Below are 97,017 nucleotides of genomic sequence, written 5' to 3' on the forward strand. Positions count from 1 at the left end.
GGAAAATCAACGATGCAAGAACTGCGATGGCCGCAAAAGCTGCCATGACGCCGAACGACCTGATGTGACCGACATTGCCGACCAGCGGAGGCGTCATCAAGCATCCAGCAACGTATCCCACAGCCCAACCGGTTCCAAGAAGACCTAAAGAAGCAGCACTGAATCCCTCAGCTGTACCCCGTATGGGAAGAATCAAACCGTTCATGCCGCCGGCGAACAACAGCAATGCCGAACCCAGCAGCAATGCACTTACCGGAAACAGTTGCTTGATCATTAGTGAGCCTTTTCAATGCCAAAGCGGGGCAGCAATGCCACCCCGCTTATCATAGCCTTTCTGTCCAATACCAGCCATGGCGTACGACTTGGCGTTACTCCGCCGCCTTGGCCATCGGGTTATTCGGATGCGTGGTCCAGTTGGCGTATTCTGCCTCGACCACCTTGCCAGTGCGTGGATCGGTTTCACCCGCAGCCATCGGCACCATCGAAATGCACCCTTCGACCGGGCATACATCAACGCAGAGGTTGCAAGCCACACATTCTTCGTCCTTCACCTCGAACACCCGGTCTGACGACATCGAAATAGCTTGGTGGCTGGTATCCTCGCAAGCCGCATAGCAACGACCGCATTTGATGCACTGATTCTGATTGATGCTGGCCTTTGCTACGTAATTCAGGTTCAGAAATTGCCAATCGGTGACGTTGGGGACCGCACGTCCAACGATTTCGGAAACGTTGACATATCCCTTTTCATCCATCCACCGCGACAGGCCAGCCGTCAACTCGTCGATGATTTTGAACCCATAGGTCATAGCAGCGGTGCAAACTTGCACCGTGCCGCAGCCGAGGCTCATGAATTCTGCCGCGTCACGCCACGTTGTCACGCCACCAATGCCCGAAATCGGCAACCCGCGCGTGTCGGAATTTCTCGCGATTTCTGACACCATTGACAATGCAATCGGCTTGACCGCTGGCCCACAATAGCCGCCGTGGCTACCCTTGCCGTCAATCGTCGGTTCCGGGCTGAAAGTGTCCAGATTAACACTGGTGATCGAGTTGATCGTATTGATCAGAGACACCGCGTCTGCACCACCGTTTTTCGCCGCAGTGGCTGGCTTTCGGATATCAGTGATGTTCGGCGTCAGCTTAACGATCACCGGCTTATCATAGTATTGCTTGCACCAGCGAGTGACCATTTCGATATATTCGGGCACCTGTCCAACCGCCGAACCCATGCCGCGTTCGCTCATCCCATGGGGACAGCCGAAATTGAGCTCGATCCCGTCAGCCCCGGTTTCGGTCACCTGCGGGAGGATCGCCTTCCATGCCGCTTCTTCACATGGCACCATGATCGAAGCGATCAACGCCCGATCTGGATAGTCCGCCTTGACTCGCGCCATTTCCTCGAGGTTCACCTCAAGCGGGCGGTCGGTGATCAGTTCGATGTTGTTGAGACCCAGCAAACGCCGGTCAGCCCCATAGATGGCGCCATAGCGAGGACCGTTTACATTGACCACCGGCGGGCCTTCGGCCCCCAGGGTCTTCCAGACGACACCACCCCAACCGGCTTCAAAGGCGCGGCGCACATTGTATTCCTTGTCCGTCGGCGGCGCAGAGGCCAGCCAGTACGGATTTGGGCTGGAAATGCCCAGAAAGTTTGTTGTCAGATCGGCCATGGCTTCTCCCTTCCCGGCTCAGCCGGATTTTTTGAATATCATTTCGGTCGGACGTATGCGCCCGGCCTTGAGGTTTTTGACGTAGTTCTGGAACTTTTCGGGTGCCGTCTCGCCCATCATCAGATGAATGCCCAGCGGTGCCGGGCCGGATTCGGCAATCTTTGCAAAGACGTCCTCGAAGAACTGTATCGCGAATTCGGTGCGATCCGTTTCTGTCACCAGTTCAAGACCCGCGGCGCTTGCCGCAGACTTATAAACACCCGGCGCATCCACGAACGAGGTTTCGGCAACAGTGGACCACGGCAGAGGGAAAGCCAGCGGCTCGTCCACGTCTCCGGCCATCACATCGAACAGGGCAAAAGTACCGCCCTTGGCCAGCGCCCGCGACACTTCAGCGAACAGCCCGGCCTTGTCCTTTATGTTCATGCCCACATGCATCATGACAGCCAGATCGAACCCAGCATCCGGCACCGGCATCTCCAAAGCACTGCCCACATGAAAGCTGGTTTTCGAGGAATGCCCGACCATATCGCTGAGCACCTTGGCGGTTTCAACGAATTCCGGTGTCAGATCGACGCCTGTTACTGTCGAGCCATAGCGATCCACGACATAGCGAGAGGTTCCGCCGATACCGCATCCGACATCCAGAACACGGGTCGCATGGGTCGGCGACAACTGCGCAAACAGGTTGTTGGTCGCCAGAACGCCGCCCGTATGGAACTCGTCCCCTGCTTTCAGGTCTGCGACCGTGGCCGCATCCGGATCGATACCGCTGGCCTCAAGCGCCGCGCGAACGCGGTCGGTCAGTGCTCCGGTGGTGTAGTGTTGCGCTACGGCTTGTTCGATCTGGGACATGGGAATACCTCAGCAGCGAAAGGAATGGGGCGAATACCCCATCCTATCACGAAACCAGCGTCTCGTGGATGTCCATCGCAGCATCCCGGCCTTCAGCAACAGCCGTAACGGTGAGGTCTTCACCGCCCGCCGCGCAATCTCCACCCGCCCAGACACCTGCCACGGAAGTGCGGCCCGCACCGTTGACAGCGATCTTGTTGCCGTCCAGCTTCAGCCCTTCCGGCGCACCTTCCAGCGTTTGACCAATGGCCTTGAACACCTGATCGACAGGCAGGCGCACGGTTTCGCCCGTACCAATCAGTTTGCCACCATCATTGACAGTATACTCCAGTTCTATTTCGGTCGCGATATCACTTCCGTGAACTGACAACGGTTGTACGTTGAACATCAGCTTGACGCCTTTTGAAGCCGCCAGGTCCTGTTCGAACCGGCTGGCTCCCATTGCTGAGCGATCCCGACGATAGGCGATGGTGACATTCTCCGCCCCCAGCAGTTTGGACTGCACTGCGGCGTCCACCGCGGTCATCCCGCCACCTATGACGACCACATTGCGACCAACAGGCAAAGTAGCCAAGTCGCTGATCTGCCGGAGATCCGCTATGAAATCCACCGCATCAAGTACGCCATCCTTATCCGCGCCTTCGACACGCAATGCGTTAACCCCGGCCAAACCGATAGAGAGAAAAACGGCGTCATAGTTTTCGCGCAAGCCATCTATTGTTATGTCCTTACCCAACACGGACCCTGTTTCGATGGTGATGCCACCGATCTTTAGAAGCCAATCCACCTCGGCTTTGGCAAAGTTGTTTGTGGCTTTATACGCGGCAATGCCGAACTCGTTCAGCCCCCCCGATTTTGCACGTGCCTCGTGGATCACCACATCATGGCCCATCATTGCCAGTCGGTGAGCACAGGCCAACCCTGCCGGACCTGCCCCGACAACAACTACGGTTTTGCCTGTCGGTGCGGCACGGCTGAACGGGTGCGTGCCAGAAGCCATCATGCTGTCTGTGGCATACCGCTGCAAACGTCCAATCTCGACCGGTTTGCCTTCGGCAGCCTCCCGAACGCAAACCTCTTCACACAGCGTTTCAGTAGGACAGACGCGGGCACACATCCCGCCAAGAATATTTTGTTCTAAGATAGTCTTGGCTGCCGCCTCGGGTTGTCCCGCCTGAATCTGTCGAATGAACAGCGGGATATCGATATCGGTGGGACAGGCCTTGGTGCACGGCGCATCATAACAGAAATAGCAGCGATCTGCCGCCACCGCGGCCTCGTGAGGCGCATAAGGCGGATGCAGATCCGCGAAATTCGAAATCAGCTCTTCGCTGGAAAGCCGTCCGGCTACAATGCCGGGAGCCATCTGGCCCTTTGCCATCGCTCTACTCCCTGTAGATGTGTTTTCTTGACTACAGCTTGCCACATTTGAAATTTTTATCAATTGGTAAAATTTAGAAATCAATCAAAAAAAGCGAAATCCGGACCATTCGGCCCGGATCTCATGAAACCTGGAACTGTTCGCGCGGTTTGCCAGTTCACACCATATTCGTCAGATGCCCGGACTTGATCCAGACGCGGGCACCCTCTGGCCCGACAATCGCCCGAAACTCGGCACCCGGCGGCAACCGCAGCCAATCCCACTTGCCGAATTTCTCTTCTGATTCTGTGAACATCCCACGGATCACAAACACTTCCAAACCTCCGGCTACGTCAATGCTGACATCTGCTCCCGGCAACCATGTTTCGACGCGGACGTCTTCGTGGATATCTTTGTAGAGAGCGATGTCACTCTCACCGTTGAGCGAACGATGCACTTCCGTGCGGTCTGCTGGATCAAACTGATGAAGCTTGACCAGAATGGTCGCCCCTTCTTGCGCCGAAGGTGTGTGAGAAGTGGTTGGCGGATTACGAACATAGCTGCCAACTGGGAAATCGCCGCTTTCATCCTGAAATAAGCCTTCGAGTACGAGAAACTCTTCCCCACCATCGTGGGTATGCGCAGCAAAAGAGCTCCCAGGCGCGAAACGGACAATCGTTGTGGCCCGCGCAACCTCTTCTCCAATACGGTCCAGCATCTTCCGCTCGACCCCAACCGCCGGAGATTTCACCCATTCGGTTTCCTCAAAATGCACGGCTGCGCGTTTCGTGAAATCGGCATTGATCCTCATGGGCTTTCTCCTGACCTTTTTTCCATCTTTAGATGGTATCTCAAGCGTAAAGTTCCAACATATTTGAAGAGAGAGCGTAGCAAGGCACCTGTTCCTCCAAAATGGTTTTCACCCAACAAGGCACACTCTATAAGCGCTTGGCAGCCGAAGCCAAAACAGGCAGAGACCTTCAATGACACAGAATACGGGCGCAAGCTTCAATATTGTCATCATCGGGCAAAATAACCGCTTGCAATACGAAGCCGTTCTGTTTGCCGCATCGCTGCGTTTGAGTTCCCCCAATTTCAATGGCCGCCTAATCGTCGCCGCACCGCAAATGGGGTCAGAATGGAACAACGACCCCGGCATACGAAATGAGGACATTCTGAATGCACTGGACTACTTGGAGGTCGAATTCTTACCCTTTGAAAGCCGAGTTTTCGGCGAAAGTTACCCCTATGGCAACAAGATCGAAGCCCTTTTGTCATTACCTGAGGGAGAACCGTTTGTATTCTTTGATACCGATACCCTGATCACCGGCGATCTAACCACGGTCCCGTTCGAGTTTGAACGCCCTTCGGCCTCGTTACGGGTCGAAGGAACCTGGCCCAAACCTACACTTTATGGCCCAGGCTTCGACGACATCTGGCGCGCCTTATATCAACGTTTTGGACTGGATTTTGAAAGCTCTCTCGATCACAGTCAGCCGGTCGATCATTGGCGGCGTTACTTGTACTTCAACGCAGGCTTTTTTTACTATTCCTGCCCAAGAAAGTTCGGACAGCGGTTTCTCGACTATGCCCGCTCCATTCGAGATGGCGATATTCCCGAACTTGTAGGGCAAAGCCTTGATCCATGGCTGGATCAGGTTGCGCTGCCCCTGGTGATCCACTCATTCGGCGGTGGGCGTGACGCGTTGCCGCTGGGACTTCTGGATGGGACCGTCAGTTGCCACTATCGCCTGTTTCCCTTGTTGTATGCCCGTGAGAGTGACCATGCCATCGAAGTCGCCGAAGCGGCCACATCTCATAACAAAATCAAAAAAGCACTAAAACCGTATGAACCAATAAAGAAAATGGTGCTTCAAGGCAAAGGCGCCAAAGTACGAGCGATGTTCGACCAACGCAACCTGCCTGTAAGAGAACAGGTCATTCGCAAACGGATCAAGGACAGTGGCCTATGGCTCCGTTGAGCGCTCCTGATTATCCAGCCTATGACACACCACCGTTCTTTACATAGGGTTCGTTGTGAAACTGCAAGCTATAGCTTACTGATTCCGCCAAGCATGTTCCAAAGGGAGACCAGATGATGTCCAACGGCCCGACTTATGGCTTTGATACGCTGCAAATTCATGCCGGAGCGCGCCCCGATCCGGCAACCGGCGCAAGGCAGACGCCGATTTATCAGACCACGGCCTACGTGTTCCGCGATGCCGATCACGCTGCAGCGCTTTTTAACCTGCAAGAGGTCGGCTTTATCTATTCGCGCCTGACCAATCCGACCGTCGCGGTTCTGCAAGAACGCATCGCAACACTCGAAGGCGGTGTTGGCGCGGTTTGCTGCTCGTCGGGCCATGCGGCACAGATCATGGCCCTGTTTCCGTTGATGGGACCAGGTTGCAACGTTGTCGCATCGACGCGCCTATATGGCGGAACGGTCACTCAATTCAGCCAGACGATAAAACGGTTCGGATGGTCGGCCAAATTCGTCGATACCGACGACCTTGACGCGGTGAAAAAGGCAATCGACGAAAACACTCGGGCCGTGTTTTGTGAATCCGTTGCCAATCCCGGAGGCTATGTGACTGACATTCGGTCGCTTGCAGATGTCGCTGATGCAGCCGGCGTTCCGCTAATCGTGGACAATACTTCGGCCACCCCGTACCTCTGCCGCCCGATCGAACAAGGTGCAACGCTTGTTGTGCATTCGACCACGAAATACCTTACCGGCAATGGTACGGTAACTGGTGGCTGTATCGTGGATTCCGGGCAGTTTGATTGGTCCGCCAGTGACAAATTTCCCTCGCTCAACGCGCCCGAACCAGCCTATCATGGGCTGAAATTTCACGAAACATTCGGTCCCCTCGCTTTCACTTTCCACAGCATCGCTATCGGCCTGCGTGATCTGGGCATGACAATGAACCCACAAGCGGCACACTATACATTGATGGGCATCGAAACACTCTCTCTAAGGATGCAGCGCCACGTGGAAAACGCGATGAAGGTGGCGGCATGGCTCGAAACGGATGAGCGTGTGGACTATGTGACCTATGCTGGCCTGCCCTCTTCCCCTTATCATGATCGGGTCAAAAAATATTACCCCAAGGGCGCGGGTGCTTTGTTCACATTTGCAGTCAAGGGCGGATATGAGGCTTGCGTCAAGCTCGTCAACGCGCTCGAGATTTTCAGTCATGTGGCCAACCTCGGAGATGCACGTTCGCTGATCATTCACTCAGCCTCTACAACACACCGCCAGTTGACAGTAGAGCAACAGGAAGCCGCAGGTGCGGGACCAAACGTTGTACGCCTTTCCATCGGCATCGAAGATGCGGACGACCTGATTGCCGATTTGGATCAGGCGCTGGCAAAGGCGTGTGACTGAACGCTACTGGCGATTGTACCATGACGGAGCAGCGCACTAACAAATTTGGACAACCCATCGGAGAGCCGGTCACGACCGGTTTTCCGCGCCCTCTCCCACCTCATAGTGCAATGCATGGGCAGTTCTGTTCAGTTTTGCCTTTGGACGTAAACGCGCACGGTCCGGAATTATTCCGGGCCTATGCGCAAGACGCGAACGGGCGGAACTGGACCTATCTGCCCTATGGCCCTTTTGACACCCAGGCGAGTTTTCTGGATTGGATGATCAACTCCTGCTCGGGAGCCGATCCTCTTTTTCATACCGTAACCAATGTCGAGGGAATGCCAGTCGGAATAGCCAGTTATCTACGCATCGAACCCAACCACGGAGCAATTGAAGTCGGGCACATCCATTTCTCGCCCCTGCTTCAGCGCCGTCCCGAGTCGACAGAGGCGATGTATCTGATGATGCGCCGGGTTTTCGATGAACTAGGTTACCGCAGATATGAGTGGAAATGTGATGCTTTGAACGGCCCGTCCTGTCGAGCAGCTGAACGTCTTGGGTTCCGGTATGAGGGTACGTTCCGTCAGGCGACGCATTACAAGGGTCGGAACCGGGATACCGCCTGGTTTGCCATTATCGATAAGGACTGGCCGCGCATCCGGCGCACCTTTCAAACTTGGCTTGACCCCGGAAATTTTGATGCCGCGGGCCAACAGAAATCAGCGCTATTGGCCCGCGAGAGTTGAAAGCGGACTATTCCGCTATCTCAAATACCATCGACACGGAGGTTTCCACCGTTATCTCACCGGCGGCGATTGGAAGTCCGCCCGAATCGGCCATCGACATCTCAGCCATACGCATCATTGGTCGACCGCCTCCACCGTGATCGTTGATGGCAACGACTTTGCCGAGCGTTATACCCGCCGCATCAGCCAACTGTTTCGCCTTGTTCATTGCATCAGCAACCGCTTTGACGCGCGCATCAGCCTCCAACGGCTTTGGATCCTGCATTCCAAAGTTCAACCCGTCAAAATCATTTGCACCGTCGCGAATGACCGAATCCAGTATGCCCCCCAAACGATCAAGATCGCGAATCCGAACGACAACCCGATTCGACGCGACAAAGCCAGTTATTCTGGGCTCCTGATCATTCTGGCCATGACGCCCAGCCCAAACCGGGGACAGAGATAGATCACGTGTTTGGATGTCACGCTCCTCGATCTCTAGTTCCAAGAGCCTGTTCAGAATCGCGGTCACGGCATCTGATGTCGCACGCATTGCCGCGGCAGCTTCGGTGTTCTGGTTGGTAACGCCTAACGTGATGGTCGCCATATCTGGCGCTGCCTCAGCTGTTCCGGTTCCGTTGACCGTGATACGGCCTTCATCTGCGCGCGCCAATCCTGCAGCTGTTGCCAACAAAACTGCAATAAGAAAAACCAATATCCTCAAAACACTTTCTCCTGTTGTTTCAGTCATAAAGATGGGTGCGCGGGGCTTTGCCGGACAAGGGGAGATTTGGTGTTTTTCTTTCCCTCGGCGACATCCTGCTCTAATCTCGGCACGTGGACACGATACCGTCTGCACATGATCTGAGGTTTACGGTATTTCCAGAGCATGAAACCCGCATTTGCTTTGCTGTTGTCGGTCGACAAGATCACGTTGCTGCACCGAGCCGATCAGGGCTGGTTGCGGGTCGGGGATGTATTCGCCAGCGATCCCGACCTCACCGCTGTTCTGGCAACTCTATTGGAGAAGGCCACGTTGCTCGAACTGGACACACGCTGCAAGGTGGTGCTTCCCGACGATCAGATCAGATATCTGACGATTGATACCGGTTCGGCCTCCGTTGACGAAAGACAGGTCCTGATTGAATCGGAACTTGAATCCGCGACTCCGTATCGGCTGAACGATCTGGTCTTTGACGCTGCAGAAGAGGGAACGGTTACGCATGTCGCCGCAGTCGCCAAAGTCACACTGAGCGAGGCAGAGGCATTTGCCAGAAAGCACCAGTTTCAACCAGTCAGCTACGTTGCATTGCCCAAACCAGATATGTTCCCACATGAACCGTTCTTTGGAGCAGCTTTGGGATTTGACGAACCGATCGAGCCAGACGACGATCGAATCGAAATAGTCGGGGAAGCCTCTATTCCGCAATTTGAAATTTCTTCGGATGCACTTTCCCAGAACCGAGAAATCTCTGTTCCTTTAGTCCAAGGCCCCGTCGGACCGGCAACAGGGCGACAAGACACCGTAGGATTCACATCGTGCCGACGCCCAAATCTACCCGAAGTCGAACAGGAAAACACAGGAAACAGCGCCGAGCCAACTCCAACAAAACCCGTAGAAAAACCGCACACTACTAAACTGCAGCGACCGCACCAACCTACAATACATCCGATCGCCGACTCGGCACCAGCTGCGGTATTTCAGGCGCCAATCGTGCCGAAATCACCGCCGAATGAGGCGGAGAGATTGACAATCTTCGGCGCAAGAAACTCAGGGCGCAAAAATCGTCTTTTAACGATTACGGCCATTGCCGCATCAATGTTTGTCGTCACAGGTTTGGCGGGTTGGCTTGTAGTTGGGACGAGCACTGGTCCCGATGCCGTTCCTGACCTCCAGAACCCGCCATTAGAAGTATCCGAGCGGTTCAACCCTGCCGATCCCGATGAAGGGCCACATGTGGTTGTCGATCAGGGCATTCCCGAAACGGCGGGAACGCCGGTGTTATCCGTCACAGACAGCGCAGTTCTCGACGCTTTGCGGGTCGAACCCCAGTCAGTTGATGTGGTTGACGTCAATCCAGAAGTAGAAGACTCACTTTATGCAGAGAGTGGTGTCTGGAGTGACGATCCGTTACCGCCTTTGGATCCTGAGATCGACACGTCCCTTAATGATCTTTACGTGGCCTCAATCGATACCGCCGACCTGTCGCAAGATGCCATCGCTTTACCTGATGCAGATTCGTTTAATACCGACTATCCTCTTGGTCAGGTAAGCCTCCCAGGCACGGCTGGAGCGAAATTTGAACTAGACTCTCGAGGGCTGGTGACTGCAACGCCCGAAGGAACGCTCAATCCGGATGGGGTGATAATCTATTTGGGACGGCCCTCGACCGTACCGCCGCCGCCACCCGAACGGACTGAATCCAAACCGGAAATAGATGAAACCCTAGTTCGCCTTGGCGGGTTCAAGCCGAAGCTGCGCCCCGATACACTTGTAGAGAATAGTGAACGCCAGCAACTTGGTGGGCGCTCGGTCGAAGAATTGGCCGGGCTGCGCCCCAAATTACGCCCTGAATCCCTCCAGACCGATCCGAAGATTGACAACGCACCAACAGCTCTTGCTGTTGTTGTCGCTTTGAAACCAAAGGTCCGCCCGAAAGGTCTGGCACCTGTAACGGCCTCAGTGTCCGCGGCAACAAACAGCACACTTGGAGCGTCAGGCGGTCAGGACAGTTCTGCATCTTCCGAGGAAGCAGGCAGTTTTGCAGCAATATCCGTTACGCCGAAAATCCCTTCAACAGCATCAGTTGCCCGTCAGGCAACGCTAGACAATGCGCTCAACCTTAGGCGTCTCAACTTGATCGGCGTATATGGAACCCCGGCCAACCGTCGAGCTTTGATCCGACTGCCGAGCGGGCGGTACAAAAAGGTCAAAGTCGGCGACCGGATCGACGGCGGGAAGATCGTCGCCATTGGCGACAGCGAATTACACTATCAAAAAAACGGCCGAAAAGTAACGCTGGACATGCCTAAAGGCTGAGTTCCCGTCTTTCTCTTGTAGAATCCCCTTGATGCTGCCTATCGAAACCTTGTCTCGCAGAACTCGCACCGAGGTGCAGACAATGGGGAAGTGGCTGTCGTGTTCTGGAAGTTCTGCGCGACCATTCCGTTTGTTTGACTGATCACGTTGGTACTGCAGACGTCATAAAATAGCCCATGGCTCCGTCGCAAAAAAAACGCCACGCGAGGGAGCGCGACGCTTTTCTTTTTCGGGCCTGTTTTTCAAGCCCGCGTCCCATATCTGTCTATTCCGCAGCGTGAATCTCACCAGTTTCGATCTGCTCGCGCTCGATTGACTCGAAAAGCGCCTTGAAGTTGCCCTCACCAAATCCGTCATCGCCTTTTCGCTGGATGAACTCAAAGAAGATTGGGCCAATTACGGTTTTCGAGAAAATCTGAAGCAGAATTTTGGTCTCACCGCCGTCAATCACGCCTTCCCCATCGATCAGGATACCATGTTTCATCATTCGATCCTTGGGTTCGCCATGACCCGTGACACGTTCATAGGACATGTCATAATAGGCCTCGTTCGGGCCGGGCATGAATTTCAAACCCTTGGCCGCGATTGCGTCTGTCGAATCGTATATATCATCAGTACCCACCGCGATGTGCTGGATCCCTTCACCCTTGTACTTCTTCAGATAGGCCACGATCTGGCCCGTTTCGCCGCGGTCTTCATTGATCGGGATGCGGATGCGGCCACATGGCGATGTCAGTGCGCGACTGAACAACCCGGTAAACTTGCCTTGAATGTCAAAGAAACGGATTTCCTTGAAGTTGAACAGATCGCCATAGAACTTGAACCACTTGTCCATGTTGCCCTTGAAGACATTGTGAGTCAGGTGATCGAGGTAATAGAACCCGTCGCCACGCGGTTTGGATTGCTTGAGCCACTCGAACTCTGCGTTGTAGGGTGAAGTATCGTAGTATTGGTCGATGAAATATATCAGAGAGCCACCAATGCCCTTGATGGCGGGTACATTCATTGTTTTGTCGGCGGCATCATACGGCTCGGCACCTTTCGAGACTGCATGCTCATAGGCGTCCCGCGCATCCGCAACACGCCAAGCCATCGCCGGGGCGCATGGGCCGTGTTCCTCGACGAATTTTGCAGCAAAGCTGTTCACATCGGCATTCAGGATATACGTCACGTCGCCTTGCTGCCAGAGTTCGACCAAGGGCTTGTTCTTGTGGCGGGCTACCAGTTCAAACCCCATCTTGGAAAACAAATCACGCAGTTCCTGCGGTTCGGGATGAGCGAATTCGACAAACTCGAACCCATCCGTGCCAGCGGGGTTATCAGCGCTGATAACAGACTTGGGGGCATTGTGTGGAAAGGGGCCCATGCGGCTTCTCCATGTTAGGACGGGTTCAATTTAGCTGATTCGAGAATACGCCTTTCTAGATGCTAGTTTTGCGCAATTTTTAGCTTACCCAGATGTTTACACGCGCGTTTCGCGCACTATCATTGAGAAAAAAGAGAAAATGACGCACATGCTGGATTCTATAGACTCGAAACTTCTGGCAGCACTGCAAAAGAACGCCCACCTAACCTCACATCAGTTGGGAGAGATGTTGAATTTATCGCCTAGCCAGGCAGGTCGCCGCCGACAAAGGCTTGAAGCAGAAGGTTACATCACCAACTATGCGGCCAAACTGGATCCCTTGAAACTAGGCCTGCATGTTCAGGGCTTTATTCAGGTGCACCTTGGTACTCACGGTCCTGACCAGTCCGCCGGATTCGCCCGCATGGTCCATTCGCGACCAGAGATCACCAGTGCCTGGACGATGACCGGAGAAGCGGATTATCTCCTACACGTCTATTGCGACGATCTTCCTGCTCTCAATCGGTTGCTTCACGAGGTAATCCTGCCCCATCCTGCAGTTGCGCGGGTACAAAGCCAGATCGTTATGGACCAATTGAAACGGGACGCTCCCCTGCCTATTTGAACGCCGGAAAGGGCACCAATGGAAAATTTCCTCTACCAGGCTTCGATTTATCTGGCGGCGGCGGTAATAGCGGTACCGCTTTCGGCACGTCTGGGATTGGGATCGGTACTGGGCTATCTGGCCGCCGGCATTGTCATTGGACCGATTCTGGGGTTGGTCGGCGCAGAAACAGCCAGCCTCCAGCACGTTGCCGAGTTCGGTGTCGTCATGATGCTGTTCCTGATCGGCTTGGAGCTTGAACCCAAAGCACTTTGGGATATGCGCGACAAGCTTCTGGGGCTTGGCGGGCTCCAGGTCGGGGTATCTTCGCTTGCGATCATGGTGGTAGCTATGATTGCCGGACATTCGTGGTCGATCGCCTTGGCCGTCGGGCTGACGCTGTCCTTGTCGTCGACGGCCATCGTGCTGCAGACCCTTTCGGAAAAGGGACTGATGCAGACCAACGGCGGGCGAGCGACGTTTTCCGTGTTGCTCACGCAAGACATCGCGGTCATTCCCATCCTCGCCTTCCTTCCATTGCTCGCCATCAGCCCTGGTGCACGGATACAAAACGACGGTTCCATCAGCCGCGGAGGTAGTGATAGCGGCCATCATCAGGCTCTTTCACTGGTAGACGGCTTGCCGGGCTGGGCAGTGACCTTGGTAACGATTGGAGCGATTGTATTTGTTGTTCTCGCTGGCGTCTATTTAACCCGACCCTTGTTTCGCTTTATTCACTCCACGCGGCTGCGCGAAATGTACACGGCCCTGGCGTTAATGATCGTGGTAGGCATTTCTTTCCTGATGACGTTGGTTGGGCTGTCTCCTGCACTCGGTTCATTTCTTGCTGGCGTGGTTCTGGCCAGTTCTGAATTCCGCCATGAAATGGAAAGTGACCTTGAACCCTTCAAAGGCCTGCTGCTGGGGTTGTTCTTCATTACTGTCGGCGCAGGGATCGACATCGCCTATTTTTTCCGCGATCCGTTTGACCTGATCGGGCTGGCGTTACTGGTAATACTGGCCAAAGGTATCATTCTCTACGTCGTAGGTCGTGCATTCAAACTCAAAGGGCGGGATCGCTGGCTTTTCACTCTTGGATTGGCCCAAGCAGGTGAATTCGGTTTCGTTCTGCTGGCGTTTTCCACCAAACAAAACGTCATTCCGCCAGACTTGTCGCAAAAGCTTCTGATGGTCATTGCCCTGACCATGCTGATCACACCGCTTTTGTTTATTGCCTACGACATCCTGTCTCGAAACATGCGGGACAAAATCCCGACACCCGAACCAGACAAGATCGACGAAGCAGGCCCGGTAATTATAGCAGGCATTGGGCGGTTCGGGCAGATCGTTAATCGGTTGGTACAAGCCAGTGGTTTCAAGACCATCGTTTTGGATCACAATATTGAAACGATCCAGTTGATGCGTCGCTTCGGAGTCAAAGGCTTTCTAGGAGACCCGACCCGACCGGAACTGCTACGTGCAGCCGGGCTCGCAAAGGCACAGGTTCTGGTGGCAGCCATGGATGATCCGAAGATGGTGACGCGTCTTGTGACATACGCCCGCAGACAGCGACCTGACCTGCACATTATCGCCCGTGCCCGTGACCGCAATCACGTCTACGAACTCTATCAGGCCGGGGCTGACGACATCGTTCGCGAAATGTTCGACGGGGCATTGCGCGCAGGACGCTATGTTCTAGAGAATGTCGGCCTCAGTGAGTACGAGGCCGCGCAGGCTGAAAAGACATTCTATCGCCACGACCGCAACACGATCCGGGATTTGGCGGATCTGTGGGTACCCGGCATGCCGACCGCCGAGAACAAGAAATACATCGAACGGGCTCAGCTTCTAGAGAAAGACCTCGAAACCGCGCTTTTGGAACTAGCTGAGGAACATGCCAAGAAAACTGCTTGATCGTCACCCGACGGGTCAATGCTAATGCGGCCCGCCCTAGACAGACAGGCGGTTCAACCGTCCGATACACCTGCTTCGGCAAAAGTCGCCATACCTGAATGGCATGCGACAGCGCTTTTCAGAATGTGTATGGCCAGCGCCGCGCCCGACCCCTCGCCCAATCGAAGACCAAGGGACAACAGCGGCTCCTTGTTCAGTTGTGCCAAAACTGCGCCGTGTGCGCCCTCGGCGCTCTGGTGCCCGGCAACGGTATGATTCAGCGCACCAGGTACCGTGTATTCCAGGCACGCCGCGGCCGCCGAACAGATAAAACCGTCCAGGATGACGGGAATGCGCAACACCCGCGCGGCAGCGATTGCACCAGCCATCGCCGCGATTTCGCGTCCACCTAGCCTACGCAAGATTTCGATGCCATCCCCGCTGTCACCATGCAGGGCAACACCTTCGGCCACGACGCGTGTTTTATTAGCAAGTCCAGCATCATCGACACCGGTGCCGCGCCCGGTCCAGTCTACAGCTTCTCCACCAAACAAGGCACAAGCAATAGCAGCCGCTGGTGTCGTGTTTCCGATCCCCATTTCACCTACAACCAGAAGATCCGAATTCGGACTGACCGCATGCCAGCCGGTCCGCAGCGCCATCAAAAGGTCGTCTTCAGACATCGCGGACGCCTTGGTAAAATCTTCAGTCGGCCGATCCAGTTCAAGCGCACAGACATCCAACTTTGCGCCCGCTGCCTTTGCCAACTGATTGATCGCAGCGCCACCATGCTGGAAATTCAAAACCATTTGCTCGGTCACTTCCGGTGGAAATGCCGACACCCCTTGCACCGTAACACCGTGGTTTCCTGCAAATACGATGACCTGTGGCGCTTCGATTACTGGCCGTGCATTCCCTCGCCAACCAGCATACCAGATGGCCAGTTCTTCCAGCCGCCCAAGCGCCCCCGGCGGTTTCGTCAACTGCCCATTGCGTTCTTCCGCCCCTTTGACCGCTTCGATATCTGGACCAGGCGCATCGGAGAGAAATGCACGAAATGAATTCAAATCGGAGAGTTCGGGCAGCATGGAAAGCCTCGTTGCATCGGAGTGGTGCTGCGTGTTTAACCACTGCATCCGTTGCCGCAACACCCCGAAAGGCCTGGATGTGACAAAAAACGACACGAAAGCTTTTTTGCTGTGGGATGTTGTCCTTGCACTCGTCCTGCTGACACGCCTGCCGATTCCAATGCTCCCTGACTGGGTGCTTGCTCGTCAGAAGCGAGCCTCATGGGCATTTCCAGTTGTGGGCCTGGTTCTGGGGGCGCTGGCCTGCACTGTCGGCCAGATCGCAGTCGCCATCGGGCTTTCATCGTGGGTGAGCGGCGGTTTGGTTGTTGCGGTCCTGATCCTCTGCGCGGGCGCGATGCACGAGGACGGCTTGGCTGATACCGCAGACGGGTTATGGGGCGGTTTTTCCCCAGAAAGACGGTTGGAGATCATGAAGGACAGCCATATCGGCACCTATGGGGTCCTGGCGCTGATCCTGTCCCAGTTTCTCCGGATCTCGGCTGTTGCCGCACTCATAGCCGCAGGAGCCTTGTGGTCGCTTCTCGCGGCGGCAATCTGGTCGCGGGCCTTGATGCCAATCTCAATGGGAGTTTTGCCCAATGCTCGAATTTCTGGTCTCAGCCATCAGGTTGGACGACCCTCAAAAGCCACTTGGATAGCTGGTCTGGGAGTTGCGCTAGTTTTTTGCTTTGTCCTGGGTGGTACTGCATTCCTGCTCCCTGCACTCTGCGCAAGCGCCACGGCATTTGCACTCGCAGTGATCGCCAAATCAAAAATCGGCGGGCAGACGGGTGATATACTCGGGGCTACGCAGGCACTCAGCGAAATCGCTTTTCTTTTGGCACTGGCGGCGCAAACCTGACTAAAGACACATGATCAGGGCATTACCGCAACCACAAAAAAAGACCGCCCGAAACGGGGCGGCCTTTGTCTTATCATGGCTATGTTACGCAGCGCGCGAAGTCAGGACATCATCCACCTGCTTGGCAGCCGACATCTCATCCCCGCCGGATACAGCGGCGACCTCACGAGTTAACCGTTCCAGTGCAGCTTCATAAAGCTGACGCTCTGAATAGCTTTGCTCGCGCTGGTCATCAGTTCGGTGAAGGTCGCGAACCACTTCGGCGATCGAGATCAGATCTCCCGAGTTGATCTTTTGCTCGTACTCTTGCGCGCGACGAGACCACATGGCGCGTTTGACCTTGGCTTTACCCTTCAGTGTCTTCATTGCCTGACTAATCACATCGGGTGAACTGAGCGATCGCAGGCCGGACTCGGTTGCCTTGTTGGTCGGCACACGGAGGGTCATTTTGTCCTTTTCAAAGGAAATCACGAACAGCTCGAGTGTGAACCCGGCGACTTCCTGCTCTTCGATCGACATGATCTGTCCAACGCCATGCGCCGGATACACAACATACTCGTTCGGGCGGAATTCGAGCTTCTTCGACTTTGTCATTCACATTTTTCCTTGGTTGGAGACCGACATGCAGACAACGAAAACAGCCATTCGGGGCATTGGTTCAGCCCCGGCTGGCGGTGTCCATGTCACTAATTTACAACTCCAAAGCATACACACTTACGGAGCACATCCCGATCTCTGTCATCTTGTGACACCAACCATACCATAAAAATCCGACCACTGGAAGTTGACCCAGCGTAATACGCAGGGAAGCACTTTGTTTTCAAGGATCCGACAATGGTACTCTTGTATCACTTCATGACGATCAACGCCGAATCACTCAACCACCTTCGCCCGGCGTTTCGGAGAAATACTTCTCCATTTTGCCTTCTTCTCCGTCACGTTCCTCGGCATCTGGCAGCGGATCCTTCTTGGTCACAATTACCGGCCACTGCTCGGCATATTTGCGGTTGAACTCGACCCACTGCTCCATCCCCGGTTCGGTGTCAGGACGAATTGCGTCGGCAGGGCATTCCGGCTCACACACTCCACAGTCGATGCATTCATCGGGGTGAATGACCAGTGTGTTTTCACCTTCATAGAAACAATCCACAGGGCAGACTTCGACACAGTCGGTATATTTGCAGCCAATACAGTTTTCGGTGACAACATAGGTCATGGTCGGAATCCCGTTTACACTTTGGCGACTAGCTAAAACAGACTTGCCCGCTCTTCAAGGGAAGATCACCCCTCATCAGGTCGAGAAAGATCAAGCTTGCGTCGATCTTTCTTAGTTGGGTGACCTTTTCCCTCGAATTTCGGATTTGCCTGAGGTTCGTCCCGCTTTTCCGTCAAATCCTCGTACAACGTTTGCGCCTCAGGCGCCGGACCACGCCTTGCACCCAAGGCCGCAATACGAACGACGCGAATATCCCGGCCCTGGGCGAAGGTGAGAACGTCGCCAAGTCCAACGCCATAGGCAGGTTTTAGTACCCGGCTTCCATTTACGCGGACGTGACCGCAGCCAACCAACTTGGCAGCCAGGCTGCGCGTCTTGAAAAAACGCGCATGCCAAAGCCATTTGTCGATACGAAGCTTGGCCTGAGCCTCGCCCATATCTGGTCAGTTACCTTCCTTGAGCGCCATCAGCGCAGCAAAGGGGTTGTCCGGATCGATGGCTTTTTCTTTTTTCGGAGGACGGGAAGAGAAGGTCTTGGCACCCTGCAGAGGTTTGCCGCCTTTTTTTCCTTGCGGCTTCCCTCGTCCATCCTGAGGCTTTCCGCGTGGTTTGCCTTTGCCCTGACCCGTGCGCTGCTCCCGGCGTGGCCCGCGGTTGGTTTGACGCTGGCGACCCCACACAAACGTATAAAAAACCTCATTCTCGGGCTCACCCTCAGTCGGAAGGGCGGCTACTGTCTCAGTGACCTCTGCGACCTCTGTTATTTCCGAAGGTTCAGAGTTCTCTGCCTCTACGGCCGCGCTTTCTTGCTCTTCTGCAGCCTCCGCCTGATCTGGCGCTTCCGTCGTCGTAGCAGGCTCTGAAACGGTCTCCGTTGCAGCTGGCTTGATCTTGGGGCGCTCGCCGCGCTCGGCACTATAGCCCAGCCCCTTCATCAACTCGGCAAACTGATCCAATGTCATACCAGTGATCGAAAGCATATCGGCTTTGGCTTCGAACCCGCCCCGGCTGTCCTCGGAACGCAGCATATCCGCCAGGCGCTCCAGCATGTCGATGCGAATCGAACGTTCGCCTGCTGCGCGATAACCGCACATGGTGTCATAGCCATCTGGTGCATCAATTGCAGTTGGAACAGTCACCAAACCAGGCGGCGGCGCCTCGGGGAATTCTTGCAAACCTTCTGCTAGTGACCACAAAACCAGCCTCAACCGCGTCGGGGCGGGTTTCAGCAACAACGGCATAAAGATGGTGAATTGTCCGAATCGAATACCATGTTTGCGAAGTGCGCCGCGCGCGTCCTGGTCCAGATCCTTGACCTCTTGTGCGATCTGAGCACGCGGTAGGATCCCAAACGCTTCGACCATTCTGAACGCAAACCCGCGTGCTAGCCCGGTCAACTCCTCATCCCGCGACAAGGTCAAAAGCGGTTCAAAAAGCGCAGAAATTTTTCGGTCAATGAAATGCTGCAAACGGCGTTGTACCTTTTGCTGCACATCCGGGCCTGCAGCTTCATCCACAAACACTTCAACCTGCGGATTGAGCGGTCCGGCACCCGAGACAAGTTTGCCTACGGCGTACTCGCCCCACATAAGGCCACCCTGTTCGGTGAAATCAATCTCGGTATCGGGAGCATTGTAGAAGCGGTCGGCGCGTAGATGGAATTGCGGTGCCAGAGCCTGCAAAGACGCCGATTTCAGTGCCTTCGCTTCGGCCCCTTGTGCGCTTTTGTCCGGGCTGAACCGGAAGCCTTCCAAACGACCAACGAATTCTCCTTCGACGGTCACTTCACCCTTGTCATTAACCTCGGCCAAAAGGGCCTCCTTCTGCTTGAGCCGGCGCAACAACACGGAAGTGCGCCGATCCACAAATCTTTGTGTCAAACGTTCGTGAAGAGCGTCTGACACCCTGTCTTCTACAGCGCGCGTTTCGGCGCGCCAATGCGATTCGTCACGAACCCAGCCATTCCGCTGGGCGACGTATGTCCATGTGCGAATATATGCCAGTCGTCTGGAAAGTGCATCTATGTCGCCGTCAGTTCTGTCAATACGGCGGATTTGCCGCGCCATGAAGTCCTCATGAATGGCGCCGTGCTCGTGCAGATTGCCGTAGATAACCTCCAAAAGGGTGGCATGTTCAGCATGGCTGATGCCTCGAAAGTCCGGAATGCGGCATACATCCCACAACAACCGAACCGAAGAGCCATCGCTGGCGCGCGCAGCTACCTCAGTCACTTGGGAAAGAGATTTCAACACGTTAAGATCATCGGCAGGCCGTGCCTTGATCAGATGGTCGCTGTCCGGAGCAACCTCAAGAGAGGTGATTAAAGTGTCAATCGAGCCGAACCGCAGAGCCTCGTTTCGCCAGTTCAGCTTTTTGAGAGGCGCAAAGCGGCTTTCCATTATTGCCAGGGCCACACCTTCTTCCAACTGTGGCGCCTCGCCTGTAACGCCAAATGTACCGTCTGACATTCCGCGCCCTGCCCGGCCGGCAATCTGTGCCAACTCATTCGGTGCCAAGGGTCTCATTCGCCTTCCGTCAAACTTGCTTAGCGCCGAGAAAGCTACGTGATTCACATCCAGATTCAGCCCCATGCCAATGGCATCTGTCGCCACCAGATAGTCAACCTCGCCATTTTGGTAGAGCGCTACCTGTGCGTTGCGGGTGCGCGGGCTAAGGGCCCCCATCACCACGGCTGCGCCACCTTTCTGTCGGCGCAGCAATTCAGCAATGGCATAGACATTCTCAACCGAGAAACCGACAATCGCACTGCGCGGCGGCATCCGGCTGATCTTTTTGGAACCTGAATATATCAGTTGCGACATACGTTCGCGGCGCACGAACTGTGTTTGCGGGACAAGCGCGGTGATCGGGCCGCGCATGGTGTCGGACCCCAGAAACAGCGTCTCGTGTGTACCCCGTGCGCGCAGCAACCGATCTGTAAACACATGCCCTCGCTCTGGATCCACACAAAGTTGGATTTCATCCACCGCGACGAAGTCCGCTCCCATTCCTTCCGGCATCGCCTCTACTGTGCAGACCCAATACTGAGCACGCGGCGGCACGATCCTTTCTTCGCCCGTCACTAGCGCCACAACCGATGGCCCGCGAATCGCAACGATCTTGTCATAAACCTCACGCGCCAATAGACGCAGCGGCAGACCAATCACCCCGGTGCGATGCCCCAGCATCCGTTCAATGGCATAGTGTGTTTTGCCTGTGTTGGTCGGGCCCAGAACAGCCACGATTCGGGTTGACCCGTTCACCTATGCCCCCTGCCCCGCATCCAGGGCGATCTAGAGTGATTTGCCCGCCACCTGGGGCTTCAACCGATTCACGGCTTTGGTTACTTCCTCGTGGCTGGGATGTATAGCCAACGCACGCGAATAGATGTCGAAGGCTTTTTCTGGCTGGTTCAAGGCCTCAAAGATCAACCCCAAACCGAAAATCGCGTCATAGTGATTGGGATTAAGCGCCAGCGCCCGCTCGAGATCTGACAGCGCCAAACCGTATCGCTGCAACCCAAAAAACGCGGAAGCGCGAGCATGCCAACCTTCGGCAAAATCGGGCGCGTGATCTGTTAGGGCAGTCAAATGTTCAATAGCGGTCTCAATATCACCGATTTCCAACGCTTCGCGACCTCTTTCAAGCAGGAAATCGGCCGAAGCAGACCCTGACTTGGCCCAAAGCGCCTGCAACTGGCGATCGATATGAATCGATTGCACCGGATCGGCCAGCAACAACTCGCCCAGCAACTTGGCTTCATCGCTTGAATCCGAGTCCTGCGCCACGCTCATTCCGGAAAACGTGACTATGAACGCGATTGCCGCGACGATAGGTTTGAGATTGGGATATTCAAAGCTCATAACAAGAGTCACTGTAGCGTGGCGTCAGAGTAAGTCCAATCACTGCGCCGTATCAATATGAGGAAAAAATGAACGACGTATTAGAGAAGGCCGCGGCCGCACTGAACGACAAACTGGCGGGCGGCGCTTTCGGTGCTTCAGCAAAGTTTTCTATTGCAGAAATGGGTTCGATCGTTCTGGACACTGACGGAGCGCGCGTCAGCGACGAAGATGCCGACGTGACCCTAAGTGCCGATGCCGACACATTCGAACAGATTCTCAGCGGTGAACTGAACCCGACAGGCGCATTCATGTCAGGCAAGCTGACAATTGACGGCGATATGGGTGTCGCGATGCAACTGGCATCGGTTCTGGCCTGATGACCCTGTCGCCGGCCCCCTATTTTTCCGACGTGGCCGGCGAACCAGCTGGCGGGTACGCCCATTGGGTTCAGACGTCTGACGGCATCCGTATCCGCGTAGGCCTCTGGCGGCCTGACGAGGTTCCGCACGGAACTGTAATGATCTTACCGGGTCGCACCGAATACATAGAGAAATACGCAGACGCCGCGCGTGAATTCGTCAGACGCGGATTTGCCTGCCTTGCCGTGGACTGGCGTGGACAGGGGTTGGCGCAAAGACTGCTTAGCGACCCACGCATCGGGCATGTAGGTCATTTTTCGGACTACCAAAAAGACCTGTCGGCTGTCCTTGATCTGGCTTTAGAACTGGCATTGCCCAGACCCTGGTATCTGGTTGGCCACTCGATGGGCGGCGCCATCGGACTGCGCGCGGTCATGGAGAGCGACAGCTTTTCAGCCTGCGCCTTTACCGGGCCGATGTGGGGAATTTTCTTTACCCCGATTATGAAACCACTCAGTTGGGTGACGGCTTATTGGGGACCAAAATTCGGCTTGGGGCATAAAACGCCGCCTACGACGTCGCTGGAGAGTTATGTCGTGACACAGCCGTTTGAAGGTAATGTACTAACGCGCGATCCGGATATGTATCAGATGATGAAGGACCAGTTGGCAGCCCATCCGGAACTGGCGCTTGGGGCACCGTCTACGCTTTGGCTGCGCGAGGCTTTGACCGAGTGCGACTATCTGATGGCACAACCCGCGCCGGACCTTCCCTGCGTTACTTTTCTCGGCAGTCATGAACAAATCGTTGACCGGAAAGCCATCCGGGCGCGGATGGCGAATTGGCCTAAGGGTACTTTGGTTGAGATTCCAGGCGGTGAACACGAGGTACTTATGGAATCCCCCGAAGTCAGAGGTCCGGTGTTCGATAAGATCGCCTCAGTGTTCCAATACGAAAACTCAATTGAAGGGCTGACGCGCCCCAATATGCCTCGCTTGTGATCTTCTGTCGTCACGCTTAGATGTGTGCAACGCAGTTTCATGAGGTGTTCAATGCTCAACCTTCCCTTTCCTTTACAAGATGCCAATGCCAACGGAGGAACAAAGGATCTTGGCGACTTGCCGGAATGGGACCTGACGGACCTCTACACGTCGAAGGATGCCCCCGAACTGGCACGGGATCTGAACTGGCTGGAAAAAGAATGCCCATCCTTTGCTGCAGATTATGAAAACAAGTTAGCAGGTTTGGATGCCGATCAACTGCTACTCTGCGTCCAACGAAACGAAAAAATCAGTTCTATCGCCGGGCGGATCATGTCGTTTGCCGGCTTGCGGTACTATCAACTTACCACCGATGCTGAACGCGCGAAATTTTTGTCAGATTGCCAGGAACAGATCACCGTCTTCACAACGCCGCTGGTCTTTTTCACGCTGGAGCTGAATCGGATCGAAGAAAAGACGCTTAAGGAGCATTTCTCGGCCAATGCAGAGCTAGCGCGCTATGAACCCGTCTTTCGCCGTATTCGCGCGATGAAACCGTATCAGTTGTCGGATGAACTGGAAAAATTCCTGCATGATCTCGGCGCGGTCGGTGATGCGTGGGAGAAGCTGTTCGACGAAACCATTGCCGGGCTGACCTTTTCCGTCGATGGCGAGAGCCTGAACATTGAAGGCACTCTGAACCTGCTCACCGAGCAGGACCGCACCAAACGCGAGGTTGCGGCACGAGAACTGGCTAGTGTCTTCGCAGACAACATCAAGACCTTCGCCCGTGTTCACAACACCCAGGCAAAGGAAAAAGAGATCATAGATCGTTGGCGCAAGATGCCGACGGCGCAAACAGGCAGGCACCTGTCAAACGACGTGGAATCCGAGGTAGTCGAAGCCCTGCGCAAAGCGGTGGTTGCCGCCTATCCCAAGCTCAGCCACCGGTACTATGAGCTAAAACGTAAATGGCTGGGTCTGGACAAGATGCAGGTCTGGGACCGCAACGCTCCGCTTCCGATGGAGGACACGCGTATCGTCAACTGGGCCGAGGCTGAAAAAACTGTAATGGAGGCATATAACGCCTTCGACCCACGCATGGGCGAAATCGCATCCCCATTCTTTTCAAAAGGTTGGATCGACGCCGCCGTCAAACCCGGAAAGGCCCCCGGCGCGTTCGCCCATCCGACCGTGACCGAGGTGCATCCTTATGTGATGCTCAACTACTTGGGCAAGCCTCGCGATGTGATGACATTGGCCCACGAGTTGGGGCACGGCGTGCATCAGGTTCTGGCTGCCGGACAAGGCGAGATGTTGTCATCGACTCCGCTGACTCTGGCCGAAACCGCCAGCGTATTCGGAGAGATGTTGACCTTCCGCAAGATGCTCGAAAAGGCTGGAACCAACGAGCAACGCAAGGTTCTGTTGGCCGGCAAGGTTGAGGATATGATCAACACTGTCGTCCGACAGATCGCATTCTACGACTTCGAGTGCAAACTGCATGAGGCGCGCCGTGGAGGCGAGCTCACACCAGACGACATAAATGCACTATGGATGAGCGTGCAGGCAGAGAGCCTTGGCCCCGCCTTCGAGTTCATGGACGGGTATGAAACTTTCTGGGCCTATATCCCGCATTTTGTGCACTCGCCCTTCTACGTCTACGCTTATGCATTTGGCGATGGTCTGGTGAACGCGCTCTACACGGTTTACGCCGAGGGCAAATCCGGCTTTGAAGACCTCTATTTCGATATGCTGAAAGCGGGTGGATCGAAGCACCATAAGGAGTTGCTGGCTCCTTTCGGCCTTGATGCAAGCGATCCCAAATTCTGGGACAAGGGCCTGAACATGATATCGGGCTTCATTGACGAGTTGGAGGCGATGGAAGAGTGAACAAACAAGGGCGTTGGGCTGCGCTGAGGACGCGTCTGCGCCCTGCCCTGGTTCGTATCCGCCGCAATGTGCCGCGTGGCTTGAGGATTGTCGTGGGTTTTCTACTCATTCTTGGAGGAGTTTTGGGTTTCCTGCCTGTGCTCGGATTCTGGATGATCCCGCTGGGTATTATGGTCGCGGCGATGGATGTCGATCTCTTTCGCCGCTGGCGACGACGCAGAAACCACCGTTAACTCATTTCAGCTGGCTGTCTTTGGATCCTCGGCGGTTGATGCCACCGCGGGCCTTGAATGTGCTGTCCCTCTCTTGCTGACAATCTATACACAGCTTTACTCCAGGCTGGGCTGCTCGACGTTGTTCAGAAATTGGCTCTTCGCATTCAGCGCAATGTGTCAGGCTCTCGCCTACAGGACGTTTATGCGCTTGCATTCGCGCCAGTTCGTCGTTGATCGACGCCTCTATCTGTTCGCTCACCGCGCCGTCGCGCGCCCATCCACCTGCCATATCGCTCCTCCCTTGCGTCATTCATGCTTACAGGCTTTCAAGGCCGTTTCAAGCTGGTGACGAAACCGACGCCAAGTCAGGCTTTATTTGCGGTGACACCCAGTTACTGTGAAGTGTCAGTGACGGAGGGCAGTGATGCGCAGATTTCTGAAATTGCTTGGCGGTCTGTTCATCATAGTTGTTGTGTCCAGCTTCATTGTTTTTTTCGGGTTTCTTCCAAACTATGTTGAAGACACACGTAACAACGTGATCGACCACGCGCCTTATCCGGTTTCCGACGCGGGTGCTACGTTGCATGAGACGCTGATCGTTGGGGATCTGCATGCCGATCCCCTGCTCTGGAGCCGAGATCTAAACAAAGCCGGCACTCGCGGGCAAGTAGACGTTCCGCGACTAGCCGAAGGGAACGTTGCACTGCAAGTCTTTACCGCAGTTACCAAATCACCCGCCGGCCAGAACTATGACAGCAACTCATCAGATGCTTTCGACAACATCACCTTACTCGCTATCGCTCAAATGTGGCCGCTGCGGACCTGGGCCAGCTTGAAAGAGCGCGCAATCTATCAAGCCGAGAAATTACATAAGTTCGAAGCTGAATCTGATGGCCGCCTGAAGATCATCAAATCAACCGCAGATCTGGACGCGGTTTTGAACGCCCGCGCCAACGGGGAAATGGTTATCGGAGGCGTATTGGGGATAGAAGGCGCTCATCCCCTAGAGGGCGATCTCGCCAATCTTGATGCAATCTATGATGCCGGGCATCGGGTGTTTGGCCTTCAACACTTTTTCGACAATGACTTGGGCGGCTCTTTGCATGGGAAGTCGAATTCCGGATTGACCGACTTTGGCCGTGCGGTGGTTGCGGAGTTGGCGCGGAGGCCAGTGCTAGTCGATCTGGCCCACTCCAGCCCACAAGTCGCACGAGAGGTTTTGGCCATGACGGACATTCCCGTGATTGTCAGTCATGGCGGACTGCATGGGCACTGCGCGGTTAAACGTAACTTTCCCGACGAATTGATGCAGCAGATTGCAGCCACTGATGGCGTCATCGGAATGGGTTATTGGGCCGAAGTGACCTGTGGTGATAACTCTCCCGCCGGGATAGCAGAGATGATACGGGTCGCTGTGGCAACTGTGGGTGAAGACCACGTGTCGCTGGGATCGGATTTTGACGGATCGGTCGAAACGGCATTCGACACATCCGAACTCGCAGCGCTGACGTCTGCACTTTTGGACGAAGGGTTGACGGTACCTCAGATCCGCAAGGTTATGGGCGAAAACATGCTACGTGTTTTGCGCACAAGGTTGCGTTGAACATTGGAGTCGGCAGCACCTTCAAAATTCCCCCACCAAGTCTTAAACCTGTTGGGGGTACGGAGTCACCAGCGCCCAATCAGATACCGTTGAGCATGCCCTTTTCACGGGCAAGTTCGCGCATTTTCTTTTGCAGTTTTTCAAAAGCCCGCACTTCAATCTGGCGAATGCGCTCTCGGCTTACATTGTATTGCGTGCTCAGATCCTCCAGGGTCACCGGCTGATCCATCAGGCGGCGCTGGGTGAGGATGTCTTTTTCACGGTCGTTCAGAACATCAAGGGCCGCAGCCAGAAGTTCGCGCCGCGCCTCCAACTCGTCACGCGCCTCATAATCTCCGGCCTGATCCGCATCTTCATCTTCCAACCAGTCCTGCCACTGCATGGCGCTGTCGCCTTCGGTGCCGACAGTTGCGTTTAGTGATGCATCCCCGCCTGACATGCGGCGGTTCATGCTGATCACGTCTTCTTCAGACACTCCAAGATCGTTTGCAATCTGCGCAACATTTTCCGGGCGTAGGTCGCCCTCCTCCAACGCACCGATACGGGCCTTGGCCTTGCGAAGGTTGAAGAACAGCTTCTTCTGCGCTGAAGTCGTGCCAAGCTTGACCAGCGACCAGGAGCGCAGAATGTACTCCTGGATCGATGCGCGGATCCACCACATCGCATAGGTCGCCAGACGGAAACCCTTCTCAGGATCAAACCGCTTTACGGCTTGCATGAGACCGACGTTGGCCTCGGAAATCACCTCGGCCTGTGGTAAGCCATAACCACGGTATCCCATTGCGATCTTGGCCGCCAAGCGCAGGTGGGACGTCACCATCTTGTGAGCGGCCTCAGCATCCTGCTCTTCGACCCAACGCTTGGCCAGCATGTATTCTTCTTCCGGTTCAAGTAGAGGAAACTTGCGGATTTCCTGCATATAGCGGTTCAGGCCGCCTTCCGGCGTCGGGGCTGGCAGATTTGCATAATTCGCCATGTCCGTGTCCCTCCAGACTTCAATGTTTAGTCATTTAACATAGGATATGGGTCGTGAATACTTCCCTTTCAAGGGGCGGGTTAACAGTCTGTTCTTAAACTTTCATTAAGGAAAGATAAGTTTCCGAGGATCACAGTGATTTGCGCATTATGACAATGGTTCGCGCAACTCGGAAATTAATGTCTTCATGTCCTTAGGTACTGGCGATTCAAACCGCAGAGCTTTGCCTGTTACCGGATGTTCGAACCCCAGAACAGCCGCATGCAGTGCCTGACGCGGGAAATTCCGAACTGCTTCGACAGCTTCGCGGGCAAACGACTGTTCCGGCAACTTTCTCTTACCCCCATAAACGGGATCGCCAACCAGCCCATGCCCCGCATGGGCCATGTGCACGCGAATCTGGTGCGTCCGACCTGTCTCAAGCCAGCATTCGACCAGCGCCAAAACCGGGGGAGCACCGAATACCTCGACCACCCTAACCCGGGTCACCGCGTGACGACCGCCATGAAACAGAACCGCCTGTTTCTGCCTGTCAGTCTTGTGACGTGCCAATTGGGTGGTCAGACGCAAAATGTTGCCCGGCTCGAAGCTTGCTCCTTTGACGCCCCGCAAACGCGGATCACTTCTGTCAGGAACACCATAACAAACCGCCCGGTAATAACGTTCCACGCTGTGCGCCTCGAACTGGACCGCGAGACCGTGATGCGCAGCATCCGATTTTGCCACAACGAGTAACCCGCTTGTATCCTTGTCGATCCGGTGGACGATACCTGGGCGCTTGACACCGCCAACCCCAGACAACTTGTCGCCACAATGATGCAGCAGAGCATTTACCAGCGTCCCGCCAGGCGATCCTGGCGCCGGGTGAACAACCATTCCAGCGGGCTTGTTGATGACGACTAGATCTTTGTCTTCATAAACGACGTCCAACGGAATATTTTCCGGGCCTATGTGGCTGTCTTTGGCATCTTCGATCACTATAGAGATACGACTTCCTTCAGCGACACGTGCCTTGGCATCCAAAATAGCAGCACCATCGACCGAAACCGCCCCGCTTTCGATCAGACGGGCAAGACGGGTACGCGACAGGTTGGCCTGGTCTGGCACATCCCGCGAAAGCGCCTTATCAAGGCGGGGTGGCGGAGACGCCGCAATTTCGAACTCAATCAGGCGGGTACCCATGACTGTCCCTTCCGAACCGCAAGAACCGCTGGAAACGCCACAACTTAAACTCTTGAGGCGTATGGTCATGTTACTGACGGCGGTAATGATTGGCGGGGTTGTATTGACATTTGCGCTGATTGTCATCCGTTTGTCCGATCGCACCCCTAATTTGCCGGACGAGGTCGAATTACCCGGCGGCGCTCGCGCTCAGGCCGTGACCATCGGGAACAACTGGTATGCGGTGGTGACGGATGACAACCGGATCATGATCTTTGACAAAACGACAGGCAATCTGAGACAGCAAATCGAGGTCGAATGAAACCGCAATAGCTTGTGCGTCGATACTCTATAATCGAGAGATGGTACCGCCTCCCTGGCTTGAACAGGGGACCTCTGGATCCACAATCCAGCGCTCTAACCAACTGAGCTAAGGCGGCACTTGTGAGGGGCGATGTACCCAACGCGTCCCGGGATTGCAAGAGGGTTATAGCTGAATTCTCCAGCTTTGTTCGATCAAGTCGACCCCAAATGAACGCACAGATTTGCAGGCTTCTAGCTGCCAGCCAAAGGCCGCATAAAGCCCACAGGCCGCACGGTGGCTTTCATGCGTCCAAAGCACCATTTCGCTGTATCCGGCCTCGCGGGCGAACCCCATGCAGGTACCAAGTAGACGTTTGCCTAACCCTTTTCCGCGCGCTTCAGGAACCAAAAGGAAAAGGCGCAACTTTGCCACGGCATCACCGGCAGAGACACAAAAAACGCTTCCTAGTCGTTGCCCATCGACTTCAGCGATCCACCCCTTTTCACGATTGGGATCGTTGCAAGCGATGAACTCCTCAAGGATGCTTGCGACCAACGGCGCAAATGTATCGTCAAATCCTTCTTCACGAGCATAGAGCGTTCCGTGGCGTTCCACCAACCACGGGGCATCTTCGGGGCGAAATCTGCGAAGCGACACATCTGACATGCCTCATAAGACCGCAAAGGGCGCTTGATTCTCAACCCGCTGCGGGCTAGCACGAATACTCAATTCCGGAGGCCGTCATGGGCATCAATACCGAACGCGACATCGAAGCGAATTTGCAGATCGGGCCGACCGATCAAGGCATGGTGCGCCTGTTCATCGAGGCGGGCGACCTTGAGGTTCCGATGGACTTCGATCCGGAAGAAGCCGAAGAAATCGCAGAAGAAATCCGCGCGGCGGCGCAAGCGGCAAGAAGCGTTAAAAGCTGAACAGCTACAGCTTCGGATCTCGCAGAGCGCGCAACCGTCGAGCTGCGTCCATTGCAAACTTCTGGATCATTTTTTTGCGACGTGGGGGCGCAACCTTTTCTTCCGGAGCCATTCGGATGATTTCGGCATCATAGGCATCCGCGATGATCAGTCCCGTATCCCGGGGCAGCATTTCGGTTGGGAACTCGATATCGACGGCCCAAAAAAAACGATCGCACCATTCCAAATAACCGTGCCATTTCGAATCTGCCTGATAGTCGGCCCGACTGGACTTGCACTCGATCACCCAAAGCTCTCCCTTGGGACCTAACCCCATCACGTCAACACGGAGCCCACGTGCAGGAACAAATTCTTCAACAGAAACAAAACCATGAGTCGATAAGTGTCGCGCCACCCCGCGCGCAAGTCTCTGGCCTGGTTGTAAATCGAGAGTCATGCTGCAAGGGTGAACAATAAGTGAACAAAAAGCAAGTCCGAGTGAGCTTGGAAAATCTTAGCGCCTACCCTCTTGTGCAATCTCACTGCAAAGCCTACTTAGGCTGTCGGCGGGTTCTGCCCTTCTCGTGTCAGGCAGTATTCCGGTGGCCTTAACCATTTCCGAGGGGGCTGGCTCTGTTCAGGTCCTGGCCTGATTACCTGGCACCCACCTGTACATGCAGGTCCTCGGGAATCAACGCCCCACGGTTGTCTGGTGGTCCCGCCACTTTTCCATTTCCGTAAATAATTCAGCGCCTTTCGCTTGCCTTTTGCTTCACAAAGGCGGGTTTCAAACCTGGAGCAATCGGCGTACCGCCCCGAGGTTTGTCAGGTTTCTCGGCCATACTCATGATCTTCCAGGCAAACTGAACACCAGCAAAAACAACGCCATTCATGAACCAGATCATACCCAAGGCCATCGGTCCAACTTCTGATCCAAGGATCAGGCCGCGCAAGTTAGCCACATTCAGAGCCAGGAGCACGCCAACGAAGATCGCCGACAAGATGAAACCAATAAGAACCTGTGTGATATAGAGACGGACGAGTTTCGGCATGCTGTGTCTCCTTGCACCATGACATTCAATCTAGCGCATATGAAGCCAAGGTAAAGCGCGCACCTGCGTGTCAGAAAGACTCTGGCTTGGCTTCGCGTGCCATATGATCCAGCACAGCGTTCACGAATTTAGGTTCCTTGCCATCCGGGAAGAAGGCCCGAGCAATTTCCACGAACTCGTTGATAACGACCTTTGGTGGTGTATCGCTTTGTGTGAGTTCCGCTCCTGCAGCGCGGAAGGCAGCCCGCAGCGTCGGGTCGATCCGCGAAATCGGCCATTTGGCTACGAGCGCCCGGTCAGTCATCTGGTCGATTGCAGCCTGATAGTTCACTGCGTCATCCACCAGTCTGCTGAACAACGAGACATCACCCGCAATCATCTCGTCGCCCTCATAGATAGCTCCGAAACGGTGGTCCAGAAATTCACGCACCACTTGTTCGGTGGTTTGACCGGATTGCTCCATCTGGAATAACGCCTGCACGGCATAAAGTCGTGCCGCGGACTTCATCATGCGTTTCCTGCTGCCCGGTTTGGGTGCTTCTTTGGTATTCATGCCGTCGAGGGTCCGTTGCTGTCGCCCGCCACAAGGATGGACTCGGACGGCGGCTTGAACCCGACGCCCTTCTTCGAAGCGCCCCATTTACGGCTGAGCGCGATCAGATGCAAGGCCGCAGCCGCAGCCCCTCCCCCTTTGTTCATTTGTTTGGTGTCTGCGCGCACAATGGCCTGTTCGCGGTTCTCAACCGTCAGTATGCCATTACCAATACAAAGCCCCTGCAACCCCATCAGCTGAAGCGCACGGCTGCTGTCATTGCATACTGTGTCGTAATGCGTGGTTTCCCCCCGGATCACGCAACCCAGCGCGACATAGCCATCAAAGTTACGCTGGCGATCGGCCATGGCGATAGCCGTCGGCACTTCCAAAGCCCCTGGAACCTCCGCGACTTCCCAAGTCCCTTTCGCCGCTTCGATCTCTGCCCTTGCACCCGCAATAAGATCGTCAGCGATATCCTTGTAGTAGGGTGCCACAACGATGAGAAGTTTGACCGGATCGTCGAATTCCGCGCGCGGCAACGTATAGTGGGTTTCATGTCCGGCCATTTCAGTCATCCTTTAGGATGGGGCGGGTGCCGACAATGGAAAGACCAAAGGCATCCAGACCCAGATATTTTGTTTGTGGAGAGTCGGTTAGCAGGATTAGTTCGTGAACACCCATCTTCGACAGTATCTGTGCGCCCAGACCGGTTTGTTTAATCGTGCGCGGACCTTCGTCCTCGGTCGCATAGAGAGAATTTCGAGGTTGCCGAAACAAGCAAACGACTCCGCGTCCTTCCGCCGCGATCTTTTCCATGGCGCGGGGCAGTTCTTTGACTGATTTCACACCTATCCCAAGAACGTCAGACGCCTCATGCAACGCGTGGGTCCGGGTCAGTACAGGTCCCGGAGTCGAAATGTCTCCCTTGACCATTACCACGTGCTCAATACCATGAGTCTGGTCCGTGAATAACCGCAATTCCCACTCGCCACCATATTCCGATTGCACCACCTCGCGCGAGGTCTCGACCACCAGATTGTCATTGCGCGCGCGATAGGCAATCAGATCATTGATGGTGCCAATTTTCATTTCGTGCTGTTTCGCGAACTCAACCAAATCCGGCAAGCGTGCCATCGTGCCGTCTGGCTTCATTATTTCGCAAATGACGCCGGAAGGGTTCAGACCAGCAAGTCGGGATATGTCCACCGCTGCTTCGGTATGGCCCGCTCGCACCAACACGCCACCCCGCTTGGCGCGCAATGGAAAAATGTGGCCCGGCGTCGCCAGATGCGCCATCGTGTTCAGTTCGTTGATCGCTGTTGCTACAGTCAGTGCCCGGTCACTTGCTGAAATACCGGTGCTGACGCCTTCGCGGGCCTCAATCGAAACGGTGAAAGCGGTTTCGTGCCGGGATGAATTGTTGACCGCCATCATCGGCAACCCCAGCCGGTCAATCCGCTCGGCCGTCATCGGCAAACAAATCAACCCGCGCCCATGGGTCGCCATGAAATTAATTGCATCAGCATCCGCAAACTCCGCTGCGATCACCAGATCCCCTTCGTTCTCACGATCCTCGTGGTCAACCAGGATATACATACGACCCAACCTGGCCTCATCAATGATCTCCTCAATGGGGCTGATCGCATCACGCAACTGGGCCTCGACTGGACCGGGTGTTTCAAAGCTCATGTGGCAGCCTTTCGCAGCGCAAGTCTTGCCGGGCGGGAATAGACCACAACACCGGTAAAGACCAGACCGCAAAACAGCATAGGCAACTTTGAAATGACGTGGATTTACATCCCAGATCGTTTCGCCAGCAGACACAGCCACCGCAACATTCTTGGGAATACTATCACCTCTGCCACAATAACGCCCGATTGATGCCTATCCGCTGTCAGAATAAAATCTGACATATCGACAAGTGGTTTCCTCATCTTGAACAACTACGGCACGATCGGGCATGGCTATTACAACAGAATTTCCTAGCCAGCACTCAGCGCTGGGTGATATCGTTAGAAGGCGAAAGCTGCTCCTTTCGATTGTCTCGTGCTATTTGCTGGTCGGTGCTCTTATTGGCAGCATTATCGGCTTGGATTTCTGGCCGAAAGTTCAATCGCACGTTTCTGGCGGGTTGTACGTCTTGCGGTATTTCTTGTTTCTCTTTGGCGGCATCTATCTGGTTTGGCGCTTTGCCGTTGCCGCGTTCCGTGTAAAACCAAAGAAACCTATTCAATGGTTTGTTAACGACTTACGTTCGACATTCTTGGGGCCGTCCAATCTGCTTGAGGGTGCAATCTGTTTTCTGGCAATCACCATCTTTATTGCCGGCTTTGCGTTCTTCAAAAACTTGATTCCGATATTCAACCCCTTTGCTTGGGATCCGTACTTCTCCGCTCTGGACCGAAGCATTCACGGTGGGGCGGATCCGTGGACTTTGATATGGAACGTCTTTGGGTCACCGATTGCGACCTATCTTTTGAGTCTCGCATATCATATCTGGTTCGTCGTCGTGTATTTGGCCATATTCGTCGCTGCCTTCGACCGAAAAAACCCCGGAAGAGGAGCTGAATTCCTGATCGCATTCCTACTTACCTGCATCGTCGGCGGTACAATTATGGCGATGGTTTTTTCATCTGGTGGTCCTGTGTATTTTGAAGCATTCGGATATGGTGACACCTATGCCGAACAATTGCGAAAGCTGGAAACCGTCGGAAGAACTTACACACTTTGGGTGCTGGATGTTCAAGATTCTGTACTGCTAAAATTCCGTGAAGACGGTATCAGCCTGATTTCCGCGATGCCAAGCATGCACGTCGCCTCTAGCGTGGTTATTGCCTTATTCGGCTTCAGCTACTCGCGCCTGTGCGGCTGGTTGCTTAGTGCGTTCGCCCTTTGCGTAATGATTGGTTCAGTTCATCTCGCCTGGCACTACGCTGTGGACGGGTACATTGGGGCGGCAACGGCATTCGGTTGCTGGTTGAGTGCAAAGTCGCTGGTTCGAAAATTTGGAGAAGGTTAGAGTTGTCCAGCTTCCGTCAAACGGGCGACATACCGAGCCAAAGTATCAATTTCGAGGTTCACGCGATCTCCGACCTCTACCCTCCCCCACGTGGTCACCTCCTTGGTGTGCGGGATGAAATTGATTCCGAACTCGCATCCCTGGACATCATTGACCGTCAGGGAAGTACCGTTCAAGGCGACCGACCCCTTGGGAGCAATAAATTTGGCAAGCTCCTGAGGTGCCCGCAGCGTGACCCGCGTGCTGTCCCCCTGGTCATCTACCGACATGATTTCTGCTACCCCGTCCACGTGCCCTGAAACGATGTGTCCACCCAACTCGTCACCAACTTTCAGAGCTCGCTCAAGGTTGACGCGCTTCCCCACGTGCCATTCGTCGAAATTGGTCTTGGATACCGTCTCTGCGCTGATCTGAACATCATACCAAACATCGCCTAGAGCTATAACCGTCAAACAAACGCCGTCACTGGCAATCGATGCACCAATATCAATGGTGTCGGTATCATAAGCAGTTCGGATCCGCGCTCGCAAATCTCCCTGTTGATCCAGTTCCACCACGGTTCCGATATCGGTGACGATCCCTGTAAACATGCCGTTAACTCTCCGAGGGTAGCGTTCAGTCCCGAACTACCCCTCCCGAACGGCTGCGGCAAGTCCCGCCTTGCGCGAATTTCAGAGAGTCGCCATAGTTTGCAAAAACAACCGCCGCCGCGGCCGCGAGCAGTATCGATGACACAAGCGCCAACGAATTCCAACATTTCGGCTTCAGGGCGGGTGTTTTTGTTTCTGCAAGGTCCTCACGGACCGTTCTTTTCGATGCTTGGGGGCTTGTTGCGTCAAGCAGGCGCAACGGTTTGGCGCGTAGGATTCAATTCAGGCGACCAGGCGTTTTGGAATGATGCAGACAGCTTTATCCCTTTTCGCGACCAACCGGATGAGTGGCCCGCAGCTATTGACGCGTTATTGAAACACCACGGAGTCACCGATATCGTATTGTACGGCGACACTCGCCCTGTTCACGCCCTTGCCGTTGAAGCAGCGGGAAAAATGGGCATCGTCACACACGTTTTCGAGGAAGGTTATTTGCGCCCGTGGTGGGTAACTTATGAGCGAGGCGGCTCCAACGGGAACTCACGATTGATGCAGATGGAACTTGACCAGATGCGGCATGCGCTGGATCAGGCTGGTACCGACACCCCTCCACCACCCGCCCACTGGGGCGACATGCGCCAGCACATTTATTATGGCGCGCTATATCACTGGTTCGTAATGCTCCTGAACCAAAAATATAAAAACTTCCGCCCCCACCGCGCGCTACCCGTGTCCAAAGAGTTCCGCCTGTACTTCAAACGCTTGTTGTTTATGCCCCTGCGCCGGATCGAGCGATTTCTGGCTACGTCCCGAGTGCAACGCGGCGGGTTTCCATATCACTTGGTCCTTCTGCAATTGGAGCATGACAGTTCCTTCCAAAGCCATTCCGACTTTTCCTCCATGACCGAGTTTTTGGAACTAGTGATCGAAGGTTTCGCCAACGGCGCCCCGGCACATCACCACCTTGTCATCAAGGAACACCCACTGGAAAACCGTCAAGTACCACTACGCCGCGTAGTGGGCCACCTTGGGCGCAAGTTCGGCGTGTCGGGACGCATACATTATCTACCTGGTGGCAAACTCGCAAAACTGTTGGACGATGCCCATACCGCAGTCACGATCAACTCGACTGCCGGGCAACAAGTTTTGTGGCGAGGCAAACCTTTACGCGCATTCGGGCGCTCGGTTTACGGCAAGCCCGAATTCGTGTCTCTACAGCCTATCAGTGAATTCTTCGCGCACCCACGACAGCCCAACATCCATGCCTACCGTGACTACCGGCGCTTCCTCCTGGAAACGAGTCAGATTCCTGGCGGATTTTATTCACAGGGAGGACGCAGGCAATTGCTAAGACATGTCATCGACATGATGCTGAATTCCCAAGACCCTTATGAGGCGCTTGCAGCCAAGACAGAGTCCCGGCGGCAACAGTTGCGGGTTGTAAGGTAATATCTCAGTCTATCGCTGGAAAGTCGCACGGGAACCGTATAAGTTGCGCAAAACTCGGAAGACCGAGCGTAAATAATCGAGGAGTTCGGGCAGTGATGGGGATATCCCGCGTTTGGGCCAGATCTTGCGCCCTTTTCGTGTCAGTTGGCCTATTTTCGGCCTGCGCGCTTCCCAAATCTGGGCCAAATGAAAAGGAAATCCTTGCAGGCTCCATTCAGGAGAGCGGGAATGCGCATGTCGTTCTTGTTGACGACCGGGTAGCTAGGGCTTCCGCCTCGGTCCCGAATCTGGGTTTTTCATCGGCCTTTCGTAGCGCTTCGAACATTACCGCCGACACTATTCGCCCAGGCGATGTATTGGGTTTGACCGTGTGGGAGAACGTGGATGACGGTCTGCTAAGCGGCGACCTTGGAAACTCCACTATACTTGAAGAAGTTCAGGTCGACAGCGACGGCTACATTTTCATGCCCTATGCGGGACGCGTCCGCGCGTCCGGCAATACACCCGAGCAATTACGCGAATTAATCACCTCCAAACTGCAAGATCAGACGCCTGATCCGCAAATCCAAGTTCGCCGCCTTGCGGGCGACGGTGCAACGGTTGCTCTGACTGGGGCTGTCGGGGCACCCAGCGTCTATCCAATAGAACGCCCAACGCGTACTCTTGCCAACATGCTGGCAAAGGCCGGTGGCGTCACAGTTGAACCGGAAATTGCCCTTGTGACTGTAATCCGGGGGCCGCATAGAGGAACGATTTGGTACCAAGATCTCTTCAAGGATCCTAGCCTCGACATCGCTTTGCGTGGTGGCGACAGAATTCTGGTCGAAAAGGATACCAGATCGTACGTTGCTTTGGGATCCACCAACAGTCAGGCCCGCGTCGCGTTTGAGAGCCAAGACTTGTCCGCAATTGAAGCGTTGGCGCAGGTTGGGGGGTTACAATCCTTTTCTTCCGACCCAACGGGCATTTTCGTTTTGCGCAACGAAACGCAGGATATCGCGCGGAACGTTTTAGGGCAGCCGGGTCTGCAAGGTGCGCAGCGATTGATTTACGTCCTGAATCTGACCGCCCCCAACGGATTGTTCGTTGCCCGTGATTTTGTCATCCGGGACGACGACACGATTTATGTGACCGAAGCGCCCTATGCGCAATGGACCAAAACCGTATCGCTTATCGCAGGTGGTTTGACGCCGGTTGCCAATGTCGCGACGCTGACCGGCTCTTGATCGTGGGCAAGACCCACGAAGCGATAGACGGAAATGACCGAACCCGCTTGTTCGTATTCAACGGTGGGTTTCTGACCCAACGACGTTTGCGGCGGATTCTTACGCTTAAAGGCTTCGATATTCGGGTTGGCCTTCCAGTTGATGGCGACCTTGTCGGCGTTTGGGGGAATAGTCCCACCGCACATCGCGGCCGGAACATTGCTTCAAGGCGTAACCTGCCCGTTCTGCATATCGAAGATGCATTTCTCCGCTCGATGAAACCGGGACGCAGCGGCGAACCTCCTTTGGGACTTTTGCTGGATGGTTCCGGGGTTCACTTTGACCCAACCGTACCGTCGGACCTGGAACAACTGCTTGTTTCGCATCCACTTGATGATACAGCCCTATTGGATCGCGCACGCGGTGCCATAGAACGGATGAAGGAAGCACATCTAAGCAAATACTCTGCCCACGATATTGGCGAGAGTATTCCTGACCCCGGTTATGTTCTGGTCCTCGACCAAACACGCGGCGATGCCGCCGTGGCCGCAAACGGCGGCACAGACGCCATGTTTCGCGAAATGCTAATTTTCGCTCAAGAGGAACACCCCGGAGCACGCGTGATCATCAAAACGCATCCGGAAACATCAGCAGGATTTCGCCCCGGTCATTACTCGACGGCGGACATGACTGACCGCGTATCCCTATTGGATCGCTCTGTCAGCCCATGGGCTTTGCTAGATGGCGCGGTGGGTGTCTACACTTTGTCTTCGCAAATGGGGTTCGAAGCCATTTTGGCAGGGCACAAACCACGGGTCTTTGGACAGCCTTTTTACGCAGGTTGGGGCCTGACCCAGGACGAAAACCCACTCCCGCGCCGTACTCGCAAACTGACCCGAGCACAACTGTTTGCTGCAGCGATGATGCTTTATCCGACATGGTACGACCCCTATCGTGATAAACTATGCGACTTGGAAACCGTTCTGGACGCGCTCGAAGCGCAAGCACGCGCGTGGCGCGAAGACAACCATGGTTGGACTGCTTCAGGTATGCGGATATGGAAGCGGCGGTATCTGCAAGACATGTTCGGCCAACAGAAAAGAATCCAATTTGTCGACAAAGTCGAACCTTCTTCGCAAAGACGGCATATGGCGTGGGCCACACACGCGGGCGATGTGGAAGGTATCGTGCGGGTCGAGGATGGCTTTCTACGCTCCCGCGGGCTGGGCGCAAAGCTTGTTCCACCACTCTCTCTGGTGACGGATGACTTGGGTATCTACTATGATCCGACCCGCCCCAGTCGATTAGAAACTTTGATCACCGCTCGCGAGACCTTGCGTCCCGACCAACGTTTGCGAGCCGAGCGTCTGATAGAGCGCGTTATTCACGAAGGACTGAGTAAATACAATATCGAAGGCCCAATTCCGCAACTGCCTGACGGATATCGCATACTCGTTCCCGGTCAGGTCGAGGACGATATGTCGATCCGAAAAGGGGCAAGCAGTATCCGGACCAATCTCGAACTCCTGCAAGCCACACGCGAAGCCAATCCAGAAGCAGTTATTGTCTACAAGCCCCATCCCGACGTCGAAGCCGGCCTTCGAGAGGGGGCGATAGATACCTCAGCATTGGCCGATGTCGTCGCCACAGGCACAAGTCCTGCCGAATTGCTAATGCAAGTTCAGGAAGTATGGACAATTACATCCCTTATCGGCTTTGAGGCACTGATCAGAGGGATAAAAGTCACGACATTGGGCGCGCCTTTCTATGCCGGTTGGGGTTTGACGAAGGATCTTGGCGCGGTCCCCGCGCGCCGCGGAGCGCACCCAACTGTACAAGGACTCGCACATGCTGCACTTATCGACTACCCTCGCTATCGCGATCCTGTGACCGGGTTACCCTGTCAGGTCGAAGTCGTCATAGATCGCCTCGTGCATTCGGACATACCGAAAACCGGATTAGTCAACCGCCTTTTATCAAAGGCACAAGGGGCGTTTGCGTCATACACTCATTTGTGGCGATGAAGCAGTTTCACCGCGGTTTTAAGTTCAAATCTCTTGTCCAACGCATCAACACATCACCGCCGACATCACGTGTCTCAACGAGTTCAAAGCGCGGCGCTTCTTGAAGATGATTCAAACCAAGCGCGCTGATGGCAGGCAATCCTTCCGCTCCGATCGCAATACCTGCAGAAAAACCGATCAACTCGTCAACCAGATCCTCGGATAACAACGTTGCCGCCAGTGCCGCACCACCTTCACAAAAAACCCGGGTCAATCCTGCCTTGCCCAATTGTTGCAGCAAATCTGAAGCATCGATCTGGGTTCCATTCATCGCGCAGGGAATAAGTCGGGCCCCCATACCTTCCCACGCACGGATCCGTTCAATGTCAGCACCGGGTCCATGACACAGCCAAACCGGGATGTCCGACGCTGTACGCGCCAATTGCCCCATCAGCGGCAAGTCAAGATGCCGCGATACCACCACGCGAACAGGCTGAGTTTCGATACCAAGATCCCGCACAGTTAACGAAGGATCATCCGCCCTTGCTGTTCCCGCACCCACCATCACCGCGTCGTGATGCGCACGCATGGCGTGGACAGTGCGACGCGCTTCCGGGCCAGTGATCCATTTGCTTTGCCCCGTCGCCGTAGCGATACGACCATCAAAGCTGCTCGCAAGTTTGAGCGTCACAAACGGGCGCCCCTGCTCGGTCTTCAGAAAGAAACCGGCATGCTCGCGAGCCGCCTGTTCGCTCAGTACACCGGAAACGACTTTGATCCCCGCATTTTGCAGCATGGCAAAGCCTTGCCCAGAAACTCGAGGATCGCTGTCCTCAATAGCGCAAATCACACGCGCAACCCCTGCGGCGATTAGGGCATTTGAACAAGGCGGCGTCTGACCATGATGCGCACAAGGTTCTAAGGATACATAGACCGTTGCGCCCCGCGCAGCTTCGCCTGCCTGCGCCAATGCTTGCGTTTCGCCATGTGGCCGACCTCCGGGTTGGGTCCAGCCACGACCAACGATCCGTCCATCTTTTACGATGACACAGCCAACGGCCGGATTTGGCCAGCACAAACCTTGATTACGCCGGCCCAAGGACAGGGCCAACGCCATATATCGCTTCTCTGTATCGTTCATTCTTCAGTCGGTGGCTGCGGTGGGCGCAACTCGTGGACAAAATCTTCGAAATCGTCGGCTGCCTGGAAATTCTTGTAAACACTGGCAAAGCGCACATAGGCCACCGTGTCGATCCGCGCCAGCGCTTCCATCACGATCTCGCCAATCTTGTTGGAGGGAATGTCCGTTTCCCCCATGCTTTCCAGCCGTCGCACAATGCCTGAGATCATCTGGTCGATCCGCTCAGGTTCAATCGGGCGTTTCTGCATCGAAATGCGGATCGAACGCTCCAATTTGTCGCGATCAAAATCCTCTCGCTTCCCGTTTGTCTTGATCACAACCAGATCGCGCAACTGAACCCGCTCGTAAGTTGTGAACCTCCCGCCGCAAGCCGGACAAAACCGACGTCGCCTGATCGCCACATGGTCCTCTGCTGGACGTGAATCTTTGACCTGAGTATCGATATTTCCGCAAAACGGGCAGCGCATCCGCCGTCTCCTCGTCCCTTGTCCGCCTCTTTTGTGAGTACTTTGGCCCACTTATCCACAACTATAGGACAGCCGCTAGGATTTGGGTAGTCTGAATTTTGCACCGCTAGATAATGGGCGCTAGGCAAAATACCCAGCGACCTTGCGGGTATGGGGCGCATCGCGATGTTCAAACAGATAAATGCCTTGCCATGACCCCAACACGGGCAGGCCTCCGACCACCGGGATAGACAGAGAAACCGGCATCATCGAGGCCTTGATATGCGCGGGCATATCGTCTGGGCCTTCATAGGTATGACGGAGATAAGTCATGGCCGGATGGTTTGAATGAGGCACGAGGTGCTGAAAGAAGGCCTTGAGGTCTATTTGAACGTCTGGGTCCGCATTCTCCTGAATCAACAGGGAACAGGACGTGTGACGAACAAAAAGTGTCGCCAAACCATCAATTCCAACAGGTTGCAACCAGTCGCTAAACTGTGTCGTGAACTCGTAAAGCCCCTGCCCGTTAGTGATGATCTGGAACTCGCGGTGCACTGTTGTCTCTCGAATGGCAGAAAGCTCAGGATTCTAAAAGCCCGGAGGAGACGGAAAGCAATTTCCGTTGGCCTGCTGGACACTCATGCTGTCACCAACCTTGAAACCAAGACGAAGAAAGCTGTTTGACCCAGCTCCGTTATCGGCTGCTTGCGAGTTCAGAGTGAACTGCACGGCGGTCTTGCGCCCGGTTGTCACGCTTGGCCCATAGCCTCGCGCGATATAGATGCGCTGTCGCCAATCTGCTCCAAGTTCGCGCCGTGCATATTCCGAAGCTGCACACCAGTAGTCGACGGAACGTTGGGGGCCACCTGGAATCACTTCGAACACATTGCTGTCGACCTGATTTACCGAATATCCACCTCTGGCACGAAAGGCGTCCGCTTGCGTCGCTGCCACCAAAGCAAGGGCTGTGGCCAATCCAATCATTTTTTTCATTCGCGGAACTTCCTTCGACTGTCTTGTTACCTAAACTAATGCCGAATAACGGGAAATGACAGGCGGTTAAGACAACAAAGGTTCGAGCGTGCCGCAATACCGGATCAACAAGCCCAATACCGGCAATCGGGCGCTCACGTCGAAGGCAAATCTCGCCTGCTCATCCTCATGCTCGAACGTCTCTGATTGCGGCAGGAACCATCGAGGAACAGGTATGCGAAAAACATATACCCCCGCCACCTCAATTGCGATCCGTTTACCCCTGGCTTGTGGCCGCAACGTCAAGGTCACTGCCCCAAACTTTTCGTGCACCAGATTGCTTTTCGCGTCGTAAGAAAGGACCGAACGAGTAACGTGCCCGTCAAAATTCCTTTCCCACATCCATTTCAAACCACGCTTTTGGATACGTAACTGCACCGGAACATTCACTCCGGAAGGCGGAAAACCTCCAAGACGCAATGCCAGCGAAACCAAGCACCCTTTGCCTTTCTCGATTGTGCAATGACCAACATACTCCCCAGCGGTGCTATGCAATTGCCGTAACGATGTTGGCAACGCCACACAATCCGGCAATGCCTGCAGGAACGGGTCTCTCACGCCTCAGAATCCTCCCACGGCAAACCGCGCTTTGATTTCAGCATCTGGGAGAATGCATCGGTTGAACCGGCCAAAGATCGAATAGCGGTTTCTGGCAATAGATTGGTAAATACGGTCCTTCAGAAAGCCCGGCAGATAACAGCAGATCGAGAAGGCCGGCCAAATCCCAGAAAGCTCCCGCATGGCTGCCGCAAAGGCATCCAGTCGCTGATGTACTCTGCCTCTCACTATGACCAGATTGGTTTCAAAATCCTCCGTCGGCAGACCAAGCTGGCGATAAAGCTTCTGACCTAAAGCAGATTGCGCAGTGGCAAACGCGAACTTTTGCGCTTGGTCGTGCCGGAGTATAAACTGGAAAAAGCCAGAGCAGAGAACGCATTCACCATCGAAAACAATCAGATCGCGCCCGGCTGCCTCCGGTATTTCAACAAGGTCTTGCATTCCGACACGCTCAAATACTGCCGCCCTCACGATTGCATGGCGCACAAGTTCCAAGCAATGCGACAAACGCGTAACAAAAAAAGCGCCCCGCAGGGCGCTTTTTTACTGATCAAGAAATGAACGGAGTTTTCGACTCCGGCTAGGATGTTTCAGCTTTCGCAAAGCTTTGGCTTCGATCTGACGAATTCGTTCGCGGGTCACGCTGAACTGTTGACCAACTTCTTCCAACGTGTGGTCTGTATTCATGCCGATGCCAAAGCGCATTCGCAAAACACGTTCTTCACGTGGCGTGAGCGAGGCCAGAACCCGTGTGGTAGTTTCCTTCAGGTTCTCCTGAATGGCCGAGTCCAGCGGCAGAACCGCGTTCTTGTCCTCGATGAAATCGCCAAGCTGGCTGTCCTCTTCGTCGCCGATGGGCGTTTCCAGCGAAATCGGTTCCTTGGCGATCTTCATCACCTTGCGGACCTTTTCCAGCGGCATTTGCAGTTTTTCGGCCAGTTCCTCGGGGGTCGGCTCGCGTCCGATTTCGTGAAGCATCTGGCGACCGGTTCGGACCAGCTTGTTAATTGTTTCGATCATGTGAACCGGAATACGAATCGTGCGCGCCTGATCCGCGATCGAGCGCGTAATCGCCTGACGAATCCACCAAGTAGCATAGGTCGAGAATTTGTAGCCGCGACGGTACTCGAATTTGTCCACCGCTTTCATCAGGCCGATGTTGCCTTCCTGAATAAGATCAAGGAATTGCAGGCCACGGTTCGTGTACTTTTTGGCAATCGAAATAACCAATCGAAGGTTGGCTTCGACCATTTCCTTCTTGGCCTGCCGCGCCTCTTTCTCGCCCTTTTGGACCTGCTGCACGATCCGGCGAAATTCTGAGATATCCAAGCCGACATATTGGCCCACCTGCGCCATGTCGCTCCGCAATTCTTCCACCTTGTCCGACGAGCGTTCAATGAACATCTGCCAGCCACGACCGGGCTTTTCAGCCATCTCGGCCAACCAATTCGGATCTAATTCACGGCCGCGATAGGTATCAACAAATTCACGACGATTAATCCGGGCCTGATCGGCCAGTTTCACCATGGCACTGTCCAGCGACATCACCCGTTTATTGATGCCGTAAAGCTGGTCAATCAATGCGTCGATCCGGTTGTTGTGCAAGTGCAGGCCGTTGACCAACTCCACGATTTCAGAGCGCAAGGCCTGATAGGTCGCCTCATCCTGATCACTGAACGAACCATCTTCGTTCAGCGTTGCCGAAATACGGCTGTCCTGCATTTCGCTGAGTTGCGCAAAGTCAGTCGAAATTCGCTCCAAGGTATGCAGAACCTGCTCTTTGAGCGCGGCCTCCATTGCCGCGAGCGACATATTGGCCTGATCGTCCTCGTCTTCGTCTTCTTCCTTGGTAATCGGATTGCCATCGGCATCAAGCTCGGGGCCGTTGTCTTCGGACTTTTGTGTCGTGGGCGCGACAGAAGCGTCGACAACGGGCTCTTCAACCTCGCCATCTTCGTCCAGCTGATTGCCGAATGTGGTTTCCAGATCAATCACGTCGCGAAGCAGAATATCTTCGCTGAGCAACTCGTCATGCCAGATCGTAATCGCCTGGAAGGTCAGTGGGCTTTCGCACAGCCCCGCAATCATTGTGTTCCGCCCCGCCTCAATCCGCTTGGCGATGGCAATCTCGCCCTCTCGGCTCAGCAACTCGACGCTGCCCATCTCGCGTAGGTACATGCGAACCGGGTCATCGGTCCGGTCCAGTTTCTCCGCCTGGGCGCCTGCCAGCGCAACTTCGCGGGGGCCGTCAGTCGTGACCAGATCGGTCGAACCCTTCTGCTCTTCCTCCTCGGCTTCTTCGTCCTCAATGATGTTGATGCCCATTTCCGAAAGCATCGACATCACGTCTTCAATCTGTTCCGAACTGACCTGATCAGGTGGCAGAACCTGATTGAGCTGGTCGTAAGTAATATAGCCTTTCTCGCGGGCCTCGGCGATCATCTTCTTGATCTGGGCCTGGCTCATATCCAGCGAGACTTCCTGTTCCTGCTCGTCGGATTTGCGTTCCTCGGTCGTGTCCTTGGCGGCCATTCAGTAGCTCCTGCAGGGTGGGTGATTCGTTGGAACCGAATCATTAGCGCGTAGAAATGATTCGGCCACCCGTTTACCCGTTTTTCTTTTGCTGTTCTTCCGGAAAACACAAAGTCATCTACGTTTTCGTTCAAATTTGATGCCAGACATGATTGATTCGAAGGCTTCCCTTTCATCCCGGCTGAGGCGGGCACCATTGTCGGCAACATCGAATATGGCTTTATCCTCGTTCTGGCTGCGATTAGCGCGGTTTCTTTCTTCGGCAGCTTGAGCCAGTCGATATGTCAGCGCCTCGTCTGCCAGATCAGACAACTCCTCTTCGGCTTCGGCAATTTCGGCGTCAAGCCCCCGGAGTGCTTTGATTTTTGCGAGTTCCTCGGCCAGGGTCATCTCGGCCTTTTCAACGTCGCCCGGTTTGAACACACAGGGGATCACCGCGACATGGCGAAGGGCTAGTAGGTTTTCAAGGGGTTCGGGTCCTAAAGCTGCAACAATGTGGTCTTTGATGTTGTCCGGGTCGTCAATTGCGTGCCGCAGGATGGCCTGCCTGAGAGCCGCGTGATCCGGGTCGAGGCATTCCATGTCTTCCAATTGGTGTTCGAACTGGACAACGACTTTCGGGTTTAGAATTGCAATGGCCAGAATTGCCGCTTCTCGCAGGCGGATGTCAGCATTTTCTGAAGATGCCAGAAACGACGCGCGGGCTCCGGGCGATGCAGGCGCCTTCTCCGGCTGCCATTTCCCACGCGGCTGCCAATCTCTTTTTTGGGGCGATCGTTGTGCGCGAAACAACTCCCAGCGCAGGTCCTTGATCTCTTGCCCATAATGCGCCCGGATCGATGGGTCGCGGATCAGCTTGATTTTCTCGCGCAGGGACTTGTCCAAAGCCGCCTTGCGCTCGGGGCTGTCGAACACCTTGCCGTCGGTCTCGCGCTGCCACAGCAGCTTGACCATCGGATTGGCACCATCCAGCACGGCCTTCACAGCGCCTGCCCCTTCGGCGCGCAGCAGGTCGTCCGGGTCTTTGCCCTCGGGCATCAGGGCAAACCGCAGCGACTTTCCAGCTTCCAGCAGCGGCAAAGCCAGATCAACCACCCGCATCGCAGCGCGCAGACCTGCTGTGTCGCCGTCCAGCGCAATGATCGGCTCGTCCGATATCCGCCAGAGCAGTTGCAGCTGATGTTCGGTGATGGCGGTACCCAATGGCGAAACCGACGCGCCAAAGCCTGCTTCGGCCAGCGCGATCACATCCATATAACCTTCGGCCACGATCAGCGGCTGCCCCTTACCTGCCGCCTGTCGAGCCGGGCCTTGATTGTAAAGACTGCGCCCTTTGTCGAACAGCTCGGTCTCGGGCGAGTTCAGGTATTTCGCGTTGTCATTGGGGTCCATCGCCCGCCCGCCAAACGCGATACAACGTCCGCGCGGATCGCGGATCGGGTACATGATGCGGTTGCGGAAGGTGTCATAAGGCTTTTTGCCCTTGTTCGAGGGCTTGGCCAGCCCGGCCCCAAGGATCAGGTCCTCGGCCACGTTCTTGCCGCGCAGATGGTCCCACAGCGCCTGCCAATCGTCCGGGGCAAATCCAATCTCCCACCGGTCCAGCGCTTGCGCGTTCAACCCGCGGCGCGCGAGGTAATCTCGTGCGGCGGCTCCTGCCCCGGTCTTGAGTTGCAGACGGAAGAATTGCACCGCCTGTTCCATCACATCAGCCAGCTGTGTGCGGTGGTCCTGTTTTTCCTGCGCCTTCGGATCGCGCGCAGGCATCGGCATCCCGGCTTCGCGGGCCAGAATCTCGACAGCTTCGATGAACGAGACATTCTCGGTCTCTTTTACAAAGCTGATTGCATCACCTTTGGCGTGGCAGCCAAAACAGTAATAGAATCCCTTCGTGTCATCGACGTGGAACGAAGCCGTCTTCTCATGGTGAAACGGGCATGGCGCCCACATATCGCCCTTCCCCTGATTTGACTTTCGGGCATCCCACATGACCTTACGCCCGACAACCTGTGACAGGCTCAGGCGCGTACGCAATTCATCCAGAAATCCAGGGGGCAATGACATGAACTGAATGTGGCAGAAACGGAAACGCTCGCCAAGGCATAGGCGAGCGTTTGTCCACAGCGAAATGACCGATGTGTGGATTATTGCTGCAAGCAAAGCTCCAGCCAAGCGGCCGCCAAATCCTTGTTTCGCACGTCGCGCATCTTCTGCTCATAGACCCAGGGCGTGATCAGCGGAATTGCAGCATCGTAGTTATCGGGCCAGACTGGATTTGTTGCCGCAATCGCTTTTGGCACGTCGCGCTCTTTGACCCGATCCAATCGTGCTTTCTGTATCGCAGCGACTACATCCGACTGATATCGGCAACTTTCTTCCTTGGACTCGGCCGCAGAAAGCGGGGTTGCCAATAGCATGGCAATAACGGCAAGGCGGATCATCATGGTCCTCCGGGAATCAATTCATAACCTACGCATGTTAACCGCGTGCACCCGCTCCTTCCATCGCCGTTTTCAGATCATGGGCCAGCGTTTGGGCCATCGACCGAAATACCATGATCTGGAAGGTGTTGTCGCCAATACGAGTGATCGAAGCCGTCATGTGAAACATCAGACTGCGCACAGTATGTCCACGCTTGAAGTGTACCTCTCGCAAATCGACCGGCACCAAGCGGGCCAGCACGTCCTCGGCCCCCACCCCTTCTAACCGGACCACAGCCCAGGCATCGGACTGATCGACAAGGGCCGCATGCTCTGCCAATGCCACATCTGGAGCTGGCCCCATCAGCATTGCCGCCGAATGACCAAACCAGACCGCACGCGATCCGGCCTTGCCAGTCGCGCGATTTGCCGCAGGATAGGTCATTCCATGTGCTGACTTCAGAGCATCGGACAGGGCCTTGGTCTTACCTTTGTAAGGCGTGACAGACGTCATCACACCCGCGTCTTCCTCACTTAACGTGACGGTACCAACCGTCAGCGGCAACAGTCCTTCACAAGGGGTTTTGGCAATCAAGTTATCCACGTACGCGCCCTCCCTCCGGGTCAAGGAACACCGGGTTCACCACTTCGCAGAGCGTCGTCACCCCGCGCAGACCATCTACCATCTTGACGACTTCGCCGTATCGTTCAGGCCCATCAGCCAGAAAACCAAGCCCCAACATGCAGCCCAACATGGGAGAGAAACAGACTGACGTAATATAACCCTGATCGTTGACGCGTACTGGATCCGCCTCTTCGCGATATAGATGCGCTCCGGCCAGCAACTGTTTGCTTTCTCCGATGGGTTTCAGCCCGACTAACCTTTCCCGCCCAGCTTCTTCAAGACCGGGTCGTTCCGACATCGTCTTGCCGACGCAGTCCTTTTTCTGCGATACCATCCGGCCCATTCCAATGTCATACGCAGTGGTCCGACCATGGATTTCGGAATGGGTGATGAATCCCTTTTCTATCCTGAGAACGTTGAGCGCTTCCATCCCGTAGAGACCACCGCCCAGCGCCTCGGCGCGTTCGGTCAGAAAATCAAAAAGGCTAGCGCCATAACGTGAAGGAACCGCGATTTCATAGGCTAGCTCACCCGAGAATGATATTCTGAACAATCGCCCATCAACCCCCAGAACCTTGATCGGTCCACAAGCCATAAATGGCCAGTTGTCATCGCTCAGATCTTCTTCAACCAAGTCACTCAGCAACTCGCGTGATCTTGGTCCGGCGACGGCAAACTGCGCCCATTGCTCGGTTACCGATGTAAAGGTCACATCCAGATCCGGGCGCAGGCATTGCGCCACAAATTCCAGGTGCGTCATCACCTCGCCCGCACCAGCAGTCGTTGTGGTCATGACATAGTGATGTTCTCCCAATCGTGCGGTGGTGCCGTCATCCATGACAAACCCATCTTCGCGCAGCATCAAGCCATAGCGAGTGCGCCCGACCTTCAACGTCGAGAATATGCTAGTATAGACGAAATCCAGAAACTGTCCTGCATCCCGACCCTGAACGTCGATTTTTCCCAAAGTTGAAACGTCGGCTACGCCAACCGCCTCGCGTACGTATTTGACCTCGCGGTCACAACTCTCACGCCAAGTAGTTTCACCTGATTGCGGGAAGTAACTGGGCCTGTACCACAGGCCAGCCTCGACCATAGGTGCTTTGCGCGCGACGCTGGCCTTGTGCGAGGTTGTAAACCGTTGTGGTCTATAACCCATTCCTTCGGCACCAGCGCCCAGCGCGGCAATCGCTACCGGCGAATATGGCGGTCGGAAAGTGGTCGTCCCAGTCTCGGGTATCTCACGTCCGGTAGCGTCAGCCAGAATGGCCAGCGCCGCCACGTTCGAATTCTTGCCCTGATCAGTCGCCATCCCTTGGGTGGTATAGCGCTTCATGTGCTCAACTGAACGAAAGTTCTCGGTTGCTGCCTGTTTCACATCTTTTACGGTGACGTCATTCTGGAAATCCAGCCAGGCGCGCCCCTTGCCTGGAACGGACCAAAGCGGCGCGATTTCATAAGCCGCATCTTCGGCATGCGGCACCGCCACCTCTGGCACTTTACGCCCCAACTCGCTCAACACCTCCTCCGCTGCGGCAACGCCCTCGCGCAGGCAGTCCGCGGTCGAGAAAGCCCCTTTGCACGCACCTGCTGCCACCATTCCAGGAACTGCACCTGGAGCAGGAACAAAGGCAGCAATGTCGCGCCGCCAAACCGGACGCCCGCTCATGTGGCAGGTCAGATGGACTGACGGATTCCACCCACCTGTCATCGCAAGGCAGTCAGTCTGAATCTTCTCTTCTCCGCTGGGGCGGCGCACGGTTATGCTTTCCAACCCCTTTCGGCCGGAACTACCGCAAACCTGAGCCCCGCGCAGAACCTGATAGTCGTCGGACAGAGGTGCATCATGACGGCTGTCGATCACCGCCGCCACATGCACACCGGCCTCCAAAAGGTCGCGGGCCGTGCGATGAACGTCGTCAGTATTGCCGAACACCGTTACGTTCTTGCCCGCACTCACACCCCAGTGGTTGATGTACGCGCGCACTGCCCCTGCGGTCATGATTCCCGGGCGGTCGTTGTCGCGAAACGCAACCGGCCGCTCCAACGCGCCCGCGGCCAGTACCGATCGCTTGGCTACAATCCGCCAGAACGTCTCCATCGGTGCACCGTTGGGACGGTTGCCAGTGTGATTGTGCACCCGCTCCAGTGCCCCATATGTGCCGTGATCATAAGCGCCTACCACGGTCGTCCTCGTCATCAGGCGCACATTGTCCATCGCACTCAACTCGGCGATAACTTCGTCGGCCCAGACGTGGCCGGTTTTCCCGTCCACCTCATATGTTTCGGCCAACAAACGGCCACCCATTCGGCTGCCTTCATCCGCGAGGATCACATCCGCCCCGGCCCGACCTGCGGCCAACGCTGCCATCAGCCCGGCAGGCCCTGATCCGATAACCAGAAGATCACAGAATGCAAAAGCACGTTCATACTTGTCGACATTGTTCAGGCCCGAAAGCGCGCCAAGACCTGCTGCTCGGCGGATCGCTGGCTCATAGACTTTTTCCCAAAAACTCTTTGGCCACATGAAAGTCTTGTAGTAGAAGCCCGCCCCGAAAAACGGTGCCGCTAGATCGTTCATACCGAGCACATCAAAATTCAGAGACGGCCAGCGGTTCTGACTGCGTGCCTCCAACCCGGCATAGATCTCTTGCATGGTGGCACGCACATTGGGTTCCTGCCCAGACCCATGGCCTACGGTCATCAACGCATTAGGTTCTTCGCCTCCTGCAGTCAGCACCCCGCGCGGGCGGTGATACTTGAACGACCGTCCCATCAAACGGACATCATTCGCAAGCAAGGCCGAGGCTAGAGTATCTCCGGCAAATCCCGAATAACGCACACTGTCGAAATAGAAGGAAATTGGCTTGGTGCGATCCACAAGGCCCTTGCCCTTGATCCTCATGACTGCGTCTCCGATGCGAGTTCAGTGTTCAGAATGTCATGTGAGATCGTGTTACGGGTCACTACGATCCAGGCCCCGCAGCCACCTTCGTGATACCACAGGTCGCGTGTCTTTCCGGCTGGATTCTCGCGCAAGTAGACGAAGTTGTCCCATGCCTTCTCCCCGGCATCGGGTGCAGGCCGGTCCAAACCCACGGCAGCACCGCGATAGTAAAACTCCCGGCGATCGCGCTCGCCGCAATGCGGACAGGTGATCCTCATGCTCTCGCCCCCAGCTTTTCTTCGTCAAGAATACCGAATTCCAACATCTGCCATACGCCTCAGTGCAGGTTGTGTTGAGAGCCCTTGCCCTCTTCGTCCAGAATGCTTCGCCCGGTCCGGAACCGGTCCAGGCGGAACTTGGTGGCGTTCTCATGGTATTGGCCCGTGGCGATCAGGTGAGCAAAGACATTGCCGGACCCCGGAACTGCCTTGAAGCCACCATAGTTCCAACCGCAGTTCAGGTAGAGTCCGTCAATATGCGTCTTGTCGATGATGGGCGAGCCATCGGGAGACATGTCCATAATGCCCCCCCAACTGCGCAGCACTTTAGCTTTGCCGATCATCGGCATCAGCGCCATGCCGGCTTCCATCACGTTTTCAACAGTGGGCAGGTTTCCGCGGGCGGCGTAGGATGCGTAGAAATCCAGATCGCCGCCAAAAACCAGCCCGCCCTTGTCCGACTGGCTGATATAAAAGTGCCCCATACCGAATGTCACAACGTGATCGATACAAGGTTTCAACCCCTCGGTAACAAAAGCCTGCAGAACATGGCTTTCGATCGGAAGGCGCATCCCCGCCATCGCAGCCACCTGGCTGGATCTTCCGGCAACTACCATAGCAACTTTCTTGGCCCGGATAGCGCCGCGTGTTGTCCGCACGCCTCGAACAGCGCCGTTCTCGATATCGATGCCCGTGACTTCGCAGTTCTGAATCAAATCTACGCCCCGCTGGTCGGCACCACGGGCGTACCCCCATGCCACCGCGTCGTGGCGCGCGGTGCCTCCGCGCGCGTGATAGAGCCCGCCATAGATAGGAAAGCGCAAGTCTTCAAAATTCAAAAAAGGCACTTTGGCGCGGACGCCATCGCGGTCGAGCAACTCGGCGTCATCACCCTGACTGATCATCATGTTGCCACGACGCGCCGCTGCGTCCCGCTGACCATCGGAATGGAATAGATTGATGATGCCTCTCTGGGAATGCATCACATTGTAGTTCAGGTCTTCTTCCAAACCTTCCCAAAGTTTCAGCGAATGAGAGTAAAACTCGGAGTTGCCCGACAAAAAGTAGTTTGCCCGGACGATAGTGGTGTTCCGCCCCACATTACCGCCGCCGAGATATCCTTTCTCCAGTACCGCAACATTGGTGAGACCGTGCTCCTTTGCCAAGTAATAGGCCGTACTCAGCCCGTGACCGCCGCCCCCAATGATGACGACATCATATCCAGACTTAGGCTCTGGGTCCCGCCAATGAGGTTCCCATCCCTTATTGCCCGTCAACCCTTCCTTCAGCACTCGAAGGCCAGAAAAACGCATCGTTCACTCCCTTTCGGCCAACTCTTGACTGGCCCACCGGCGAACACCTATCAAGCAGATCGCCCCTGGGCCATATCGCTTTTCGACAAATACTATCCTACCCACGACTATTAACGCCGTATTCGTAACGCCTGTTCACCTGCCCCAAACCAAACACGGACCAAAAAGGGCGCGCCAAAAGGCACGCCCGAGAAGAAAACTTGCAATGCGTTACAAGCCTTTGGCGCGGTAGCTCTTGGCCACCCTGTCAATGGCTACAATATAGGCCGCTGTTCGCAAATCCTCGACGTCGGATCTGGCGTGCCATACTTCTCTCATCGATTGATAGGCAATCCGCATGGTGTCATCCAGGCCCGAGCGAACCAACTCCAATTCGTCCGCACCCCTGAGGTATTTGGCCTTGAAGTCTGGGGACATCGACCAGGCGTCGCCAAGATAACGATCGAGCCGCTCGAGTTCCTGCACAATCAGTTCGTGCCGCGCCTCTTCCTGGCGACGTTGCATGCGGCCAAAACGGATATGGCTGAGGTTCTTGACCCATTCGAAGTAGGAAACCGTCACACCACCTGCGTTCGCATACATATCCGGGATTATTACGGTTCCCTTCTTGCGCAGGATCTCGTCTGCGCCCGCAGTCACTGGTCCGTTCGCGGCCTCGATGATGAGAGGTGCCTTGATCCGCTCTGCGTTGGACAGGTTGATTACCCCTTCCAGCGCAGCCGGAATAAGAATGTCGCATTCTTCTTCCAAAACTGCTGAACCTTCGGCCGTATGGGTCGCGTCCGGATAACCCGCCACGCCGCCGTGCTTTGCTATCCATTGGTGCACCGCTTCGACGTCTATACCCTCAGGATCATACAGCGCACCGTCGCGCTCAATGATCCCGACGATTTTCGAGTTGTCTTCTTCGCTAAGAAATTTGGCGGCGTGATAGCCTACGTTACCCAAACCCTGAACAATGACGCGCTTGCCATCGAGCTTTCCGGACAATCCAGCTTTTGCGACGTCTTCAGGATGCCGGAAAAACTCGCGAAGCGCGTATTGAATGCCTCGCCCGGTAGCCTCGACCCTGCCAGCAATGCCGCCAGCATTCAGGGGCTTTCCGGTGACACACGCCCGCGCATTGATATCCGTCGTGTTCATTCGGGCATACTGATCCGCAATCCAGGCCATCTCTCGTTCCCCGGTACCCATATCCGGAGCGGGTACGTTTTGAGACGGATTGATCAGGTCGCGCTTTGCCAGCTCATATGCGAACCGGCGGGTGATCTGTTCCAACTCGTGCTCTTCGTACAAACGCGGATCAATGCACAAACCACCTTTGGATCCACCGAACGGCGTTTCGACCAACGCGCACTTGTAAGTCATCAGAGCCGCAAGGGCCTCGACCTCGTCCTGATTCACGGCAGTCGCATAACGAATTCCACCTTTGACAGGTTCCATATGTTCCGAGTGAACGGACCGGTATCCGACAAAGGTGTGAATCTTGCCCCGCAACCTTACGCCAAAGCGAACCGTGTAGGTCGCGTTGCAGACCCTAATCTTTTCTTCAAGCCCGGGGGGAAGATCCATCAGAGCGGCCGCTCTGTTGAACATCAGATCCACACTTTCACGGAAACTGGGTTCGGTTACGCGCGTCATAAATTCCTCCCTGACCTCAGACAATTGGAGACACTCTCCATGTCACTTTGTCGCAATCTGGTTAAACCTGATCAATCCAATTCTGCCAATATTTTGAGCATTTGCAAAAATTAACCGTCCGGCACCCGCGAGTCGTGCAAACTATCAAGAATGGCGACTATTGTTTTCAATTCAGCAACAGAACGGGCGATTGGCCAAGAGTGGGCGCAATTGTCGTTCAGTTACAGCAAGATAGTGGCAAAACCGCCCAATTCTCGCCACGTTCTGCATTTACCTTTAGTCAGTCCAATATTTCGAATGACCGTTCTGCCCGGTCCGGAAAGGGTATCGTTATGCGCAAGGTTCTCTGGAAGTCCAATGGCGACAATATAACGTCGGCTGACTGTACGCCAGCACAAACGAGAGGCTTCATTGACAGCGAAGATGGGTCGATGAGCATTCTCGCTCTATTTCTGTTCCTCATCATTGTCGCCGCAGCCGGGATCGGTGTGGACCTGATGAAGTATGAAAGAGAGCGCGCCGAATTGCAGTACACAATGGACCGCGCGGTATTGGCTGCGGCTGACCTTGATCAAAAGGTTGATGCCGAAACAGTCGTAAAGTCGTATCTCGACAAGGCGGATCTACTGGACAACCTCAAGGACGTCAAAGTGATTAACAGTACTGGTTACCGCCATGTTACTGCGTCGGCGGTTGCTGAGTTCCCGACTCATTTCATGCATTTGAGTGGCGTCGATAGCTTGAGCGCTCCAGCGCTCAGCTCCGCCGAGGAAAGTGTCGGTGCCGTCGAAGTGTCTCTGGTTCTGGATTTTTCCACATCCATGTATGGTCCGAAACTGGCAAACCTAAAGACTGCAGCCAAAAGCATTGTCACGCAGTTGGGCTTGAAGAATGGTCTTTGGAACAAAGAGGTGTCTTTCTCGATCATCCCTTACGCAAGCCAGGTGAACGTTGGCGCGGACATGATCAAGTACTATAATCTGGATCGTTTCCAGAACTATTCTCATTGCATCAACTTCGTCGATGACGAATTCAGCAAGCCGTATCTGTCGACAACCGAGTTGAGAGAGCAGACCGCGCACTTCGATCCCTACACGATGTCGAGGGAGCCAATTGAATACCCTGTCTGTCCAACTCGGGCTGGATCCGCAATCCTGCCATTCCAGAATGACGAAACCGTCATTCACAACTACATTGATGGTCTGACTGCCCTGAACCCGGCGGTGTGGGACGAGGACTCAAGTGAAGATACCGGTACCGACAATGGTGCCAACTGGGGTCTTGCCCTTCTCGACCCCGGCACGCGACCGGTGATCAACAGCTTGGCGCATGTTGACGGGATTGTGCCGACCATGTTTGACAACCGCCCAGTTGAGTATGGAACCAACGTCCTGAAGATCTTGATCATTATCTCAGACGGGGACAACACCGACCAGTTCATGCTGAATTCATCGCGCCGTACTACGACGTCGGACATCTGGTACAATCCGGACGCAACTGCTGACGAAGGCTATTTCTCGCTGTATCAATCAAGCGGTAGCAAAGAGTACTGGTGGCCACACGATCAAACCTGGCAGGATCATCCCTACGGCAACGGCGGCCAATACTGCACCGGAAAAGGCGGAAGCCGGACCTGCGTCGAACAACCTGCCGCCGACGAACCCGGTACTGCAGTACAGCTGACCTATGTGGAGCTTCTGAACCTCGTTTCGCTGGAGTATATCGAAAATGAGATCTTCGATACGCCAAACGCATACGGTGTGTGGGAAAGCGCGGCGTTCAGCAAGAAAGAATCCACAGCCAAGGACGCTCGCACCAAGCATGTCTGCAAGGCCGCCAAGGACGAAGGCGTGATCGTGTTCAGCGTCGGTGTCGACGTAGCCTCCAACGGTAAAAAGGTCTTAGAAGACTGTGCCAGCTCGGACAGCCACTATTACGACGCAACGGCTGTTGAACTTCCGGATGCTTTCACCTCGATCGGCTCGTCCGTCCGCATGCTGAGGCTCACCCAATGATCGGAAAACTGGTTTCTGCTCTGCGCAGCTTCCGAAACCGGGAAGACGGCACCGCAACGGTCGAGTTTGTGATCGTCTTCCCAGCTTTCATGGCCCTGATGCTGTCGGGGGTCGAGTTGGCCTTCGTCACACTCAACCACGCGACTTTGGAACGAGCGGTAGACCAAACGGTAAGGGACATCCGCTTGAACACCGGTGTCGTTTTGAACCACGATACGATCAAAAAGTCGATTTGCGAGCGTGCTATGTTCATTCGCAACTGTGAAAACAGCCTCAAACTGGAAATGATCAGCCAGGATCCGTTTGCCACGGTGACGATACCGCCCGAGCCGGACTGCACCGACTTGTCAGAAGAACCGAGACCCGTACGCAATTTTGAGAATGGACAGGAAAACCAGCTGATGGTTCTACGCGCATGCGCAAAGATCAACCCCGTGTTCCCGACTTCAACAATGGGAAAGGCCCTGGCCAATCTGGAGGGTCAGTACGCCCTGACAGCGACAACTGTATTTGTACAAGAGCCGATCTAAGCCATGTTTATATCCCGCATGCAAACCCGAATGAAACGTTTCCGCAATGACGAGCAAGGTTCCATTGCGGTGGAATCCTTGATTATCTTGCCGATCCTTTTTTGGGCGGTGATGGCCGGATATACATTCTTTGAAGGTTATCGACAGAGCGCGTCGAACATCAAGGCGGCCTATACAATCGGAGACCTTCTGTCTCGAGAGACCCGCACCATCGACAATATTTACGTCGACTCAATGGAGGACATGTTCAAATTGATGGTGCGCAACGAAGTTGACCTGAAGATGCGGATTTCAGTCGTGGTATACGACGAGGCCACAGACAGCCACTCCGTATCCTGGTCAGCAATTCGCGGCGGATATACTGAGAAACTCGACGATGCAAACATCGTTTTTTACAAGGATTCCTTGCCAGCGATGGCGGATCAAAACACTCTGATTCTGGTCGAGACATCGAACACCTTTGTGCCGCCGTTCAGAGTTGGCCTTGACAACATCGATCTGAAGAACTTCGTTTTTACCCGTCCGCGCTTTACGGAAAACCTCAAGGGAAATGTCTAAATCCGCTCGGCAATCATCGCTGAAAGCACTTCGGACATGAACTTTGTCTGAGCACCCGGTGTAACACCTCCTACCCCAACGCGTCGACCAACGCGCCACCACAACCCCGGATGCCATGCGCGAAATCCGGGGTTTTTCGTCCGGATCAGAAAACCACTGGATGGCTTGAAGGCGAAAACACCCCGGTCAATTCCCTCGATTTCCGAGACCAGCGCAATCACTTCGCCTGAACTGGCTCGCAACTCCGTTTCCGTCAACTCGATCCGGTGGGACGTCGCCTGATACAGTCGTTGCGCAAGCCACAACGACAACGCACCGATTAAAATCAGAAAGACTTGCCAACCCAAGGCCGGCGGCTGTGATATGGCCACAAAAAACACCAAGAATCCGACAACGCTTAGAATAAGGACTCCCATCCAGCGCCTGGGCGCCGAAGCCTCGACAACTGCTAAAATCTCGTCTTGCATTCGGCCACTCCGGGTTGATCAGGCTTTCCAATACCCCAAACGACAACCAAGCAACAGCCTGACATTGTTCACCTTCCGCACTTCGCAAAATCGCACACTTTCGGTGAGCATCGGCCGATTGAAACCACCAAGATCATGATTACACTTAATGTCGCAAGATCCCACAAAGATCAGGAGGCACCATGTCAATCCGACCAATGCTTGAATCTAGAAAAGCGGTTCCAACGATGGAAGGGGCCGGTGTCAAACTTCACCGGGCATTTGGCTTTCAGGACCCGACTGAACTTGATCCGTTCCTGCTTTTTGACGATTTCAGAAATGATTTCCCCGAGGACTACCTTAAAGGGTTCCCGTGGCATCCCCATCGCGGTATCGAAACCATAACTTATGTTCTGGCTGGAACGGTGGAACACAGCGATTCGCTTGGTAATACTGGGTCTTTGGGCGCGGGCGATGTGCAATGGATGACAGCAGGGTCTGGAATCCTGCATCAGGAAATGCCCAAAGGGAACGCGACCGGGCAGATGCACGGCTTCCAATTGTGGGGAAACTTGCCCGCAAGCCAAAAAATGACAGCGCCACGTTATCAGGATATTCGTGGCACCGACATTCCTGAAATAACCGATGACGACGGCACCACTGTTCGTGTGATCGTCGGCTCATTCTGGGGCAAGACCGGACCGGTCGAGGGAATTGCCGCAGATCCGCAATATCTGGACATTTCTGTTCCTGCAGGCGTCAGGAAAACGTTCAAAATCGACACCTACCGCAAAGCCTTTGCCTATGTTTTCCAAGGTCAGGCTGCCTTTGCTGATGCATCGACACCGGTAGGCGTGCTGCTTGAAAAGGAGGTTGGCGGGCAAGAGGTCAATATTCGCGACATGTCGGGTGACCGAACGCTGATCCGGTTCGGCACTGGTGACGAAATCACGCTGCAGGCGGGGCCGGAAGGTGTGCGGTTCCTGCTGATTTCTGGCGCGCCAATTGCAGAACCAGTGGCCTGGCACGGGCCGATCGTGATGAATACACGCGAGGAACTGCACCAGGCATTTCGTGACCTGCGAAACGGGACCTTTATTCATCCCACGCACTGAGGTGTGATATGATGGTTCTATATTCCCCTAAAACAGGGAGCCACCATGATCGTTCGTATCTTTCGCGCCGTTATCTTTGATGATCAGATCGAGAATTTCTGCCGGTTCATGCTCGAAACTGCAATGCCCTTGATGCACAAACAAAAGGGGCTCATTTCGATAACTCCATGCCTACCCCGACCGGAGTCTCCAAACGAGTTTTGCCTGGTGATGGTGTGGGAGTCGGTGGAGGCCCTGGCAGCTTTTGCCGGAGAGGAATGGCAGCATCCACATATCATGCCCGAAGAGGAAGGCATCGTGAAAGAGCGGTTTCTACACCACTACGACTTGGCAGTGGAAACACCCTGATCAGGACGTCATGGCCTTTCGCACCATATCCCAATAGATCTTTTCGACCTGATCAAGCGACAACCTTCCTCCGCTACGATACCAGGTGTTCACGCCGTTGAGCATGGCGATCACGGCCAGCGTTGCGATCTTGGTGTCCGGAACAATGAAACAGCCCTCCTGCACGCCTCTTTTCAGAATGCCTTCAAGATCGTCCTCGTACCGGCGACGCAGTGCTTCGATCATTGCGAAATTCTCGGCAGTGAGATTGCGCAATTCCATATAGGCTATGAAAACCTCATCGGGCCGCTCCAGATGGAATCTGATGTGGAACCCCACGAATTGCTCCAAGTCCCCCAAAGCGTTGCCGGTGGCTAACCTTGTTTCGCGGGCGCGCAACAACTCGTCCATGTGCCCGTGCATCAGGCGAAACAGCAGGCTCTGTTTGTCAGGGGTATAGTTGTACAGCGCACCGGCCTGAACTCCGACATCTTTTGCGATCTGCCGCATGGAAACCGCAGCATACCCGTGTTGTGCAAATAGACGTAGCGCCGCCTTTTGGATGCGCGGGCCAGTGATATCAGAATGGGAACCTTGAGTACGTGCCATTGGCGCAGGTTATATGAACATTCGTTCAAATAGAACCCCGCTTGAACCAGTCTGGAAAAGCGGGCATCAAGATATAACGCTCCTACGGAAGAGACTTCCATGATACGGCTTATCTTTGCCATTCCTCTTGCCATGCTCGCTGGCTGTACGACGATTCCCGAGCTCACCGAAAGAGTCCCTCCCCAAATTAAGAATGCAGCTTATCCCGAGTTGGTTCCGTTGGAGGATGTCTTGGGGGCACCCGTCAATCCGCAAGAAGAAGCTACGGAACTGCAGAAACACCTACAGGCGCGGAGCGAGAGGCTGGCGTCAAAGGCACGCGAATTGCAATCCCCAGTTCTTGACGAAGCGGATCGGGACCGACTAGGTCACGAAATTACCCAATAAAACAGGCCTCAGCCGCATTGCACCCGTTCACCGAACCGGGTAAGGCAGCCCGCAACGGGCTTACAGTCAATGGCTGAAAATTCGAGCGGAAAAGGACCCAAAAAATGACACAGGCGCTGCGGCTTGGGATTGCTGGCTTGGGAACTGTCGGTGTCGGAGTTGTCAAGATTATCAGACGTCAGGCTGAAATGCTCAAGGCCCGCACAGGTCGACCGATCGAGATCGTGGCCGTATCGGCCCGAGATTCCGGAAAGGACCGGGGCATCAACCTGTCTGGCTATGCGTGGGAATCCGATCCCGTGGCCTTGGCCAAACGGGATGACATCGATGTTTTCGTCGAACTTATGGGTGGCGAAAACGGCCCTGCCAAAACCTCGGTCGAGGCTGCGCTGGCAACTGGCAAGGACGTGGTGACTGCCAACAAGGCGCTGCTTGCCATTCACGGTCTGGCACTGGCAGAAACAGCCGAAGCGGCAGGCCGCGTAATTCGTTTCGAAGCGGCTGTCGCCGGTGGCATCCCGGTCATTAAGGCGCTGACCGAGGGGTTGGCCGGCAACGAAATCACCCGTGTCATGGGCGTCATGAATGGGACCTGCAACTATATCCTGACACGCATGGAATCACAGGGGCTCGGCTACAACTCCTTGTTCGAAGAATGCGCCAAGCTCGGCTATCTAGAAGCAGATCCGAATCTTGACGTGGGCGGTATCGACGCCGCGCACAAGTTGACCCTGTTGTCGTCAATCGCATTTGGCACCAAGCCCGATTTTGATGGAATCGAGATCGAGGGCATCCAGCATATCAGCCTCGATGACATTCGTCAGGCGGCTGACATGGGATATCGAATCAAATTGTTGGGTGTCGCTCAGCGCAGCCCTCGCGGACTAGTCCAGCGGATGCAGCCATGCCTGGTGCCCAGCGACTCGCCGCTTGGTCAACTGGAAGGTGGCACCAACATGGTGGTCATCGAGGGCGACGCGGTTGAGCAAATCGTTCTGCGCGGTCCGGGAGCAGGCGAAGGTCCAACCGCGAGCGCGGTACTTGGCGACATTTGCGATCTCGCACGAGGTCTGCATATCCCCACCTTCGGACAACCCGCGAACACTTTGAAAGAAATGCTTCCGGCAAAAACAGGTTTGCCGGCCCCCTACTATCTGCGCCTGGCACTGGAAGACAAACCCGGCGCGTTGGCCAAAGTTGCTGCGATTCTTGGCAATGCGGGTGTTTCGATAGACCGAATGCGCCAATATGGGCACACCGAAAGCACCGCACCAGTTTTGATAGTCACACACAAAACCACTCGGGCAGCTCTGGATGTGGCCCTCGAAGGTTTCCGGGCAACCGATGTCGTCGCTGGGGAAGCGGTTGCGTTGCGGATCGAACAGGTCTGAGTGACCTCTCCTCTTGCGAGACCCGCCATCGGCGGGCTATGCCGATAGAAACGTCTGAATGACCGAAGGAAATTAGGGACATGAACGCAGCCAAGATCGAATTCAACGACCGGATGCTGTCACTGGGCCTTGCGCGGGTGGCAGAACAGGCCGCCCTGGCCTCCGCCTCTCTGGTGGGACGAGGTGACGAAAAGGCGGCGGATCAGGCTGCAGTGAATGCGATGCGCGAGCAATTGAACCTGCTCGATATCGCGGGCGTGGTGGTGATCGGCGAGGGTGAACGCGACGAGGCACCGATGCTCTATATCGGAGAAGAAGTAGGGACGGGCAATGGCCCGGGCGTCGACATCGCCCTAGACCCTCTCGAAGGCACCACGCTGACTGCCAAGGACATGCCGAACGCGCTGACAGTGATCGCCATGGGTCCGCGTGGTTCGATGCTGCATGCACCCGACGTCTACATGGACAAATTGGCAGTGGGTCCAGGCCTGCCGCAAGGCGTCGTTTCTCTGGACATGACACCGCGCGAACGGGTCGAAGCGCTGGCAAATGCCAAGGGCTGCAAGCCGTCAGACATCACCGTGTGCATTCTGGAACGACCCCGCCACGAAGCGATGATCGCCGAAGTTCGCGATACCGGCGCGGCCATCCGTCTGATCACCGATGGCGATGTCGCCGGCGTGATGCACTGTGCCGAAAGCGAGACGACCGGTATCGACATGTACATGGGTCAGGGCGGCGCACCCGAGGGCGTCCTGGCTGCAGCGGCACTTAAATGCATGGGAGGCCAAATTTTCGGCCGCCTCCTGTTCCGCAACGACGATGAACGTGGTCGTGCCGCCAAGGCCGGGATCACCGATCTTGACCGTATCTATTCGCGTGACGAGATGGTGACTGCGGATGTTATCTTTGCCGCAACCGGCGTGACCGGCGGTTCGCTTCTCCCGCGCATCAAACGCGAACCCGGTTGGGTAGAAACCACTACGTTGCTCATGCGCTCCAAAACCGGTTCGGTGCGTCGCATGTCCTATCGCACCCCGATGTGGTCGCACGATCCGGCATAACACTTGCACTGCCGCTGTCAGCAGGCGTAAATGGCAAAACACGAGGGGCCGGGTCCGAAATGGGTCCGGCCTTGGTCTATGAGGTGCGGTTTGAGCTTTCTGGGTGTGGAACAGTCGTTGACCGGGCGGCGTTGGGTTGGTCCTTCGGTCGAGGTTGAACGCGCCTCTGAAATGATGGCGCAGCAAAGCGACTTGCCCAGGCCGGTTTGTCAGGTATTGGCGCGGCTCGGCGTGCCCCTGATCGAAGCCAAGAGTTTTCTCGAACCCAAACTCAAGGAATTGCTGCCCGACCCCCGTGCACTCAAAGACATGGAAAGGGCCGCCAAGAGGTTTCTGGATGCGGTTCGAAAACATCAAAAGATCGCCGTCTTTGCAGACTACGACGTGGACGGAGGCAGTTCGGCGGCACTGTTGCTCGTCTGGCTGCGGCACATGGGAATACATGCGACGCTTTACGTTCCCGACCGCATCGACGAGGGTTATGGACCCAATACCCCAGCAATGCAGGAGCTCGCCTCATCGCATGATCTGATCATCTGCGTCGATTGCGGCACCCTGAGCCATGAACCGATTGCTGCGGCACAGGGGGCCGATGTGATCGTCCTGGACCACCACTTGGGCGGCGAGGCTCTGCCCGACTGCGTTGCCGTGGTAAACCCGAACCGGCAGGACGAAAGTGGCGATCTGGGATATCTTTGCGCTGCTGGAGTAGTTTTCCTGATGCTTGTCGAGGCAGGCCGCCAGATGCGCGAAGCTGGCACCAATGGGCCGGATCTTTTGTCGCTGCTCGACCTGGTGGCCCTTGCCACAGTCGCGGATGTAGCACCGCTGATTGGGGCCAACCGGGCACTGGTTAGGCAGGGGTTGAAGGTGATGGCGCAGCGAAAGCGCCCTGGACTTGTGGCCCTGTCAGACATAGCTCGAATGGATGCGGCGCCCAATACATATCATCTTGGGTTTCTTTTAGGTCCTCGGGTAAATGCAGGCGGCCGGATCGGACAGGCCGACCTCGGCGCGCGCTTGCTTAGCACCGACTCGATGGTCGAAGCCGAAGCGCTGTCGCAACGACTGGACGAACTGAACACCGAGCGCCGCGATATTGAGAACATGGTGCGCGCTGCCGCTCTGACGCAGGCAGAGGACCGCGGGTTTGATGCCCCGTTGGTCTGGGCCGCTGGCGAAGGGTGGCATCCCGGTGTTGTCGGGATCGTCGCCTCTCGACTCAAAGAAGCTGCCAATCGCCCGGCCATCGTGATCGGGTTCGATGGCAGCGAAGGCAAGGGATCTGGGCGTTCGGTGTCGGGGATCGACCTAGGCGCATCAATCCAAAGACTTGCCGCCGAAGGACTGCTGGTCAAAGGTGGCGGTCACAAGATGGCTGCCGGACTGACCGTCCTGCGCGATCAACTTGAACCGGCAATGAAGCGATTGTCGGAATTGCTCTCGAAACAGGGAGCTGGTCAGGGTGGCCCTGCCGATCTGAAGCTCGACGGCACCTTGATGCCGGGAGCTGCAACAGTGGACCTGGTAGAACAGATCGAACAAGCAGGCCCGTACGGGGCCGGTGCCCCTGCCCCACGCTATGCCCTACCTGACTTGCAAATCCGCTTTGCCAAACGCGTCGGAGAGAGCCACCTGAAGCTGTCTCTATCCGATGGTATGAGCGGGGGATTGGACGCAATCGCCTTTGCCGCCTTTGACAGCTCGATGGGGGACAGGTTGACCAATCATGGTGGGGCGCGGTTCCATTTTGCAGGGCGGCTGGAGGTCAACTCCTGGGGTGGTCGGCAAACTGTGCAACTACGGATCGAAGACGCGGCTGAGGCAGCTTTGTCGTGATTTTCTTCCTGATTGCAGAGGCGTAAAAAAGTTTCTCCGCACCGCATTTTTCGGCTTGCGGGGGAACTGCGTAATACGTAAAAGGCCCTCCACAAGCCACCGTGGCCCGTTCGTCTATCGGTTAGGACGCCAGGTTTTCAACCTGGAAAGAGGGGTTCGATTCCCCTACGGGCTGCCACATGTGCTTGTCTTGGACCAAGAAATGGCCCGTTCGTCTATCGGTTAGGACGCCAGGTTTTCAACCTGGAAAGAGGGGTTCGATTCCCCTACGGGCTGCCATTGGCCGCAACCTTTCAAACAGACAGCTTTTTGGATCCCGATCTAGCAGCTGACCGGTTTTGCCTTTACGATAAAAAAACCCGGGCCAGCGCGGCCCGGGTTCGTTTTGGTCGCAAGGATTGTCCTACTCGTCGCTCTTCAGGCTGTTGGGATCGAACACATTTCCGAACCCACTGTTGTTCGACGGCTGTTCTTCGGTATTCGAAGAACTGTCATCCTCTTCACCAGTCAGCGATCCCGGCGCGAACACACCGCCAAAGCCAGAGTTGTTGGAACCAGATGGCGCCTGAGAGTCGTCCTCTTCCGTTCCCGGCGTCAGATCGTCCGGATCGAACACGCCTTCGAACCTGCGTTGACGACGCTCTTCGCGCTCCTGACGCAGTTTCTGAATACGCTCTTCAGCTTCAAGACGTTTCTGCTCTTTGACGTCCGCAATACATTGCGCAGGATTATAGACGGTTGCCGTGCCAACAACCGTGATCGTTGCGATGCAGAACATCACAAGGATAACAGCTGCCATATTGCCGGCAAAGAAGCTGGGCAGTTTGATCTTTCCCGCCAATTCCTCGACCGTTGCATTCTTGCGTGCAGCCGCCACCAATTCCTGACGCTTGATCTTGGTTTCGTTGAGAAGGGCAAAGAACACCGTCAGCACAACAATTATGAAGGCCAGCGCCGAAATCGCCGGAGTGATCCCGTAACGCACCTTTTGCGCCAGTTCGATCGTGAGCGTCGGATATTCGCCGAAGGTGAAGGTAGTGGTGTTGTAGTTCTCGAACGAGGCGAGAAACGCCAATACCGCTGCCGAGGCGATGGCCGGTCGCATGAACGGCAGAAGGATCTTGCGGAAGGCCTGAGCGTGACTTGCCCCCAGGTCAAGAGCCGCCTCTGTGAGCGCCACGTCATAACGCTGGAGCCGCGCCACGAGTACCAGCATGCAATAACTGGCGATGAACGTCGACTGACCCACCACTGTCAGGAAGATACCATTCGACAGAAAGCTGTCGGCCCCCAAGCCCAGAACCCGGTTAATCCGATCCCAGAACACCAGTGTCGAGATACCCAATACCACGCCAGGGATCAGGATCGGTGCAATGATGACCGTATAGTAGGTGGCCCGAAGCTTGGGCCAGATCTGGGTGAGCATCAGCGCTCCAGCCAGACCCATCGCCACCGACAGAATGACCGTTCCAAGGCCAATGATCACCGAGTTCTTGATGCCATTCAGGATGCGATCATCCTGGAACAACGCGCCGAACCACTCGAACGTCAGACACTCCCAAGGCGTCATACTCGGGAACTCGGACGAGTTGAAGGCGGTGATCGACATGATCACCAACGGGCCCAACAGATAGGCAAAGAATATCGCCAGATAGACCCAGATGCTTACACGAAGGATAGAGTTGTTCATTTCCCTATATCCCCCATGTTCACCTTGAACACTCGCATCATTGCCAGCACGAACAGGATACAGGTCACCAACAGCACGATCGCATAGGCTGCGCCTTGCGGCCAGTCGTTGTTGTCATTGAACTGCTGATAAATAAGTTGCGTGAACCACAGGGATGACGGACCGCCCAGAATTTGTGGCGCAGCCAGCGCACCGGCGCTGAGCATGAATACCATGGTGCAGCCCGAGCTGATACCGGGTTTGGCGTATGGAATAACCACCCGCCAATGGATGCGCCACCAAGGTGCACCAAGATCCCGTGCAGCTTCGATCTGATTGCCGTCGAGGCTTTCGATCACGTTGTACATCGGGAAAATCATCAGCAGGATATAGGCGTAACCCAGACCGGCATAGAGCGCGATGTCGTTGCGGATGAAGTCAAAGGGCGTATCAAAGATACCTGTCCCTATCAGCAAAGTATTCAGCACCCCGGTCTCACCAAAGATGATACGCAAGGCAAATGCGCGCAGGATCTCGTTGATCCAATAGGGAATGATCAACATGATCGCGAAGACGCGGATCTGATTGCCTTTGGTCTGTCCAAGATAATAGGCAATCGGATAGCACAGGATCAGGTTGAAGATCGTCACACAAACTGCGGCAACAAGCGTGCGGAAAAAGACCTTGAGGTCGACGACGTTATAGTCCTGCCCGCCCCCTTCTGGTCCAAAAACGAGGTATTTATAGTTCTCCAGTGTATAGACGTCCTTTGGACCACCGATTTCTGGCGGCGGCAGGTTCGGACGGAATGAAAAGTCAAGCATCGACAGCTGTGGCAGGATGATCAGGCCGATGGTCCAGAACAGGACCAGACCCAGGATCGCAAGCCCCATGCCGAAGCCGTTGCGGTTGAAGAATTCCTTGAGGAAGCCGGGCATGATCTGGCCTCCTTATTCCGCAGCCAGTTCGCCGGCGGGCACGATAACCGCATTGCGGGTCTCGTATTCCAGCGTGATCATCTGGCCGGTATGATCGTCGAAGGATTGGCCAAGGTTGGGAATGGACACCTTGATTTCTTTGCCTCCTTCACCTGCGGTGAAAATGTTGAACGCATTTCCTTCGAACTCTTCGTGATTGACCCGCGCGGTAACAAAGTGCGTTCCCTTGGCACCATCCGGAGCGATAGCGAACGCTTCGGGGCGGATAAACATCATGGCGGCATCGCCCTCATTCATCTTGCCCCGATTGGCAGTCGATATTCGCGCAACCAGATCGCCCGAGCGGTTCGTCGAAATCATCGCCTCATTACCCATGATTTTCTTGATCTTACCGCGGAACACGTTGTTTTCGCCAACGAACGACGCAGCGAATGCCGTCGACGGATCGTTGTAGATCGATTTGCCATCACCGATTTGGTCGATCACACCGGCACGCATCACGGCGATGCTGTCCGACATGGTCAGTGCCTCGCCCTGATCGTGAGTGATATAGATGAACGTGATGCCCACGCGCTGCTGGATTTCGCGCAATTCAGTACGCATGTGCTGACGCAATTTCAGGTCGAGTGCGGAAAGAGGCTCGTCCAGCAGCAGCACATGCGGCTCGGCACATAACGCACGAGCGATGGCGACACGCTGGCGCTGGCCGCCTGAAAGCTCACTGGGAAGCTTGTCACCTTGTCCCGGCAGCGCAATCATGTCCAGCAGTTCGTCCGCGCGCTTGCGACGTTCAGCGGCACTGGCGCCCTTGATTTCCATCGAAAAGGTAATGTTCTCCCAAACTTTCATCAGCGGGAACAGCGCAAGGTTCTGAAAGATCAGCGCCGTCGGCCGCTTGTTCGGGCCGATCCCCTTCATGTTGTTGCCGCCGATCAGAACATTGCCCTCGGACGGTTCCAGAAAGCCCGAAACTGCGCGCAAGATTGTGGTCTTGCCACAGCCCGAAGGGCCTAGGAACGAAAAGAAATCGCCCCCGTTGATATTCACATTGGCGTCGCGCACGGCGACAAAGTCCCCGAAACGGATCCAAAGGTTTTCCAGATCGACTCCGACCCCAGCACTCATTTTTGGTTTCTCCCTGTGATGTCAGTCCGTTCATGCGGCGACATCTTTTGTTGCAGTGTGCAAGACGCACACAAAGAGGGCCCCCTGAACACGCAGGGGACCCATATTTGAAGCGATCAGGCGCTTACGAACTTGTTGACGAACTCGGTCCGCACTTCGGCATACCAGGGGGCTTCGGCCGGCCACGGGTTCAGGTTGGCCAGCGAGTCGCCCGGATAGGCTTCGGCAAAGTTCTTCTTGTAGACGTCGCCAGCGAATTGGTCGGCGCCCAGTACCGGCGAGTTGTAGCCGTGACTGTCGATGGCCACGCCGGCCGGTTCCTTGCGATAGGCGAACTCGATGAAAGCATAGATCTGATCCATGTTTTCTGCACCGGTAGGCATCGACATGCCATCAACCCACGCCATCGCGCCTTCGACCGGGGCTTGATAGTGGACCGGTTCGCCTGCGGCCTTAAGCGCCAGCGGAGGACCATCCCAAGTCTGACCGACCACAACACCTTCGTTCAACAGCCCGTTCTTCTGGGTGTCGGCGTCATTCCAGATCAGCTTGATGCGCGATTTGCGCGCGATGACCCAATCGGTGATCTGACCCCATACCTTACGCATGGTGTCTTCGTCATTATATGCAGACCAAACCGATCCAGGCTCCATCTCGCCTGCGCGTTCCATGTACAGGCCAGCACCCAGCATCATCGAATGCGCGCGCCCCATGGTCTTGCCAGCATTCTCTTCCGACCAAACATCGCCGTAGGATGGTGCATCGCCATCGGGAAGCCATAGATCTGTACGATAAGCGATGCCCTCGGTACCCCAGATGTGCGGCAGCCAGTGCACGCCGCTGCCGCCAAAATTCCAGGCATCGGTGCCGATTTTGGCCATGGCCGGGTTCACCGCGTCGATACCAACCTTGCTCATGTCAAAGGGCTGCAGCAGTTCCAGCGGTTCCCACTGGAGCGAGCGATTGTTTGTAGGCGAAACAATATCGAAACCCTGCCCCTTGGTGGCCTTCATCTTGTTGATGATTTCCTCGTTCGAGCCGATACCGGTATAGTTCACCTTGATACCGGTCTCTTTTTCGAACGCTTCAAGGAACGACGGTGGCAGATAGTCAGACCACATCAGGATGTTGATTTCACCCGACGAGGCCAACGCGCTTTTCGAGTACAAAGGCGCTGCCAAAGCGGCTGCACCTGCACTCTTCAAGACACTGCGTCGAGTTACGTTAGATTTTGAAGCCATTTTTATTCTCCCATTTTGGACTGTTTTGGCTAGTTTGTTGTTGTTGTCAGATGATGACGTTTTCATGAAGTTTCCTAGTGTCTTTTCCCTTCCTGAAGTGACAGTTGGATATTTCCATAAGTCCAGTTTACGTAAGGACTCAATTCTTAGTGAAATATTGCATTGGTCATCTACCTTTGCAAACCCGCTGGCCACTTCCCCGCACATGCCCGCTTAACCTTTTTCAATTATTTGAAAAGTTTGCAGCAGATTATTGATGCGCAGCTCATGATCGGCTTGCATTCTTTTTGGGTTTCTTGGATCGGTGGTTCTCCATTGAGGTTTCCACTATCCATCTCACCTGTTCCGTCATGCACTCAGTTTCAAACAGATCAACTTGCAAGGTCAACACAATTGAGAGCAACCGTCAGTCGCTGCATTCGCCAGTTTTGGGACATCGGGCAAAGAATAAACACCGGCGGCGCGCGTTTCACCCAAAGTGATCTCCCATAGCGCAGTATTGGGGCATGCAACAAACTTCTTTCGCGTCGGGAAATTCAGGCCGGCGAGCCTACACGCCGGCCCGATTCACCCACGTGTTTCAATTCACAAGGCGGTTCTGAACAAGCCAATCAGGTTTTCTTCGGTCAACTTGATCGGGTTCCCGCCGCAGGACGGATCGGTGATGGCACCTTTAACCAACTCTGGAATGGACCTCTCTGTCACCCCCAGTTCAGACAGTCTGCGCGGGATGCCGAAGCTGTCGTTGAATTCCTGCACAAAGGCGCGAAAGCCGTCAAAGCCCCCGTTGATACCCAGATAGGCGGCGGCGTGCTGGAATCGGTCGGCGATGGCGGGGGCGTTAAAATCCAGCACAGCAGGCATACAGACCGCGTTGGTGGTGCCGTGATGGGTGTTGAACACCGCGCCGATGGGGTGGCTCATGGCGTGGATCGCGCCCAGCCCCTTCTGGAAGGCGGTTGCGCCCATGGCCGCTGCGCTCATCATCTGGGCGCGGGCCTCAATGTCGCTGCCATCTGCGTAAGCGCGCGGCAGATATTCTTTCACCAAGCGCATACCTTCCAGTGCGATGCCCTGGCTCATCGGGTGATAATGCGGGCTCGAATAGGCTTCGACGCAATGCGCGAAGGCGTCCAGACCGGTGCCTGCGGTGATGAATTTGGGCATCCCAACCGTCAGTTCAGGATCGCAGATCACCACCGTCGGCAGGACCTTGGGGTGGAAGATGATCTTCTTGGCGTGGGTCTCGGAATTTGTAATGACGCTGGCGCGGCCCACTTCGGACCCGGTTCCGGCAGTGGTGGGCACCGCTATAATCGGCGCGATGGCATCGGCATCCGCGCGGGTCCACCAGTCGCCGATATCCTCAAAGTCCCACACGGGCCGCGTCTGGCCGCACATGAAGGCGACCATCTTGCCCAGGTCCAGCCCCGAGCCGCCGCCAAAGGCAATCACACCATCGTGCCCACCGGCCTTGTATGCCGCAACGCCTGCGTCGAGGTTTTTCTCATTTGGGTTAGGGTCCACGTCACTGAATACACCGCGGCCCAGACCAGCCGCCGCCATGATATCCAGCGTCGCCGCAGTGATCGGCAGATCGGCCAACCCCTTGTCCGTGACCAGCAGGGGTTTCTTCATACCGGCTGCGGCACAGGCTGCGGGCAGTTCCTTGATGCGCCCGGCACCAAATTTGATTGCGGTCGGATAGGACCAGTTTCCAACGAGTGACATGTCAGGTTTCCTTTGTGATATGAGACCTGCTCGGGCGAGGGGGTCAGACCCGAGCAGGCCGTCGTCCTTAGCCCGTGACCTTCTTCAGGTGGTAGGATTTGGGACGGGTGAGATTGTGATAGCCGATGACCGAAAGACCACCGCCGCGCCCGGTATTCTTGCAACCGGTCCAGCACAGGCCAGGGTCCAGATAGTCGGCCCGGTTCATGAAGACGGTGCCGGTCTCGATCTGGTCGCCCACACGCGCCGCGCGATCCACATCGCGGGTCCATAGGCTGGCAGTCAGGCCAAATTCGCTGTCATTCATCAGCGCGATGGCCTCAGCATCCGAGGACACTTTCATGATGCCCACTACAGGCCCAAAGCTTTCATCCCGCATCACCCGCATGTCATGGGTCACATTGGTCAGGATCTGCGGCGTGAGGTATGCGCCGCCGTCATCCTCGGGGAAGGGGGCGATCTGCGCGACCGCACCGGCCTCAACCGCTTCGGCAATCTGGGCGCGCACCTCGTCAGCGAAACGCACATTGGCCATCGGACCAATGGTTGTTTCGGCGTCCAGCGGATTGCCCAGTTTGTAGCCTTTCACGATCTCAACAGCCTTGGCGACAAAGTCATCATAAAGGCTTTCGTGAACGTAAATCCGCTCGATCCCACAGCAACACTGGCCCGAATTGAACATCGCGCCATCGATCAATGTATCAACCGCTGCGTCCAGGTCGGCGTCGTCCATGACATAACCCGGATCCTTGCCCCCAAGTTCGGTGCCGACTCCGGTGAAGGTGCCCGCTGCCGCACGCTCCATGGCCTGACCGCCACTGACCGAACCGGTGAAGTTCACAAAGTCGAACGCGTTGCCCGCAATCAGATCATTGGTCACGTCGTGGCTGAGGAATACATTCTGGAACACGTCTTCAGGCACCCCCGCCGAATGGAACGCCTGCGCCATCCGCTCACCAACCAACAAAGTCTGGGTCGCGTGTTTCAGAACAACCGTGTTGCCCGCGATCAGCGCGGGCGCCACCGTGTTGATCGCCGTCATGTAAGGATAGTTCCAGGGTGCAACAACAAAGACCACCCCGTGAGGAATGCGCTTGATATAGCGTTTGAAAGTCTCGTCTTCGCCCACGGCAATATCGGCCAGTGACGCTTCGGCAATCTCCGCCATATGGCTGGCACGTTCGCTGAAGCCACCAAACTCGCCGCCATAGCGCACCGGGCGGCCCATCATATGCGCCAGTTCCGGAACGATCTCATCATTCATCGCGCCGACGGCCGCGACGCCCGCCAAAACGAGGTCAATACGGTCCTGCAAGGGCCGCGCCGCCCAATCCGCCTGTGCTTTGCGCGCGCGCGCTGCGGCTGCAAAGGCAGCCGCCCGCGGCAGTACTTCTCGTTCCGCAAATACCGATCCATCGATCGGCGAGACACATTGCAACATCTGCCCCATAGTCACTCCATCTCTAAAGAGAGCAGGATCCCTGCTTCATCTGGCCATAAATATCCCGGGGGTCGCCTTTGTTTGCGCCATTGGTCCGAGCAGACAATGGCGACGGGCAGGACCCCCGGCCGCGCCTGATCTCAGGCCCGCTCAAACCCGCGGGCAATTTCCCAATCGGTTACCACGCGTTCGAATTCCTCGATTTCGACCTCAGCCGCGCGGGTATAGTGATCGACAACGTCATCGCCCATCGCCGCGCGCAGCATCTGTGATCCGTGCAAAGCGTTGCGTGCATCCTTCAATGTACCCGGGATCTTTCCCGTCTCGCCCTGATAGACATCACCCTTTGTCGGCGGCTGCAACTCCAGCCCTTCTTCGATCCCCGCGATCCCGGCCGCCAGCATCCCTGCAATCGCCAGATAGGGGTTCATATCCGACCCCGGAATACGGCACTCGACCCGTATCGCCTTGGTGCCATCCCCGCACAGGCGGTACCCGGCCGTGCGGTTGTCTACCGACCAGATGATCCGCGTCGGTGCAAAAGTGCCCTTCATGAACCGCTTGTAGCTGTTGATGTACGGAGCCATGAAATACGTGTAATCGGCGGCATATTTCAGAAGACCGGCCATATAGCTTTTCATCAGCGCCGACATGCCCAGTTCATCCCCGGCATCATAGAAGGCAGGTTTGCCATCCGCCCATAGCGACTGATGCACATGAGACGAACTGCCCACCCTTTCATGATGCCATTTCGGCAGAAAGGTCGCCGCATGACCCTGCTGCCAGGCGATTTCTTTCACCGCGTTCTTGGCGATCGAGTGATACTCTGCCGTGTCCATCGCAGGCGCGTATTTGATGTTCAGCTCTTCCTGCCCGGCCTCGGCTTCACCTTTGGTGTTCTCGACCGGAATGCCCGCATCCCACAGGTGGTTCCGGATCGGGCGCATCACATGCTCTTCCTTGGTGGTCTGCAGAATGTGATAATCTTCGTTATAACCCGAGATCGGCTCCAGATCGCGGAACCCTTCCTTGCGGATCGCATCAAAGCTTTTCGCGAACAGGAAGAATTCCAGTTCGGTGGCACACATCGCCTCATACCCCATCGCCTTCAGGCGGTTCACCTGTTTCTTCAGGATCGAGCGCGGCGCATGGGGTACCTCTTCGTGGGTGTGGTGATCCAGAACGTCACACAAAACCATCACCGTGCCTTCGAGCCAGGGCACCGGGCGCAGCGTGTCCAGATCGGGCTTCATGACATAATCGCCATACCCCCGCTCCCAGCTTGTGGACGCGAACCCGCTGGGCGTGGCCATCTCAAGGTCGGTGGCCAGAAGGTAGTTGCAGCAATGGGTTTCTTCCCATGCGCCTGCCACAAAATGACCGGCATGGAACCTTTTGCCCATCAAACGGCCCTGCATGTCCACCATGCAAACCAGGACAGTATCCACTTCCCCGGTCGAAACCTGTGTCTTGAGATGTTCGAAGGTGAGTGTTGCGCTCACGATGCGTCCTCCCTGATCGCAATGTCCTTCAGCGCCGGCTCAAGCAGCGCCAATATTTCCCGTGCCATGTCGGCAACCTGCTCATCGGTGCGCAACAGATCGTTGCGTACTTCAATCATCACATTGGCCAAGCCCCGGCTCAGAGCGTGCAGGCGCAGCGAATGGGTCACGCCGTCGGACGGACCATAAGGTTCGTTCCTTTCGATCTGGCGGTGTGGAATGCGATCAGCGTGGCCCAGCATCGCATCCACCAACCGGCTGTCTTCATCATGAAGCAAACCCAGTTCCACCTTGCGCGCCTGCCCAAAGTAAACCCGCGTGAAGGAATGCACCGTCACCACCACCGTGTCCGGTCCGCGTGCCTCCAGCACCTGAGAGACTGCAATGCAAAACGGGCCGTAAACTGCCGCCGTGCGGGCGTCCCGGTCTGCTTGAGTGAGATTGCGGTTGCCCGGCACTTCGATCAACTCAGATTTCTCGGGTATGGCACTTGGCGCTTCGGGTGGGCGGTTACAGTCGTAGACCAGCCGCGACACCGTCGAAGCCACTCCGACCGCATCCAGCGCCTCGGATAAAAGCAGCGTCAAGGCACGCGCGCCCGGATCCCATGCAGCGTGGCTGAGGCGCTCAACGTCAGACAAACCCAAACCGTCATACTCGTCTGGAATCCTATTGCTGGCATGTTCGCACAGAAGCACAACCTGCCCTTTCCCCGTTGCATTCAGTATCTCGAACGGAGCCGTCATTCCTGATCCTCCGAATGCATCTGCCTGTCACTTCTCGGCATATCTTCGATCAAACGAGTTTCCAGCAATTGCCCATTGCGATACAGGATCGGATAGGCCACCGCCGCAATATGGCTGTTGAACTCACGAAGCGCGCGCAGGGTTTCCAGATGGATGTCGCTGGTCTCAAAACTCTCTGTTGTGCCGTGCTGCAGACGTTTGAGATGGCGCTTGCGGCTGTCACGCTCGGCACGTTTGATCTCGGTTTTTTCCAGGCTTAATAGACGGGCGCTTTCCAGATCGTCCGAGATCAACACGTTCGAAGCCAGCTTCAGGTTCGCAACGATGCCTTCATGCATGTGCACCAGTTCCATCCACCCTTCCTGCGAGAACGAAGCGCCTTTTTTTCGCATCTCTCCGGCCAGAACCGTCAGACGTTTGGCGACCACGTCGCCCGCAGTCTCAAGCCTGATGGCATATTCCATCAGATCACGGGCGATCTTGGCGTTTTCCTTTCCGAATCCCTCTGTCGGGATCGACGCAACATAAGACCGGATGCCCGACAGACAGTCATTCACATCGTCATCGATCACCTGCACCGCGCGGATCTGTTCCTTGTCGCCGCTGCGATACAGTTCCAAGGCAGGTTCGAACATGGACTGTACCAGATCGCTCATCCGCAGCAATTCTCGCTTGAGCCCGGCCAAAGCTTGAGAGGGATTGGTCAGGACACGCTTGTCCAGCGCGCTGTGCGGTCGTCCGGGTTGCAACTTGGCGCTGTCCCTGTTGGGTTCGGGAATAAGCCGCTCGAACGGGGCCTGCAAGCGACCGCAAAACGGGATTGCCAGAACAAGCAATGATGCGTTGAAGACAAGGTGTGCGTTCACCAGCATCTGCCCCCCTTGCAGATCACCCAGAAGACCGCTGCGCAGTGCGATATTGGCGGCGAACAAGGTAACTACCGCCCAGCTGCCGCGCAGAAACAGGTTGGCGAACGGGATGCGGCGTGCGGAAAGGCTCATCCCCCGGGTCAGCCAGACCGGAATGAAAGCCGAACCGAAATTCGCCCCCAGCATCAGTGACAATCCGGCGGCAAAGGGAATAGCGCCGATCTGCACCAGCGTCACGCACATCAAAATCGCCGCCACCGAGGAATGCATGACAAAGGCCAATGCGCCGCCGACCAGAAACGCAGTTATATAGTCACGCGCCAGATAATCCGCGATTGCGGGCAGAAAGGCGCTGTCGCGGATCGGGTCCATCGCTTCGCGCAGGAAGCGCAGCGAGATAAGAATGAACGCAACCCCCATCAGGATACGCCCAAGTTGCCGCGCCTTCTTGGCCTCTGTCTTGACAAACAGATAGCCACCAATGGCCAACAAAACCGGCACAAGCCAATCCAGCTCGAATGACAGGATCTGAATAATCAGCGCCGAACCCAGGTCTCCACCCAACACGATGGCAAGCCCGGCTGGAAATGTCAGCATACCGCTGGCGGCAAATCCCGAGGACAACAATGCCACCGCCGCCGAACTTTGCAGCACGATGGCCATGACAATCCCGACAAGCGACGCTTGGGCATAGCTGCGCTGACCGGTCATGACACGTTGAAACGACGCGCCATAGCTGCGCTCGATCCCCGTGCGCACCATCCGCACTGCATAGAGCAGCAGCATTGTCGCTCCGGCCAGGCTTATGATGAAACTGACAATCGCCATAGTTTATCCGCGCACAAGTTTGAGCATTTCAGCATGCAAATCCGGCGTTGCTGCCGAGATCACTTTCCCATCAGAATTCAACCCCAAAGGCTGCCCTTCCCAATCCGTCATAACGCCTCCCGCCGCTTCGATGACGACCGAAACCGGCAGATAATCGTAGGGCTGCAAATCATAGTCAATCACCGCATCCACATAGCCCGCCGCCAGCAGCGCATGTGGATAGCAATCATAAGCAAATCGGCGCGTCTGACCTGCATTCATCAACCTTTCAAAAACGTCGGGATGGTCGCGGTGGATCTTGTCGCCTTCATTCACAAATAGAATGGCCTGATCCACCCTCGTTTTGGCGGACGCTCGAATGGCCTCGCCATTTAGCGTCGCCCCCTGCCCCTTCACACCCAGAAATATCTCGCCAAGCGCAGGCATGGCGATGACACCAACCTGAGGAACACCGTCTTCCAGATGCCCCAGCAGGAACCCGAACAATGGATGACCGGACAGAAACGATCGGGTACCGTCAATCGGATCAACGATCCAGATATGGCGTCGGTCCTTACCTTCGAACCCGTGCTCTTCTCCAAAGATGCCATGATCCGGGAAGTGTTGCTCAATGTAATCGCGAACGCACGCCTCGACGCCTTTGTCGGCCTGGGTGACCGGGCTTTCATCCAATTTGAACTCGATCCCAAGATGGCCACGGAAATAACCACGCGCGGCCTTGGCCGCGATTCCTGCGATTTCGACCGCGTGACCCGCGTAGTCACTCTTCGCCAGCACCGGCCTCTCCTCCTGTCGCCACCCTTACTTTGATACCCCACTCCTTGAAGGCCGCCGCAAGTACGCCCTTGGGCCGTTTGTCCGTGAACAGATCGTCAACCCGTCGCGGGTCGGCACCGTGATAGGGCGCGGTTTCACCGAACTTGAAATGGTCGGCCGCAACCACAGACCAGTCGCTATTGTCGACGACGATAGACGCCAGATCCGCCTCGGCAGAACTCAGATACAAAAACCCTTTGCGTGCTGACACGGCATCCGCACTTAAAATGGACAGATCGAATGCGAATCTCTGCGCCTGACGGTGCGTGACATGACCAAAGGTTCCGCGTTCATCGCTTTGCATCTCACCGCCCAACAGGTGAACCCGCGATCCATTTACACCCACCAGGCTTTGCGCCACTCCTACCGAGTTGGTTACGACAGTAAGGTTGCTGCACTGGCGCAGCTCTTCGGCAACGAAGGCCGTTGTCGACCCCACATCCAGAAAGACCGTCATCCCATCGCGCACGACTTGCGCGACGCTCGATGCGATCAGGCGTTTTTCGTCAGGATGCTGCGCAATGCGACGAAAGAAACTCGGATCACCCTGAGTTCCTGCCAGATAGGCCCCGCCATGCACGCGTTCCACTGCCCCGGATTTGGACAATGCCTTGATCGCGCGCCGTACGGTTTCCTCGGACACATTGAGGGCTTTTGCCAGATCGGAGTTCCGCGCGGCCCCGCCGAGGCGACGTAACACATCCAGCAATTCGACTTCTCGATGCGTATGTACACCGCGATTCGACACAGCGCCCTCAGAATAACCCCACGAACATGTTCACCCAGCCACACAAGGCGGTCAAAAGCAAGCACTTCATTTGGAATTTGACGGATTGAATCCACTTGCTTGGGAAGAATCCCTCGTTTTCCCTCAAATTTACTCAAACATCGCAAATCCGAGCAGACAGCGCCGATTTCAAATCCACGATTTCAAAAGACCTTGAAGGAAAAAGATTCAACCCAAAGGGGAAAATCTGATCCTCTTGAACGACGCGGCGTCATATTCGGGTCCTCTAATGTGGGTGTCAGCAGCGTTTCCAGGGGGTGGATCGTCTGCGAACTCACCATCGCCCCCAACACCTGGGGCGACCCACATTTTTTGGAGCAAGATATGAAAAACTTTATCGCAAATACCTTCAAGCGTCTGCGTCGTGATGAGTCGGGTGCGACTCTGGTCGAATACGGCATCGCAATCGCACTGGCGGTCGTATTGGGCGCCGGCGCGCTTTCGACGCTGGCAGGCGACGTCGCAGGTTCGATGACTGCCGCTGGCAACTGTATGCCAAATGCAGACGGCTCGGTGCCGACCTGCGGAACCACGCCGTAACTTTAGAGAAGCACTTTCTCAAATGAAATTGTTGCCGCGGCCTTGGAGATTTCGCGGCAACACCTCCCGGAGCAAATCCGCAAGACGTCACCGTTATCCATAGTTTTTTTAAAGAGTGCGACTTCGAACGGATTTGAACAGGGCGTTTCACCGCAAATCAGTACATGGCTGCCAAGTCAGCGGTGAAACGCCCCCTCCGGGCCATTTGATCAACGGCATCAAGAGCGCCGACCAACAATATTGGAGACCACCATGCGTTTCTCTTCTTTCCTGACATTCGTCGCCGGACTGGGGGTTGCAGCGGGCTCGGTGTATCTGGCCCGTGACTACATCGAGAATGAATATGCCAAACGACAAGCCGTCGAAGAAGAAAAGGTCGTCAACGTCATCGTTGCCGCCCAGGACATCGACTTTGGCCAAGTCGTGGACGCCCAGAAACTGACCACTATCGCCTGGCCGAAAGAAGCGCTGCCAAGCGGCGTTTATACCGCCTACGACACATTGCTTCCAAGCCAAGGCAAGGAATTTCGCCGCGCCAAGCGCGCAATCTCTCAGGGTGAGCTGATCCTGACCAACAAGGTCTCGAACTTTGGCGAAAAAGTCACCATCGTTCAGACCATCAGCGCCAACAACCGCGCGATGGCAATCAACGTGAACGCCCAGTCCGGTGTTGGCGGTTTTGTCACGCCGGGCGATTTCGTCGACATCCTGTTGACGCACGGTGCCAATAAGGACCTGAAGACCGTCACGATCCTGCAGAACAAGCGCATCATCGGCGTTGATCAGGAAGCGGACGAGCAAAAAGACGCGCCCGGTGTCGCCCGTACCGTCACCGTCGAAGTCACGCCTGAAGAAGGCCAGCGCCTGGCGCTCGCCCAGCGCGCAGGAACGCTCAGCCTGACGCTGCGCACACTTGAGGCGGCCAATGACGAACCGCTGGAATCCATCGGACTGAGCGATGTTCTGCGCGAGTTGTCGCCGGTGCCGGAACAAGCACCGATCAAAACCGTCGTCGTTCGCCGCGGTACAGACGTGACCGTTACCGAACTGCGCTGAAACGATTTGCCGAGGAGATGACAGATGAAACTCGCCAACACCATGAAACGCCTCGCCTCTGACGAAAACGGCGCGATGCTGGTGATCTGGGGGGTATCGTTTGCCATCTTCTTCGGTATCGTCGCACTTTCTTTTGACGTCGGTCGCACCGCGATCACCCGGACCGAACTTCAGTCCTTTGCCGATCACGTCGCCCTGGCCGCCGCCGGAGAGCTGGACGGAGGTGCCGACGCCATCATCCGGGCAACCGCAGCCGCCGAGAACATGATCGTCGACAACAAGACTTTCGGCAGCGGCGGCAGCCAGCTGAGTGGCAATACCGACTTTACCCTGACATTTCTGTCTGACCTTCCCGCCGATGACACCGATGTCGTGACAGCGACCACCACGGATGCGACCGAAGCTGCATATGTTCTGGTTCAGACCACACCTTCGACAGTCGCCGCAACGTTCGGCGCTGTCTTCGCCGCCCTGACCGGAAATCCAATGCCAGACAGTTGGGCCAATGGATCGGCAATCGCCGGATTTACCCAATATGCCTGCGACGTGACCCCGATGATGTTCTGCCTGCCCGATTCAAATTATAAGGCGGACGAGAATATCGGTGATATGATCCTGTTGCGCTCTGGCGGTAATGGCGCGGGCTGGGGGCCCGGCGATTTCGGCTTCCTCGACCCGGCCAAGACTTTGGTCGACGACGAAGGCCCCTGCGCCGGTCTGAGCGGTGTGAACCTTGACGCCTGCCTGATCGGGGCCGAGGGCAGCATCACGCAATGCTTCAACATGCGCGGCGTCGATATCGAACCGGGCCAGAAAGTCGGCATCGAGAACGCCATCTATAACGTGCGCTTCGATATCTACCGCTCGATCATGAATGGCAAGAAGAACAATGCGAACTTCCCGCCTGCCCCAAATGTGATCAAGGGTATTGTTCCCGGCACCGGCAACACCTGCATCAGCGGAAATGAGGAGATCTCGCCTGATACAATGGGCATGCCGCGCGACGATTGCTTTGGAAGCGGTGGCTGCAGCCGATTTGGCGACGGCAGCTGGAACGCAGGCCGAACAGCCTATGTCAATATGAACTACGACGGCACTGATCCGCACCCTTCCGCCACAACTCGGTATGAATACTACCTTGCCGAGATCAACGCGGCCGCCAGTTCCTCCGCTCCGCTTCTGACCGGCAAGGCCGAAACCGGTCGCCCGATGTGCTCGAACAATCAAAGCAGTGATCCGGATCGCCGCGTGATCATCGCCGCCGGTATCGATTGCTCTGCCAACCCGATCAACGGAGCCGCCACCAACGTGCCAGTCCAGGAATTCTTCAAGATCTTCCTGACCGAGCCTGTCGGCGATGACGGTTCCTCTCCTCCCACCGTTGACATCTGGGGCGAGGTCGTCGGCAGCGCCAGCGAATACAGCCCCGGTGCCGGCTCTCTCTTCCACGACGTTGTCCAGCTTTACAGGTGATCCCATGTTGTCTCGTCTGTTCCATAGCAAGAAACTGTCGGATTTCCGCCGCGACGAATCCGGCGCCGCCTTGGTCGAATTCGCCATACTGATGCCGATGATGCTGGTTCTGTTCGCCGTAACCATCGAAGGCGGTCGTCTGTTCTGGGCCTATCAGAATGTCAACGCAGGCGTCCGTGACGCCACGCGCTATCTGGCCCGCGTCGCTCCCAAGGATATGTGCAGCGGCGGCACAGCGGTCAGCACCTATACGACCAAGGCCGAAGAGATCGTCAGAAACCGGATCGACGGCACCTCGCCGTTCCCGTCTGGGATCAGCGTCAACTCGGTCTCGCTCAGCCTGAACTGCGTCGCCGGAACCTACCGCGTTTCGCCCGCGCCGGTCATCCAGGTCACTGCGAACCTGTCGGTCACTTTCCCCTTTGCCGATGTCTTCTCACTGGTCGGGGGCAACCTGCAAAACGTCAACACCGTCATTTCGGATCAGTCACGGGTATTTGGAGCATGAGACATATTGCAAGAAAATACCGCCTCGCCCAGCAACTGGCACGCCTGCGTCGGGATGAAAGCGGCACGACACTGGTCGAATTCGCTGTTGTCCTGTCGATCTTCCTGCTTATGTTCTTTGGCCTGATCGATTTTGGCCGCATGAGCATGCACTACGCTGCCGCCGAACGAGCCATGCATGTGGCGGCCCGCATCGCCGCTGTTCGCCCACCGGCCTGCACCGGCGTACCGAACGTGCACCGCCGCGGACCGGTTCAAAACGGCTCCACCGCGCCCGACTTTGGCACAATGTGCAGCAGCGGCGCGAATGTCTGTGCCGACGTCGGAACGATCAGCTGCAGCGGAGACTCCACCAACGACACTGCCAGCGAGATCTGGGACATCGTTCAAGGATCAATGCCGATCAACAGCACGATTTCCAATCTGCGCTTTTCCTACACTTACGACAGTGACCTTGGCTTCTTGGGCGGTCCGTTCACGCCGATCGTTACAGTTGAGGTGCAAAACCAAACTTTTGAATTCATTTCGCCGCTAGGGGGGCTGGTGGCATTGGCCGGAGGTACGTCCTCCCCGGATCTCGGGGCCTCCGTAACCTTCCCCTCCATGAGTGCATCGATGCCTGGTGAAGACCTGGCAATGGGCACCAGCGGATAATTTCAGACAGGAGCATAGTAAAATGGAACAGAGACATAAGACAATTGCAGTCGTATCAGACGACCCGCTGGTTCACTCCAGCCTGCAAGCCGCTCTGGGCACCGACGCTTCGCTGAAAGTGACGGGTTTGAACGCAACCCTGCCCCAGATCAACGGCAAGGCCACCGGACTCGCCGCTTCGACCGATGTGATCGTGTTCCGGACCGGAGCTGCAGCTTCGGACGATGTCGAAGCGATCCGCGCCATTCGCAAGGGCGGAGGCACACATGCAGCGATCATCGCGCTCAGCGATGATGGCATCCTGTTCAGCGATGCCCGCAAACTGACCGATGCCGGCGCAACCGACGTGCTGCCTATCTCCATGAATGCCGATGATCTGCGCAACAGTATCTGCAAGGCAATGAATGTGGGCAATCAAATCGCATTCGGATCTGCCGATTCCGGTCGCGCTGGGAAAATCATCTCCGTCGCGCAAGCGCGTGGTGGGATCGGCTCGACCACCGTCGCCGTCAATGTGGCCGACCAGCTATTGGACCGGCGTGGCATGATGAAGAAGGTGCCGACCAACAGCGTTGCGCTGGTGGATCTTGATCTGCAATTCGGCGCGATCAGCAGCTTTCTGGACGTGCAGCCGAACGAAACTCTGTTCCAGATGGCGGTTGAGGGAACCATGCCCGACGCCACATTCTTGGAACAATCCATGGTAAAGGCCGAAAACGGGGTCGATGTCCTGTCAGCACCAACTGGATTTGCGCCCGTGGATTCCCTGCGCCCCGAGCAGGTGAAATCCCTGCTTAACGTTCTGCGCAGCAAATACGACTATGTTGTCGTGGATCTGCCTCGCGCCCTGGTGCCCTGGCTGTCGCCAGTGCTCGAAATGAGTGACCGGATGTGCCTTGTGACCGACAGCGCGGTTCCGTCCGTTCAGCAATGCCTGCGCCTGGCCAATTTCTTCACCGAGGATGTGCCAACGCTTCAGATTGATCTGGTGGTCAATCACGAGAAAAAGCCGCTGGTTCAATCCAGTCATCACAAGGAAGCTTCGGCGATCCTGGGCCGCCCGCTCCGCTATTGGCTGCCGCATGACGAAAACGCAGCTCGCGAAGCTGTCGATCGCGGTCAACCGCTATCGAAAGCAGCCGGGCGATCGGCGCTGACCGCAGCGCTTGCGAAGATGGGAAGACAGATCGCTGCAGATCTTAAGGAAAACACTGCAGTCGCGACTGCGAAAGCCTGATTAGGGGGTAAAAATGTTCAAGTATTTTTCAAATAGCAGCGAGCAAGCGACTGCAAAGGCCATTCATCTGCGTCCGGTCGAAGATGTAAAACCGGTGATAGTGGCCAAGCAATCGGAAGAAGAAAAGGAGCTGGTAAAGTTCCTGGAACTCAAAAGCCGCCTGCACGAAGCCCTGCTGGATCGCCTCAACCTTTCGGTTGTGGAAAAAGTTGCGCCCGAGGAACTGCGCCGCGAGGTCGCCGCGCTGACCAGCGAGGTTCTGGCTGCAGAAAACAACCCGCTTCGCTCGGATGATTTCCGCCGGATCGTGGATGAGCTGATGGACGAGGTTCTGGGCCTTGGGCCGCTTGAGCCACTGCTGGCCGATCCGACGATCAATGACATTCTGGTCAATGGCCACCGCGACGTGTTCGTGGAGCGCCGCGGCGTGCTGGAACGCACAAACACGCGCTTCCGGGACGAAAAGCACCTGTTGCGCATCATCGACAAAATCGTGTCACGCATCGGTCGCCGCGTCGATGAAAGCAACCCTTGGGTGGATGCCCGTCTCGAGGATGGAAGCCGTGTCAACGCCATCATCCGCCCCTGCGCCATCGACGGTCCCAGCATGTCGATCCGCAAGTTTTCCGAGACACCTCTGACGCTTGACCGCCTGATTGAATCGGGCTCGCTGGACCAGCGCGCCTCCAAGTTCCTGATGGCATTGGTCGAAGCGCGCAAAAACATTCTGATCTCGGGTGGCACCGGTTCGGGCAAGACCACCATGCTGAACGCAATTTCGGCCGGCATCGACCATCGTTCGCGCATCGTTACCGTCGAAGACGCCGCCGAACTGCGACTACAGCAAGAACATGTCGTGCGACTGGAAACCCGCCCGCCGAACCCCTCGGGCAATGGCGCGGTGCTGCAACGGGATCTGGTGCGCAATGCGTTGCGGATGCGCCCTGACCGCATCATCGTGGGCGAAGTTCGTGGCGCCGAAGCATTCGACATGCTTCAGGCAATGAACACCGGCCATGACGGATCGATGACCACAGTGCACGCCAACTCGGCTCGTGATGCCATAGGTCGGATCGAGCAGATGGTCACGATGATCGGCTTGGACATGCCGCTCAGCGCCATCCGCGCACAGATTTCGTCGGGCCTCAACTTTGTCGTTCAACTGACCCGTCTGGCCGATGGCAAACGCCGTGTCGTCAGCATTTCCGAGATCACCGGCCAGGAAGGCGACGTGGTGACCATGCAGGACATTTTTGTGTTCCGCAAACTGGGCAAATCGGAAACCGGAGAGATCATCGGCGAGTTCGTCGCGACCGGCATTCGTCCGCAGTGCATGGACGATCTGGTTGCCGCCGGTATCGACCTTGATCTTTCGACCTTCCTGGCCAAGGGAGCGTGATCATGGAAATCTTCGCTGGACAACAGGAATTCACGTATCTCGTTTATACCGGCATCGCAGTGGGAACGCTGCTTGCCTTCACCGGCATGGCACAACTGGCCAGTCGGAGGGAAAAAATCAACGAAGCGAAAACACGCCGTCTCAAGATGTTGGCCAAGGGCCACGACGCGGCAGACGTGTTGGCGCTGCTGAAACCAAAGCAAAGCAGCGGTTTCTGGCAAAAAGTACCGTTCGTGGGCGATTTGCCCCGGCAATTGCATCAGTCCGGTCTGACCATCGGAATCGACAAGTTCACGTTTCTTTGCCTGCTGCTCGGCTTTGGCGTGTTTGCATTCGCCTTGTACCCGCTCGGCCCCACCGCAGCTCTTGTGCTGGCCATTCTGGTAGGCTTTGTCGGCCCGGTCGGCTTTGTCAAAATCAAATACAAAAAGCGTACCGATGAGCTGACCAAGCAACTGCCTGATGCATTGGACATGCTTGCACGCGGCCTCAAGGTCGGCCATCCACTCAGCAACTCGATTGGCGCGATCGCGCGAGAAATGCCCGACCCGATCGGAACCGAATTTGGTATCGTATTTGACCAGATAAGCTATGGCGACGACTTGCCAGATGCGTTTCAGGAGTTCGCCCAGCGCGTGGATATCGAAGATGTCTACTATCTGGCAGCAAGCATCGGCATCCAGCACGGCACCGGCGGCGATCTTGTCAACGTCATCGAAATCCTATCCAGGGTGATCCGCGACCGGATTGCAATGCGGCGCAAGATCCGTGCGATTTCATCCGAAGGCCGGCTGACCGCCTGGTTTCTGTCAGCCTTGCCCGTGATCATCGGGATCTTCACCTCGATCACTGCGCCAAATTATTACCGGGGCGTCATGGAGGACCCGCTGTTCCTGCCGATGGCCATTTCAGTGGTGGTTCTGACCACCCTGAATCTGATTTTCCTGAAAAAACTCGTCAATTTCAGAATTTGAGAGGACGAAAGCCATGTTCAACAATATCCAAAGCCTAGCGGCATCAATGGAAATCTCGCCTGAGATCACGATCCTCTCGGGACTGGGGATCGGAATAGTACTCGTTTTCTGGAGCATCGCAGCGAATATGGGGCGCAAGAGCGTACCAGCGACGCGTATTGCGGCTTTAAAGGGCGCGCCCAACATGGCGCGTCTTGACAAGGCGATCCTTAAAACTCCTACCGCTGAATTCGACGGTTTCACCAAAGCTTTTGCTCCGGGAAACGAAAAGGAGCGCTCGGAGCTCAAGCAGCGTCTGCTGCGCGCGGGTTTCACGTCGCCCAACGCATTGCGGTACTTTGTTATCACCAGAGCCGTTCTGGGCCTGATCCTTCCTGGTCTCCTTCTGGCATTGGTCGTCATCACCAAGATGCCCGGCGCGTCGGTCCCAAGCGGCCTAGCGGCCCTTGTTTCCGGTTTGACCAACTTTCAAATCAAGCTGTTCCTGGCATTTCTCGTCGGCGCCGGCTATTTCGGCCCGAATTTCTGGCTTAACAACAAGGTCAAGCAGCGCACGCAAAAGATCGAGGAAGGCTTTCCGAACGCGCTGGATCTGATGCGCATCTCCGTCGAAGCAGGGCTTGGATTCGACGCCGCAATGGCCCGTGTAGGTAACGAGTTGACCGAAATCTCACCCGAGATCTCGCTGGAGTTCCTTTCGGCGCAGCGCCAAGTTCAGGCGGGCCGCCCACGGGATGCCGCACTGATGGACATGGCCGACCGTACCGGTGTCGATACCGTACGTTCATTTGCGAAAGTCACCCAGCAGTCGATGCAATTCGGCACCAGCATGTCTCAGGCGCTTTCGACCTATTCGGACGAGTTGCGTAATTACCGCGAAATGAAAGCACAGGAGATGGCAAACAAGCTGCCGGTCAAGATGTCTGCTGTCTTGGCGGCGCTGATGCTGCCAGCGCTCATCATGCTGACCATCGGCCCGAATGTCATTCGCTATATTCGATATTTCTCCGGCTAATCCTCACCTGACATTCGACGGACATACACCCTGCGTCACGTCGTTCCACAAAAGCGGTCGCCACACTTTGATAGTGTGGCGACTTTTGTGACGCGCTCAAACCCAATACCCAACGTTAACTACGTATCCAATTGGAGAGCGGCGTGAATCAGTTTTGACGGAGTTTTAGGGATCGGATTCCATCAATACGTGAATAATCCGCAACTACCGGCTCGACTGTTTTCGCCGCAGGCCTCAATAACAGCAGATTTAATCGAAAATCCTCCATTTTGTAGAAACCTTTCAAACTATTCGCCAATGTATAGTGACCAAGTTCGCCACAACTTGGTTGTTGTACCCTCGGCCCTGTTTGTTTTCGGGTGGAGGTCATTGTTCACGAGTAACCTGACCTGGGGGGTTAGGAATGTTTTCTTACGGCGACCGCACAGAAGGTCAGCATAACCACCTCGCTTCCGAAGCCCGCCTGATTGGGGCAGTCGCGAAATGGTGTGAATGCCTTCACTCCAAAGCTTTGTTGATGGATGCTCTTCATAGCATCGCCGAAAGCCTCGGCGCCGAAATCGTGGTGCTTGCGCGCGTGCCAAAAACGGCACGCGCGCTTCCCAAGACTATTTCCTACGATGCAAAACCGACCACCGGCCACGGACCGTGCAGATCGTATTCCCGTACCCTGCTCGGCCCATATCTGGATCAGGCCAAACCCGGGTCCACCTGGGCCAAGTCGACGCTTTACGACGAATTCGATCCATCGTTGATGGAGTTTCACCTGAACCGTCGGTTGAGAGAGTTGATCGTTATACCGCTCTCCCGCAACGACATGACATCGGATCTACTGGAACTTCATTTTCCGGAGGCCGTGCCGCCCCAAATTCTTGCCGTCTTGAACATCTTGGCAGAAACGCTGGCACAAACCTGGGGCAACCGCGCCAAGGGGCTGTTCATGGATGCTCTTTTGCGGTCGACACCCAATGACACGGCGCCGCTGGATGGGAAACCTATCCTGAGCGTCGAAAACCCCGCCCGCCTGAGTCGCGCCGAGTACCGAGTTTGCGTTCTTTTAAACCGTGGAAAGACAAACGAGGGTATTCTCAAGGCCCTGGCAATTTCCACTTCGACCTTGCGCACACATCTGAGGAATATCTACGCCAAGACCGGCGTGCAGAACCAGGCAGAGCTGATTTATCAACTGATGTCAGTTGAACCTTTCACCTCGGATGACGCCGTCGGCGCACAATTTGGCTGAGGCGATCGGCAATGGCACCGTTTTTCCAAGCAATGTTTTGCCTCCTGATGAGCCTCGTCGCGTATTGCGACGTGAAATATATGAAAATCCCAAATATTCTGCCGTTGGGCGGGTTGGTGCTGTTCGTGACGTTCAGCCTCACCCTTCCATTCGACATGGTTGTGTGGCGGTTGGCAGCGGCCTCTATCGCTTTCCTGGTGGTATTTGTACTGTTTTCTCTTCGACTGATCGGCGGTGGAGATACCAAAATGCTTCCGGTCCTGATCCTGTTCGTTCCGACCGGTGGGCTAATTACCTTTGCCTACATATTCTCGGCGGCGATGCTGATCGGCAGCCTGTTAACAGTCGTGATGCAAAGGCTTCCTGTATTTCAAGGCGCGGGTTTGACCAGTGTCTCGCAAAAAGGCCATTTCCCCATGGGGATTGCCATCGCAATGGCGGGCATCGGACAACTCATTCTGTTGGGGTGAGCATTCACCGACTTTTTGATCGTGAATTAGGTTCGAATATCTCTCACTTGTTTTGCCGCGCCCAAAATCCAAGCGTCTTCAATTGGTACAATGTAAAGGAAACCGTTCGTCAAACGGTGGATAATGGTGCGGGCGGGGAGACTCGAACTCCCACACCTTGCGGCGCCAGAACCTAAATCTGGTGCGTCTACCAATTCCGCCACGCCCGCACGAACAGGGACAGAACCCTGTAATGAGGCGCTCAATAACAAAGCTTTCAACCAAGTGCGAGGGGGAATTTTGCCCTCTCACAAGGAAAGCATTCGGAACACTTTCGGCAACTGTTCCGGCAGATCTTCGGCGATCAGACCAGGGCCAAACTCACGCGCGCATTCGACATGCAGCCAGGCCGCCGATTCCGCCGCCTGCATCGGGGCAAAGCCGCGGGCCAGAAGGCCGGTGATGAATCCCGCCAGCACGTCGCCAGTTCCGGCGGTGGCCAGCCACGGAGCGGCCCGGTCGTAATGCGCCGAATTGACCGAACAGCGCCCATCCGGTGCCGCAATCACCGTGTCCGCCCCCTTGAACAGAACAACACAACCCGCCCGCTTCGCCGCTTCTCGCGTCGCGTCCACCTTGGAATAGGCCGGCCCTTTCGTGGGCACCGCATCCAGCCTTGCCGCGATGTCCGGGAACAGGCGCGCAAACTCGCCACCATGCGGGGTCAGAACGCAGGTCTCATGCAACAGAGCGAACAGCTCTGCCGGTTCTTCGGCATAGGCGCTCAGCGCATCGGCATCCAGCACCGTGGCGCGTTTGGCGGTCAGCGCCACCGGCAACAGATCACGCGCCCGCTCGACGCCCATACCCGGCCCCAAGCAGAGCGCGTTGAGGCGGGTATCCCCCAGCACTGCCGCTAACCCATCGGCGCCCTCGACACGCGCCAGCATCAGCGCGGTGATCTGGCAAGCAACCTCCTGCTGCGCGCTGGGCGGCACCGCCAGCGTCACCATCCCTGCCCCAATCCGCAGTGCCCCTCGCGCCGCCAAACGCGCCGCACCGGTTCTTCCAGTACCGCCTGAAAGGATCAATGCGTGGCCGTGACTGTATTTGTGCTGACCAGCCCATTTTCCACGAAAACCACTGCTCTCAGGCAAATCAATCAACTGGACCTCCGTAGGTGCAGCGTTGGAATTTAGTCCAATATTAGCGACAACAATTTTATTCGACAGTCCGGGACCTCCGCCATAATGACCATCCCCCAACAGGTAGTGCCCAAGCTTGGGAGCGTGGAACGTAACTGTTAGATCAGTTGGAAAAGCTCCAAAATTTGCTCCGGAATCGCAGCAAAGACCGCTGGGACAATCGACGGCAACGTATTTTGGCCGTCGGTCACTTTGCGGTCTATGCGTAACGGTCGGTACAAAGCCGTGCCAAGCGCGATCAATGTCGTCCGGCATCGTCCGTGTTATTCCAGTACCGAACAGAGCATCGACAACCAAGTCATGTTCTTGATTGTCCAACGCCTCTTCGACAGCACCATCGTCCCATTTACAGGCAACATCCAGGGCGCACCACCGCTCATAATTCACCCTCGCATCCGTCGGCAGTTTCTCGGGATCGCCATACAGGAACACCTCCACCTCCCAGCCCCGCTCCTTCAACAACCGCGCCACGACAAACCCGTCGCCGCCGTTGTTGCCCGGCCCGCACAGCACAACGGCCCGCTGAGCGTTCTCTTCATCTTTGTCCAAATACTCCGGAGAGCGCGAGGGGCTGGCCCCTCGCCTGTCCAATTCCGGCCACTCCTCGAAAATCGCCTCGACAACACCTCGCCCGGCGCGTTCCATCAGCTCAAGCCCGGTCACCTCACCGGACTCGATCGCGGCCTTTTCAAGCGCCCGCATCTGCGCCGCCGTCAGCAATTCCGTCATCGCAATTCTCCCCGCGATTCACTTTCGCGCATTTTTTGTGCACTGCGATCAAAGTTTGATCGCAAGCCCGGTTTCAGGCTGCCAAACACCTCGCATTTCCGCAAACGCGTTGCCGCCCGATCTTAGACGTGATCTGAGCCAGCCTGACAAGATTGCGAGGGAACTCCGATGAAGAAGATCGAAGCGATCATCAAGCCGTTCAAGCTGGACGAAGTGAAAGAAGCGCTGCAGGACGTCGGTGTCCAGGGGCTGAGTGTCATTGAGGTCAAGGGCTTTGGCCGCCAGAAGGGACACACAGAACTATATCGCGGCGCCGAATATGTCGTCGATTTTCTGCCCAAGGTGAAAATCGAAGTCGTGCTGGACGACGATCAGGTCGATGCCGCAATCGAGGGGATCATCGGGGCCGCCAAGACCAACAAGATCGGCGACGGCAAGATCTTTGTCTCGCCCGTCGAACAAGCCATCCGCATCCGCACCGGCGAATCCGGCTCGGACGCGCTGTAAGAAACAAACGAGATCTCAAACAGAGGACTAAGAGAATGAGCAAGGACGCAGTTCTTCAGCTGATCAAGGAAGAGGGTGCCGAATATGTCGACATCCGCTTCACCGACCCGCGCGGCAAGCTGCAGCACGTGACCATCGTGTCAGACCTGGTGGACGAGGATTTTCTGGACGAAGGGTTCATGTTCGACGGCTCTTCCATCGCGGGCTGGAAGTCGATCGAGGCATCGGACATGAAACTGATGCCCGACACTGAAAGCGCCTATGTCGATCCGTTCTATGCGGAAAAGACCATCTGCATTCACTGCACCGTTGTCGAACCCGACACCGGAGAGCCTTATGATCGCGACCCGCGCGGTACCGCGCAGAAGGCCGAAGCCTATCTCAAGGCGTCGGGCATCGGTGACGTGGCCTACATGGGACCCGAGGCCGAGTTCTTCCTGTTCGACGACGTGCGGTTCTCGAACTCGATCAACAAGGTGTCCTACGAAGTGGACGCGACCGATGCGTCCTGGAACACCGACACTGAGTACGAGATGGGCAACATGGGTCACCGTCCCGGTCTGAAGGGCGGCTACTTCCCGGTCAACCCGACCGACGAAGCACAGGACCTGCGTTCCGAGATGTTGTCGACCATGAAGCGACTGGGCATGAAGGTCGACAAGCACCACCACGAGGTTGCGTCGTGCCAGCATGAGCTGGGGCTGATCTTTGGGACGTTGACCAAACAGGCAGATGAGCTGCAAAAGTACAAGTACGTGATCCACAACGTGGCGCATGCCTATGGCAAGTCCGCGACCTTCATGCCAAAACCGATCTATGGTGACAACGGTTCGGGAATGCATGTGAACATGTCGATCTGGAAAGACGGCAAGCCGTTGTTCGCAGGCGACAAATATGCCGATCTGTCGGACGAGGCGCTGTGGTTCATTGGGGGTATCCTCAAGCACGCCAAGACGCTGAATGCTTTCACCAACCCCGGAACCAACTCGTACAAGCGACTGATCCCCGGCTTTGAAGCCCCGGTTCTGCGCGCCTATTCGGCCCGTAACCGTTCGGGTTGCGTCCGTATTCCGTGGACCGAAAGCCCGAAAGCCAAGCGCGTCGAGGCCCGCTTCCCCGATCCGTCGGCAAACCCCTATCTGTGCTTTGCCGCACTGCTGATGGCCGGTCTGGACGGCATCAAGAACAAGATCGATCCGGGCGAAGCCATGGACAAGAACCTGTACGACCTGCCGGCGGAAGAGTTGGAAGGTATCCCGACCGTTTGCGGCAGCCTGCGCGAAGCGTTGGATTGCCTGGCGGCGGATCACGACTTCCTGCTGCAGGGCGACGTGTTCACCAAGAGCCAGATCGACGGCTATATTGCCCTGAAGATGGAAGAGGTTCACACATACGAACATACACCGCATCCGGTGGAATTCGGCATGTATTACAGCTGCTGATCGGCAGTCTGCTTATGACCGAAAGGGCGTCCGTAAGGGCGCCCTTTTTCGTTGACCTTTACGGCTCCGCCGATACGCTTGGTCACGGATTTCAGCTATGGAACAGTTTCATGACCTTTCTTCGCCCGCCTCAGCGCATTTTCGGAAATTTCTCCTGTGCAAAGTCGAATTGTACGAATTGTACCGGTTTTGAAGGCACGAATGAGCATTTTGTACCATTCGGAATGCGGCGCGTCGTTGTGGCCGCATTGCTGGGCTTGTTCCTGTTTCCCGCCACAGTGCCTGCGGCAACCTGCGGCAATACCAGCGCCGGGTTTGAAAACTGGAAGAAGGATTTTGCCGGAGAAGCGAAACGTGCGGGTGTGCGCAAGAAAGGGCTGAGCGCCCTGGCCCAGACCCGGTACGCCAACAGCACCATCGCAGCAGATCGGAACCAGAAGAGTTTCAAATATTCTCTCGACAAATTCATGCAGGTGCGCGGCGCGGATGTGATCGTGGCGCAAGGGCGCAAGAGAAAGGCGGCGAACCCGGAGTTCTATGCGGTGCTGGAACGGCAATACGGTGTGCCTGCGGGCATATTAATTGCCATTCACGGCATGGAAACCGGATTTGGCCGCTTCATGGGCGACAGTCCTGTTGTTTCCGCTATCACAACACTGGCCTATGATTGCCGACGCTCCGACTTTTTCGTTCCGCATGTCATCGGTGCGCTGAAACTGGTGGATCAGGGTTCGATTTCAGTGGCGACAAAAGGCGCAAAACATGGCGAGCTTGGACACACGCAATTCCTGCCCGGCAACGCGCTGGCCTATGGCGTCGACGCAACCGGGGACGGACAGGTCGATTTCTACAACATGACCGATGCGCTGGCCTCGACCGCGAATTTCCTGCGCCAGAAGGGATGGAAACCTGGTCGCGGATACCAGCCGGGAGAGCCGAATTTCACGGTGATCGAGCAATGGAACAGCGCCACCGTCTACCAGAAGGCGATTGCCATAATGGCCGCGCGAATCGATGGATGACAAAATCGCGAGCGTTGCCCACGCCATATATTCGCCACATTGAATCTATGATTGGGGCCCAAACCCCTAGGTCTTGTGGTTTCCAATCCGTGATCAATCCATAAATTCCGTTTCGAAAGTTCACTTTCGGTCTAACTTTCCCCCACATCGTGCAGTAGTCTTGATTCTGACAGTACACGTATAGGGGGATTCCACCTGTGACGCAGAACGGCAAATACCACGGCGGCCTGGTTTTCGAAGGCAGCGTCGAGGGCGCGCTGGATCAGTTCAGCCGCATCGTTACCTCCACGTTGGAAGACTATGGCCATCATGTCGAGCGCCGTTCGGTGATGGGGGTCTATGATGCGCGTATCGTTTCGGGTCAGTATCTGATCCGCTTGCATCTGGAAGCCGATATCCCGGTTCAGGAACCCCGGCACCGGCGTATTGACCGGATTGCGGGGTTGAAGACCGCTCTGGCACGTGTGGCCCCCGCGCCCCGAAACAGGTTGGTCATCTCGATGTCGCCGGTTTCTGACCTGTTGGACGACCGCGAAATTTCAGAGATGATGCTGGTTGTGATCCTGTACCGTCTGGTCGAGGTTCAGCAATCGACATTGATCGAGTGGCTGTCACCGAATGCAAGTCTGACGGTCGAACAGTTCATGACGGCATTCTCAAGCCTTGCACCGCAGCACAAGCGAAGCCGCAAGCAATTGTTCAGCGCGGTCTGTGGCCCGTTCCCGACTGGCCTGGCCGACAACGACAATGCCGAAATTGTCTCGATAAGGGGCGGCTGGACCGGCTCGCATCAAGAGACCGGTAACAAGCAAAAAGACAAATCCAAGCTATTCGACGACCAAGTACTGGCCCTGACCTTTCGAGCAGACCCGGATCACCTGGCAAAGGACGACAAATGCCCGCAAGAGGCCCTTTCCAACGATCTGCAAAGGTTGACCAGTTGGTGCATGACCGGAGTTGTTGCGTTTTTGGCAACTCCGGTCGCGGTTTCCCTGGCCGCGGTCAATCTGATCCGGGGCGAGGATTTTCGTCTGAACACGCAGGTTCTGTCCTATACCGCCGCGATCGTGTTGCTGGAAAGCAGTGGCGCATATATGGAGCTGGCCTCGGCTCTGGGACTGTAGTCGTCAGTCCCGGTGCGGCAGCGACCGCGCCGCCAGGACATATGTATGGATCGAAAACACCACGGCCCGGCTTTGTGGCAGTCGCAGCAGGCACTGCCTCTCGCTCCGCAGGTACGGGGCCTGTGAGCGGTTGCGCGCGGGCCGCGGAGCGTGGGCGCGGCGCGGCTGATAGAGTTCGGCATCGTCATACCAAAGGGCATTGAACCGCCAGAGCGGCCTGTCGGGCTGGATGCCGTCGAACAGGCGCTGCACCCGCTTGGCGATGCTGGCGTCATAAGATGCCACGGGATCGTGGATCGCGATCAGCGGGCGCATGAACTTTTCCGAAAGCGTCCAGCTGGCCGGAAAGCACAGGATTGCGCCGGTCAGGATATGCTCTCCCCCCTGCTTGTGCAGGATGCAGAAATCTTCCTGCACCAGCCTGCACAGGGTGCCCAGCGGGTCAGTGCGATCAATGGGAATGCGGGCGCCATCCGGGCGTTGGGCGGTATCGCCCGTGTCGGGATAGACCTGGGCCAGCACCAGATCGAGCAATTCCCGCGCGGCCGGAACGGCGCTGTCATCAAGCGCCAGAACCTCGTCCCGGCGGTTTGCCAACAGCGTCTCGCGCCGGGCCATCTGGGCGGCAAAGGCATCGTCCTGATGCAGCCAGTCCGCGATTTGCAGCGGCCGGATGCCCGGCAAGGGCGGCTGGGCCATCGGGTCGTAGGGAATCGTTTTCTGCAAGATATCTGCCATGTCCTGGGCCTAGCACCGCATTTGTCGCCTGTCGGTCGAAAAACGACGAAATATCCGTCGCAAACCTTGGCGACCCTGCGTCAGATGCTGGACAGGCTGGGTCAGAACCCAGGGAGGCAAGCCTTGAACACGCATTACCGAGACACCCGCAAGATCGATCCGTCACGGGGCACAACGCTGGCGGACGGCACGCCCAACGACAATGACCGGATCGAAATCGGGCCGACGCAACTGGCCTTTCGCGAGTGGGAAGCAGCGGGGCTGGTGCTGCCGAACCTGGAACGGATGCGGGAGTATCGCTGGAAACGGCTGACGAAAGCCATCGTTGATCGCGGGTATGGCGGCCTTTTGATGTTCGACCCTCTCAACATCCGGTACGCGACGGATTCGACCAACATGCAGTTGTGGAACACGCACAACCCGTTCCGGGCGGTGCTGCTGTGTGCTGACGGGTATATGGTGATCTGGGACTACAAGAACTCGCCTTTTCTGTCCAAGTTCAACCCGCTGGTGCGCGAGCAGCGCTCGGGCGCGGATCTGTTCTATTTCGACCGGGGCGACAAGGTGGATGTGGCGGCGGATGTGTTCTCGAACGAGGTGCGCGTGCTGATCGAGGAGCATTCCGGCGGCAACAAGCGGCTGGCGGTGGACAAGATCATGCTGCACGGGCTGCGCGCGCTGGAGGCGCAGGGGTTCGAGATCGTCGAGGGCGAGGAGGTCACCGAAAAGACCCGCGCCGT

Annotated in this window: 92 protein-coding genes, 4 tRNA genes and 2 pseudogenes; 44 read left to right on the forward strand and 54 right to left on the reverse strand. The window is 56.0% G+C overall.

The annotated features are described in order from the left end of the window. From AC2FNB_RS01060 to AC2FNB_RS01080, 5 genes and pseudogenes are all read right to left on the reverse strand, one after another. A pseudogene (locus tag AC2FNB_RS01060) lies at positions 1 to 274 on the reverse strand (MFS transporter); the annotation flags it as partial. Between the two features lie 94 nt (positions 275 to 368). After that, a complete protein-coding gene (preA, locus tag AC2FNB_RS01065; protein WP_480749890.1) occupies positions 369 to 1,673 on the reverse strand; it encodes an NAD-dependent dihydropyrimidine dehydrogenase subunit PreA in 1,305 nt (434 codons plus the stop codon). Between the two features lie 18 nt (positions 1,674 to 1,691). Then, complete coding sequence (locus tag AC2FNB_RS01070) at positions 1,692 to 2,528, reverse strand: class I SAM-dependent methyltransferase (protein ID WP_480749889.1); 837 nt, start codon at positions 2,526 to 2,528, stop codon at positions 1,692 to 1,694. A gap of 46 nt (positions 2,529 to 2,574) precedes the next feature. Beyond that, the gene (locus tag AC2FNB_RS01075; protein WP_496743926.1) at positions 2,575 to 3,909 is read right to left on the reverse strand and encodes an NAD(P)-dependent oxidoreductase; all 1,335 of its coding nucleotides are present in this window, start codon (positions 3,907 to 3,909) and stop codon (positions 2,575 to 2,577) included. 157 nt (positions 3,910 to 4,066) lie between these two features. After that, entirely contained in the window at positions 4,067 to 4,699 is a 633-nt protein-coding gene (locus AC2FNB_RS01080) for a cupin domain-containing protein (protein WP_496743928.1), read from the reverse strand. 172 nt (positions 4,700 to 4,871) lie between these two features. Here AC2FNB_RS01080 and AC2FNB_RS01085 point away from each other — a divergent pair, with 172 nt between their 5' ends. The 3 genes from AC2FNB_RS01085 to AC2FNB_RS01095 all read left to right on the forward strand — a co-directional run bounded on the left by AC2FNB_RS01085 (position 4,872) and on the right by AC2FNB_RS01095 (position 8,007). After that, entirely contained in the window at positions 4,872 to 5,870 is a 999-nt protein-coding gene (locus AC2FNB_RS01085; RefSeq protein WP_496743929.1) for a GT-B fold glycosyltransferase domain-containing protein, read from the forward strand. 116 nt (positions 5,871 to 5,986) lie between these two features. Next, on the forward strand, positions 5,987 to 7,279 hold the full coding sequence (locus AC2FNB_RS01090; RefSeq protein WP_496743931.1) for an O-acetylhomoserine aminocarboxypropyltransferase/cysteine synthase family protein: 1,293 nt from the start codon (positions 5,987 to 5,989) through the stop codon (positions 7,277 to 7,279). Positions 7,280 to 7,299: 20 nt separating this feature from the next. Continuing rightward, the gene (locus AC2FNB_RS01095) at positions 7,300 to 8,007 is read left to right on the forward strand and encodes a GNAT family N-acetyltransferase (RefSeq protein WP_480749884.1); all 708 of its coding nucleotides are present in this window, start codon (positions 7,300 to 7,302) and stop codon (positions 8,005 to 8,007) included. A gap of 7 nt (positions 8,008 to 8,014) precedes the next feature. On the opposite strand, the gene AC2FNB_RS01100 is transcribed toward AC2FNB_RS01095, so the two are convergent. Further along, positions 8,015 to 8,737 (reverse strand): SIMPL domain-containing protein, encoded by a 723-nt coding sequence (locus tag AC2FNB_RS01100; RefSeq protein WP_496743933.1) that lies wholly within the window; start codon positions 8,735 to 8,737, stop codon positions 8,015 to 8,017. Between the two features lie 138 nt (positions 8,738 to 8,875). Here AC2FNB_RS01100 and AC2FNB_RS01105 point away from each other — a divergent pair, with 138 nt between their 5' ends. Beyond that, positions 8,876 to 11,026 carry a hypothetical protein gene (locus tag AC2FNB_RS01105; protein ID WP_496743935.1) on the forward strand — a complete coding sequence of 717 codons (2,151 nt, stop codon included), beginning with the start codon at positions 8,876 to 8,878 and terminating at the stop codon, positions 11,024 to 11,026. Positions 11,027 to 11,291: 265 nt separating this feature from the next. Here AC2FNB_RS01105 and hppD read toward each other — a convergent pair whose 3' ends face one another. Then, on the reverse strand, positions 11,292 to 12,392 hold the full coding sequence (hppD, locus tag AC2FNB_RS01110) for a 4-hydroxyphenylpyruvate dioxygenase (protein ID WP_496743937.1): 1,101 nt from the start codon (positions 12,390 to 12,392) through the stop codon (positions 11,292 to 11,294). 148 nt (positions 12,393 to 12,540) lie between these two features. Between hppD and AC2FNB_RS01115 the strand changes: the two genes are divergently transcribed. Both AC2FNB_RS01115 and AC2FNB_RS01120 read left to right on the forward strand, forming a co-directional pair. After that, complete coding sequence (locus tag AC2FNB_RS01115; RefSeq protein ID WP_480750006.1) at positions 12,541 to 12,996, forward strand: Lrp/AsnC family transcriptional regulator; 456 nt, start codon at positions 12,541 to 12,543, stop codon at positions 12,994 to 12,996. A gap of 18 nt (positions 12,997 to 13,014) precedes the next feature. After that, positions 13,015 to 14,889, forward strand: coding sequence for a monovalent cation:proton antiporter-2 (CPA2) family protein (locus AC2FNB_RS01120; RefSeq protein ID WP_496743939.1), 1,875 nt, complete (start codon positions 13,015 to 13,017; stop codon positions 14,887 to 14,889). Between the two features lie 53 nt (positions 14,890 to 14,942). On the opposite strand, the gene cobT is transcribed toward AC2FNB_RS01120, so the two are convergent. Beyond that, the gene (cobT, locus tag AC2FNB_RS01125) at positions 14,943 to 15,956 is read right to left on the reverse strand and encodes a nicotinate-nucleotide--dimethylbenzimidazole phosphoribosyltransferase (protein ID WP_496743941.1); all 1,014 of its coding nucleotides are present in this window, start codon (positions 15,954 to 15,956) and stop codon (positions 14,943 to 14,945) included. On the opposite strand from cobT, the gene cobS reads away from it, so the two are divergent. Beyond that, a complete protein-coding gene (cobS, locus tag AC2FNB_RS01130) occupies positions 15,955 to 16,800 on the forward strand; it encodes an adenosylcobinamide-GDP ribazoletransferase (RefSeq protein WP_496743943.1) in 846 nt (281 codons plus the stop codon). The genes cobT and cobS overlap by 2 nt on opposite strands. Positions 16,801 to 16,884: 84 nt before the next feature. On the opposite strand, the gene AC2FNB_RS01135 is transcribed toward cobS, so the two are convergent. The 5 genes from AC2FNB_RS01135 to AC2FNB_RS01155 form a co-directional block, all read right to left on the reverse strand. Next, positions 16,885 to 17,394: a CarD family transcriptional regulator gene (locus tag AC2FNB_RS01135; protein ID WP_496743945.1), complete on the reverse strand. Its 510-nt coding sequence runs from the start codon at positions 17,392 to 17,394 to the stop codon at positions 16,885 to 16,887. A 283-nt stretch (positions 17,395 to 17,677) separates the two neighbouring features. Then, positions 17,678 to 18,016 carry a ferredoxin FdxA gene (gene fdxA / locus AC2FNB_RS01140; protein ID WP_480749877.1) on the reverse strand — a complete coding sequence of 113 codons (339 nt, stop codon included), beginning with the start codon at positions 18,014 to 18,016 and terminating at the stop codon, positions 17,678 to 17,680. Between the two features lie 65 nt (positions 18,017 to 18,081). Further along, positions 18,082 to 18,453 (reverse strand): RNA-binding S4 domain-containing protein, encoded by a 372-nt coding sequence (locus tag AC2FNB_RS01145; RefSeq protein ID WP_496743946.1) that lies wholly within the window; start codon positions 18,451 to 18,453, stop codon positions 18,082 to 18,084. Positions 18,454 to 18,459: 6 nt separating this feature from the next. After that, a complete protein-coding gene (locus AC2FNB_RS01150; protein WP_496743948.1) occupies positions 18,460 to 21,279 on the reverse strand; it encodes a helicase-related protein in 2,820 nt (939 codons plus the stop codon). 30 nt (positions 21,280 to 21,309) lie between these two features. Next, the gene (locus tag AC2FNB_RS01155; RefSeq protein ID WP_480749874.1) at positions 21,310 to 21,879 is read right to left on the reverse strand and encodes a tetratricopeptide repeat protein; all 570 of its coding nucleotides are present in this window, start codon (positions 21,877 to 21,879) and stop codon (positions 21,310 to 21,312) included. Between the two features lie 68 nt (positions 21,880 to 21,947). Here AC2FNB_RS01155 and AC2FNB_RS01160 point away from each other — a divergent pair, with 68 nt between their 5' ends. Genes AC2FNB_RS01160 through AC2FNB_RS01170 form a run of 3 tightly spaced genes read left to right on the forward strand, consistent with a single transcriptional unit; the run spans position 21,948 to position 25,093 of the window. Continuing rightward, the gene (locus AC2FNB_RS01160; protein ID WP_496743950.1) at positions 21,948 to 22,238 is read left to right on the forward strand and encodes an SCP2 sterol-binding domain-containing protein; all 291 of its coding nucleotides are present in this window, start codon (positions 21,948 to 21,950) and stop codon (positions 22,236 to 22,238) included. After that, positions 22,238 to 23,221, forward strand: a complete 984-nt coding sequence (locus AC2FNB_RS01165; protein ID WP_496743952.1) for an alpha/beta fold hydrolase — start codon at positions 22,238 to 22,240, stop codon at positions 23,219 to 23,221. The genes AC2FNB_RS01160 and AC2FNB_RS01165 overlap by 1 nt, the downstream gene beginning before the upstream one ends. 51 nt (positions 23,222 to 23,272) lie before the next feature. Then, the gene (locus tag AC2FNB_RS01170) at positions 23,273 to 25,093 is read left to right on the forward strand and encodes a M3 family oligoendopeptidase (protein WP_496743954.1); all 1,821 of its coding nucleotides are present in this window, start codon (positions 23,273 to 23,275) and stop codon (positions 25,091 to 25,093) included. Between the two features lie 234 nt (positions 25,094 to 25,327). On the opposite strand, the gene AC2FNB_RS01175 is transcribed toward AC2FNB_RS01170, so the two are convergent. Then, complete coding sequence (locus AC2FNB_RS01175; RefSeq protein WP_496743956.1) at positions 25,328 to 25,597, reverse strand: DksA/TraR family C4-type zinc finger protein; 270 nt, start codon at positions 25,595 to 25,597, stop codon at positions 25,328 to 25,330. A 135-nt stretch (positions 25,598 to 25,732) separates the two neighbouring features. Between AC2FNB_RS01175 and AC2FNB_RS01180 the strand changes: the two genes are divergently transcribed. Further along, on the forward strand, positions 25,733 to 26,911 hold the full coding sequence (locus AC2FNB_RS01180; RefSeq protein WP_496743957.1) for a dipeptidase: 1,179 nt from the start codon (positions 25,733 to 25,735) through the stop codon (positions 26,909 to 26,911). 79 nt (positions 26,912 to 26,990) lie between these two features. Here the strand turns inward: AC2FNB_RS01180 and rpoH are convergent, their stop codons facing one another. Beyond that, positions 26,991 to 27,887, reverse strand: a complete 897-nt coding sequence (rpoH, locus tag AC2FNB_RS01185; RefSeq protein WP_480749867.1) for an RNA polymerase sigma factor RpoH — start codon at positions 27,885 to 27,887, stop codon at positions 26,991 to 26,993. A 147-nt stretch (positions 27,888 to 28,034) separates the two neighbouring features. Continuing rightward, entirely contained in the window at positions 28,035 to 29,069 is a 1,035-nt protein-coding gene (locus AC2FNB_RS01190; RefSeq protein WP_496743959.1) for an RluA family pseudouridine synthase, read from the reverse strand. Between AC2FNB_RS01190 and AC2FNB_RS01195 the strand changes: the two genes are divergently transcribed. Continuing rightward, positions 29,068 to 29,370, forward strand: a complete 303-nt coding sequence (locus AC2FNB_RS01195) for a DUF6476 family protein (protein WP_480749865.1) — start codon at positions 29,068 to 29,070, stop codon at positions 29,368 to 29,370. The two genes, AC2FNB_RS01190 and AC2FNB_RS01195, sit on opposite strands and share 2 nt — an antisense overlap. A gap of 41 nt (positions 29,371 to 29,411) precedes the next feature. Here AC2FNB_RS01195 and AC2FNB_RS01200 read toward each other — a convergent pair. Further along, positions 29,412 to 29,488, reverse strand: a tRNA-His gene (locus AC2FNB_RS01200). A gap of 47 nt (positions 29,489 to 29,535) precedes the next feature. Beyond that, on the reverse strand, positions 29,536 to 30,018 hold the full coding sequence (locus tag AC2FNB_RS01205) for a GNAT family N-acetyltransferase (RefSeq protein ID WP_480749864.1): 483 nt from the start codon (positions 30,016 to 30,018) through the stop codon (positions 29,536 to 29,538). A 77-nt stretch (positions 30,019 to 30,095) separates the two neighbouring features. Between AC2FNB_RS01205 and AC2FNB_RS01210 the strand changes: the two genes are divergently transcribed. Next, positions 30,096 to 30,284: a DUF6324 family protein gene (locus tag AC2FNB_RS01210; protein ID WP_480749863.1), complete on the forward strand. Its 189-nt coding sequence runs from the start codon at positions 30,096 to 30,098 to the stop codon at positions 30,282 to 30,284. Between the two features lie 4 nt (positions 30,285 to 30,288). Here the strand turns inward: AC2FNB_RS01210 and AC2FNB_RS01215 are convergent, their stop codons facing one another. The 5 genes from AC2FNB_RS01215 to ribB all read right to left on the reverse strand — a co-directional run bounded on the left by AC2FNB_RS01215 (position 30,289) and on the right by ribB (position 33,539). Beyond that, positions 30,289 to 30,720 (reverse strand): MmcB family DNA repair protein, encoded by a 432-nt coding sequence (locus AC2FNB_RS01215; RefSeq protein ID WP_480749862.1) that lies wholly within the window; start codon positions 30,718 to 30,720, stop codon positions 30,289 to 30,291. A gap of 289 nt (positions 30,721 to 31,009) precedes the next feature. Further along, positions 31,010 to 31,315, reverse strand: a complete 306-nt coding sequence (locus AC2FNB_RS01220) for a hypothetical protein (protein WP_480749861.1) — start codon at positions 31,313 to 31,315, stop codon at positions 31,010 to 31,012. Positions 31,316 to 31,385: 70 nt separating this feature from the next. Next, entirely contained in the window at positions 31,386 to 31,868 is a 483-nt protein-coding gene (nusB, locus tag AC2FNB_RS01225; RefSeq protein WP_496743962.1) for a transcription antitermination factor NusB, read from the reverse strand. Beyond that, positions 31,865 to 32,416: a 6,7-dimethyl-8-ribityllumazine synthase gene (locus tag AC2FNB_RS01230; protein ID WP_496743964.1), complete on the reverse strand. Its 552-nt coding sequence runs from the start codon at positions 32,414 to 32,416 to the stop codon at positions 31,865 to 31,867. Before AC2FNB_RS01230 ends, nusB begins: the two co-directional genes overlap by 4 nt. Before the next feature lies 1 nt (position 32,417). After that, positions 32,418 to 33,539 (reverse strand): 3,4-dihydroxy-2-butanone-4-phosphate synthase, encoded by a 1,122-nt coding sequence (gene ribB, locus AC2FNB_RS01235; protein ID WP_496743965.1) that lies wholly within the window; start codon positions 33,537 to 33,539, stop codon positions 32,418 to 32,420. Between the two features lie 271 nt (positions 33,540 to 33,810). Here ribB and AC2FNB_RS01240 point away from each other — a divergent pair, with 271 nt between their 5' ends. Then, on the forward strand, positions 33,811 to 34,869 hold the full coding sequence (locus tag AC2FNB_RS01240; protein ID WP_496743967.1) for a phosphatase PAP2 family protein: 1,059 nt from the start codon (positions 33,811 to 33,813) through the stop codon (positions 34,867 to 34,869). On the opposite strand, the gene AC2FNB_RS01245 is transcribed toward AC2FNB_RS01240, so the two are convergent. Then, complete coding sequence (locus AC2FNB_RS01245; protein WP_480749856.1) at positions 34,866 to 35,459, reverse strand: riboflavin synthase; 594 nt, start codon at positions 35,457 to 35,459, stop codon at positions 34,866 to 34,868. The genes AC2FNB_RS01240 and AC2FNB_RS01245 overlap by 4 nt on opposite strands. Positions 35,460 to 35,597: 138 nt before the next feature. Here AC2FNB_RS01245 and AC2FNB_RS01250 point away from each other — a divergent pair, with 138 nt between their 5' ends. The 3 genes from AC2FNB_RS01250 to AC2FNB_RS01260 all read left to right on the forward strand — a co-directional run bounded on the left by AC2FNB_RS01250 (position 35,598) and on the right by AC2FNB_RS01260 (position 40,137). After that, the gene (locus tag AC2FNB_RS01250) at positions 35,598 to 36,908 is read left to right on the forward strand and encodes a capsule polysaccharide biogenesis protein (protein WP_496744035.1); all 1,311 of its coding nucleotides are present in this window, start codon (positions 35,598 to 35,600) and stop codon (positions 36,906 to 36,908) included. Between the two features lie 95 nt (positions 36,909 to 37,003). Next, on the forward strand, positions 37,004 to 38,134 hold the full coding sequence (locus AC2FNB_RS01255) for a polysaccharide biosynthesis/export family protein (protein ID WP_496743969.1): 1,131 nt from the start codon (positions 37,004 to 37,006) through the stop codon (positions 38,132 to 38,134). After that, positions 38,134 to 40,137 carry a capsule polysaccharide biogenesis protein gene (locus tag AC2FNB_RS01260; RefSeq protein WP_496744037.1) on the forward strand — a complete coding sequence of 668 codons (2,004 nt, stop codon included), beginning with the start codon at positions 38,134 to 38,136 and terminating at the stop codon, positions 40,135 to 40,137. Before AC2FNB_RS01255 ends, AC2FNB_RS01260 begins: the two co-directional genes overlap by 1 nt. A 7-nt stretch (positions 40,138 to 40,144) precedes the next feature. Here AC2FNB_RS01260 and ribD read toward each other — a convergent pair whose 3' ends face one another. The 14 genes from ribD to AC2FNB_RS01330 all read right to left on the reverse strand — a co-directional run bounded on the left by ribD (position 40,145) and on the right by AC2FNB_RS01330 (position 54,989). Continuing rightward, positions 40,145 to 41,257: a bifunctional diaminohydroxyphosphoribosylaminopyrimidine deaminase/5-amino-6-(5-phosphoribosylamino)uracil reductase RibD gene (ribD, locus tag AC2FNB_RS01265; protein WP_496743971.1), complete on the reverse strand. Its 1,113-nt coding sequence runs from the start codon at positions 41,255 to 41,257 to the stop codon at positions 40,145 to 40,147. Then, positions 41,254 to 41,724: a transcriptional regulator NrdR gene (gene nrdR / locus AC2FNB_RS01270; protein ID WP_480749852.1), complete on the reverse strand. Its 471-nt coding sequence runs from the start codon at positions 41,722 to 41,724 to the stop codon at positions 41,254 to 41,256. Before nrdR ends, ribD begins: the two co-directional genes overlap by 4 nt. Before the next feature lie 120 nt (positions 41,725 to 41,844). Further along, positions 41,845 to 42,258: a secondary thiamine-phosphate synthase enzyme YjbQ gene (locus AC2FNB_RS01275; RefSeq protein ID WP_496743973.1), complete on the reverse strand. Its 414-nt coding sequence runs from the start codon at positions 42,256 to 42,258 to the stop codon at positions 41,845 to 41,847. Positions 42,259 to 42,291: 33 nt separating this feature from the next. Then, complete coding sequence (locus tag AC2FNB_RS01280) at positions 42,292 to 42,696, reverse strand: hypothetical protein (RefSeq protein WP_480749850.1); 405 nt, start codon at positions 42,694 to 42,696, stop codon at positions 42,292 to 42,294. 66 nt (positions 42,697 to 42,762) lie between these two features. Beyond that, the gene (locus AC2FNB_RS01285) at positions 42,763 to 43,293 is read right to left on the reverse strand and encodes a DUF4166 domain-containing protein (protein ID WP_496743975.1); all 531 of its coding nucleotides are present in this window, start codon (positions 43,291 to 43,293) and stop codon (positions 42,763 to 42,765) included. Positions 43,294 to 43,296: 3 nt separating this feature from the next. Then, positions 43,297 to 43,734 (reverse strand): thiol-disulfide oxidoreductase DCC family protein, encoded by a 438-nt coding sequence (locus AC2FNB_RS01290; protein ID WP_496743976.1) that lies wholly within the window; start codon positions 43,732 to 43,734, stop codon positions 43,297 to 43,299. 102 nt (positions 43,735 to 43,836) lie between these two features. After that, positions 43,837 to 45,825: an RNA polymerase sigma factor RpoD gene (rpoD, locus tag AC2FNB_RS01295; RefSeq protein ID WP_496743978.1), complete on the reverse strand. Its 1,989-nt coding sequence runs from the start codon at positions 45,823 to 45,825 to the stop codon at positions 43,837 to 43,839. A 114-nt stretch (positions 45,826 to 45,939) separates the two neighbouring features. Then, entirely contained in the window at positions 45,940 to 47,889 is a 1,950-nt protein-coding gene (dnaG, locus tag AC2FNB_RS01300; RefSeq protein ID WP_496743980.1) for a DNA primase, read from the reverse strand. 80 nt (positions 47,890 to 47,969) lie between these two features. Next, positions 47,970 to 48,266: a hypothetical protein gene (locus AC2FNB_RS01305; protein WP_480749845.1), complete on the reverse strand. Its 297-nt coding sequence runs from the start codon at positions 48,264 to 48,266 to the stop codon at positions 47,970 to 47,972. A gap of 37 nt (positions 48,267 to 48,303) precedes the next feature. Continuing rightward, positions 48,304 to 48,849, reverse strand: a complete 546-nt coding sequence (locus tag AC2FNB_RS01310) for a sarcosine oxidase subunit gamma (protein ID WP_480749844.1) — start codon at positions 48,847 to 48,849, stop codon at positions 48,304 to 48,306. Beyond that, positions 48,842 to 51,775, reverse strand: coding sequence for a sarcosine oxidase subunit alpha family protein (locus AC2FNB_RS01315; RefSeq protein ID WP_496743982.1), 2,934 nt, complete (start codon positions 51,773 to 51,775; stop codon positions 48,842 to 48,844). The genes AC2FNB_RS01310 and AC2FNB_RS01315 overlap by 8 nt, the downstream gene beginning before the upstream one ends. Then, entirely contained in the window at positions 51,772 to 52,035 is a 264-nt protein-coding gene (locus AC2FNB_RS01320; protein WP_480749842.1) for a sarcosine oxidase subunit delta, read from the reverse strand. The genes AC2FNB_RS01315 and AC2FNB_RS01320 overlap by 4 nt, the downstream gene beginning before the upstream one ends. 59 nt (positions 52,036 to 52,094) lie before the next feature. Next, on the reverse strand, positions 52,095 to 53,348 hold the full coding sequence (locus AC2FNB_RS01325) for a sarcosine oxidase subunit beta family protein (RefSeq protein ID WP_496743984.1): 1,254 nt from the start codon (positions 53,346 to 53,348) through the stop codon (positions 52,095 to 52,097). A gap of 210 nt (positions 53,349 to 53,558) precedes the next feature. After that, complete coding sequence (locus AC2FNB_RS01330) at positions 53,559 to 54,989, reverse strand: Glu/Leu/Phe/Val family dehydrogenase (protein ID WP_496743985.1); 1,431 nt, start codon at positions 54,987 to 54,989, stop codon at positions 53,559 to 53,561. A gap of 332 nt (positions 54,990 to 55,321) precedes the next feature. On the opposite strand from AC2FNB_RS01330, the gene AC2FNB_RS01335 reads away from it, so the two are divergent. The 3 genes from AC2FNB_RS01335 to AC2FNB_RS01345 are packed head-to-tail and all read left to right on the forward strand — an operon-like array spanning position 55,322 to position 58,092. Beyond that, a complete protein-coding gene (locus AC2FNB_RS01335; protein WP_480749839.1) occupies positions 55,322 to 57,004 on the forward strand; it encodes a Tad domain-containing protein in 1,683 nt (560 codons plus the stop codon). Further along, a complete protein-coding gene (locus AC2FNB_RS01340; RefSeq protein WP_496743987.1) occupies positions 57,001 to 57,534 on the forward strand; it encodes a TadE/TadG family type IV pilus assembly protein in 534 nt (177 codons plus the stop codon). The genes AC2FNB_RS01335 and AC2FNB_RS01340 overlap by 4 nt, the downstream gene beginning before the upstream one ends. A 30-nt stretch (positions 57,535 to 57,564) precedes the next feature. Further along, positions 57,565 to 58,092 (forward strand): TadE/TadG family type IV pilus assembly protein, encoded by a 528-nt coding sequence (locus AC2FNB_RS01345; protein WP_496743989.1) that lies wholly within the window; start codon positions 57,565 to 57,567, stop codon positions 58,090 to 58,092. Here AC2FNB_RS01345 and AC2FNB_RS01350 read toward each other — a convergent pair. Further along, on the reverse strand, positions 58,089 to 58,559 hold the full coding sequence (locus AC2FNB_RS01350; protein WP_496743991.1) for a hypothetical protein: 471 nt from the start codon (positions 58,557 to 58,559) through the stop codon (positions 58,089 to 58,091). The two genes, AC2FNB_RS01345 and AC2FNB_RS01350, sit on opposite strands and share 4 nt — an antisense overlap. 182 nt (positions 58,560 to 58,741) lie before the next feature. Between AC2FNB_RS01350 and AC2FNB_RS01355 the strand changes: the two genes are divergently transcribed. Together AC2FNB_RS01355 and AC2FNB_RS01360 are read left to right on the forward strand one after the other, a co-directional pair. Beyond that, the gene (locus AC2FNB_RS01355) at positions 58,742 to 59,653 is read left to right on the forward strand and encodes a pirin family protein (RefSeq protein WP_480749835.1); all 912 of its coding nucleotides are present in this window, start codon (positions 58,742 to 58,744) and stop codon (positions 59,651 to 59,653) included. Between the two features lie 45 nt (positions 59,654 to 59,698). Continuing rightward, positions 59,699 to 60,001, forward strand: coding sequence for an antibiotic biosynthesis monooxygenase (locus tag AC2FNB_RS01360; RefSeq protein ID WP_496743993.1), 303 nt, complete (start codon positions 59,699 to 59,701; stop codon positions 59,999 to 60,001). Here the strand turns inward: AC2FNB_RS01360 and AC2FNB_RS01365 are convergent, their stop codons facing one another. After that, a complete protein-coding gene (locus AC2FNB_RS01365; RefSeq protein ID WP_496743995.1) occupies positions 60,002 to 60,589 on the reverse strand; it encodes a TetR/AcrR family transcriptional regulator in 588 nt (195 codons plus the stop codon). A gap of 99 nt (positions 60,590 to 60,688) precedes the next feature. On the opposite strand from AC2FNB_RS01365, the gene AC2FNB_RS01370 reads away from it, so the two are divergent. The 6 genes from AC2FNB_RS01370 to AC2FNB_RS01395 all read left to right on the forward strand — a co-directional run bounded on the left by AC2FNB_RS01370 (position 60,689) and on the right by AC2FNB_RS01395 (position 65,549). After that, a complete protein-coding gene (locus tag AC2FNB_RS01370; protein ID WP_496743996.1) occupies positions 60,689 to 60,976 on the forward strand; it encodes a hypothetical protein in 288 nt (95 codons plus the stop codon). A gap of 104 nt (positions 60,977 to 61,080) precedes the next feature. After that, positions 61,081 to 62,367, forward strand: a complete 1,287-nt coding sequence (locus AC2FNB_RS01375; RefSeq protein WP_480749831.1) for a homoserine dehydrogenase — start codon at positions 61,081 to 61,083, stop codon at positions 62,365 to 62,367. An 80-nt stretch (positions 62,368 to 62,447) separates the two neighbouring features. After that, positions 62,448 to 63,431 carry a class II fructose-bisphosphatase gene (glpX, locus tag AC2FNB_RS01380; RefSeq protein WP_480749830.1) on the forward strand — a complete coding sequence of 328 codons (984 nt, stop codon included), beginning with the start codon at positions 62,448 to 62,450 and terminating at the stop codon, positions 63,429 to 63,431. Positions 63,432 to 63,521: 90 nt separating this feature from the next. Next, the gene (recJ, locus tag AC2FNB_RS01385) at positions 63,522 to 65,270 is read left to right on the forward strand and encodes a single-stranded-DNA-specific exonuclease RecJ (protein WP_480749829.1); all 1,749 of its coding nucleotides are present in this window, start codon (positions 63,522 to 63,524) and stop codon (positions 65,268 to 65,270) included. Positions 65,271 to 65,373: 103 nt separating this feature from the next. Continuing rightward, positions 65,374 to 65,448, forward strand: a tRNA-Glu gene (locus tag AC2FNB_RS01390). A 26-nt stretch (positions 65,449 to 65,474) separates the two neighbouring features. Continuing rightward, positions 65,475 to 65,549: transfer RNA gene (locus AC2FNB_RS01395), tRNA-Glu, on the forward strand. A gap of 124 nt (positions 65,550 to 65,673) precedes the next feature. Here AC2FNB_RS01395 and AC2FNB_RS01400 read toward each other — a convergent pair. The 11 genes from AC2FNB_RS01400 to AC2FNB_RS01450 form a co-directional block, all read right to left on the reverse strand. After that, positions 65,674 to 66,960, reverse strand: a complete 1,287-nt coding sequence (locus tag AC2FNB_RS01400) for an ABC transporter permease (RefSeq protein ID WP_480749812.1) — start codon at positions 66,958 to 66,960, stop codon at positions 65,674 to 65,676. Then, complete coding sequence (locus AC2FNB_RS01405) at positions 66,957 to 67,877, reverse strand: ABC transporter permease (RefSeq protein WP_480749811.1); 921 nt, start codon at positions 67,875 to 67,877, stop codon at positions 66,957 to 66,959. Before AC2FNB_RS01405 ends, AC2FNB_RS01400 begins: the two co-directional genes overlap by 4 nt. Before the next feature lie 12 nt (positions 67,878 to 67,889). Continuing rightward, entirely contained in the window at positions 67,890 to 69,002 is a 1,113-nt protein-coding gene (locus AC2FNB_RS01410; protein ID WP_480749810.1) for an ABC transporter ATP-binding protein, read from the reverse strand. A 116-nt stretch (positions 69,003 to 69,118) separates the two neighbouring features. Further along, the gene (locus tag AC2FNB_RS01415; RefSeq protein ID WP_496744000.1) at positions 69,119 to 70,243 is read right to left on the reverse strand and encodes an extracellular solute-binding protein; all 1,125 of its coding nucleotides are present in this window, start codon (positions 70,241 to 70,243) and stop codon (positions 69,119 to 69,121) included. Positions 70,244 to 70,828: 585 nt separating this feature from the next. Beyond that, positions 70,829 to 71,974, reverse strand: a complete 1,146-nt coding sequence (locus AC2FNB_RS01420; protein WP_496744002.1) for an iron-containing alcohol dehydrogenase — start codon at positions 71,972 to 71,974, stop codon at positions 70,829 to 70,831. Between the two features lie 67 nt (positions 71,975 to 72,041). After that, entirely contained in the window at positions 72,042 to 73,424 is a 1,383-nt protein-coding gene (locus AC2FNB_RS01425; RefSeq protein ID WP_496744004.1) for an aldehyde dehydrogenase family protein, read from the reverse strand. 131 nt (positions 73,425 to 73,555) lie between these two features. Beyond that, a complete protein-coding gene (locus AC2FNB_RS01430; protein WP_496744005.1) occupies positions 73,556 to 74,917 on the reverse strand; it encodes a glutamine synthetase family protein in 1,362 nt (453 codons plus the stop codon). After that, on the reverse strand, positions 74,914 to 75,663 hold the full coding sequence (locus AC2FNB_RS01435; protein WP_496744007.1) for an N-formylglutamate amidohydrolase: 750 nt from the start codon (positions 75,661 to 75,663) through the stop codon (positions 74,914 to 74,916). Before AC2FNB_RS01435 ends, AC2FNB_RS01430 begins: the two co-directional genes overlap by 4 nt. Beyond that, positions 75,660 to 77,360: a Na/Pi cotransporter family protein gene (locus AC2FNB_RS01440; RefSeq protein WP_496744009.1), complete on the reverse strand. Its 1,701-nt coding sequence runs from the start codon at positions 77,358 to 77,360 to the stop codon at positions 75,660 to 75,662. The genes AC2FNB_RS01435 and AC2FNB_RS01440 overlap by 4 nt, the downstream gene beginning before the upstream one ends. A gap of 3 nt (positions 77,361 to 77,363) precedes the next feature. Then, on the reverse strand, positions 77,364 to 78,137 hold the full coding sequence (locus AC2FNB_RS01445; RefSeq protein ID WP_480749803.1) for an inositol monophosphatase family protein: 774 nt from the start codon (positions 78,135 to 78,137) through the stop codon (positions 77,364 to 77,366). Next, positions 78,121 to 78,924 (reverse strand): DeoR/GlpR family DNA-binding transcription regulator, encoded by an 804-nt coding sequence (locus AC2FNB_RS01450; protein WP_496744011.1) that lies wholly within the window; start codon positions 78,922 to 78,924, stop codon positions 78,121 to 78,123. The genes AC2FNB_RS01445 and AC2FNB_RS01450 overlap by 17 nt, the downstream gene beginning before the upstream one ends. A gap of 363 nt (positions 78,925 to 79,287) precedes the next feature. Here AC2FNB_RS01450 and AC2FNB_RS01455 point away from each other — a divergent pair, with 363 nt between their 5' ends. The 11 genes from AC2FNB_RS01455 (at position 79,288) to AC2FNB_RS01505 (ending at position 89,531) form a co-directional block, all read left to right on the forward strand. Beyond that, positions 79,288 to 79,503: a Flp family type IVb pilin gene (locus AC2FNB_RS01455; RefSeq protein WP_480599878.1), complete on the forward strand. Its 216-nt coding sequence runs from the start codon at positions 79,288 to 79,290 to the stop codon at positions 79,501 to 79,503. Between the two features lie 252 nt (positions 79,504 to 79,755). After that, the gene (gene cpaB / locus AC2FNB_RS01460; protein ID WP_480749801.1) at positions 79,756 to 80,559 is read left to right on the forward strand and encodes a Flp pilus assembly protein CpaB; all 804 of its coding nucleotides are present in this window, start codon (positions 79,756 to 79,758) and stop codon (positions 80,557 to 80,559) included. 24 nt (positions 80,560 to 80,583) lie between these two features. After that, positions 80,584 to 82,032, forward strand: a complete 1,449-nt coding sequence (locus AC2FNB_RS01465) for a pilus assembly protein TadG-related protein (RefSeq protein WP_496744013.1) — start codon at positions 80,584 to 80,586, stop codon at positions 82,030 to 82,032. Between the two features lie 4 nt (positions 82,033 to 82,036). Continuing rightward, positions 82,037 to 82,540, forward strand: coding sequence for a TadE/TadG family type IV pilus assembly protein (locus tag AC2FNB_RS01470; protein WP_480749799.1), 504 nt, complete (start codon positions 82,037 to 82,039; stop codon positions 82,538 to 82,540). Next, positions 82,537 to 83,193 carry a TadE/TadG family type IV pilus assembly protein gene (locus tag AC2FNB_RS01475; protein ID WP_496744015.1) on the forward strand — a complete coding sequence of 219 codons (657 nt, stop codon included), beginning with the start codon at positions 82,537 to 82,539 and terminating at the stop codon, positions 83,191 to 83,193. Before AC2FNB_RS01470 ends, AC2FNB_RS01475 begins: the two co-directional genes overlap by 4 nt. A gap of 22 nt (positions 83,194 to 83,215) precedes the next feature. Continuing rightward, complete coding sequence (locus AC2FNB_RS01480; RefSeq protein ID WP_496744017.1) at positions 83,216 to 84,430, forward strand: CpaE/TadZ family protein; 1,215 nt, start codon at positions 83,216 to 83,218, stop codon at positions 84,428 to 84,430. Positions 84,431 to 84,443: 13 nt separating this feature from the next. Further along, positions 84,444 to 85,829 (forward strand): TadA family conjugal transfer-associated ATPase, encoded by a 1,386-nt coding sequence (locus AC2FNB_RS01485; RefSeq protein WP_496744019.1) that lies wholly within the window; start codon positions 84,444 to 84,446, stop codon positions 85,827 to 85,829. Between the two features lie 2 nt (positions 85,830 to 85,831). After that, complete coding sequence (locus tag AC2FNB_RS01490; protein WP_480749795.1) at positions 85,832 to 86,803, forward strand: type II secretion system F family protein; 972 nt, start codon at positions 85,832 to 85,834, stop codon at positions 86,801 to 86,803. 13 nt (positions 86,804 to 86,816) lie between these two features. Continuing rightward, the gene (locus AC2FNB_RS01495) at positions 86,817 to 87,818 is read left to right on the forward strand and encodes a type II secretion system F family protein (RefSeq protein ID WP_496744021.1); all 1,002 of its coding nucleotides are present in this window, start codon (positions 86,817 to 86,819) and stop codon (positions 87,816 to 87,818) included. A gap of 517 nt (positions 87,819 to 88,335) precedes the next feature. Further along, complete coding sequence (locus AC2FNB_RS01500; protein ID WP_496744023.1) at positions 88,336 to 89,061, forward strand: helix-turn-helix transcriptional regulator; 726 nt, start codon at positions 88,336 to 88,338, stop codon at positions 89,059 to 89,061. A gap of 32 nt (positions 89,062 to 89,093) precedes the next feature. Next, positions 89,094 to 89,531: an A24 family peptidase gene (locus tag AC2FNB_RS01505; RefSeq protein WP_496744039.1), complete on the forward strand. Its 438-nt coding sequence runs from the start codon at positions 89,094 to 89,096 to the stop codon at positions 89,529 to 89,531. Between the two features lie 124 nt (positions 89,532 to 89,655). On the opposite strand, the gene AC2FNB_RS01510 is transcribed toward AC2FNB_RS01505, so the two are convergent. Together AC2FNB_RS01510 and AC2FNB_RS01515 are read right to left on the reverse strand one after the other, a co-directional pair. Further along, positions 89,656 to 89,740, reverse strand: a tRNA-Leu gene (locus AC2FNB_RS01510). 78 nt (positions 89,741 to 89,818) lie between these two features. Beyond that, positions 89,819 to 91,444 carry an NAD(P)H-hydrate dehydratase gene (locus tag AC2FNB_RS01515; protein ID WP_480749792.1) on the reverse strand — a complete coding sequence of 542 codons (1,626 nt, stop codon included), beginning with the start codon at positions 91,442 to 91,444 and terminating at the stop codon, positions 89,819 to 89,821. Between the two features lie 168 nt (positions 91,445 to 91,612). On the opposite strand from AC2FNB_RS01515, the gene AC2FNB_RS01520 reads away from it, so the two are divergent. From AC2FNB_RS01520 to AC2FNB_RS01535, 4 genes are all read left to right on the forward strand, one after another. Further along, a complete protein-coding gene (locus AC2FNB_RS01520; RefSeq protein ID WP_496744025.1) occupies positions 91,613 to 91,951 on the forward strand; it encodes a P-II family nitrogen regulator in 339 nt (112 codons plus the stop codon). Between the two features lie 35 nt (positions 91,952 to 91,986). After that, positions 91,987 to 93,393, forward strand: a complete 1,407-nt coding sequence (gene glnA, locus AC2FNB_RS01525) for a type I glutamate--ammonia ligase (RefSeq protein ID WP_496744027.1) — start codon at positions 91,987 to 91,989, stop codon at positions 93,391 to 93,393. 224 nt (positions 93,394 to 93,617) lie between these two features. After that, positions 93,618 to 94,415 (forward strand): lytic murein transglycosylase, encoded by a 798-nt coding sequence (locus tag AC2FNB_RS01530; RefSeq protein WP_496744029.1) that lies wholly within the window; start codon positions 93,618 to 93,620, stop codon positions 94,413 to 94,415. A gap of 197 nt (positions 94,416 to 94,612) precedes the next feature. After that, positions 94,613 to 95,539: a hypothetical protein gene (locus AC2FNB_RS01535; RefSeq protein ID WP_496744031.1), complete on the forward strand. Its 927-nt coding sequence runs from the start codon at positions 94,613 to 94,615 to the stop codon at positions 95,537 to 95,539. Positions 95,540 to 95,542: 3 nt separating this feature from the next. On the opposite strand, the gene AC2FNB_RS01540 is transcribed toward AC2FNB_RS01535, so the two are convergent. Beyond that, complete coding sequence (locus AC2FNB_RS01540; protein WP_496744032.1) at positions 95,543 to 96,277, reverse strand: heme-dependent oxidative N-demethylase family protein; 735 nt, start codon at positions 96,275 to 96,277, stop codon at positions 95,543 to 95,545. A 123-nt stretch (positions 96,278 to 96,400) separates the two neighbouring features. Between AC2FNB_RS01540 and AC2FNB_RS01545 the strand changes: the two are divergent. Next, positions 96,401 to 97,017: pseudogene (locus AC2FNB_RS01545) on the forward strand (aminopeptidase P family protein); the annotation flags it as partial.

Source organism: Ruegeria sp. BHSB058 (assembly GCF_059613285.1).

What these genes read in the sequence shown, in the direction of transcription:
- preA (WP_480749890.1), bottom strand. Translation starts at nt 1,673, where the DNA reads ATGGCCGATCTGACAACAAACTTTCTGGGCATTTCCAGCCCAAATCCG.
- AC2FNB_RS01070 (WP_480749889.1), bottom strand. Translation starts at nt 2,528, where the DNA reads ATGTCCCAGATCGAACAAGCCGTAGCGCAACACTACACCACCGGAGCA.
- AC2FNB_RS01075 (WP_496743926.1), bottom strand. Translation starts at nt 3,909, where the DNA reads ATGGCAAAGGGCCAGATGGCTCCCGGCATTGTAGCCGGACGGCTTTCC.
- AC2FNB_RS01080 (WP_496743928.1), bottom strand. Translation starts at nt 4,699, where the DNA reads ATGAGGATCAATGCCGATTTCACGAAACGCGCAGCCGTGCATTTTGAG.
- AC2FNB_RS01085 (WP_496743929.1), top strand. Translation starts at nt 4,872, where the DNA reads ATGACACAGAATACGGGCGCAAGCTTCAATATTGTCATCATCGGGCAA.
- AC2FNB_RS01090 (WP_496743931.1), top strand. Translation starts at nt 5,987, where the DNA reads ATGTCCAACGGCCCGACTTATGGCTTTGATACGCTGCAAATTCATGCC.
- AC2FNB_RS01095 (WP_480749884.1), top strand. Translation starts at nt 7,300, where the DNA reads ATGACGGAGCAGCGCACTAACAAATTTGGACAACCCATCGGAGAGCCG.
- AC2FNB_RS01100 (WP_496743933.1), bottom strand. Translation starts at nt 8,737, where the DNA reads ATGACTGAAACAACAGGAGAAAGTGTTTTGAGGATATTGGTTTTTCTT.
- AC2FNB_RS01105 (WP_496743935.1), top strand. Translation starts at nt 8,876, where the DNA reads ATGAAACCCGCATTTGCTTTGCTGTTGTCGGTCGACAAGATCACGTTG.
- hppD (WP_496743937.1), bottom strand. Translation starts at nt 12,392, where the DNA reads ATGGGCCCCTTTCCACACAATGCCCCCAAGTCTGTTATCAGCGCTGAT.
- AC2FNB_RS01115 (WP_480750006.1), top strand. Translation starts at nt 12,541, where the DNA reads ATGCTGGATTCTATAGACTCGAAACTTCTGGCAGCACTGCAAAAGAAC.
- AC2FNB_RS01120 (WP_496743939.1), top strand. Translation starts at nt 13,015, where the DNA reads ATGGAAAATTTCCTCTACCAGGCTTCGATTTATCTGGCGGCGGCGGTA.
- cobS (WP_496743943.1), top strand. Translation starts at nt 15,955, where the DNA reads ATGGAAAGCCTCGTTGCATCGGAGTGGTGCTGCGTGTTTAACCACTGC.
- cobT (WP_496743941.1), bottom strand. Translation starts at nt 15,956, where the DNA reads ATGCTGCCCGAACTCTCCGATTTGAATTCATTTCGTGCATTTCTCTCC.
- AC2FNB_RS01135 (WP_496743945.1), bottom strand. Translation starts at nt 17,394, where the DNA reads ATGACAAAGTCGAAGAAGCTCGAATTCCGCCCGAACGAGTATGTTGTG.
- fdxA (WP_480749877.1), bottom strand. Translation starts at nt 18,016, where the DNA reads ATGACCTATGTTGTCACCGAAAACTGTATTGGCTGCAAATATACCGAC.
- AC2FNB_RS01145 (WP_496743946.1), bottom strand. Translation starts at nt 18,453, where the DNA reads ATGGGCGAGGCTCAGGCCAAGCTTCGTATCGACAAATGGCTTTGGCAT.
- AC2FNB_RS01155 (WP_480749874.1), bottom strand. Translation starts at nt 21,879, where the DNA reads ATGAGCTTTGAATATCCCAATCTCAAACCTATCGTCGCGGCAATCGCG.
- AC2FNB_RS01160 (WP_496743950.1), top strand. Translation starts at nt 21,948, where the DNA reads ATGAACGACGTATTAGAGAAGGCCGCGGCCGCACTGAACGACAAACTG.
- AC2FNB_RS01165 (WP_496743952.1), top strand. Translation starts at nt 22,238, where the DNA reads ATGACCCTGTCGCCGGCCCCCTATTTTTCCGACGTGGCCGGCGAACCA.
- AC2FNB_RS01170 (WP_496743954.1), top strand. Translation starts at nt 23,273, where the DNA reads ATGCTCAACCTTCCCTTTCCTTTACAAGATGCCAATGCCAACGGAGGA.
- AC2FNB_RS01175 (WP_496743956.1), bottom strand. Translation starts at nt 25,597, where the DNA reads ATGGCAGGTGGATGGGCGCGCGACGGCGCGGTGAGCGAACAGATAGAG.
- AC2FNB_RS01180 (WP_496743957.1), top strand. Translation starts at nt 25,733, where the DNA reads ATGCGCAGATTTCTGAAATTGCTTGGCGGTCTGTTCATCATAGTTGTT.
- rpoH (WP_480749867.1), bottom strand. Translation starts at nt 27,887, where the DNA reads ATGGCGAATTATGCAAATCTGCCAGCCCCGACGCCGGAAGGCGGCCTG.
- AC2FNB_RS01195 (WP_480749865.1), top strand. Translation starts at nt 29,068, where the DNA reads ATGACTGTCCCTTCCGAACCGCAAGAACCGCTGGAAACGCCACAACTT.
- AC2FNB_RS01190 (WP_496743959.1), bottom strand. Translation starts at nt 29,069, where the DNA reads ATGGGTACCCGCCTGATTGAGTTCGAAATTGCGGCGTCTCCGCCACCC.
- AC2FNB_RS01205 (WP_480749864.1), bottom strand. Translation starts at nt 30,018, where the DNA reads ATGTCAGATGTGTCGCTTCGCAGATTTCGCCCCGAAGATGCCCCGTGG.
- AC2FNB_RS01210 (WP_480749863.1), top strand. Translation starts at nt 30,096, where the DNA reads ATGGGCATCAATACCGAACGCGACATCGAAGCGAATTTGCAGATCGGG.
- AC2FNB_RS01215 (WP_480749862.1), bottom strand. Translation starts at nt 30,720, where the DNA reads ATGACTCTCGATTTACAACCAGGCCAGAGACTTGCGCGCGGGGTGGCG.
- AC2FNB_RS01220 (WP_480749861.1), bottom strand. Translation starts at nt 31,315, where the DNA reads ATGCCGAAACTCGTCCGTCTCTATATCACACAGGTTCTTATTGGTTTC.
- nusB (WP_496743962.1), bottom strand. Translation starts at nt 31,868, where the DNA reads ATGAATACCAAAGAAGCACCCAAACCGGGCAGCAGGAAACGCATGATG.
- AC2FNB_RS01230 (WP_496743964.1), bottom strand. Translation starts at nt 32,416, where the DNA reads ATGGCCGGACATGAAACCCACTATACGTTGCCGCGCGCGGAATTCGAC.
- ribB (WP_496743965.1), bottom strand. Translation starts at nt 33,539, where the DNA reads ATGAGCTTTGAAACACCCGGTCCAGTCGAGGCCCAGTTGCGTGATGCG.
- AC2FNB_RS01240 (WP_496743967.1), top strand. Translation starts at nt 33,811, where the DNA reads ATGGCTATTACAACAGAATTTCCTAGCCAGCACTCAGCGCTGGGTGAT.
- AC2FNB_RS01245 (WP_480749856.1), bottom strand. Translation starts at nt 35,459, where the DNA reads ATGTTTACAGGGATCGTCACCGATATCGGAACCGTGGTGGAACTGGAT.
- AC2FNB_RS01250 (WP_496744035.1), top strand. Translation starts at nt 35,598, where the DNA reads ATGACACAAGCGCCAACGAATTCCAACATTTCGGCTTCAGGGCGGGTG.
- AC2FNB_RS01255 (WP_496743969.1), top strand. Translation starts at nt 37,004, where the DNA reads ATGGGGATATCCCGCGTTTGGGCCAGATCTTGCGCCCTTTTCGTGTCA.
- ribD (WP_496743971.1), bottom strand. Translation starts at nt 41,257, where the DNA reads ATGAACGATACAGAGAAGCGATATATGGCGTTGGCCCTGTCCTTGGGC.
- nrdR (WP_480749852.1), bottom strand. Translation starts at nt 41,724, where the DNA reads ATGCGCTGCCCGTTTTGCGGAAATATCGATACTCAGGTCAAAGATTCA.
- AC2FNB_RS01280 (WP_480749850.1), bottom strand. Translation starts at nt 42,696, where the DNA reads ATGAAAAAAATGATTGGATTGGCCACAGCCCTTGCTTTGGTGGCAGCG.
- AC2FNB_RS01290 (WP_496743976.1), bottom strand. Translation starts at nt 43,734, where the DNA reads ATGCAAGACCTTGTTGAAATACCGGAGGCAGCCGGGCGCGATCTGATT.
- rpoD (WP_496743978.1), bottom strand. Translation starts at nt 45,825, where the DNA reads ATGGCCGCCAAGGACACGACCGAGGAACGCAAATCCGACGAGCAGGAA.
- dnaG (WP_496743980.1), bottom strand. Translation starts at nt 47,889, where the DNA reads ATGTCATTGCCCCCTGGATTTCTGGATGAATTGCGTACGCGCCTGAGC.
- AC2FNB_RS01305 (WP_480749845.1), bottom strand. Translation starts at nt 48,266, where the DNA reads ATGATCCGCCTTGCCGTTATTGCCATGCTATTGGCAACCCCGCTTTCT.
- AC2FNB_RS01315 (WP_496743982.1), bottom strand. Translation starts at nt 51,775, where the DNA reads ATGAGGATCAAGGGCAAGGGCCTTGTGGATCGCACCAAGCCAATTTCC.
- AC2FNB_RS01320 (WP_480749842.1), bottom strand. Translation starts at nt 52,035, where the DNA reads ATGAGGATCACCTGTCCGCATTGCGGCGAGCGCGATCGCCGGGAGTTT.
- AC2FNB_RS01325 (WP_496743984.1), bottom strand. Translation starts at nt 53,348, where the DNA reads ATGCGTTTTTCTGGCCTTCGAGTGCTGAAGGAAGGGTTGACGGGCAAT.
- AC2FNB_RS01330 (WP_496743985.1), bottom strand. Translation starts at nt 54,989, where the DNA reads ATGACGCGCGTAACCGAACCCAGTTTCCGTGAAAGTGTGGATCTGATG.
- AC2FNB_RS01335 (WP_480749839.1), top strand. Translation starts at nt 55,322, where the DNA reads ATGCGCAAGGTTCTCTGGAAGTCCAATGGCGACAATATAACGTCGGCT.
- AC2FNB_RS01340 (WP_496743987.1), top strand. Translation starts at nt 57,001, where the DNA reads ATGATCGGAAAACTGGTTTCTGCTCTGCGCAGCTTCCGAAACCGGGAA.
- AC2FNB_RS01345 (WP_496743989.1), top strand. Translation starts at nt 57,565, where the DNA reads ATGAAACGTTTCCGCAATGACGAGCAAGGTTCCATTGCGGTGGAATCC.
- AC2FNB_RS01350 (WP_496743991.1), bottom strand. Translation starts at nt 58,559, where the DNA reads ATGCAAGACGAGATTTTAGCAGTTGTCGAGGCTTCGGCGCCCAGGCGC.
- AC2FNB_RS01355 (WP_480749835.1), top strand. Translation starts at nt 58,742, where the DNA reads ATGTCAATCCGACCAATGCTTGAATCTAGAAAAGCGGTTCCAACGATG.
- AC2FNB_RS01360 (WP_496743993.1), top strand. Translation starts at nt 59,699, where the DNA reads ATGATCGTTCGTATCTTTCGCGCCGTTATCTTTGATGATCAGATCGAG.
- AC2FNB_RS01365 (WP_496743995.1), bottom strand. Translation starts at nt 60,589, where the DNA reads ATGGCACGTACTCAAGGTTCCCATTCTGATATCACTGGCCCGCGCATC.
- AC2FNB_RS01370 (WP_496743996.1), top strand. Translation starts at nt 60,689, where the DNA reads ATGATACGGCTTATCTTTGCCATTCCTCTTGCCATGCTCGCTGGCTGT.
- AC2FNB_RS01375 (WP_480749831.1), top strand. Translation starts at nt 61,081, where the DNA reads ATGACACAGGCGCTGCGGCTTGGGATTGCTGGCTTGGGAACTGTCGGT.
- glpX (WP_480749830.1), top strand. Translation starts at nt 62,448, where the DNA reads ATGAACGCAGCCAAGATCGAATTCAACGACCGGATGCTGTCACTGGGC.
- AC2FNB_RS01400 (WP_480749812.1), bottom strand. Translation starts at nt 66,960, where the DNA reads ATGAACAACTCTATCCTTCGTGTAAGCATCTGGGTCTATCTGGCGATA.
- AC2FNB_RS01405 (WP_480749811.1), bottom strand. Translation starts at nt 67,877, where the DNA reads ATGCCCGGCTTCCTCAAGGAATTCTTCAACCGCAACGGCTTCGGCATG.
- AC2FNB_RS01410 (WP_480749810.1), bottom strand. Translation starts at nt 69,002, where the DNA reads ATGAGTGCTGGGGTCGGAGTCGATCTGGAAAACCTTTGGATCCGTTTC.
- AC2FNB_RS01415 (WP_496744000.1), bottom strand. Translation starts at nt 70,243, where the DNA reads ATGGCTTCAAAATCTAACGTAACTCGACGCAGTGTCTTGAAGAGTGCA.
- AC2FNB_RS01420 (WP_496744002.1), bottom strand. Translation starts at nt 71,974, where the DNA reads ATGTCACTCGTTGGAAACTGGTCCTATCCGACCGCAATCAAATTTGGT.
- AC2FNB_RS01425 (WP_496744004.1), bottom strand. Translation starts at nt 73,424, where the DNA reads ATGGGGCAGATGTTGCAATGTGTCTCGCCGATCGATGGATCGGTATTT.
- AC2FNB_RS01435 (WP_496744007.1), bottom strand. Translation starts at nt 75,663, where the DNA reads ATGACGGCTCCGTTCGAGATACTGAATGCAACGGGGAAAGGGCAGGTT.
- AC2FNB_RS01440 (WP_496744009.1), bottom strand. Translation starts at nt 77,360, where the DNA reads ATGGCGATTGTCAGTTTCATCATAAGCCTGGCCGGAGCGACAATGCTG.
- AC2FNB_RS01455 (WP_480599878.1), top strand. Translation starts at nt 79,288, where the DNA reads ATGAAAAACTTTATCGCAAATACCTTCAAGCGTCTGCGTCGTGATGAG.
- cpaB (WP_480749801.1), top strand. Translation starts at nt 79,756, where the DNA reads ATGCGTTTCTCTTCTTTCCTGACATTCGTCGCCGGACTGGGGGTTGCA.
- AC2FNB_RS01465 (WP_496744013.1), top strand. Translation starts at nt 80,584, where the DNA reads ATGAAACTCGCCAACACCATGAAACGCCTCGCCTCTGACGAAAACGGC.
- AC2FNB_RS01470 (WP_480749799.1), top strand. Translation starts at nt 82,037, where the DNA reads ATGTTGTCTCGTCTGTTCCATAGCAAGAAACTGTCGGATTTCCGCCGC.
- AC2FNB_RS01475 (WP_496744015.1), top strand. Translation starts at nt 82,537, where the DNA reads ATGAGACATATTGCAAGAAAATACCGCCTCGCCCAGCAACTGGCACGC.
- AC2FNB_RS01480 (WP_496744017.1), top strand. Translation starts at nt 83,216, where the DNA reads ATGGAACAGAGACATAAGACAATTGCAGTCGTATCAGACGACCCGCTG.
- AC2FNB_RS01485 (WP_496744019.1), top strand. Translation starts at nt 84,444, where the DNA reads ATGTTCAAGTATTTTTCAAATAGCAGCGAGCAAGCGACTGCAAAGGCC.
- AC2FNB_RS01490 (WP_480749795.1), top strand. Translation starts at nt 85,832, where the DNA reads ATGGAAATCTTCGCTGGACAACAGGAATTCACGTATCTCGTTTATACC.
- AC2FNB_RS01495 (WP_496744021.1), top strand. Translation starts at nt 86,817, where the DNA reads ATGTTCAACAATATCCAAAGCCTAGCGGCATCAATGGAAATCTCGCCT.
- AC2FNB_RS01500 (WP_496744023.1), top strand. Translation starts at nt 88,336, where the DNA reads ATGGATGCTCTTCATAGCATCGCCGAAAGCCTCGGCGCCGAAATCGTG.
- AC2FNB_RS01505 (WP_496744039.1), top strand. Translation starts at nt 89,094, where the DNA reads ATGTTTTGCCTCCTGATGAGCCTCGTCGCGTATTGCGACGTGAAATAT.
- AC2FNB_RS01515 (WP_480749792.1), bottom strand. Translation starts at nt 91,444, where the DNA reads ATGACGGAATTGCTGACGGCGGCGCAGATGCGGGCGCTTGAAAAGGCC.
- AC2FNB_RS01520 (WP_496744025.1), top strand. Translation starts at nt 91,613, where the DNA reads ATGAAGAAGATCGAAGCGATCATCAAGCCGTTCAAGCTGGACGAAGTG.
- glnA (WP_496744027.1), top strand. Translation starts at nt 91,987, where the DNA reads ATGAGCAAGGACGCAGTTCTTCAGCTGATCAAGGAAGAGGGTGCCGAA.
- AC2FNB_RS01530 (WP_496744029.1), top strand. Translation starts at nt 93,618, where the DNA reads ATGCGGCGCGTCGTTGTGGCCGCATTGCTGGGCTTGTTCCTGTTTCCC.
- AC2FNB_RS01540 (WP_496744032.1), bottom strand. Translation starts at nt 96,277, where the DNA reads ATGGCAGATATCTTGCAGAAAACGATTCCCTACGACCCGATGGCCCAG.